This window comes from Blautia sp. AF26-2 (assembly GCF_003460955.1).
GTDB classification, from domain to species: domain Bacteria; phylum Bacillota; class Clostridia; order Lachnospirales; family Lachnospiraceae; genus Fusicatenibacter; species Fusicatenibacter saccharivorans.
Map to the genome: position 1 here is coordinate 115,976 of NZ_QTWD01000005.1, position 115,343 is coordinate 231,318.

Genomic DNA, 115,343 nt, shown 5'->3' on the forward strand with positions numbered 1-115,343 from the left:
GCGCTTTCAGATCTGATGGTTCCCGTGCTGATTTTTTATGTGGTCGGACTGGGGCTTTTGATGAAACAGGATGTGTTCGGCGATTTTCTGAACGGGGCGAAGGACGGCATGCGGACAGTGATCGGTATTGTGCCGACTCTGATCGGGCTGATGGCAGCGGTCGGTGTTCTGCGGTCATCGGGATTTCTGGAGGAATTTGGAAAACTGCTTGGAACCGTGCTGGAACCGGCGGGAATCCCGTCTGCGCTGGTACCGCTCGGTGTTGTGCGTCTCTTTTCCAACAGCGCGGCGGTGGGTCTTCTGCTGGATCTCTACAAAGAGGCGGGCTGTGACTCCTTTGCCGGACGGGCGGCATCGATTATGATGTCGTGCACGGAGACGGTTTTTTATACCATGGCAGTCTATTTTGGCGCGGTGCAGATCAAAAAAACACGGTACACATTGGCGGGCGCCTTGTTCTCTTCTCTTGTCGGAATGGCGGTCAGTATTGCCCTGGCAAAGGGAGTGTAAGGATTTTTTCTAATCATACCAGTGAAATGTGTTGACATTTCCATCCAACTGGAATAAGATGGAACCAACTTAAAACATACAAACTCAATAGGAAATAAGGAAATAGAGAAAAGAGCGCAAAAGTAAGGAGGAAATCAACGATGGCAAAGGTATATGACAGCATTCTGGATCTTGTGGGAAAGACACCGCTGGTAGAGTTGAAAAGAATTGAAGAAAAAGAAGGACTGCAGGCGAAACTGATCGCAAAGGTAGAATCCTTTAACCCGGCAGGTAGCGTAAAAGACCGTATTGCAAAAGCGATGATTGAGGATGCTGAAGCAAAAGGTCTCTTAAAAGAAGGTTCCGTTATCATTGAGCCGACTTCCGGAAACACCGGAATCGGACTGGCAGCGGCAGCAACCGTAAAAGGCTATCGCATGATCCTTACCATGCCGGAGACAATGAGTGTGGAGCGCCGCAATATTGTAAAAGCATACGGCGCAGAAGTTGTTCTGACCGATGGAACGAAGGGAATGAAGGGTGCAATCGAGAAAGCCGATGAGCTTGCCAAAGAGATTCCGAACAGCTTTATCGCAGGCCAGTTTGTGAACCCGGCAAACCCGGCAACCCACAAAAAGACAACAGGACCGGAGATCTGGGAAGATACCGATGGAGAGGTTGACATCTTCGTTGCTGGTGTCGGCACTGGCGGAACGATCACCGGAACGGGTGAGTATTTAAAAGAGAAAAAACCGGAAGTAAAAATTGTAGCAGTAGAGCCGGCATCCTCACCGGTACTGTCTGAGGGTGTTTCCGGACCGCATAAAATCCAGGGAATCGGCGCAGGTTTCGTGCCGGAGACTCTGAATACCAGCATTTACGATGAAATCATCAAGGTAGAAAATGAGGATGCTTTCGAGACCGGAAAATATCTGGCAGCCGAGGAAGCGATTCTCGCAGGAATTTCCTCCGGAGCAGCTCTGTATGCAGCAATCCAGCTTGCAAAACGAGAGGAAAATAAAGGCAAAACCATCGTTGTGCTCCTGCCGGATAACGGAGACAGATACTATTCCACAGCCCTGTTTGCCAAATAAAAGGGAACAGCTTCAGATTTTAAAATAATAGATATCAGCGAACACTGCCATCCGCGGCATTTTCTCTCCACCGCGAATGGCAGTTTCGCATATTAATTTATACCAGAAAGGGAACTTTACTTATGACACTACAACAGCTTCGCTACGTAATTCAGGCCGCAGACTCCAGATCCATGAATGAGGCGGCAAAGGCACTCTATATTTCACAGCCGAGTCTCTCTGAAGCAATCAAGGAGCTGGAAAAAGAGATCGGAATTGAGCTGTTCAAGCGCAGCAGCCACGGAACAGTACTGACCCCGGAGGGAGAGGAGTTTCTGGGTTACGCACGTCAGGTCACAGACCAGTATCAGCTTCTCGAAAACCGCTATATTTATCGCACCAAGGGAAAGAAAAAATTCAGCGTGTCGATGCAGCATTACAGTTTTGCCGTAAAGGCGTTTGTGGAGCTAGTGAAGCAGTTTGGTATGGATGAGTACGAGTTTGCGGTTTATGAGACGAGAACGTATGATGTGCTGATGGATGTAAAGAACTTCAAGAGCGAGCTTGGGATCTTATATCGGAATGACTTTAATGCGAAGGTGCTGAACAAGCTGCTGAAGGACAATAACCTTGAGTTCCACGACCTGTTTTCCTGTGGAACGTACGTCTATCTCTGGAAGGATCATCCGCTTGCAGATCAGGCAGAGATCACTATGGAGGAGCTAAAGGAATATCCGTGCCTGTCCTTTGATCAGGGAAGCAACAATTCGTTCTTCCTGGCAGAGGAAGTGCTTTCGACGTATGAATATAAGAGAATCATTAAGGCAAATGACCGTGCGACCATGCTGAATCTGATGGTCGGACTGAATGGCTATACGCTCTGCTCCGGCATTATCTGTGAGGAATTAAACGGCAGTGACTACCGCGCTGTGCCGCTTCACGCGGAGGAAAACATGATGATCGGTTATATTTCCAGGAAGAGTATGTCGATCAGCGCACTGGGACAGCAGTATTTGGAAGAAATTCGGAAATATAAGGAGCTTGTGCTGTAAAAAAGGAGAAACAAGAAGACTTTAACCGAATCAAGTAAGTCCCCTGCTTCCATTGCGAAAAGCAATAAGCAGTGGGTGGGGACTTGCTTGTATCAGGAGTGGTACAAGCCACTCCTGATAAGCTGCGAAGCAGCTATTCGGTTATGAGCAAGTAGCGAAGCGGATTGCGAATATCCGCTTTGACTCTCTGGAGTGTGTTTGAAAAAGGCTTTTCGCAAGCTGCGAGTCCCATCTTGTGGGAGATGAATTACATTTGTTATCTTGTTTTATGTAGCATGATTGGATATAGAAATTTCAGAAGAAAAAATATTGGCGATAAAGAATAGCTATAGGAAAACCCTATAACCAGCCATCAATTTTCTATATTGGACAAAGCAGAAGACTGTCGCTATAATAATCCTTGTAAACAGATAGGAAATATCACCAAAACGAGAGGAAGCGAAGTGAATGAGAGCAGTTTTCGCAGAGAATCGAATTGTGATCTATGATGTCATGTGTTGCAGCGTAAGCAGATAAAACCGAAAGAAAACGGAGCCGCATTGCAGCATGGACAAAACAAGATGGCAACCGGTTCCGATAAATAATAGAAAATCGAACATGAAAAGAAATAGAAAAACGAAAAACAGAACAGGAGAATACAATCATGAGCAAAAAAACAAGAGCAGAAAGAAATCTTAAATTTGAAACCTTACAGCTTCACGTAGGACAGGAAAATCCGGATCCGGCAACCGGAGCAAGAGCAGTGCCGATCTATCAGACCTCTTCTTTCGTATTCAATAACTCCGATCATGCGGCAGCAAGATTCGGACTCCAGGATGCAGGAAACATCTACGGCCGTCTAACCAACCCGACCGAGGACGTTTTCGAGCAGAGAATGGCAGCACTGGAGGGCGGCGTTGCAGCACTTGCCGTAGCTTCCGGAGCAGCAGCTATCAACTACACCATCATCAACCTGGCTCAGAAGGGCGACCACATCGTATCCGCAAAGAACATCTATGGCGGTTCCTACAACCTTCTGGCACACACCCTTCCACAGTACGGCATCAGCACCACATTTGTTGATGTATTCGATCTGGATGAGGTTCGCGCAGCCGTTCAGGAGAACACAAAAGCCATTTATATCGAGACCCTCGGAAACCCGAACTCTGATGTTGTCGATATCGAAGCACTTGCAAAAATTGCACATGAGAACAAAATTCCGCTGGTTGTCGATAATACCTTCGCAACTCCATACCTCGTTCGTCCGATCGAGTACGGCGCAGACATCGTTGTTCATTCCGCAACTAAATTTATCGGCGGTCACGGAACTACCCTTGGCGGTGTGATCGTAGACAGCGGTAAATTCGACTGGGAGGGATCCGGCAAATTCGCATCCCTGACCGAGCCAAACCCGAGCTACCACGGCATCAGCTTCACAAAAGCAGTTGGACCTGCTGCATTCGTTACAAAAGTACGTGCGATCCTTCTTCGTGATACCGGAGCTACGCTTTCTCCGTTCAATTCCTTCCTGCTTCTGCAGGGACTTGAGACACTGTCTCTCCGTGTAGAGCGTCATGTAGAGAACGCGCTGAAGGTTGTAAAATATCTGGAGAGCCAGCCACAGGTAGAAAAAGTACATCATCCGTCTGTATCCGATGATCCGGAGCAGCAGGCACTGTACGCAAAATACTTCCCGAACGGCGGCGGTTCCATCTTCACCTTCGAAATCAAAGGTGATGCACAGAAAGCAAAAGATTTCATCGACAATCTGGAGCTGTTCTCCCTGCTGGCTAACGTTGCCGACGTAAAATCTCTGGTGATCCATCCGGCAACCACTACACACAGCCAGTGCACCGAGGAAGAACTGCTGGATCAGGGAATCAAACCAAACACCATCCGTCTTTCCATCGGTACCGAGAACATCGACGATATCATCGAGGATCTGGATGAGGCATTTGAGGCAGTTCAGTAAAAAGGATACAAAGCAAAAGAGAATATAAAAAAGCATACAAAAAAGAAGCGTGTTTGAAAAAACAAACATGCTTCTTTTTTGGGCTTAGATAAACCGCATGGGAAATTATGATGCCAGAGCGTATTATGAATCGAATGCCAGTGCCAGTACATCACACTGTTCGCGCCGGAGGCAAGATGGCTGTAAGCCTGCTGGCGGAGCTGGCCCTTGTATGGCATCCATCCTGGAAATCCCTGTGCCTCGGTTTCCATAACAAGATAGTTGTCGTTTTTCAGAGAACGAATCATATCACCGCCAAACGCGATTTCCACACCGGTCAGATCATCCTGGGTCGGATGGTAAATATCGGTTCCGGCGATCGTCAGACATTTTACCAGCTATTTTTGTTTTTGCCTGCTATTAACCATAGGTCTGTCTCATGCTGCGTCAGCGTTACGCCGCTGGCATGTTTGAAAGCACCAGAAGCGTGTTTTTATACGGGATTTTGAATAAAAAAGACAAATGATTTCAGCGTCTGTGCAGAGATATTTCCCGGCTTTTTTGATGCTTTCATTTTGAGCGGATACGCGGCACCGATCACAAGAGGCGGTGCGTCGCGCAGAGGAACGGCGGTGACGTTTGGGTGGTGGAACAATGCAAAGTTACTCCCGGCAAACAGGCTTAAGGCTTCGCCGACTTCCACGGAGCTTATCATGGATTCCAGGCGGGCAGTGCGCAGGATGTGCGGTTTTTGGTCTGCCTTTTCAAATAGTTGCATACAGAGCTGATAAATCGAGGTATAGGGATGCATAAGAATCAGAGGTTCTCTGGCAATGTCAGCGATTGTCAGGGAAGATTTTTCTGCAAGCGGATGATCGATGGGGAGCATCACACAGAGACGATCCTTTGCGAGAGGTACAAAGTGATATTTCTGCGGTGAAATCATGGAATCCCGTGCAATGACAAGATCAAAACGACCGGACTGCAGACCGTCCATCAGCTCGTTTTCTTCACACTCTTCCAGCATCAGTTCAACCTCCGGATGCGTATGTGCGAAAGCGCGGATGCGGGAGGTGAGATGATACTGCGTCAGAAACGGAAGAGAGCCGACGCGGAGCGGCTGGCGTTCCGACTCTTTAAAGTGGCGCATTTTCTGCAGCATCTGATGATACTGGCGGGAGAGCTCTGAGGCTTCCTGGCAGAACAGCTCGCCTGCCGGAGTCAGAACCGCCTGGCGGCGGGTGCGGTCGAAGAGGGTGAGATTCAGTTCGGATTCCAGCTTCTGGATCTGCTTCGAGAGCGTGGACTGTGCGATATGAAGATTTTCTGCAGCTTCTAAAAAAGTGTCGCATCGGACGGTCATCAGAAAAAAGTCGATCTGTTCCATGGTCATAAGAGAGAACCTCCTTTTGAAAATCATTCTATTTCATTCATTCCATTCTGGAAACAATTGTACCACAGATCGAATTGATTCCACAAAGGTTTCTTTTTAAAATAAAAAAGGATAAAACATGCAGCAGGGAAAGTGGATGGAGAGGATCCGATGGATTTGCTGGCTGAATGGAGTACAAAAAAGAACATTCTATGAGACAGTTTTGATTTGGGGAATAAGGAGAATGATTATGGCTGAAAAAGTAAGAGATCTGCGCAGTGCGCTGGAACGATTGAAAAATATGCCGGGACAGCTTGCCGAGACGGATGTTGCAGTTGATCCGATGGCGGAGCTTGCCGGAGTTTACCGCTATGTCGGCGCGGGCGGAACGGTAAAACGTCCGACGAAAGAAGGACCGGCAATGATTTTCCGCAATATCAAAGGCCACCCGGACGCAAGTGTTGCGATCGGTGTCCTGGCGAGCCGGAAGCGTGTGGCTGCACTTCTGGACTGTGAGCCGGAGAATCTTGGGAAAATGCTGTATCACAGCGTGGAAAAGCCGGTTGCACCGGTGGAATTTCAGGGTGCGCCGCTGTGTCAGGAGGTTGTGCATCTGGCTGACGATCCCGATTTTGATCTGAACCGCCTCGTCCCGGCACCGACCAACACGCCGGATGACGCAGGCCCGTACATCACGCTTGGCATGTGTTACGCTTCTCACCCGGATACCGGGCTGCACGATGTGACGATTCACCGTCTCTGTATTCAGGGAAAAGACGAACTTTCGATTTTCTTCACGCCGGGTGCACGCCATATCGGTGCGATGGCAGACCGTGCGGAGGAGCTTGGCCAGAAACTGCCGATTTCCATCAGCATCGGCGTCGATCCTGCGATTGAGATCGGTTCCTGCTTTGAGCCGCCGACAACACCGCTTGGTTACGATGAGCTTTCGGTTGCAGGTGCGCTGCGGAAAGAGCCGGTGGAACTGTGCCATTGCGTTTCGGTAAATGAGATGGCAATTGCGAATGCAGAGTATGTGATCGAGGGCGAGGTTATCCCGGGCGTGCGTGTGCAGGAAGATCAGAACAGCCACACCGGTTACGCCATGCCGGAATTCCCGGGTTATACCGGTCCGGCGAGCGATCAGTGCCGCCTGATTAAAGTAAAAGCGGTAACACACCGGCGAAATCCGATCATGCAGACCTGCATCGGACCAAGCGAGGAACATGTTTCCATGGCGGGCATTCCGACGGAAGCGAGTATCTATGGTATGGTAGAAAAAGCAATGCCGGGACGACTCCGGAATGTGTACTGTGGTTCTGCGGGCGGCGGAAAATATATGGCTGTTCTTCAGTTTAAAAAGCTTGGTCCAAGTGATGAGGGAAGACAGCGTCAGGCGGCGCTGCTGGCTTTTTCTGCATTCAGTGAACTGAAACATGTATTTCTCGTGGATGAGGACGTGGACTGCTTCGATATGAACGATGTCCTTTGGGCAATGAACACACGATTCCAGGGCGATGCGGATATCATCACGATCCCAGGTGTCCGGTGTCATCCGCTCGATCCGTCAAACGATCCGACGTGTTCGCCATCGATCCGCGATCACGGAATTGCATGCAAGACAATTTTTGACTGTACCGTGCCGTATGATCAGAAGAAAAGATTTGTGCGGGCGAGGTTTCTGGAAGTTGATCCGAAACACTGGCTGGACGAGGAATAAAAGCATGTTTTGCAAAAAAATGTTATATTGTGTTTTAAAAAGTATATTTTGTCAAAAAAGGAGAGTAGCCTGGTATGCTGAAATTTGAGAAAAACGATTATACAATAGAAGAAGTAACACTGTGTGGCGAGACGATCCGGTTTCGGGCGTTCCGCGACCTGATTTATGTGGAAAAACCGGTTAATGAAGAGTTTCAGAAGATGAATCTTTTTGTGCCGGAATGCTATTATGAGGGAGCATCCCTGCATGGCTATGATTTAAGGAGCGCGCCGGTTTTCATGCCGAATACGGTCGGCGGCTACATGCCGGGTCCGGCGGATGAGCCTAGAACGAATCCATTTTTACAGGGCAGACCCAACACGATTTTTCGTGCACTGCAGCACGGCTATGTTGTGGCATCCCCGGCAATCCGCGGCAGAGTGCAGAAGGGGGCAGATGGCCGGTACAACGGAAAAGCACCATCCTGCGTAGTTGATTATAAAGCGGCCGTGCGATATCTCCACTTCTTCGCGGATGAGCTGCCTGGCGATGCGAGCAAAATTATCACCAATGGAACAAGTGCCGGAGGTGCGCTGTCATCCCTGATGGGAAGCACGGGAAATCACCCGGACTATGAGCCGTATCTGCAGGCACTTGGCGCGGCGGATGCCGGAGATAACGTGTTTGCGGCTTCCTGCTACTGCCCGATCACAAACCTTGAACACGCAGACATGGCGTATGAATGGGAATTTTGCGGAGTAAATGATTTTCACCGTGCCAACATGAAAATGGATGAGGGCGGCCGCCCGGTTTTCACACCGGTGGATGGCGAGATGACGAAAGAACAGATCCTTGTTTCAGCAGAGGAAAAAGCAATGTTTCCGGCATATGTAAACAGCCTTGGATTGAAGGATGAAAACGGAGATCCACTGACACTTGATGCAGATGGAGAAGGATCCCTGAAGGAATATGTAAAACGCGTTGTGATGGAATCTGCGCAGAGAGCGTCTGACCAGGGTGTGGATTTATCAGATAAACCATGGCTGATCGTCGAGAACGGCAAAGTGCAGGGCATGGATTTTACCGCTTATGTCAAAGACATCACCCGGATGAAAACGGCACCTGCTTTTGATGCGCTGGATCTGGAAAGCCCGGAGAATGATCTGTTTGGAAACGAGACGACAAACTGCCGTCACTTCACGGAATACAGCACAGCACACACGAAAGCACAGGGCGCGTGTGCGGAAGCAGAAGTTGTGAAAATGATGAATCCCATGGAATACATTCTGGATGAAAAAGCAGAAAAAGCACAGCATTTCCGCATCCGCCACGGCGAGTGCGACCGCGACACCTCTCTGGTGATCTCGGCAATGCTGACGGCAAAACTGCGCGAGGCGGGCTGTGAGGTTGATTACCGTTCCCCATGGAATACGCCGCATGCAGGCGACTACGACCTCGACGAGTTATTCGCATGGATCGATGGAATCTGTGGATAAAAGGAAGGAACGAGACGGATGGCTGTGGAAAAACGGATTGTAGTTGGCGCATCGGGGGCGAGCGGAATGCCGCTGCTGATGAAGTGCCTTGAAATTCTGCGGGATAGTGAGGAATACCGTTCCCTTCTGGTGATGAGCCGCAGTGCAAAGCTGACGCTGGAACAGGAGACAGACTGGAGTGTTTCGCAGGTGGAAGCGCTGGCAGATGAAGTGCTCGAGCAGGACAATATCGGTGCAGGCCCGGCGAGCGGGTCGTACCGGACAGAAGGCATGGTGATTGTGCCGTGCAGCATGAAAACAGTGGCAGGAATTGTAAGCGGATACACCGACAATCTGCTGCTGCGTGCGGCGGATGTGACGATCAAGGAGAAACGCCCGCTTGTACTGGCAGCGCGGGAGACACCGATGAGTGAAATTCATCTGCGGAATCTGTACGAACTGTCGAGATTGTCAAATGTATGGATTGTTCCGCCGATGATGACCTTTTATCAGAAACCGGAGTCCATCGACGATATGGTGACACATCTTGCGGCCAAACTGCTTTCGCCGTTCGGCGTGGAAGTAAAGGAGTACCGGAGATGGAAAGAATGCTGACAAAAAAGGCAACAGCTGCAGGATACACGATGGAAGTGACGGTAATGAAGATCGGTGAAGATTTTCAGATCTGTCTCGCCGGAGGAGAAAAGCCGCATATCGGCTGTGTGGTGCAGGCCGTACCACGGGAATCGCTGACCGGAGACGGGAGCTGGAGTGCGACTTCCTCGGTGTGGAACCGCACCGGACATAAGGATGAGGTACTGTGCCGGATGCTGGCGGAAAAAATCTGTTGTGCCTGCCGTACCGTGACCGTCTGCACCGGTGGCGTGCATATCGATGAAATTACCGGAGAACAGATCCGGGAGATTGTGGATGCGGTAGAGAAGATGGGAGAAGAGATTGCGCAGGATTTGAGATGATAAGTAAGCATGGAAAGCGGATAAAAAGTCATTGCATTTTTCGGACATGCTTTGGGTTTGTGTTATATTTCCTATTGAATATGTAGAGAATATGGAATAAAATAAAAGAAGGTATTTTTATCATGACATATATTCGGAGGAAATAAAATGAAAGTTTCGACAAGAGGACGGTATGCGCTTCGTCTGATGCTGGATCTGGCACTCAACAATACCGGCGAACCGGTGCGTTTGAAAGATGTGGCAAAGCGGCAGGAGATTTCGGAAAAATATCTGGAACAGATCATCTCGATTTTGAATAAAGCTGGTTTCGTAAAAAGTGTGCGCGGCCCAGCGGGCGGTTATTCCCTGAAACGAAAGCCGGAAGAATATACCGTGGGCATGATCCTGCGTCTGACCGAGGGCAGCCTTGCGCCGGTGGACTGTGTAGAAGACGGCGCCGACTGCGGCAGGGAAGATCAGTGCGTTACGGTGATGCTCTGGAAAAAACTGAACGATGCCATCAACAGTGTGGTGGACAATATTACGCTGGCAGATCTGGTGGAATGGCAGATGCAGAAGTCGAATGAGTATGTAATCTGACGGCAGACAGAATAAGCGATAACGTCCAATGAGGGAACAGAAGAGGGAAAATGGTGAAAACATCATTTTCCTTTTTTTTACCGGTAAAAATCTGGGAGCACGGCATTTACAAGCAAAAAAAAATTTGTTAAGATAAAAAATAGGGCGCATTTGGAGAAGAAAAAAATCAGGATGCGCAAAAGTGAAGAAAATAAAAGATAAGGAGTTTCCCCTTATGAAAAAACAACAGGAAAGCCTTAAAAATATGGTATATCAGGCCATTTTGAACGGCATTTTTACCGATGAATATAAACCCAATCAAATTATCAACGAGCAGGAGCTGGTACAGAAATTCGGCTGCAGCAAGACGCCAATCCGTGAAGCACTGGTGACGCTCTGCAACGAGGGAATTCTCCACAGCTTCCCGCGCTTCGGCTACCAGGTTGTCAGCGTGTCCCGCGAAGAGGCACAGAATATTCTGGATTTCCGCCTTGTTCTCGAGGGCGGATATCTTCGTCAGTCGATCGGACATATCACCGAAGAAAATCTGGCGGAGCTTGCCGAGATTGATGAGAGATGCAAACAGAGCACCGACAGCGTATGGGATCACTGGGAGGCAAATACAGCATTCCATCTGAAGCTGATTTCCTTCTCCGGCAACGCTTACGCATATCAGGAGCTTGAACGCACCATGAACGTCTTAAAACGCGCTTACGCCCAGTTTTACTGGCAGACCTGGTCCAACGTAAACCCGGCACTGGACATTGCGCATCATAACGATATTATGCAGAGCATCCGGGAGAAAGATCTGGAGAAGACGCAGAATTATCTGAAAGAGGATCTGGCGGATTTTTGTGGGTAAGAAATGAAACAGAGTGCATAGGAACGAAAAATTCCAATACACTCTGTTTTTTTGCGCGCTGGAGACCTTTTTCAGGCACGCTCCAGGGCTCGTGATTATCCATGAAAATGCCTCTCCCGATACTGCTGCGGTGTCACCCCGCTGCTTTTCTTGAACTGCCGGTAAAAGTAGGAAACGTTTGCGATTCCGATCTGGTCACAGATTTGCTGGGGGGAGAAGCTTGTGGTGGCAAGCAGGCGTTTTGCGGCTGCCATGCGTTCATCCATGATGTAGCTGCTGAGCGATGCTCCTGCCTTCGTGCTGAAAATGTGGGACAGGTAGTCCGGGTTCATGTGGATTTCCTCGGCGATGGAGGTGCGGCCCAGTTCAGGATCGGAAAGATGCGAACGGATATAGTCCTTGATGACGCTGATCGGGTCCGAGGTATCGGTGGAGAGGTGCTCTTCCATATTCAGCCGCTCCTTCTCATACCATGCATTTTTCTTCACCTCCTGCACAGCCGCCGCCAGCTTTTCCATAAGCTGATCCGGGTCGATTGGCTTTAACAGGTAGGAGAAAATATGTAAATTCAGCGCTTCCTGCGCATAATCAAATCGCTGATGGCCGGTCAGAACGAGTACGATGGGATGAAAATCGTTCTCATGAAGCCATTCCACTAACTGCAGACCGGTTTCGCGCGGCATTTCAATGTCAGTCAAAAGAATATCAATATCCTGGGAACCCTCAAAAATTCGTTTTGCCTGGCTGGCACTGTAGGCAGGAAACGCCTGCTCAATCCCGAGCGCCGACCAGTCTGTCGTTTCGATAATGTTTTTCACAATATAATATTCATCATCCACTACTAAAATGTTCATTGTAAAAGCCCTGTTCCTTTCTTCCGTTTCGCATGGATTTGAATCGTTACAAAAAGCAAGCCGAAAGCCTTTTTCAAACAAGCTTTAGCTCTCGTTTCTTTTGCCGGGGACCTGAGGTGTGTCGGAAGCATGTGAAAAAAGAGGTTCCGATGTTTCAATTTTGTTTTCCGGCGGATTGCCATCCTCCCGGTATGGAATGTATGGAATCGTAACCTCTGATCTTGCACCCCATCCGGGTTCGTTGGAAAAATGCGCATGGGCTTTTTCTCCATAAACAAGATAAAGCCGTTTGAGCAGATTGTAGGTTCCGATTTTTTTTCCATCAAAGTCATGAACCTGCTGGGAAACTGGCCGGTTCAGGTATTCCAGATCCTCTTCAAAATAACCACTGCCGGAGTCGAGATGAGTGAGAACCACATATTTTTCACCATTGCGCTCCACAAGGCTGCCGGTGATACGGACACGGAGCTCTTCGCCCATGATCATGTTGTGCTTGATGGTATTTTCTGTAAACATCAGCAGAATGATCGGAAAAACAGAAGCATTCCTGCATTTCTCATCCACATGGATTTCCCAGTTCAGACAGCCTGGAAACCGCAGTTCTGTCATCTCCAGAAAATTTTCTACGTATTTCAGTTCTTCTTTCAAAGGAACGGCTGTCTTATCCTGCAGGGTGTACCGCAAATGATTCGAAAGTGTGCGGACGAATTCATTTGTGAGCCGCCTTCCTTCTTCCGTGAATGGCATTGATGCGATTGCGGAGAGACAGTTGATCAGAGAGTGCGGCGCTACCTGGGATTTCAGATACTGAATCTCCAGTGCCTTCAGATTTAATTTATCCTCATAAACATTGATTTTTAACTTCTCAATTCGATTCATCAGCTTATTCAGTGTTTCACCGATTTCCAGAACCTCCTCACACCGCTCATTGGAAAGATCCGGGTGCGGCACCTGTTGTTCCTCTTTGACCTGTGATGCCATTTTCCGGATCAGATCAAGAGGCTTTGAAATCAGGTGTTCATAGGAAACGGTCCATAAAAGAGAAACCACGAAAATCAGCAGAGCACCCCCGAGCAGAAGCTTGAGCATATTGTAAATAGGAGTGTTGACTTCTTCGGAGGGGATGAGTGCATTTAAGGAGCAGGTAGAAGAAGGAAGCTTTTCAGCGACCTGTAAATATTGTATACCGTCCTTTCCGCGGATCCGATGAGGTTTCTGGGTAGAAAAGTCGGTAGACAGTTTAAAATCGGACCAGCTTTCGTTGTCGTATGGAATACCATTTTCATCAGCAAACAGAAAAATGGTATTTGAATCATCAAATGGAGTATTCAGTTCATCCAGACGGATCCAGGCACCAAGATAGCCATGGAGATCATTGATAATTCGGATCAGATAGGTATGGCGTTCCAGCTCTATATAATACCAACTCTTGAAGTTGAGAGCGGAGGCGTCCTCTCCCGACTGACGTAAAAGCTTTTTCATGTAGGAACTACAGTCATTGGAGCCCCCATTTTTATAGCGGCAGACAAAATGGTCGTTTGCTTTTCCATAAACAAACATACCGTCAATGTCTGTCATGTAACTTAAAGTATTATCCAAAAGCCTGGAGGCTTTAATCTGGGAAATCACTGCGTTTGGGTTGTTTTTGGAAGTGATCGTATCGACAACATCAGTATTGTTATTAGCGAATTCCCAGAGACAGTTTTCAGCAGTTTCCATACTCTTATTTAACTGCTGGACATAAAGATCCATTGTCTGATGAATTCCCTGGTAGGTTTCATGCTGAAGCTGTTTGGAAATATAAAAAATTAAAAACAGCAATAAAATACTGAACATTATTAAAATACGCATCCAATACCAAAATGCTTTTTTCTTTAGGGAATATATTTTGTGTTTGTGCATAGTGTGGTCAAAAAAATTGAAGTTTAGTGAAAAAGTACGATGTTTTGATGAATTCAAGAAGGATGCCTCCGTAATTATATATAATTTGCACATAGATTCTAAGAAAAGTGCAATAAAACCTAAGCAATGTGAATTGCTAAAAAGTTTATTAAAATTATATAATAACAACAGTTGATAGTCAAAGCAATTTTGTTCGAACATACTTGCAACGACAAAAAAACGAGAAAACAAAGAGGAAACGAGGAGGAAAAACATGGCATCTTTAAAAAAATCCCATGCATCATCCGGGAGCAGCCACAGCAAAGCAGCAAAATTCAAACGATACCTTCCGCTGTATCTGATGTTCCTTCCAGGCGCGATCTATCTGCTCATTAACAATTATATTCCGATGGCAGGCATTATCGTAGCATTTAAGAAGTACAATGCCCGTTTGGGAATCTGGAAGAGCCCGTTCTGCGGACTGGCGAACTTTGAATTTCTGTTTGCATCATCGGATGCATGGACTATTACAAGAAATACGTTACTTTACAATCTGGCGTTTATTGTTCTGAACACGGTAGTCGGAATTATTTTTGCAATCTTTATCTGCGATACGTTTAATAAAAAATTAAAGAAAATTTATCAGAGTGCAATCTTGTTTCCATATCTGATGTCGGCTGTTATTCTTGGCTACATTGTATATGCATTTTTAAGTCAGAGTACAGGTATTGTAAACAATTCGATTTTAAGTGCACTTGGAAAAGATGCTGTGAACTGGTATGCAGAACCGAAATACTGGCCGTTCATTCTGATTTTTGTAAATACCTGGAAGGGTGTAGGATATGGATGTCTGATCTACATATCTACCATCAATGGCATTGATCCGTCTCTGTATGAGGCAGCTTCTCTGGATGGCGCAACCAAATGGCAGCAGATCAAAAACATTACGCTTCCATTCCTGAAACCAACCGTAATCACCCTGACATTGATGAGTGTCGGCCGTATCTTCTATTCCGATTTCGGTCTGTTCTATCAGGTACCACGTGATTCAGGACTTCTGTACTCGGCAACCAATGTTATTGATACCTACGTATACCGCGGCCTGATGAAATCCGGAAATGTCGGAATGTCTGCAGCAGCCGGCTTCTATCAGTCCATCATCGGATTTATCATTGTCCTTACCGCAAACGGAATCGTACGTAAAGTCAGCAAAGAAAACGCAATGTTCTAAGGAGATCACGTATGAAAGAAAAACCATTTTCCAAATATCAGATTTTAGCAAACGCTGTCATGATTATCTGGACGCTTGCCATTATCTTACCGTTTATTCTGTTATTTATGTCTTCTATTACAGATGAAAACACACTGGTAGCGAATGGATACTCCTTCTTTCCGAAGAAGTTCTCCCTCGCGTCCTATTCCTACATCATCAAATCCGGAGGTCAGATTTTGAAGGCCTATGGAGTAAGTATTGGTGTCACGGTAGTCGGAACTCTGTTGAATGTCCTTCTGTCTGCTCTGATGGCCTATCCTTTGTCAGTAAAAAATCTTCCGGGCAGAAATGTGATGATGTTCTTCGTGTTCTTTACCATGCTGTTCAACGGCGGTATCGTTCCATCTTACATTATGTGGACAGGTACCTTCCATATCAAAGATACGATTTTTGCACAGCTGCTTCCAAACTTCCTGCTTTCTGCATGGAATGTTATGATGATTCGAACTTATTTTACCACAAGCATTCCGGATGGATTATACGAGGCGGCAGAGATTGACGGTGCAAGCCAGTTTACCATCTTCTGGAAAATCGTACTTCCGCTTGGAAAACCGATCTTGGTAACAATGGGCACCTTTGCAGGCCTTGCTTACTGGAATGACTGGACCAATGGTCTGTACTATATCGTTAAGAATACAGGTCTGTACAACGTACAGAACCTTCTGAACCAGATGGTACAGAATATTCAGTTCCTGACACAGAGCTCCAACTCGAATGTGACAGCAGCTGCATCGACCATTCCGGCAACGGGAATCCAGATGGCAATTGCATTCGTAGCAATTCTGCCGATTATGCTGATTTTCCCGTCTTTCCAGAAATATTATGCAAAAGGTATCGCTCTTGGCGCAGTCAAAGGCTGATACAGATGGAATGAATCATTAGCAGCGAAAAGGGCTGCTTCGTGATAAACTTATTTTAAGGAGGAATTTTCATATGAAAAGAAAAATGCTTGCTGCTTTTCTGGCAGCGACAATGGTGGGCGGCCTGCTTGTCGGCTGCGGAAACAGTGGAGACACTTCCGGCTCATCCAAGAGCTCTTCTGGAACAACATCAACAGCATCGGCATCTGGCGAGGTAGATGCTTCCGTAACAAAAACAGAGCTTGGTGAGTACACGGAAGAAAATCCTTATCATCTCGTGTTTGCCTTCGTCGAGTTCTACGAGCAGGATGACGCAGCACGTACCGCAGTGCAGGATGCATTGAATGAATACATGATTCCGAAATATCATATTGAAGTGGAATTTCTTCCATTGCAGTATGCAGAATATCAGCAGACGATTCAGCTGATGATTTCCGGTGGTGATGAGCTGGATGTTATGCCAATTTATTACAGCAATGCTTCCAGTTGGATTGCAATGAATGGTATTGTCGATATGAACCAGTATATGGATACTCCGGAGGGACAGGCTATTAAAGATGTGCTTGGTGAAGCAAATGCAACGGTAGGTTCCATGAATGGTATTCTGTTCGGTTTTCCGGCACAGAAGGAATCGGTTGAACTTGGTGGTCTGACTATGAGAGCAGATATCTGTGATGAACTTGGTATCGCAGAGGAATACGGACTGGAGCTGAATCAGGATGAATACACCGGAAAAGTGTATGACTGGTCTGTTGCAACTGAAATTTTCAAGAAAGTAAAAGAAGCACATCCGGAAATGACACCTCTGTATCTTCAGGGAAGTGCAAGCCCGATGAGACGTCTTGCATTTTTCGACGAGTTAGCGGATCAGTTCGGTGTTCTGGATTGGGAGGCTGATCATGACTCCACAACCGTAGTGAACGAGTTTGAAACCGATACTTACAAAGAAGCAGTAACCCAGCTGGCGGAATGGTTTGATGCAGGATACATTTATCCGGATGCGTTGACGGATACACAGGGAGCTGCAGTTATGATGAAGGCTGGAAATACGTTCTCTTATATGTCAGCAATTAAGCCGGGCTATCTTGTTGAGGCAAAGGCATCTACAGGAACAGACTGCTATGCAATGTATTTTGGACAGGATGTAGAAGGTGGATATTCAACTACAAACGTAAGTTTTTATGATACTGGCATCGCAACCAACAGTGCGGATCCGGAAATGGCCTTTAAGTTTATCTCCGCGCTGTATACAGATCCGGAGGTTATGAATCTGTGGCAGAATGGTATTCAGGATGTAAACTATAAAGTTTTGGATGATGGTACTGCTTATTATGTAGATGGTGAAGATGCTTCTAACTTTAAATATCATCAGAATACAGGATGGTTTATGGGCAATCAGTTTAACACATACGTATGGAATGATGGTTCCAAGGATGCAAATTACTGGGATAAACTGCAGCACCATAACGACTGGGCACAGTATTCACCGGCATACGGATTTATGTGGGATTCTTCTGAATACTCTACACAGATCACAGCTCTGCAGAATGCACTGAATACGTATCGTCCAGCACTTGAGACAGGCTCTGTCGGAGTTGCTGGTGTAGAAGAAACACTCCAGAAACTGAATGATGCGCTGTATGCAGCCGGACTGCAGACTGTTATGGATGCAAAACAGGAGCAGCTGGATAAATGGCTGGATGAAAACGGAGGAGCTACAGAAACTCCGCAGTCTAACCTTGATACGATTGCAGCAGCAAAAGAAGCAAACTAACGAAAGATCAACATTAGGTATAATTAGATCTAAGGCAAATCCGCCCGGAAACCGTAAAGCTGTGCGGTCTTCGGGCGGATTGCTTTGTATGTTTTTGGCTTTTACAGCAGAAAGGATTTACTATGAAAAAAATGAATTACACATTTTCCGTGCCGGACAACAAACGCGTGCGTATGATTGTCAGCACAGACTGCAAAAATGAGGCGGACGACCAGTTCGCACTGGCACATCACCTGATGACACCGATGTTTATTCTGAAAGGCATCGTTCCGTGTCACTTCAACATGTTCTCCCGCGATTACGGCGATGGCCACACAGCACAGGCGAGCATGGACGAGGTCAATAAAGTGCTGGATCTGATGGATCGGCAGGGCGTATGCCCGGTCTGCAAAGGATCGGAATTTCCGATGAAGGACGAGCAGACTCCGGCCGTGTCGGATGGCGCAAAGCTGATCGCCGAAGAAGCCATGAAAGATGATCCGCATCCGCTGTTCATCGCCTGCCAGGGAGCACTGACCGACGTTGCCTCCGCACTTCTGATGAAACCGGAAATCGCAGACCGCATGACCGCCATCTGGATCGGCGGAGCACCGTATCCGGAAGGGGGAGAAGAGTTCAACCTCCGCCAGGATATCGCAGCTGCAAACGTTGTGATGAAATCCGGCATGAAGGTATGGCAGGTTCCGTCTACCGTATACAAGAAAGTAACAGTTTCTCTTGCCGAGCTGCAGCTTAATGTTCAGCCATGTGGAGAAATTGGAAATTATCTGTATCAGCAGATGGTAGACTTTAACAACACCTTCTATCAGTTCCAGGAATGGCCGCACGGCGAAATCTGGGGTCTCGGCGATTCTCCGACAGTTGGGTTGCTGCTGGCAGAGGTACAGCGTACCGACCTCTATGAAATGGTAGAAGCGCCGGAAATCAGCTATGAGGACATGAGCTATCACTTCACCGGAAAGAACCGCAAAATTCGCGTTTACCATGATCCGAATGCGGAGCTGACGTTGAGAGACTTTTTTGCGAAACTGAAATTGAATTATGGGATGTGACAGGGACTGCTAATCAAAATCAGAGCCTGTTTGAAAAAAGCTTTCCACAAGATGTGTGTCACAATTTATCGGAAATTTTGTTCGACAGAGGGCGTCGCAGCGGGTTTTTGTATGGACAGAAAGAGCAATATAAAAACAGCCATCTGTGCAAGTTTGTCCAGATGGCTGTCTATCGTAATACTTTCGTTATTTACACACTTCGTCAATATCCACACGGTCGATCATAATATTCAGGATCTCCGTATCGGTATCTTTCATGCCGACTCTTCCGATGTATCCCATACTCTTGATCGTATCCTCGACATCTTCCCGCACGATACCTTCGCCCGGCTGGAAACTTCTGTGATGCTGGCCCATGTAGTGGGCGAGAATAGCAGCGTCAACAGCGGATGCAATTTTCGCCGCACAGGAGGATTTTGCGCCGTCGCAGACAATACCGCCGACGTTTCCAATGGTGTTGACGATCGTCAGACTGACATCTTCATAAGTTCCGCCAGAAAGATAGGTAATGGCGGCACCGGCTCCACAGCCTGCGCTGACGGCGCCGCAGTAAGCGGAAAGACTTCCAATATATTTTTTCTGATGAACCGCAATCAGGTTGCTGACAACGAGTGCGCGGTACAGTTTTTCCTGGGAAACGTTCCATTCTTTTGCAAACTCAATGACAGGAAGGGAAACGGTCATGCCCTGGTTTCCGCTGCCGGAATTGATGACGACCGGAAGAGAGCAGCCGCTCATACGCGCATCGGAGCCTGCCGCTGCACGGGCGCGGGCGCGGATTTTTACGTCATTGCCGTATTCATTCAGCAGCGTGCGGCCAACCTGTGCACCGTATGGATGACGGAGACCTTCATCGGAAATGGCAGAGTTCATGGTGATCTGACGGTCAAGAATTTCTTTGATGTCTTCGATCTTCACAGTATCGGCAAATTCAAGAATATCCTTGACGTTCAGCACACTTTTATCAACGTATTCAGGGGAATCCTCATGAGCCGCAATCTGATAAAGTATCTCACCATCTTTTACGATGCGTGAAATCAGAGTATGACGGTTTACAATTGTTACTTCTGCACTGTGCTCTCCGGCAATGACTTTTGCAACAATGTAGAGATTTTCTACGCCTTCTTTTAAAGTACAGGTACAGAATCCCTGCTGTACCAGCTTTTTTGTATTTTCAATATCTGCTTCGGTCACATCTTCAAGTACTTCAAGTTCACGTTCGGCACAGCCTCCGACGACGCCAAGCGTTGCCGCAACATCAATTCCCTTCAGGCCATTGGAGTTTGGAACTTTAACACCCTTTACGTTTTTGATGATGTTTCCACTGCAGCAAAGCTCGATCGATTCCGGCATCTGTCCGAGTACTTCGCGTGCTTTTGCTGCCGCATATGCAATGGCAATCGGCTCTGTACAGCCAAGCGCCGGAACAAGCTCGTTTTTTAAAATCTTTACATAACTGTCATATAATTTCTGATCCATGAAAATTCTCCTGTATAGTTTTTTATGCGTTATCAACTGGTAAATCTTGCATTTCTTTCTGATTATACTATTGATATATCACTGATAATATCAGATGTCAAGTAGAGAATTGCAATTTGTGAATTAACATCATGCATTGACGCAGAAAAGAAAAGATGATACGATAAAAACAGTAAAATACTGAAATCGGAGGTAATCATTGGAGAATAGCAAAACTGTAACATTTTCACTTGGTGGAATGATTTTCGAATATGATGAGAAAAAGAATAAAATTAATATAGAAAAACATGGAATTTCATTTAAAAGTGCTACCCGTGTATTTTTTGATTATGATCGAATAGAATATTATGATGAGGAAAATAGTAATGTTGAAGATCGATATGATATCATAGGTGATTTATCTGCAGGGACAGCGCAAATAGAGCGTAATACAGAGATTATGATCGGAAATATAAAAAGTGATGATGTTTTGTTTGTAGTGTATACGGAAAGAATACGGAAAAATGAAAATGGGGCAGAAATAGATGTGACAAGATTAATCTCCGCAAGATATGCAACCAATTTTGAAAGGGGGCTTTATTATGGTAAATACTAAAGAAATGACAGAAAGCCTGATAAAAGAACTCGCTTTTTCAGAAGAAGAATTAAGGGAACTAAAAGCAGCAAAAGAAAAACCTATTGTATTTGATGAAGATTGTCCGGAAACGACTCCAGAACGGGCGCTAAAATTTCGACGGGTAAATCCGCCGAGGGGAGCAGGCAAAAAAAGAGCATAAAAATTTGTGATCTCCGTAAAACCAGAAAATCCTAGTTTTACGGAGATCTTTTCAGAATAAATTGTATTTTCCTTTAAAGTGTCCTATACTGAAAAGTAGCAAAAATACACACCACCCTTTCATTTGGAGGATTTTTATGCAGAAGATTACGTTTCGAAAATTAGCTGGAGAAAAATATATTTACCCGGAACTGCAGGGACACTTTATCGAGTTTCTTGGCTCCTGTATTTATGATGGAATCTGGGTTGGAGAGGATTCGGAGATTCCGAATTATCATGGAATCCGAAAAGACCTTGTGGATGCATTTCAGAAGCTGCACCCGCCGGTGATCCGCTGGCCGGGCGGATGCTTTGCGGATGTGTATCACTGGCGGAATGGTATTGGCCCGCGGGAGCAGCGGCCGGTTACATACAATGAAAACTTCGGTACTTTCGAGACGGATCCCAATCAGTTCGGTACACACGAGATGATGGAATTTTGCGAGATGATCGGCGCGAAGCCATGGTTTAATATCAATATGATGACCGGCTCTCCATCCGAGATGCGAGAGTGGATGGAGTACTGTAACCGCAAAGAGCCGACGGCACTTTCGCAGGAACGAAAAACAAACGGCCATGAAAAACCGTTCGAGATTGAATACTGGGGTATCGGAAATGAAGTATGGGACGGCGGTGGAAAAATGACGCCGCAGATGTATGCGAACGAATACCGGAAATTCAGTTCCTCCTGTCCGTCGTTTGGAGGCGGCGATCAGGCATTTTCCATGAAATGCATCGCCAGCGGCCCGGATGGAAATAAGCCGAAAGAACGTGCTGCGTGGACGAAAGACTTTTTTAAGGAGATGGGAAAATACCGTATGCCATCGCTTTACGGCTATGATCTCCATTTTTACAACTGGAATCTGAAACAGCTTCAGACAGAGAAAAAGTTTGATGAAAAACAGTGGTATGATGTGATCAATGGATGCAAAGAGCTGGAAAATGTCATTCACGAGCAGCGCCGCCTGATAGACGCTGGTCTTGAGGCACTTCCGAAACCGGAGGGTCCGTTTCAGGCGGCACCGAGAAAATGTGAACTGATTGTCGGTGAGTGGGGAAACTGGCACAGCAGTGCGTTTAATGCACGCCCGGCGCTGTATCAGCAGTGTACGATGCGCGATGCCGTTACAACTGCACTGACGCTCGACATCTTCCACCGCAATACAGGGGATGTGCGCATGGCATGTGTGGCACAGTCTGTCAATGTCCTGAATTCCCTGTTCCTGACGGATGGTGAGCATTGTATTCTGACACCAAACTACGATGTGTTCGATATGTATCAGGTGCATCAGGGTGCGTATACGCTTGGCTTTGAGGAAAAGAACAAAGATCCTGAGGTCTGCATCTTTGCTTCGATCAAAAATGATGATATCTACGTCAACCTCGTAAATACAAGCTACAGCGAATCAAAGAAAATCGAATTGAAATTCAAACAGTATCCGGAATTTGTTGAGGCCAAAACACTGTACTCCCAAGATCCGCAGAACTACAACGATGCGAAACATCCGAACCGAGTCCGCTGCAAAGAAGGAAAAGCACCTGCACGGGAAAAAGACTCCTTCCAGATTGCACTGCCGGCGGCTTCGGTCAGCGTTTATCATTTCAGAAAAACAGAAACAGAAAAGTAATACATACAAAACGGGCCGCCCCGGGGAAAAGGATTGTTCTCACAGGGCGGCTCATTTCTATTACAAAAACAATTCAATCACAAATACCACGGCACAGCATGCCACCGAAACCTGAAACAGGCTTGCACCGAACCATGCGGCTGCGATGCCGACGACAAGCGCGAGTGCGCCGGAAACAGGGCTCTGTGTTGCATGGACAATCGCCGGGAAGGTCATGACTGACAGCGTCACGTATGGAACGTAGTACAGAAACGACTGAATAAACTGATTTTTAATCGGCTTCCGGATCAGCGTCAGCGGCAGAATCCGGATTGTGTAGGAAACCAGAGCCATGACGGCGATATAGATATAATTATTGTACATCAGCATTTTCCTCCTCTGTCTTTACCGGGAACAGGATAGCTCCGGCGCAGGAAATCAGAACGGTGAGCAGAATCGTTCTGGTTCCGTCGGAGAGAGTGGAGATGCCCGGGAGATAGCTGCAGATAAAGCTTAAGAAAAAGCTGACGGCAACAAGACCCGCTACCACACGGCTCTTTCGCGCCGGGGGAATGATGATTGCAAGGAACATGCCGTACAGCGCCACGCTTAAGGCACTGACAGCGCGCAGCGGCAGCAGATTTCCGGCAATAATACCAAGAGCCGTGCCGATCGACCACGCGGGAGCAGCGACGAGAATGGCACCGTATGTATAATACGGATTCAGCCAGCCCGGGCGCGCGATTGTGATGCCAAACAGTTCATCCGTTACATCGTAACCAATGAGAAAACGGTGGAAAAACGGCGTGTCCGGCGAAAAGCGCTGGGCAAGCGCACAGCTCATCAGAAGATACCGCGCATTGGCGATGAGCGTAATGATAGCGACCTGCAGATAGCCTGCGTTGGCGGCAATCAGTGTAAAGGCAGCGTATTCTCCGGCGGAAGCATTGTTGAAAAGACTGGCGAGAAAGCCCTGAAAAGGACTAAGACCTGCCTTACGCGCTGCAATGCCGAGCGAAAACGAGACCGCAAAATAGCCAAGCCCGATCGGAATGCCATCGCGGATTCCGTTGACCAGAACCTGGCGGGAAAATGAATAAGATCTTTGTGAACTCATAAAAAGCTACTTCCTTTTCCTTCGCAGAAGCTAGAGCATGTCTGAAAAAATCATTTCCGCAATCTGAGATTCGCAGCTTACGAAAAGTTTTTTTCAGACATGCTCTGGCATCTGGCAAAAATGTTGGGGTCAAGAGATCAAAAATCCTCTTGCAAGCGAGCTTGCACCGGCTTTTTGATCTTTTGCCCTGATATCTGATGAAAATTATAGCAAGTTTCGACAGGTTCGTAAACTCTTATTTTGTTCTTGTTCGTTTCACGCAGCCACTGCTTACGCCTGCGTTTCTAAGTCTGTTGAACTGAATTGTATAAAATTATGTACAAAAACAGAAGATAACGCTTGAAAATAGAAGAAAAATCCATTAATATCTATGTATACAAAAAACATTACCGAAGGTGGTGCCTACGATGAAACTGCGTGCGCTTGCAAAAATAAATCTTGGTCTTGATGTGACCGGAAAAAGAGAGGATGGTTACCATGAAGTCCGCATGGTAATGCAGACGATCCAGATGTACGATCAGCTGGAAATAAAGGAGAGAAAAGAACCTGGCATAAGGCTGACAACCAATCTGCCGTTCCTTCCGTGTAATGACGGAAATCTCGTATACAAAGCGGCAAAGCTTCTGATGGATGAATTTGATATCCATCAGGGAGTCGATATGAACCTGACAAAATTTATCCCGGTAGCGGCCGGCATGGCGGGCGGAAGCTCGGATGCGGCAGCAGCACTGGTAGGAATTAACCGCATGTTTCAGCTTGGTCTGACAAAACGCCAGCTGATGGAGCGGGGTGTGCAGATCGGAGCGGATGTTCCGTACTGTGTGATGCGCGGTACGGCGCTGGCAGAAGGAATCGGCGAAAAGCTGACATCCCTTCCCGGCGTACCGATGTGCTACGTGCTGATCGGAAAACCGGGCATCAATGTTTCGACGAAATTTGTCTATGGAAACCTGCATCTTGATGAGGTGACGGAGCATCCGGATATCGACGGCATGGTAGAGGCGATCCGAAATCATGACCTGTACGGCATCACGGACCGCATGGGAAATGTGCTGGAATCCGTGACGTGTCCGGCGTATCCGGTGATCGATGAGATCAAGGCACAGATGATGAAAAACGGTGCGGTCAATGCGATGATGAGCGGCAGCGGCCCGACCGTATTCGGCATTTTCGACGATCCGGACAAGGCAGAATTTGCCCGCGATCAGTTAAAAATAAGCGGACTGTCGAAACAGACATTCCTGACTACTGTATCAAAACCGGGAGGTACAAAGTATGGCAAAAAATGAGTTAGACCTGCAGATGGAGGATTATCAGTACCTTCCGCTCCGCGATGTCGTGTTCCGCACGCTGCGCCAGGCGATTCTGCGCGGGGAGTTAAAGCCGGGTGAACGGCTGATGGAGATCCGGCTGGCAAATCAGCTCGGCGTTTCACGTACACCGATCCGTGAAGCGATTCGCATGCTGGAATTGGATGGCCTTGTAATCATGGTGCCGCGAAAGGGTGCACAGGTGGCGCAGATCACGGAAAAAGATCTGAACGATGTGCTGGAGGTGCGGCTCGGACTCGAGGAGCTGGCGGTAAAACTGGCGTGTCAGCGGATTACAGAGAGCGAACTGCAGAAGCTTTATCAGGCATCGCGCAGCTTTGAACAAATGCTGGAGACAACAGAGACGGATGATCTGCAGAAGCTTGCACAGGCAGATGTGGCATTCCATGATGTGATTTATCAGGCGACGAACAACGAGCGCCTGATTCAGCTGCTGAACAATCTGCGGGAGCAAATGTACCGTTACCGGATTGAATATTTAAAGGATGTAAAATCCCGACGTTCCCTGGTCGAGGAGCACGATGCCCTCTATGAACGTATGAAAAATCGGGATCTTGCAGGCGCACAGAAGATGATCCGCGAGCATATCGAGCGACAGCAGGAGAGTATTATGCAGACCGTACATCACCAGAGCATGACGGGTGTAGAAGAAAAATAAAAGCGTATAAAATTTCGAAAAAGGAACATTCTGTTACAGAGTAAAAAAATCGTGACAGAATGTTTTTTTATGGAATTTTGCAGAGTATATTTCTCCAGATGGTTTTTCGGAAGCTTTCAAAAGGAGGAGAAGGAGGGACGCAGGCATGGAAAAAGAGAAGACGCAGATTTCACTCACACTGGCGGAAAATGAAAGCGTGATCCGTACATGGTGTGAAAATTGCGATGATATTCAGATCCGCCCGATGAAACTCGGCAAAACGGGCGGAACCGGTGCGCTGCTGATCTACGTAGAAGTGGCGGTGAGCTGCGTTATGTTGAAGGATTCCGTGATCGGGAAGCTGTTGAACCGTCTGATGGAGGTTCCCGAGGCAGATATCCCGGGGGTTCTCTCGGAAAATCGGCTCGGAATTTCGGATGCACTGGAATTTGACACTATGGAAGCTGCGTTCGCTTCCATGCTTGCGGGAAATGCAATTCTTTTTGTGGATCATTATGACCGTGCAGTCAAGATCGGATCGAAGGGTTATCCCAATTTAGGAGTGCAAAAAGCGGAGTCCGAAAAAGTGCTGCGCGGCTCTAACGAAGGTTTTTCCGACTCTGTCAAAACCAACACGGCACTCGTCCGCAAGCGTCTGCGGACCATCGATCTGAAAGTGGAGGAGATACATTTTGGTGCGCGTTCTGATACGGTTCTGGCTCTGGTGTATGAGAAAGAGTTGATTTATCCGAAATTTCTGGAAGAGGTAAAACAGCAGATTGCCGGCTGGGAAGTGGACGGCGTTTTTGACAGCGGCATGGTCGAGCAGCTCTGCGAACCGCAGTGGAAATCGCCGTTCCCGCGCTTCGAGACGACCGAACGGCCGGACCGCGCGGCGATGGAGATTCTGGACGGAAGAATCCTGCTTTTATGTGATAATTCCCCGGTCGGGATTCTCTTCCCGGCATCATTTGACAGCTTTTTAAAGGTCAGTGAGGACCGGTATCATCATTTTCTGATCGTCTCATTTGAGCGGCTGCTGCGGTATGCGGCGGTCTTTCTCGCCCTGTGGATTTCGGGCGGATACCTGGCTGTCACGGGCTTTCACACGCAGGTGCTTCCGACCAAACTCCTGCTGGCGTTCGCCGAAGCGCGGAAAGGCGTTCCTTTCCCCGGCATTCTGGAAATTCTTCTGATGGAATTTGCTTTTGAACTGATCCGCGAGGCCGGTGTGCGCATGCCGGGGCCGCTTGGCGGGACGATCGGAATTGTGGGCGGACTGATCATCGGAGATGCAGCGGTTTCCGCCAATCTGGTGAGCCCGATGACCGTCGTTGTGGTTGCGGTTTCGGCGCTCTGTTCGCTGGCGATTCCGAACGAAGAGTTCGGTGCGCCGTTCCGGCTGCTGAAATTCGGCTTCATTTTGCTCGGCGGATGGCTCGGCATTTTCGGCATGGTGCTCGGCACGTTTCTTCTCGCGGGTCATCTCGCCGGGCTTACGAGTTTTGGCATTCCCTATCTGATGCCGTTCGTCGGGAAAGGACTTGCGGGCTACCATGCGCCGAAGGATTCCGTATGGCGGCCGCCGCTGCATCAGATGCGGGAGCGGCCGGTCTTTACAAAGCGCGATCAGAGAGTGCGGCTGCGGAAAAACAGAAAAGCTGCGGAGCCGGAAGAAAAGCAGGAAAGGGGAGAGTGACGCATGTTTTCGGAAAATGACAGAATTTCACAGCGCCAGATGGAACGCCAGATCGTGCTCGTTCTGCTCTGCCCGGCGTTCTGGCAGCTCGCGGCGTACGGCGCATCGGACGGCCTGCCCGGTATGGCAGGGATTTTCGTTGGATATGGGCTGCTGGCGGTGTGGTGCATTTATCTCGTGCGCCTTGGCGGGCTTTACTGCCGCCTGGAAAGCGTGATGGGAAAGGCTGGGAAACTCCTTCTGGCAGTGATGTATCTGTGTTATCTGCTTTTCCTCGGCGGAACACTGCTTCGCAGAATGGCGGAGCTTGCCGCCGCGTATCTGACAGCGGGTGTACCGCAGGAGCTCTGCGGACTGTTTCTGCTCGCGGCGGCCGGGTTTGGTGTCGGCAGTGAAGTACAGAAAAGAGGACGGCTGGCGGAAGCACTCTATCCGTGGATTGTGGGCGGGATTTTGATTCTGCTTCTGCTGACGGTTCCGCAGATGCATTTTTCCTCGTTTGAGGATGCCTGGGAGACAGCAAAGTCTGTTGAAATTGTGGATAACGGAATACTTTTTGGGTGGAATGTGTGGAGAACACTGGAAAATGGAACACCGATTGCGCTGCTGCCGTTTTTACTGGGGCATGTGCAGAAAGAGCACAGGAGTGTCATTCTTCCGGTGACGCAGAGTATCTGGAAAACGGGGCTTCTTGTAATTGCAGGAAGCATGGCGCTGCTCGGCGTTTTCGGCCGGCGCGGCACGGCTGCGGCGCAGGACCCGCTCTTACTGTTAATGGCAGGAACGAGCCTGCCGGGTGGATTTCTGGAGCGGTTTGATATTCTGTGGATGGCATTTCTTTTGATGGGACTGCTGTTCACACTGGGAAGTCTGCTGTTTTACGTATCGCTGATCGGAGAGAAGACGGGACTGTGGAAACCGCAGAATCTCTATGTACGGATCGGTACAGTGCTTTTTATATGGCTGCTGTCATGCGCGGAAAGCGGCTGGTCGGTCCGATACGGTTACTTTCCGTTTTTCCTTGCCATCACGGTGCTGCTCGGCTTCTGCCAGAAGCATATGAAAAAACTGCGGCTTGTGTGTCTGGCGCTGGGCAGTATGATTTTCCTGTCATCCTGCGGGGCAGTAGAGCCGGAAAAGCGGCTGTATCCACTGGCGGTTGCCTTTGATTATGTGTCGGAAGAGGCGACTGCGCCGGAAAACAGTGAAACTGGGGAAGAAACCGGGACGGCGGTCAGTGAGAGCGGCGGAGAAAAGAAGACGGCTGGCGGTAAATGGCGCGTCTGGTATGCGCCTGCGAATCTTGCGGTGGTGACCGGCCAGGGAAAGGATGAGCAGGAGGAGGGAACCGACGAGGACCCCGCATCGCTGTTCTTTGAAGCGGAGACGTTTGAGGAGATTGCGCAGCAATATGACAGCACAGAGGAATATGATCTCGACACCGGACACGTCCAGGCGATTGTATTTTCCGATGCACTGCTCAGTGACCGGGGACGGATGGAAGAACTGTTGAAGTACCTGGAACAGGACCGTGCGCTTGGGCACAGTGCCTATCTGTTTCACGCAGAAAAACCAGAAGATATCATGGAGCAGAACGGAAAACAGGTGGAGTCTGTCGGTGAGTACCTGTGCGGAATTTATGACAACCGGGTGAAAAGAAAAGAGGCGGTGACACTGGCGGACTTGTGCTATGCGTGGGAAAACGAAAGGAGCATTCTGTGGATTCCGAAAGCGCCGTAAAAGGTTTAAAGTGTATGGAATATCGGAGCGGGCAGTGAGTGTCTGTGTATAAAAGTTTTGAAATCCGGCAAAACTGGAAAAAACAGGAGGCAGCATATGAATGAGAAAAAAGTACAGAGCCGGAAACGGAATCAAAATCAGACACAGAAGAAATCCAGGGACAGGCAGGCGCAGCCCCGAAATACATTTGGGAACCAGCATAGAAGTCAATTCCAGGCGGCATTTCAAATTTTCTGCCGCCGCTGGCTCCCCGTCTGCATTGCGGCGCTGATCCTTTCCGGAACCGCCAATCTTCTCCGCGAGTCTCGTCTGCAGCAGGAAGTCGCTGCAAAGATCGTGCGCTTTCACGTAAGAGCCAACAGCGACTGCGCCTCCGACCAGCAGATCAAGCTTCAGGTACGCGATGCCGTTGCCGAAGAACTGCAGACGATCCTGCACGGAGCCGAAACAAAAGCAGAAACCGAAGAAATCCTGCGTGAAAACGAGCCCTCCATCCGTGCCGCCGCCCTTCAGACGCTGCGCGCAGGAGGCAGTACTGACGATATCACCGTAACGTACGGAAAAGCCAGTTTTGAGGAAAAAGAAACGGGCAATTATATTCTCCCCGCCGGAACGTACGACGCTCTTCAGATCAACATCGGCAGAGCCAAAGGGCACAACTGGTGGTGCATGCTGTACCCGTCCATCTGCTTTTCGGATGCCCTGCGCCCCGTAAACGAGGACGGCGAAAGTGCAGAAAAAGTCGAAAAAAGCCGGATTCCGCTGCAGAATCTGTTGAGTGACGCCGCCTACCGCGAAATCCTGAAAAGTGACCGGATTTCGTTCCGGTTTTTCTGGCGTTAGGCGGATTTTTCGAAAGACTTTCAAGAGAAATGATTGCAATATTCCTCCATTCGGGTTAAAATAATGTATCAGCGACCTATTTTAACCAGGGTCGTGAAATGAAAAAAGAAATGTAAAAATTCAGATATATTAAATATAGAAATGAACCCCATTCGGCATGACAAAAAAGTAATGCCGGATGAAAAATGGAGGAAAGTATGAAAGCAGACAGACAGGCGCCGATCGGCGTCTTTGATTCCGGTGTCGGCGGACTGACCGTAGTGCGTGAGATTATGCGAAACCTGCCCGACGAACGAATCGTATATTTTGGAGATACCGCGCGTGTGCCGTACGGTTCCAAATCGAAAAATACCGTCATCCGTTATTCCCGCCAGATCGTACACTTTCTGGAAACCCAGCAGGTCAAGGCAATCGTCATCGCCTGCAACACCGCAAGTGCGCTGGCACTCGATACGATCGAAAAAGAGATTGATCTCCCGATCATCGGCGTGGTAAAACCGGGCGCACAGATGGCCGTCGAGACGACGCAGAACAAGCGCGTCGGCGTCATCGCAACCGAGAGCACTATTCAGAGCGGCCTCTACCAGCAGCTTATTACCGAGGCAGATCCGGCGATCACCGTTTACGGAAAACCGTGTCCGCTGTTCGTGCCGCTCGTGGAAGAGGGCTGGACAAAAGATCCGATCACCGAGGAAGTGGCGCGCCGCTATCTGGCAGAGATTCTGGATAAAGACATCGACACGCTGATTATGGGATGCACCCACTATCCGCTGCTGCGTTCTCTGCTGCGGAAAGTAGTCGGAGAAAAAGTAACACTCGTCAACCCGGCATACGAAACCTCACAGGCACTGCGCAGACTGCTGCGGGAGCTGGATCTGGAGAATCCGGGAAACGATGAGCTGGGCCGTCAGAAATACCAGTTCTTCGCAAGCGACGGCGTGGAGCGGTTCAATGCCTTCGCACATTCCGTTCTGCCGGAGCAGATCAGCGATACGAAACAGGTACAGATTGAAAACTATTAAAAACGACATACAGAAAAGAGAGAGGAACATCAGAAAAGGATGGAAAAAGACGTACTCATCAGCATCCGCGGACTGCAGTATCTGATGGATGAGGAATCCGGCGAACAAGAACCGGTGGAGGTTATGACGACGGGTTCGTACTACAAGAAAAATGGCCATCACTTTCTGATCTACGACGAGGCAACCGAAGGCTTTGACATGATGACGCACAACATGATCAAATTTACGGAAAACGCCCTCGAGGTGCGCAAGCGCGGCCTCATTGATGTCCATATGATTTTTGAGGAGGATAAAAAGAACATTTCGTTTTATCATACGCCATATGGCATAATCAACATGGGAGTTGCGGCGACGAAGGTCAGAATGAAAGAGACGCCGGATCAGATTTTACTGAAGGCAGAATACGCGCTCGACATCAACGACAGCTACGTGGGGGACTGCGTAATCGATATCGAGGTAAGACCGCGGGAAGGTGGAAAACTGAATTTATAAAAAAATACCCGGGAAGAATGAAAATTATTCAACTCGGGTATTTTCGCGAGCAACGAGCCAAAGTCCTGGCTTGCACGAGACCTTGGCGACTGCCGCGAAAGCAAAAAGAAACACGCAAAGCGTGTTTCTTTTTGCTTCAGATGAAATTTTATTTTTCCTCGCCGCGTGCCTTGCGGAGCATTTTCTGCCAGAAGCCGTTTTTCTTTGCCGGCTGCTCTAAAGAACCGCGGATGCCGCGAACTCCGGTGATATAGATACCGCTTACGGTAGCCTTGACTTCTTTTTTTACCGGGATCTGATCGAAGATAGCAGCGTCGCAGATCAGGGTCATGATTCTCGGACCGACTTTTGCTTTGACGATCGGCAGTTTTGCACGACGCATCATTTTCGGTGTCTGGTCGATGACCATCTGTGGAAGTCCGGAATCTTTCATGCGAAGCTTTTTCTTATCTATGATCAACATGGAGACAGTCTGTTTCATGGCCTCCATTTGTTCCTGCTGTGCGGCCTGTTTTGTCTGTGCTTTTTTACCGAAGTAATACAGCAGACCAAGGATGACAGCGATGACAGCTAATACGATTAATACGATAATCCAGGGTTTCATCCCTCTATTCCTCCTCTGCAAAAAATAATGTGGGCATCGGAACATACAATGCCAGTCTATGAACATTCTAACATTGATTTCGGCAAAACGCAAACACATTTTAGCGCAATCCAGGCGATTTTACGGTCGAAAATCATAAGAATTTCTAAAATCGGAGCCCCAGCCTTTTTTTTACCAGACAAGTATGGTAAAATGAGATTTACAACGCGCCGGGAACGGCGTAGTATGGAGGAAAATTCAAGAATGAAAAGAAAAGCAGCAGTCATGCTTCTGCTCATGACACTGGGAGCAGCCAGTGTGAGCGGATGTGGAAAAAACAATACAACAAGCAGCAGTTCCGTATCAAGCGCAAGCAGCACAAGCGCTTCCTCAGCATCCGATGCGTCGAGCGCAGGTAGCACATCGTCCGACAGCACAGCTTCTGAGGAATACGCTTCCCCGAGTGATGTAGACGGGATTCCGGTTGTCGATGAGGAAGTTGATCCGGCAGAGTGTGTAACGCTTGGAGATTACAAAAAGCTCACACTGGAAAAGAAAGTAGAGCAGGTAACGGATGATGACGTACAGACGGCCATTATGGCAGAGACAGCTGTCACCATGGACGATCCGGATGCCACCGTACAAAAAGGCGACACCGCCGATATTGCCTATGTTGGCAAAGTTGATGGCAAGGAGTTTGACGGCGGAAGCAGCGATTCCTACAATCTGGTGATCGGATCCGGTACCTTCATCGATGGATTTGAGGATGGTGTCATTGGAATGAAAACAGGGGAGACAAAGGATCTGAACCTGAAATTCCCTGACAGCTATCAGAGTACCGATCTGGCAGGAAAAGATGTTGTGTTTACCGTTACGGTAAATGCGTTTACCCGCCCGGCAGAAAACATTGACGGATGGGAGCTCGATGATGCATGGGTAGCAAAAAATACAGATTACAGTACTGTGGAGGAATACCGTGCCGGAAAACGCGCAGAGCTGGAGGCTGCAAATGAGACGACAGCGGAAAATAATCTGCAGAATGACGCGATGCAGCAGATGGCAGACGGCTGTACGTTTCACAAAATTCCGAAATCCTATATCACCCTTGGCGAAGAGGATTACGATAAACGGTATACCACTTATCTTCAGAATTACGGCATTTCCCTGGACGACTATCTGGAGCAGTATGCGGACAGAGCAACCTACAATCAGGAGAAAGCAACGTATGCAGGAACGATGGCAAAAAGTGCCCTTCTTCTGGATGCTGTAAAAGAGGCAGAAGGCTGGACTACAGATGACCAGGATTACCAGCAGATCTTAAACGACGAGGCAGCCAATGCCAATATGTCGCAGGAAGATTTCCTGAAAGCAGCCAATGACTATTACGGGGAAGATACGGTAGTGCGCAATATCATGATGGAGCGCATGATCAATATGGTTCTCGATAATGCAACGGTCAATACTGTGACTGTGGATGCAGACGGAAATACAGTAGAATAAAAAGAGAAATCACCCCGGAAAACAGGATAAAAATTTCTGTTTTCCGGGGTGATTTAACCGAATCAAGTAAGTCCCCTGCTTCCATTGCGAAAAGCAATAAGCAGTGGGTGGGGACTTGCTTGTATCAGGAGGAGTGCAAGCTCCTTCTGATAAACTGCGGAGCAGTTATTCAGTTATGAGCAAGTAGCGAAGCGGATTGCGAATATCCGCTTCGCATGTGGGAAACGAATTGTGTTCGTTACGCCATGATTTTGCGGAACAGATCCTTCAGATCTTCTACGCTTGCATCCTTCGGATTGCCCGGTGCGCAGGCATCTGCGTGTGCGGAATCTGCAAGGAACTGCAGATCTTCTTCTTTGACTGCCTCGAGAACAGACGGGATTCCAACGTCTGCGGACAGCTTCTTAACAGCATCAATCGCTGCTTTTCTGTACTCTTCCTGAGACATTTCGTCTACACCTGCAACGCCCATGGCACGTGCGATTTCACGGTATTTCTCACCGGTGCACTCCTGGTTGTATTCCATAACGATCGGAAGCATCATGGCACATGCAACACCGTGTGGGGTATCATAAACAGCACCAAGGGTGTGTGCCATGGAGTGAGCGATTCCAAGACCTACGTTGGAGAAGCCCATACCTGCGATGTACTGGCCAAGAGCCATTCCTTCGCGTCCCTCTTTGGTGTTTGCGACAGCACCGCGCAGAGATTTGGAGATGAGTTCGATGGCTTTCAGATGGAACATGTCAGTCATTTCCCATGCAGCTTTTGTGGTGTAACCCTCGATTGCGTGGGTCAGAGCGTCCATACCGGTGGAAGCGGTCAGGCCTTTTGGCATGGAGGACATCATATCCGGGTCAACAACTGCGATGATTGGCATATCGTGCGGGTCAACGCATACGAATTTACGTTTTCTTTCAACGTCTGTGATAACGTAGTTGATGGTAACCTCTGCAGCAGTACCGGCTGTGGTCGGAACAGCGATGATCGGTACGCATGGATTTTTGGTCGGTGCAGTGCCTTCAAGGCTTCTGACATCCTCAAACTCCGGGTTTGCGATGATGATACCGATGGCTTTGGAGGTATCCATAGAAGAACCGCCGCCGATGGCGATCAGATAGTCAGCGCCGGAGGCCTTGAAAGCTTCTACGCCGTGTTTCACGTTTTCGATGGTCGGATTTGGCTTGATATCGCTGTAAAGCTCATAGTCGAGTCCATTTGCGGCCAGAATATCGGTTACTTTGGAAGTAACGTTGAATTTAATCAGATCCGGGTCAGAGCATACGAATGCTTTTTTGAAGCCGTGTGCTTTTGCTTCGTTTGCGATTTCGGCAATAGCGCCTGCTCCGTGATAAGAGGTTGCATTTAAATTAATACGATTTGCCATGATTGAAAAACTCCCTTCTAAAATGAATAAATAGTTTTACTGAACTTGTTATTATATTAACAAATCCGGAAGGGAAAAAGAAAGTGACAGAAGAGGCGAAGTGTAACACTTTAAAAAAAATCGCCATTGTGACAAAAACAACAGAACAAAATTTGTGAAAAATAACCAGAGCGTGTCTGAAAAACCATTTCCGCAATCTGCAAGTCCCACTTTGACACGCTCTAAGAGAGCAGCTGCAGATTTCGGAACAGTTTTTTTAAGTCTTCCGGCATTGCCCGGACGAGAAGAGCGGCAAACTCGGAAGGTGTCAGATCCATGCTGGTAAGCACCCATTTTACGGTCATGGTGATGGAACCCTGACAGTACATTTCGAGAAGAAAATGTATTTCCGGTGAAACCGGACTGCCGCTTTTTTCGTGAATCAGATTTTCGTAGAACGCGAGAATCAGATCGAAATCGTGCTCACGCAGAGAATTCTGCTTGTCGTAGCGGAAGGCAGCGGCGAAAAAAGCTTTTTCTTTCTGAATATAGGTAAATTTCTTTTCCAGACTGTCAAAAACGGTCGTTCCGCGACCCATATGTTCGAAGGATTTTGTCAGTAATTTATCAAAGTACCAGTTGATCAGATCGTATTTGTCGAGAAAATTACGATAGAAGGTCTGGCGGGTAACACCACAGATTTCACAGATCTGGCGCACGGTGATCTCTTCGACAGGGGTTGATTTCATGCACTCCTTCATGGATTCGGCAAGACGGTATTTTGTTTTTTCTCCTTTGGGAGCAGATACGGTGGAATGGATCATCCGGGCAGTTTCCTTTCGCTTCGAAAATTGTAACTATGCAGAGTTATGCATATATTATAACGCGAATCCGAAAAAATAAAAAGCCCTGAACATGTTCCGGAGATAAGATACAGGAACATATTCAGGACGATTTTGCTTATTTTCTTTTGTTTACGGCCTGTCCGACACAGTAGCATACAGCGGCAACAACCATACCGTTGATGGAAGCGATGCCCCAGTGTAAGAGGTTCGCAACAATGGCACCGAGAATGACACCGGCAACCGCAAACCAGTCTACGGTTTTAGGCTTCGGCTGATCGGCTTCAAAGTCCTCTTTGTTCATGAAGTAGGCGAGCACCAGAATCATGCCGACCGGCGGCAGGGTACAGTTCAGAATGTTGAGCCAGCCGCAGAAGTTGTAGTACAGCCATACGGAGGCAACCGTTCCGATGATACCGGAAAGGAGAACCATCGGTTTTTTCCTCTGATGGAAGATGTTGGCAAGACCAAGACCTGCGGTGTACAGAGCGTTGTCGTTTGTAGTCCAGATATTAAGACCGAGAACGAGAACAGCCAGGTAGAACAGGTTCAGGCGGACCATAACCTCGAAGATATCGTTTCCGCCGACAAAGATCGAGGAAACGGCACCGAAGAAGAACATCAGGGAGTTTCCGATGAAGAAGGCCACAACCGTGGTGATGGCACCCGCTTTTCCGTCCTTTGCAAAACGTGCGAAGTTCGGGGTTGCGGTTCCGCCGGAAACGAAGGAGCCGATGACAAGACCGGCACCGCCGATGATAGTCAGAGATCCGCTGGATTTGGCAAACTGATCGATGATCGTTCCGTCGCCTCTCATTACGGCCATGACCATGGCGATCGTTCCGAGAATGGCAACACTTGGTACAGCGATATAGCTGACGATGGTCAGAGATTCAATACCAAAATAGGCAGAGGCGGTCATGCAGACGCCGGCAAGAATAACAAGTCCCCACTGTGCCGCAGTGCTTCCGCCGAGCAGCTCCTTGGAAACCGGAATTGCAAACATGGCAAGACCGACACCAAACCATCCGATCTGCGTAAAGCTGGTCATGGCTGACGGCAGATAGGAACCTTTTTCGCCAAAGGCTCTCTGGGACAAAAGATCAAGTGACAGACCGGTTTTTGCACCGACGTAGCCGAGCAGACCGGTATAAATACCAAGAATGATTCCGCCAAGGATCAGTGATCCCAAAAAGCCCCAGAAATCGAGGCCGTCAGCGAGCTGCTGGCCGACCCACATGCTTGCCGAGAAGAAGGTGAAGCCAAGCATGATCATAAACATGGTTACTACATTTTTCCGGGCAGAAGACGGAACCGCGCTGTCCGCGAAGTCAACATCTTTTACTTTCTTTTCTTTTTCCATAATATCTCCTGAAAACTGTGATTACGGTTCGCCGAAATTCAGCGAACCGTAAGAAATGGTTTTTTGTTACAGCATGTATTTGCGAAGTGCTGCGGTAAACTCTTCAATTCGTTCAGCCGCAATTTCTTTCAGGGTAGCATCGCCAAGGCTTGCAATATAGCCTTTTTCCTGGCGGTACAGCCATTTGGTCACACGTTCATCGATTTCTTCGTAGTGATTGATGTGAATCCACTCTTCGTAGGATGCGCCAAGCGGGCAGCCGAGCTTCTCCTCGAGCAGTCTGGTGAAGTCGATCCGGTCGGCTCTCTCCAGCATTTTATTCCAGAAATCGAGAACCTCCTCGACATGCTCGTGGATTTCATAGCGTCTTGCACCGCCATCGTAGATGATGCATTTTTCAAACAGCGGATCGCGCATGGAAAGCGTTTCTCTTCGGAACTCCGGTGCAATGATACCGTCTTTCCAGTAGAAATCGACATCCGGCAGATTGATTCCGGATACGCCCCTGTCCTGATAGGTGCTGAAGATTCCTTCGTAATATACGGTGATAAAGCCTTCAAACTCCGGCCAGAACTCGCGGATTTCTTTTGTGAGACGTTCCAGGATTTTGATTCCGGTTGTGCCGCCGATCGTAAAGATGATAATGTTGCGAAGGGAAGCACCATGCTCACGATAGAAATCGGTTACGTAGCGCAGGCAGTGGATCAGCGTCTCACCCGTTGCGATAATATCGCCGATCAGAAGTGTGCTTCCTGGAACCATCGTCAGCTTGCTGTACTTGATTTCCAGCCCTGCGATTTCTTCCTCTTTAAAGACACGCTCACTTGACAGAAAGCTGATGTCATGTACACGAATGTGTTCGCGGTAGCAGCTTTCCTCCAGCGGATAATTCAAAGCACCGCGCAGGATGGAAAGGATGTTGGCTGCGGTTACTTTTCCCTGCTCTTTAAAATAATAAAGCATCTGTGAAGTGGACGGGATCAGGCAGTGATAAACCTCATACCCGACAACCTCCGGTGTGTTCAGAAGTTTTCTTGTCTCTGCTTCGGAAACGACATAGTATTCGTTTTCATAATCGCCGCCTGCGAGGCGGTAGCAGTCCACGCCCTGTTCCGAAAACTCCGGCACCAGTTTTACTTCATTCCATTTTTCCATTCAAAAGTTCCTCCCGGTTTTCCCTCTTTGGTAAACATGTTATAAACTTTTAACAGTGTAAGGTGTAGCAACCTGATTGTCAAGGGAAAAGGCGAATTTACATGATTTTCTTACAGAAGAAGGGAATGCGCCGCGAGAAAAGGAATTTTACCGGGTTTTGCCTTCTCCGGAAAAGTATTCCTTTGTAAGCTCCACAACCTTGCCCGAAAGCAGGAAGAGCGCAATCAGGTTTGGGATCGCCATGAGACCGTTGAAGGTCTCGGCAATGCTCCACATCAGGCCAAGATTTGCGGTGGCGCCAAGGATGGCAACCAGCGCATAGGCGGCCATAAAATATTTTGTGATTCTTTCGGAGAATAAAAACTCGATGCAGCGTGCACCGTAAAGTCCCCATCCGAGAATCGTGGAAAAGGCGAAGCAGCACATCGCGAACGCGGTGAGCAGCGAAACCCAGTTTCCGTATGTAAGGGTAAAACCGCTGATGGTCAGCTCTGCGCCGGCAGCCTGTCCGTAGGTGATGGAAGTACCGCTGCAGAGAATAACAAGTGCAGTTAAGGTACAAATCACGATCGTATCAGTAAATACCTCAAAGATACCGAACATACCCTGTTTGACTGGTTTTTTTGTGTCGGCACAGGCATGCGCGATCGAACCGGTACCAAGACCTGCCTCGTTTGAGAAAATACCGCGGGACACACCTTTTTTCACACTCATGAGCATGCTTCCGACGATACCGCCTGTAACAGCAGAGGGACGGAAGGCGCCCTCAAGGATCGATACGAAAACAGACGGAATCCGGTTGAGATTCAGCAAAATTACACCGATGGCAAGGACAATATAAAACAGAGCCATAAACGGAACGAGCTTTTCTGTTACCTGTGCGATCCGTTTGACACCGCCGAGCAGGATCAGCGCTACGAGTGCCGCAATAATGATACCCTGAATCAGGTTGGAGGTCGGGATCGCGTCTTTTGAGATCACATGGTAATTCATCAGTGCGGAGTTGACTGCGGTTGTGATGGTGTTGACCTGCGTTGCATTTCCGGTTCCGAACACAGTCAGTACACCGAAAGCAGCGAAAAGATAGGCCAGAAAATGCCATTTTTTGCTGAGACCGTTTTTGATGTAATACATCGGTCCGCCGACGAGTTCCCCGTTGGCGTTTTTCTCGTGATAGAAAACAGCCAGTGTTACCTCGGCAAATTTCGTACACATGCCGAGCAGGGCGGAAACCCACATCCAGAACACGGCACCGGGTCCGCCGATAGCGATAGCGCCGGCAACACCGGCAATATTACCGGTACCGACCGTGGCGGCAAGTGCTGTACAGACCGCCTGGAACGGTGTAATTGCGCCATCGGAAGCATCTCGTTTGCGGAACATTCTTCCGAGCGTTGTGCGGATCGCATACGGGAATTTTCGAATCTGGAGAAAACGGGTGCGCAGACTCAGGTAAAGGCCGACACCGAAAATGCAGATCATAGCCGGAACACCCCAGATAAAATTGTTCACGGCATTGTTGATGGTTTCAATCAGTTGGAGCATAGATACCTCTTTCTTTTTCATAAGCAGAAGCACTTTCTTGGAAGATCAGTGCTTTCATAAAGTAACACAATGCAAAAAGTATATCATCTCAGACGAGATTTGCAAGTTTTTTTCGAGAAAAAACGCGGACCCCCAATTTTTTGCGATTCCGGAAAGATATATTTTCTCTAGCCTTATGGGTTTACCATGAGCCAGGCGGTTTTTTACGTTTTCTTCCAGTTTTTGTGAAGGAATGCAGCGAAGTATGATAGAATAGAGAAAAAACAGAAAAGAGGATTATTGCCATGTTTCAGGTAATTGATATGCACTGCGACACCATCCCGGCGCTGCAGTGGAAGGAAAAACAGGAGCATCTTGCGGATGCGGATCTTCAGATCAATCTGGATAAGCTGGAAAAGGGCGGCAGCCTCTGCCAGTGCTTTTCTCTGTTTACGTTCCTGAAGGGACTGAAAGACGAAACACCGTTTGAGCATGTGAGAAAGCTGGCTGATCTCTGGAAATCAGAGGTGGAACGGTATCCGGACCGCATTTGTCAGATCAAAACGTATGCGGATCTGATGCAGGTACAGAAGGAAGGAAAAATAGGTGCGGTGATGACCGTCGAAGAGGGTGGTGTTTACGAAGGCAGTATCGAAAAACTGCACACACTGTACGATCTCGGTGTGCGGATTTCCACGCTGACCTGGAACTTTCCGAATGAGCTTGGATTCCCGAACCCGGCGCAGGAAGAGGGAAAGCCATATCTTCCGGATCTTGAAAACGGGCTGACACCGACCGGTATTACCTTTGTCGAGGAGATGGAGCGGCTCGGCATAGTGATCGATTTATCACACTTAAATGATGCCGGAATCCGCGATGTTTTTGCACATACGAGAGGTCCGGTCATTGCATCCCATTCCAATGCGCGCGGTGCGTGCTTCCATCTGCGAAACCTTTCAGATGAAATGATTCGTCAGCTCGCAGAGCGTGGCGGCGTCACCGGTATCAATTTCTGTCCGTCGTTTCTGCGCGAGGAGGAGCCGGCGGCGAAAAAGGCATCGACGATGGATATGGTACGCCATATGAAATATCTGCGCAACGTCGGCGGCATCGATATCATCGGCCTTGGAACCGATTTTGACGGTTTCAGCGGTGAAACGGATGTGCCGGACACCGCGCATATGCAGCATCTCGCAGATGTAATGAGCCACGACGGTTTCACCGATGAAGAGATAGAGAAGGTCTTTTCCAAGAATGTACTTCGGGTGTTTAGAGAATGCTGGAAATAAAACTACAGCTCCGGTGATGCCGCCAGAAGCTCCTTTGTATAATCATTCTGCGGATGCACAAACAGTTCTTCCGTCTCCGCGTTCTCCACAATCCGGCCTTCTTTCATCACGAGAACCCGGTCGCACATCTGATAGATCACGTTGAGGTCATGCGAGATAAAGAGAATCGAGAGCTGAAGCTCCTCCTGAAGCTGAACCATCAGCTCCATGATCTGCTTCTGAATCGTCACATCGAGAGCGGAAACCGGTTCGTCGGCAAGGATCAGGCGTGAGCCCTGGATCAGTGCGGCCGCGATGCTGACTCTCTGGCGCTGGCCGCCGGAGAGCTCATGCGGGCGGCGTTTCAGGTGCTCTGCGGAGAGACCGACTCTTTCAGCCATCGCAAGAACCCGTTTTTTTCGTTCTTCTTTCGGAACCTTCTGCATCCGAAGCGGTTCTTCTAAAATCCAGGAGATTTTCTTCGCCGGATTCAGGGAGGAAAACGGGTCCTGGAAAATCATCTGCGGATGGTCGACCTGCGAAATTATTTCGCCTTCATCTGGGCGGATAAATCCTAAGATCACTTTGGAGAGTGTCGATTTTCCGCATCCGCTTTCTCCGACGAGACCGAGAATTTCATTTTCATGAAGCTCGAAAGAGATATCATGAAGCACCGTTTTTCTCTGCTTTCCCTCCTGATAGGAGGCAGAAATATGGCTGACTTTCAGAATGTTGTTCGGACTGATTTCTTCCATGGGTTATTCCTCCTTTTTCGCCGGCGGAGCAGCTTTTTTGTCAGAGCCTGTCGGCCATTGAGCTGTTGGAGCGATTTTGATTCGCTTTCGCAGCGATGTTCGTCGGTTCGGAATTGCATCGAGCAGGCGGCGGGTGTAGTATTCCTTCGGGTGGAAAAAGACATCGTCCACACTGCCGGATTCCACAATCGACCCATGATTCATGACGATGACCCGGTCACAGAGCGAACGGATGACGCCGAGGTCGTGTGAGATAAAAAGAATCGCCGTGTGATGGCGTTCATTGATTTTTTTCAGCAGCTTTAAGATCTGCGACTGAATCGTCACATCAAGAGCTGTTGTCGGCTCGTCTGCAATCAGAAGCTTCGGTTCTGTAATAAGCGCCGCAGCGATCATCACCCTCTGGCGCTGACCGCCGGAGAGCTGGTGAGGGTATTTTTTGCAAAGCTTTTCCGGGTCGGGAAGCTCGACCTCATGCATTATGGCAAGAACCTTTTCATGACGTTCTGCCGGTGTGCAGCTCTCATGGATCAGCAGTCCCTCTGCAATCTGTTCTTCGATGGTCAGAACCGGATTTAAAGAGGTCATCGGCTCCTGAAAAATCATACTGATTTCTTTTCCGCGGATGCGCTGCAGATCCTGGCTGGAAGCGTGCGCAACGGAAGAACCTTCGTAGAGAATTTCTCCGTCGGATACGGCGGAATTTTCCTTTAAAAGGTGCAGAATGGAGAGTGCCGTCTGGGTTTTGCCGGAACCGGATTCCCCGACAATGCCAAGCGTCTCACCTTCTTCGAGGGAAAAGGAGATGCCTTTTACCACTTCGGTCGGTGGCGTGGTATCGTAAAATGCAATTTTTAAGTCACGTACATCGAGAAGTGCCATATCAGTTACCGCCTTTCTTCTGTAATCCGTCGCCGAGGAGCGATACGCCAAGCGCCAGTAAAATGACGGCAAGACCGGGGAAAACAGAGCCCCAGGGAGCAGTCATCAGATACGTCTGGGATTCTGAGAGCATCCGTCCAAGCGAGGCATCGGGCGGCTGGACACCGATGCCGAGAAAGCTCATGCCGGCCTCGGAGAGAACGGCGTTGTTGAAACCGATTGCTGCCATCGAAAGAAGGGACGGGACCGTATTTGGCAGGATATGTACAAATATGATCCGAAGATGGGAAACACCCATCAGACGGGCACTTTTGACATAGTCCATATCTTTGCGTGCGAGAAATTCGCTTCTGGTGATACGTGCAAAGCTCGGAATGAATACGATACCGAGTGCAAGGATCACGTTGTATTTGCCGGGACCCAGCAGCGCGATAAATACCAGCGCCAGCAGGATTCCCGGAAAGGAAACAATGACATCGTTTATGCGCATCAGGATTTCGTCAATCCATCCGCCAAAATACCCGGTGAACGCACCGACGAGGACGCCAATGGTTCCGCCGAGCAGCAGAGTAGCGAAAGCGACGAAGAAGGTTGTACCGGTTCCTTTTAAGACGCGGCTGAAAATATCGCGTCCAAAGTGATCGCAGCCGAACGGGTGCGACAGAGAGGGAGCAGCAAACTTGGCTGCGCCGTTCATTGCATCCGGGTCGTACGGTGTGTAGAAAAAGCCGATCAGAAGAAACAGAAGCATAAAAGCGGTGAGAACAGCTCCGATGATCAGCGTGAGATTGCGTTTCTTTTTCATAATGAAAACCCTTTCCTTTGTCGTGGGCGGCTCCCCATGACCTTTCGGTCGCGGGAGCTGATGATCGAAAGCTCCCGTCAGTCTTTTACGCGGATACGCGGATCAATTCTGCCATACAGCAGATCTACCACGAAATTGATGATAATAATGAGGGCGGCGATCAGTACAAGGATGCCCTGAACCACGGGGTAATCGCGGTTGGAGATCGAAGTGATCAGAAGATTGCCCATGCCCGGAATCGAAAAAACCTGTTCCAGAATAATGCTGTTTGCCACAATATCTGCGATTGTCATGCCCCAGAAGGTCAGTACCGGAATCAGGGCGTTTTTCAGCACATGGTGATACATAACACGGCGTGTACTGTTTCCGCGGGAATAGGCGGTGCGCACATAGTCGGCATCGAGCTGCGAGAGCACAGAGCTGCGCAGCATTTTGACAGCCATGGAACAGCGCGGAAGTGCAATGGCGGCAGACGGTGCAACAAGATAACCGATAAAACCGGAAAAATTTTCAGAAATCGGCACATAGGCGCCCGGCTGAAACCATTTGAGAATCAGACCGAAAAGATACGTGATCAGAATACCGATGAAAAATCCCGGCACAGACATGATCACCTGATTGATCGTCATGATCAGCCGGTCCAGATGGCCTCCGGCGTGCTGTGCTGTGAAAATGCCGATGGGAATCGAGACAACAAGGATCATCAGGAATGCGATAACGGTGATAGCGATGGTAATCGGAACTTTATCGCGGATCAGTTCTCCGACCGGCATCGAGTACGAATACGAGGTGCCGAGATCTCCATGAAAAAAGCCGGTTACCCACGAAGCATACCGTTCCAGAACCGGCCGATCCAGTCCCATTTCCTTTTGCAGAGCCTCAATCCGCTCCGGCGTCGCCTCCGTGCCAAGCTGCGATTTTGCCGCATCTCCGGGTATGACGGAAAAGGCAAAGAACGATAAAAAGGATACAAGAAGCAGCGTAAGAAGGAGAGAGCCGAATTTCTTTGCAATGTATTTCATGAATGGAAATTCCTCCTTGTGTAATGTAGGATACTCCGGGAATTTTTCCCGGCTTATAAAAGCAGGCACAGAAAAGCTTCGGGCGTATCGGCTGAAGGTTTTCGTGCACGTCATTTTTATTGTAGACAATGCAGGTGTAAATAGCAAGATAAAATTGGAATATCTCGAATTACAGAATAACAGGAAAAGGCCTCTTGCATAACCGGTGCGGATGATGCAAAAAGCCTTTGATAAATTGCCTTCGATAAATCCCCTGTTTAGTTTTCCATTTCCCGTCCGAGGTACGTTGCAGCTACCTGGAGGAGCTTCTTTTCCGTGTCGCCCAGCAGGGACTCCCTGTCTTTGCCGCAGAGAATGACCGAACCGATGGCATCACCGGAGGAGAGAATCGGAAAAATGAGCTCCGGCAGAGGAGTAGTATTGTCTGTGTTTTCCAAAATTGAAAAATAAGCCTTTTCACCGGGACGCGCAAGTACTGTTTTCCGGTTCAGAATCGCCTCCTCCAGCCGGCTGCTGATGGACTTGCCAAGATAATTTTTCTGTTCCGGCCCGTTTGCCGCTACAATCTGTTCCTGATCCGAAACACAGACGAGACATCCGGTCACCGTTGAAATCGATTTTGTAAACCCTGCTGCGCATTCCGCCAGCTCTTCGATCGGTGAGTATTTCTTCAGGATAATCTCACCTTCCCGTCCGGTATAAATTTCCATGGCCTGTCCCTCCCGGATCCGCATCGTGCGCCGGATTTCCTTGGGAACCACTACACGCCCCAGATCATCAATCCTTCGAACAATTCCCGTCGCTTTCATATGAAAAATTCCTCCTGTTTCCGCAATGTACTTTCCATAATTTGTACTGTATGGGTAGTATGTGGAAAAACAGGTGGAATTATGCATGGAAAAAAGAAACAGTATTTCCGCTGTTTGCAGCAATTTCGGAAAAATACAGTGGAACAGCAGTGGTTAGTCTGGTTGCTCCTTTTACAGAAGGCTGCGGTCTTTTCCGAGATAGAACAAAGCGATTGTATCCGGTCCGACGTGGCTGCCGGTGCAGAAATCGTAAGAAGTATTGATAAACTCACGCACCTTCACTCTTTTCTGGATTTCTTCCATCATATAAAGAGATTCCTCATAGGCATCTGCATGTGCGATTCCGACGATCTGCTTTTCCGGTTCTTCGATCGTTTCACAGAAAAGACGAATCAGTTCATTTAAAACGGCCTTGCGTCCTCGGACATTCTTGTAGGAAACAATATAGCCATCTTCACTTCCACGCAGAATCGGTTTGATTTTCAGCATATTTCCGACCACAGCGACACTTCCCTTGATTCTTCCGGTACGGGAAAGATATTTCAGATCGCCGACGGTGAAAACACCGTTCATTTTGCTAACGTAGGTTTCCAGAAGATCTGCCGCTTCGTCTACGTTCATGCCCCGATCGCGCATTTCGCTGGCATAGATGGCGAGGATGCCCTGTGCAAGAGAGGCATTCAGGGAATCGACGAGGCGGATTTTACGTTTTCCGCCGTATTCCTCAAGAAGCTCCTCGGCAGCAAGTCTTGCGGAGTTATAAGTTCCGCTGATGTTTTTGCTTAAGGAAAGATAGATGACATCCTGATCTGCCTCAAGAGCGGTGCGGAACGCATCCGCAAAATTTGCGGTGCTGATCAGTCCGGTCTTGATTTCACAGCCGGTGCGCATGGCATTGTAATATTCTTTTCCTTTTGCAAGCTCCTCTTCCGGTGACAGATCCGGGTCGAAGCAGACCAGCTCTTTTCCATTCACAAGATTGACGAAAGAAACGACATGGATATCGTATTTTTTCGCAGTAACAGCAGGCAGATTTGCCGCTGAATCAACAAAAACCTGAAACATAAATAAAATTCTCCTTTGTAGTGTAAATGTCCCCCAAAATGATGTAACTTTTGATAAGCATTGTAGCACATTGTATCACCAAAGAAGAGAGATTTCAATGGAAGATAGACAACATACTACAAAGGAGTGTGCCGACAAGTTGATTCCTGAAATCATCTGTTTTCGGAAGAAATTTGACCAGGTATCAATGCATAGTAATAATGACCAAAAACGGCAGATGTATTTTTAGTAAAAACCGCTTTTGAAATAAAATCGTTTTATCTATAAATGAGCAAGTTCGTGATTTTGCATAAAAGAAAGACACCTTGATTCTTGATGTTGTATAATGAAAGTGACGAAACAAACATTTGCAACATTTACGAAAGAAGGTGCCTCTTGCAAATACTATACATCATTCTTTATTCATATACAACCAGCTTAAGCAATTAAGGATAGAGTAAACTTACTGTCAGTTGGAGAGTTGCAGAAGATTCCCTGCTATGAACTTGACCAGATTGTTTTCTCATAGTCTACTTCTCCCACAGTGTTTTGGTAGCATTTCGTATTTGCTGAAGGTACATGAAAGTGTTCTCCTGTTAAATAATATTCTGTAAGTTATTTTCTATAGATATCCGCTGATAGTAGGTATCTATGATATCCTGCAAAGTAATCGTATTCATTTTTTCTTCGGCAGCCTTTTGAATTTCATTATAAAATCCCTGCAAAGATAACTGAATGTTAATGCCAACGCCACAATCTGGATTGGTATGAGTATCTAAATGAAGCAATGGTTTATCACCTTCAACTGCTTTATAAATATCCAGCAATGTAATCTGATCGGCTGGTTTTGAAAGAGAAGGACGGGCATGTCCGGCTACACTGGTCATAAGTTCCGCTTTTTTTAGTTTTAACATAAGCTGGCGTACAAAGCCGGGATTTGTATGGACACTTTCTGCAATTGAGGCACTGGAGAGGGATTTTTCCTGGTTGATAGCAATCAGAACCATCACATGAACAGTATCACTTAATTTCGTTGAATATTTCATGATAAGAAACTCCTTGTAGTATGATATAATGATCTTGTTTTCACGTTTTTGGGATGAAAATATTTCTGGTTTGTTTAAAACATCCTAAGTTCTCAACAGTTCTTTTTAATGTGTTGATAAACTGTGCATTTTTTAATGCTTTGATGATTGTAAATAATATAATTACAACTATAATGGAGATTAAAGGAAAAGTCAACACAGATACTATAAATGCTCACAAAGGAGAACTTATGGAATACAAAAATCAAACAGAAAATCGTGCATTTCAGGAAATGTTGCAGGCAGCAGTAAAACGGCTGCAAAATCGTTCCGGAGAGGAGATTGCTGCAAAAAGCGGGGCTGTTTTTCATAGCAGCCGGAATGTGCTTGAAGTACTGAGTTTTTATGAAACAATTGAAATTCAACTCCCTGAGTTTCGTATTAACTCAAACGTGGACGAATGGCATTATCTGACATTGCTGCATTATCTGGATATGGCCGATGGCACAGAAGGCTCACAGAAGCTCATTACTTTTGGTAACCTGAAAGATGGATTGATTCGGGGAACCAAGTTTGACCGGACTGCAGAGCAGAAACTGGAAAAGCTTTTGCAGGATAAAGATCCTGAGAAAATTCAGAAAGCATGTAAAAACCTGGGTGCAGAATTCACAGAAACAAAGGCGGATCTGTGTGCTGTTTTTCCAGTTCTGCCAAGATATCCGGTAACTTTAAAGATATGGTTTGCAGATGAAGAATTTCCTGCATCTGGCAAAATATTTCTTCAGGATCATGCCGATCATTATCTGAGTGTAGAAGATGCGGTAACAGTTGGAGAAATTTTGCTGCAAAAATTATCGGAAGCATTTTCTTCTCTCTGATCATGAATCAGAAAACTTTCCAGCCCGGATTTGATAAATTTGTCGATTACTGTCTGAATCTGTTTCCAGTCATTACAATGATTGCGGAGCATCAGTCTGTTGATGGAAAGGCAGCCATTCATTTGAAAATAAAAAACCGATTCTGCCTGTTCAAAGGTCAGGAGGCTGTGTGACATAAGCCAGGTCACATAGCCTTCTTTTGTATTTTCTGCTATTTTTTCCAGAAGAATAGGGGCAATTGCATCATCCAGAAACAGTGCCCTGTATTGTGATTCCATCTGTATTTTCTGACAGAACGGATAGGAACAGCTTTTTTGATTTAGACAGAATAAATGATCTACAGTTGTTAACATATCCTGAGTCATATCATTAAAAATATCTGATAATACATCATAGATATCGTAGTAATGAAGATAAAAAGTGCCACGGTTGATTTCAGCATTTTTGCAGACCTCTGTAACTGTAATTTTCGTAAAACTTTTCTGATTTAACAACTCTAAGAACGTATCTTTTATGGTTTGCCTGGTATAGCGGGTACGGCGATCTTGTTTTCTCGTTTTTTCTGACATTATATACTCCTGTATTAGTTAGTATCATATAATTTCTCAACAATTTTTCTGATGTGTTGAGTAACCATACAAATCTCACAGACTGATTATTGTAATTTATATAGTAACAACTATAATGAGGTTTAAAGAAAAAGTCAACAGATTGTTCAGAATTTTAGGAGGAAAAATATGGGACATGTAATTGCAGTATCAGGAAAAGGTGGCGTAGGAAAAACAACTCTTTGTGGATTGTTGATCCAGTATTTATGTGAAAGCGGAAAACGTCCGGTCCTAGCGGTGGATGCAGATGCAAATGCAAATTTGAACGAAGTGCTCGGTGTTGAGCCGGAGGTCACACTTGGGGAGCTGAGAGAAGAAATTGAGCGGGCAGGCATAGACCCACGATATCAGATTCCCTCCGGTATGACAAAACAGGCATATCTGGAAATGCGTCTTTCTGATGCGATTGCAGAAGAAGACGATTATGATTTGATGGTAATGGGACGAACCCAGGGACAGGGCTGCTATTGTTTTGTAAATGGCCTTGTACAGACCCAGGTTCAGAAACTGCAAAGCCATTATCCATATATTGTGGTTGATAACGAAGCGGGTATGGAACACATCAGCAGAGGAATTCTGCCAATGATGGAAGTTGCGATTCTTGTGAGTGACTGTTCCAGAAGAGGTGTTCAGGCAGCCGGACGTATTGCAAAGCTGATGAATGAATTAAACTTTAAACCACAGAAAACTGGATTAATCGTGAATCGTGTTCCGGATGGAAAACTGGATGCCGGAACTCTGGAAGAAATCCGAAATCAGGGATTGGAACTGTTAGGCGTTGTACCACATGATGACCAGGTATATCAGTATGACTGTGATGGAAAGCCGATCATACGGCTTCCGAAAGATTCTCCTGTAAGAAGTGCACTGGGAGAAATTGTAAAGAAGTTAGGATTGTGAGTTGGAGGATTGAAAGTTTGAAGATTGAGTAAACAGAAATATTATCTGATTTGATATAACCAATTGCAAAGAAAGGAAAATCTTCATGAGAAATCATTGGACAGAAATAGAAAAATATTTAGAAGACCAGAAGATAGCGCAGGAACTAATTGGAGAACTGAGAGATTTTCACATGCGTTATGAGGTAGAGGATCAGGTAAAGGAACGGGTAGAAAAACCGGATATCCTGTTTTATGGGAAAAAGATTCTGGAAATGTCAATAGCAGCGCTTCTTCAGGGAGATAACCTGTTACTTTCCGGTGCGAAAGCTACAGGGAAAAATGTACTATGTGAGACACTGGCATGGATATTCGGAAGACCGGAATACGACATTTCTTTTCATGTAAATACAGACAGTGCCGATCTGATTGGAACGGATACCTTTATAAATAATGAGGTTCGCCTTCGGAAAGGCCCCATCTACCAATGCGCGGAATTTGGAGGATTTGGAATCCTGGACGAAATCAATATGGCAAAAAATGATGCGGTTTCTGTACTGCATGCCACACTGGATCATCGGCGCAGAATCGATATTCCAGGATATAACAGGATTTTACTTCATCCGGCAACACGATTTATCGGCACGATGAATTATGGTTACGCAGGTACCAGAGAGCTAAATGAAGCATTGGTTTCAAGGTTTATGGTAATCGATATGCCTGAAATGGATGAGGATAGTGTTCTTTTTGTATTAAGGCAACATTTTCCAGATGGGGAAAAAAGTGCACTGAAAGCTTTTGCAGGACTGTTTCTGGATTTGCAGATCAAAGCTTACCATGGAGAAATCTCAACAAAATCTCTTGACCTGAGAGGATTGGTTTCTGCTGTAAAAGCAACAAGAAGCGGACTTTCTCCAATTGATGCAATCCAGATGGGAATCATAAATAAAAGTTTTGATGTATTTGAAAAAGAGATCGTAGAAGATGTGGTTTCTACCAGAATCCCATCTTCCTGGACCGGAAAAGACATATGGGGGTAAACTTGTATGGAGGATGTCAGATGGCCGGCGGAACAACTGGAAGAACATCATCTGGAGATCAGCAATCGTATCAGAAATCTTTTTTGGACAGTCAGTGGTGATTATGATACGGAATTTGAACCGGACACAGAAAAATATGTTTATTCAAAACAAACGGTTCTGTATGAGGCAGTGAAACAGGGTGCCTTTGCACGATATTTTGATCAGAAGAAACTTGGCATGTATTTGATGAAAAAAATACATTTTTCTGCTGGAGAAGATATGCTTTTGCCTCTTGCTGGATTATGCATGGATGCTGCAGTGAATCGTTTTATCATTCGAGAACGTTTGGGAACAAAGGAAATCAGAGAACAGGCGTTCAGAGAATTGGAAAAGGCCGAGGAAGAACAGGTATCAGACAAAGCTGGAACAGACCTGATTCACAGGATTAGGCTTCTGTATATAAGGCATGTTCTGGAGAACACAGACGATAAGGGAATGGATCCACAGGCAGAGATTGCATTGTACAAGATTCTTTCTCTGAAGGATGCGGAAAATACGGAAGATGTCATAAACGTGATAGATGAGATTTATAATCATGTTCTGGATCCCTCTTTTGAAAAAAGGAATGGAAATCTGGAGAAGATTCTGAATTTACCGGATATGGCATTAGCCAATGACGCGTGGCAGGAATGCATGACGGATGAACAGATGGAAGACATCATTCAAAAATATCTTTCTAATCTCAAAAAAAAGATGATGAGTCTGGATATCAGAAACAAAAAGAAAAAAAGATTTTATTTCTCTCCGGAAAATGAAGAAGTTCCGGAAAGCTCGGAGAATATAAATCCACAGGCAGTGCGACGGATACGGGAATATGTGGAACTGAATTACGGAAAATCGTATCTAAGTGAATCGGAGCAGGCCAGAGTCAACCGGAAATTTTGTACAGGAATCCACAAAAACTGTATCCTGTATCTTACAGATGGAATTTTACAGAACCCTGTGATAAAAAATAATCAATACCGTTTTTCTCAGCTGCAGTTTGAAAAAAATAAAGCTTATTATGGAAATAATCACTGGATCATCAAAAGAAATATTTCTGTGTTGGCAGAGTCACTGAAACGGGCACTTATAATCCGAAAGGATGATTTTGTCAGCAGATCTGATGCGGGGCAGCTTGTTCCTGAAAGGTTATGGAAAATTGGAAGAACAGACGATGACAAGTTATTTAATAGAAAAAAGAGATCTGACGATTCTGAGTTTGTAATAGACGTCCTGATTGATTCCAGTGGTTCCCAGGCTGACAGACAGGCTCAGGTAGCGGCGCAGGGATATATTATCAGTGAAGCATTAAGCCAGGCAGGAATTCCTCATCGGGTGACAGGATACTGTGCTTTCTGGGGATATACAGTACTTCAGAGATTTCGGGATTATGAAGATCCAAGGGAAACAAATGAAAGAATCTTTCAATTTCGTGCATATGCCAATAACAGAGATGGGCTTGCACTGAAAACAGTCGGTTCCTCTCTCATGGAGCGACCGGAAAAAAATAAGATTTTAATCGTATTAAGTGATGGAAAACCCTGTGATATGAGCATACAACGACCAGGAACCCGCCAGCCCAAGATCTATGACGGAGAAAAAGCTGTGAAAGATACTGCATATGAGGTACGTCGGGCCAGAAATCAGGGAATTTTCGTAATTGGTATTTTTGCAGGGAATGAAGAAGAGCTCTCCGTGGAAAAGAGAATCTATGGAAAAGACTTTGCCTATATTCGTAATATCAGCAATTTTTCCCGTATAGTAGGAACTTTTTTACGAAGACAAATTGATATGGAATGAAAATGGAGGAATCACTATGGGTAAAATTGAATTTTCCAATTGCCAGGATGTAAGAAATCAGAAAAGGATACAGGAATTAGATTGTCCACGCTGTCATGAACCGGGAGGCATTGAAGCCTTTGTGAAAGACGGGATACTTGCAGAGGACGGAGTATGTGATAACTGCGGATATATTCTTCCAGAAGGAACAGAACTGGAGGAAGTGGAGTAAGACAGTTTGAAGTATGGTCATATGTAATGCTTATTATTTAGAAAAAAGAAAAGGAGTAAAGATAGAGATGAAAATAGCAGTTTGCGGAAAAGGTGGATGTGGAAAAAGTACAGTAACCAGTCTTTTGGCTAAGGCTTTAGCCAGACGAGGAAAAGAAATTTTGGTAATTGATTCCGATGAATCTAATTATGGTCTACACCGACAGCTGGGTATGAAGCTTCCCAGAGATTTTACAGACTATTTCGGTGGTAAGCAAAATGTTTTAAATGATATGATGTTATCAAAATTTACTCATCAGTTTTTTGAGGAAACCTGGACTATAGATGATATACCGGAAGATTATTATAGTCTGAAGGACGGTGTAAAACTGATGACCAGTGGAAAAATTCATCAGGCAAATGAAGGGTGTTCTTGTGCTATGGGAACTGTTATGACTCAATTTATCCAAAATCTCAGGCTTACAGAAGACCAATTTGCGCTAATGGATATGGAGGCTGGTATTGAACACTTTGGACGTGGAATTGATAACGGTGTAGATTTGATATTGATAATCATAGATCCATCCTATGAATCCCTACAGCTTTCCAAAAAAATCGGGGAATTATCGGAAAGTATTCAAAAACCATTTTATTACGTTCTCAATAAAGTAACAAAAGAGAATCAGGAAATGATGTATGAAGCTGTATGGAATTCAAGTCGAGTCGCTGTATCTCTTAGTGCGGATCCTGGTATTATGGGAGAGGGACTGATGGGGAAAGAACTATCAGAAAAACCAGATGCTATTGAAAACTTAACAGAATTTCTACTTTCTATTTAACAGAATAAGGAGATTTAGGTGGGTATAGGATGATACAGATTGCAATTGTGGAAGATGAAGAAATTTACGTAAAACAATTAACAGAGTATATCCGGAAATATCAAACGGAAAGGGGAAGATCAATAAAGGTTACGGTATTTGGTGATGGAGAAGATATAGATGATCAGATTAAAAAATCAAGTACAAACAAATAAGTATATTCCATCTTGGGCGTAATTTAAGTTTCGCTAAGTTTCACTCATATAGGTGTCTGTGCACAGCTCGGGAATAAATTCCCTCGCTGTCGGGCTGTCGCCCTATACATTTCCATGAAAAAGCCCTCTTTATCAAGCAAGCTTGAACGAGGGCTTTTCGCGTAAATGTGCATGACTCGTAGCGTTCACACAATCTTCACAAAATTATTAGCACTCGCCTCTTGACAGTGCTAATAATAAGTGTTATATTACAGCTAGAACAAAGGAAGAGGGATACAAAGAGAGGAAAAGAAGAAAACCTCCGGTATCCGGAAGCCTTTCCGTTCCAAAGAAACAGGTAAACAAAAAGATCCGGTGAAAAGAAAAACCGGAGAAAAAGCATGGATCAGGTTCCATGAGAAGAATAAGAAGGAGCGATGACTTATGTTAATGCCTAGTATTTTTGGAGAAAATTTATTTGATGACTTTTTCAACGATTTTCCGTTCTATGATTATGACAAAGAGATGAAGAATACAGAAAAGAAACTGTATGGCCGCAAAGCCAGCCATGTGATGAAAACAGATATTCGCGAGCTGGATAATGGCTACGAGGTAGTGGTTGACCTTCCGGGCTTCACGAAAGATGAAGTTCAGGCCACACTGGAAAATGGTTATCTGACCATCAGTGCAGAGAAAGGTCTTGACAAAGACGAGAAAGAAAAAGAGAACGGCCGCTACATCCGTAAAGAGCGTTACGCAGGTGCATGCAGCAGAAGCTTCTATGTAGGTGAAGATATTACCGAAGAGGATATCAAGGCTGAATTTAAACACGGTCTGCTGAAACTCTTCGTACCGAAGAAGGAAGCAAAACCGGCTGTGGAGCAGAAAAAGACAATCTCCATTGAAGGATAAAAGAAAAAAAGCAAAAGCGTTTGCCGCCCGGGAATGTTAAAATTCCCGGGCGGCAAAATTTTTATCTTTTCTGGTACATCCCGAGGGAAAGAATCCGGAATACGCGGGCGGATATACGTGATTTTCGGATTCGGAAAATAAATTGTATACAATAATGTACTTGCTATTTGGGAACAGGTCGGATACAATAGGCGTGACAATTACAAAATGAGAGAACTCGTATCAAAAGGAGAAATCATGAAGAAAAGAAGAAGCGTACTTGCGCTGCTTTTAGTTGCAGCTCTTACTGTTGTACTTGGCGGATGCCAGGATGGCAAGGATGGGAAAGCAGATTCTTCCGATACCACAAGTTCTCAGGTATCAACGGAATCAACCCCGACAGGGGAACCTGTTATGGGAGGTTCCATCACGGTAGGAATTCCTCAGGACATTGAGGATAGTCTTGACCCACACAAATCTGTTGCGGCAGGAACGAAAGAAATCCTATTCAATATTTATGAGGGCCTTGTAAAGCCCGATGAAGAAGGAAATCTGAACGATGCGGTGGCAGAGAGTCATTCGATCTCGGAGGATGGAAAGGTTTATACCTTCAAGCTCCGGAATGGTGTCAAATTCCACGATGGAACGACCGTCACTGCAGAGGATGTAAAATATTCAATCGAACGCTGTGCGGGTATCAACGGAGACGGAACGCCTCTGGTAGAGGCATTTTCCAATGTGGACAAGGTTGAAATTCCGGACGAGAGCACGATCGACATCTATTTAAAAGAGGCAGACACCGAGTTTCTTGCCTATCTGACGGTAGCGATTGTACCTGAGCATGTGGAAGATCTGGAAGCAGATCCGGTCGGAACAGGCCCGTTCCACTATGTATCACGGTCCCCGCAGGAAAACATTGTCCTTGAAAAATTCAGCGATTACTGGGATACGGAAAATCAGGCGTATCTGGACAAGGTAACATTTCGAATTGTCAAGGACAGCAATGCAGTCGTAACAAACCTGAAATCCGGTACACTGGACATGTATGCACGTCTCAGTTCCACACAGACAGCGCAGCTTGCCGAAGATTCCGATTTTACGATTTATGACGGCGGTATGAACCTGGTACAGGCGCTGTATCTGAACAATGCCGTGGAACCGCTCAACAATGTGAAGGTGCGCCAGGCGCTGTGCTATGCGGCAAACCGCCAGGAAGTGCTGGATATGATTGCGGACGGAAAAGGAACGATCATCGGAAGCAGCATGTTCCCGGCATTTGGAAAATATTATGTGCCGGAACTGTCAGAGCGATATAATCAGGATATTGAGAAGGCAAAAGAACTGTTAAAAGAAGCCGGATACCCAGATGGATTTGAGCTTACGATTACAGTGCCGAACAATTATCAGCAGCATATCGATACAGCCCAGGTTCTGGTAGAGCAGCTTAAAGCGATCGGTGTTACTGCCAAAATTCAGCAGGTCGAGTGGGACAGCTGGCTGTCGGATGTATATGCAGACCGGAAGTTCCAGTCCACGGTTGTCGGCGTTGATGCGGCATATCTGACCGGACGCGCGTTGCTGGAACGGTTTACCTCAACATCATCCAAGAACTTTATCAACTACAGCAACGAAGAGTATGATAAACTGTATCAGCAGGTTAAGACCAGCACGGATGAAGAGGAGCAGGTTGAGATTTACAAAAAAATGGAAACACTGCTCTGTGACGATGCGGCAAACCTGTATATCGAGGATATGGCATGTGAGGTTGCACTTCGGAGCGATTTTGCGGGCTATCGGTTCTATCCGCTGTATGTGCAGGATATGGCGAAAATTTATAAAGTAAAATAGTAGCTATTCCGTTACGGCTCGCTGGGTACCGGTGGGCGGTAACGCTATTTCAGGCAGGAAAAAGAAAAACTCTCATTCGATTGTCAAATCTGCCTGAAAAGAGATAAAATCTGAAAAAACAGAGAAAAAGCGGCGCAGAATTGCTGAAAAGAAGCAGTCTGCGTTGCTTTTTCTCTCTGTCGATAGAATCTCCGAAAATATGTTAGGCTTGACTTTTTTTTCAACACTGCCTACTATAGAAAAAGACAGAAAAAACATAAGGGCTTCGCGGCGATGCGTGAGGCCCTTTTTATCTAAGCTAATGTTTCTGAATGTATTGTGGAAAGAAGGGGAACCCATGACAGATTTTCTGGTAAGATGTTTTGTAAAAGAGTATGAGAACACTGACAATGCGGATGTGCGGACGAGATATGGTATTTTATCCAGTATGGTAGGAATCTGCTGCAATGTATTGCTGTTTGCCGCCAAGCTGCTGATCGGTGTTGGGATGCATTCTCTGGCGATCATGGCGGATGCGTTCAATAACCTTTCCGATGCGGCATCTTCGGTCATCAGCTTTGTTGGTGTCAAGATGGCAAACAAACCGGCCGACAAAGAGCATCCGTTCGGGCATGGACGGATCGAGTATATTGCAGCGCTGATCGTTTCGTTTCTGGTTATTGAAGTCGGCTTTACGTTTTTAAAGAGCTCCCTGGAGAAAATTCGCAATCCGGAAGAGATCACATTTCAGATGGTTCCGTTTTTGATTCTGGTGCTCTCGGTTGGTGTAAAGCTGTGGATGGCGCTTTTCAACCGAAAACTGGGAAACCGCATTCAGTCGAAGGTGATGCTGGCAACGTCGGCGGATTCCATGGGCGACGTGATCACGACGAGCGCAACGATCGCTTCTATATTGATCTGCCATTTCCTTTCGGTTAATATCGACGCAATCGCAGGACTTGTTGTGGCGGTACTCGTTATGTGGTCCGGTATTTCCATTGCAAAAGATACATTGGAACCGCTGATCGGGCAGGGCGCGGATCCGGATCTGTATGCACGGATCATGAAAGAGGTTGCTTCCTATGAAGGAATTGTAGGAACCCATGATCTGATTGTCCACAACTACGGGCCTGGCAGAAGTATGGCATCGATCCATGCGGAGGTGCCGCGAGATGTCGATATCGAGGTATCGCATGATATTATCGACCGCATTGAACATGAGGTCGGCAAAAAATTGGGGATTCTGCTGGTCATCCACATGGATCCGGTGGAGATCCACGATGCGACGGTTCTTGCGACAAAGGAGAAGGTAAGAAACGTAATTTCCATTCTCGATCCGGAGCTTTCCTTCCACGATTTCCGTATGATCAACGGGGCGGAGAAAAAGAAGCTGATTTTTGATCTTGAAATCCCGTATTCTTATAAGAAGAAAGACTGTGATCGCGTGATCGGGCAGATCGGGGCGCTGATGAAGGAAATGGATGAGAAGTATGAATGCGTCGTCAACATCGACAAAAAATACGTGGCGGGAGAGTGACAACGGCCGGGTTGAGCCGTCAAATCCCTTCCAAAATGTTCCAAAAGTCAGTTTTTTGAAAAAAATAAAAAAATTTCAAAAAAGGTGTTGACTTTTCTCTTGCGATAGTGTATTATACATTTTGTCGCAAGGCAATGGGCTATCGCCAAACGGTAAGGCAACGGACTCTGACTCCGTCAGTTCCTGGTTCGAATCCAGGTAGCCCAGCTCATTGAAAGGTCTCAGGTCTCGTACCTGAGGCCTTTTTCGATGCTCAAAAACAAATACAGCAGGAGGAACAAACGATGAAGTATTCCTTTACGAGCAGAATCCGCTACAGCGAAATCGGTGAGGACGGAAATCTCACCCTGCCGGGGCTGATCAATTACTTTCAGGACTGCAGTACCTTCCAGTCGGAAGCGATCGGCGAGGGCGTTGCGGAGCTCAAAAAACGAGGCTGCGCCTGGGTGCTGTCCGCGTGGCAGATTCATGTGCGCCGCTATCCATCCCTCGGTGAAGCGGTAAAAATCACTACATGGGCGAGCGGCTTCAAAGGATTTCTTGGCATGCGTAACTTCACGATGGAAACAGAAGACGGCGAAATGCTCGCCTGTGCCAACTCCATCTGGTCTTACGTCAATATGGAAACGGGTCATCCCGTCCGCGCACCGAAAGAGACGACAGACGCCTACGGCATTGACGATCCGATCGGCGAGGATTTCGGCGAGCGCAAAGTGAAAATGCCGGAAGCAGATTTCATCGGCGAACCGTTCCCGGTGCGGCCGCACAACCTCGATACGAACCACCACGTCAATAACGCACAGTTCATTTCCCTTGCCGGTGAATGCCTTCCGAAGAACTTCACCGTGCGCCGGATGCGCGCCGAATACAAACAGCAGGCGCACCTCGGCGATGTCCTGCATCCGCTGCGCGCCGAGACGGAAAACGGCTGTTTTATCTCGCTGAACGATGAAAAAGGACAGCCATACGTAGTTGTGGAATTTCAATGATTGTGGTACAATCGGAAAGAATAAGATACGATACGAACGTAATAAACACAATGAGGAAAGGGGAATTTGCCATGAGAGCGCAGAACCTTACACTGTTAACCGATTTATATGAACTTACCATGATGCAGGGCTACTACGAGAACCCGTCCGATCAGATCGTGGTATTTGATGCATTTTACAGAAAGAATCCATGCGGCGGCGCATACGCCGTATGTGCAGGACTTGAGCAGGTAATCGAGTATGTCCGCGATCTTCACTTTTCACCGGATGACATCGACTATCTCCGTTCCCTCCATATTTTCAACGATGATTTCCTGGAGTATTTAAGAGGCTTCCATTTCACCGGAGATATCTATGCGATCCCGGAAGGAACCGTCGTATTCCCAAGAGAACCGCTCTTAAAAGTTGTCGCTCCGATCATGGAGGCACAGCTTGTAGAGACCGCGATTCTGAACATGATCAACCATCAGAGCCTGATCGCGACGAAAGCATCCCGCGTTGTTTACGCGGCAAAGGGCGACGGCATCATGGAGTTTGGACTCCGCCGTGCACAGGGACCGGATGCCGGTATCTACGGCGCGCGTGCTGCCATGATCGGCGGCTGCATCGGAACCTCCAATGTCCTGACCGGACAGATGTTTGACGTTCCAGTCAAGGGAACCCACGCACACAGCTGGATCATGAGCTTCCCGGATGAGTACACCGCATTCAAAACGTATGCGAAAATGTATCCGGAAGCCTGCATTCTTCTCGTAGACACCTACGATGTTCTCGAATCCGGTGTTCCGAATGCGATCCGCGTCTTCAAAGAGATGAGAGCAGAGGGCTTACCGATGAAGGGCTACGGCATCCGCATCGACAGCGGTGACCTGGCTTACCTGTCGAAAAAAGCATATCAGATGCTCGAGGCAGAAGGTTTCGGCGATGCCATCATTTCCGCATCCAGTGATCTCGATGAGTACCTGATCGACAGCCTGAAAACCCAGGGTGCGAAGATCAATTCCTGGGGCGTCGGCACCAACCTGATCACATCCGGTGACTGGCCGGCATTCGGCGGCGTTTACAAGCTGGCAGCAGCAAAAGATAAAGATGACGCAGAATTCACACCGAAGATCAAGCTGTCCGAGAACTCCGAGAAAGTAACAAACCCGGGCAATAAGACGATTTATCGTATTTATGATAAAGAAACCGGAAAGATCCGTGCCGACCTGATCTGCCTCGCAGACGAGACCTTCGACGAGAGCAAAGATATGATCATCTTCGACCCGATCGAGACCTGGAAAAAGACGAAGATCAAAGGCGGAACCTACACCTTACGCGAGCTCCTCGTTCCGATTTTCCAGAAGGGCGCATGCGTCTACACTTCTCCATCCGTCATGGAGATCCGCGACATCTGCACCAGAGAGAAAGATACCCTCTGGGAGGAGTCCAAACGTCTGGTCAATCCGCATGAGGTTTACGTGGATCTGTCCGACAAGCTGTACCACATCAAGAGCGACCTGCTCGAGGAGATGAGCATGAAGGCTCTCGGCGAGCAGTAAGAAAGGAAGTCAAATGTTAAATATAGGAAGAAAGCAAAAGCTGGTAGTAGTAAAGAAAGTAGAATTCGGTATTTATCTTGGGGAGACCCGGGAAGCAGGCGAGAAGGAACGTGTTCTTCTGCCGATCAAACAGGTGCCGGAAGGAACAAAAGAGGGAGATGAGCTGGAAGTATTTCTGTACCGCGATTCCAGCGACCGTCTGATTGCGACAACCAGAGAGCCGAAGCTGGTGCTTGGAGAGCTGGCTGTCTTAAACGTAGCTGCTACCGGAAAGATCGGAGCATTTCTGGACTGGGGTCTGGAAAAAGATCTGTTTCTTCCGTTTAAACAGCAGACCCGCCGCCTCCATCCAGGTGATGAGGTTCTGGTTTCCCTCTACATCGACAAGAGCGACCGTCTCTGCGCAACGATGAAGGTTTACCATTTCCTGAAAACCAATTCTCCGTACGTCGTAGGCGATATCGTAAAGGGAAGAATCTACGAGATCAGCGGAAACTTCGGCGTTTTCGTTGCTGTTGATGACCGCTACTCCGGCCTGATTCCAAAGAGAGAAGCACAGGCAGACTATCATGTCGGCCAGGAACTTGAGTGCCGCGTTACAGAAGTCAAAGAGGACGGAAAACTCTCCCTGTCCGCACGCGGAAAAGCGTACGAGCAGATCGCAATCGATGCAGAGAGCGTTCTTTCTGTGATCGAGGAATTTGCAGGTGTCCTTCCATTTGATGACAAAGCATCACCGGAAGTGATTCAGAGAGAATTCGGCCTCAGCAAAGCAGCATTTAAGCGCGCGGTCGGCCATCTGATGAAAGAAAAACAGGTTGTCATCCGCGACGGTAAAATCTGGACGGCAGAAAAAGCAAAATAAGAAAAAATCGGGCACTGGACAGGAAGCACATCCTCTCCGGTGTCCGTTTTTTTTGTGTCAGACAGCAGATAAAATTTTGAAATTTTTTCTGCGCCCGGTTTGCGGTTGCGCGAAGAGAGGATTGCGCTTATAATATGATCTATATGACAAAAAATGACACAGGATCTGATGGAGAGCGATGAAGAAAAAGAAAAGTAAGAAAAAAACATCTTTTATTTCCAAAACCGCAATGACGGTTTTGACGATCATTCTGATTATTCTGTTTTTCTGCATTATGTCGATGGTCGAGAAAATACAGGGAACGGCCCGCGTTGTCAACTATGCCGGTCTGGTGCGCGGAAAAACGCAGCGGATTATCAAGCTGGAGGATGCGGGAGAACCGCAGGATACGATGATTGCAGACATCAACGCTTATATCGACGGTCTGCAGAACGGAAGCAGCGAGCTGGATCTGGTGCGCCTGGATGACCGGGATTTTCAGGATAAGATGACTGAGCTGGCATCGTATTTTGAAGAGCTGAAGGCAGAGATTCTTCTGGTGCGTGAAAAAGGATATGAGAATACCGCGATTATCGAAAAGAGTGAGACCTTTTTCAAAATCTGTGACGAGGCGACGGGCCTTGCGGAAGCGTATTCGCAGAGAATGGCGTCTTCGCTGAAGAAGCTGGAGCAGGTGGTAGTAGGAGATATCATCGGTCTGGTGTTTGTCATCGGCATGGAGCTGATCAAGGCCGTCCGCTATGCGGCGATGAACCGTATTCTGCAGAAGAAAGTCTATCTCGATGAGGCGACGGGCCTGCCAAATAAAAATAAATGCGAAGAGATTCTGGAGGAAAGTGACGGAGGAGAAGAAATTTCCGGCGTGTATGCGGTCTGCGTGTTTGACCTCAACAATCTGCGCACGATCAACAACAGTCTGGGTCACGACAAGGGAGACGAATATATCCGTTCCTTTGCCGTTCAGCTTCGAAAAGCAGTCCCGGAGGAGTATTTCGTCGGAAGAAACGGCGGAGATGAGTTTCTTGCCATTCTGCGCGGACTGAACCGCGAAGAAGTGGAAGCGTGCATGAATCACATCCGCACGCAGACGGCAGAATATTCCCGCCAGCACCCGGAGATGCCGATCAGCTACGCCGGAGGCTATGCACTGTCCACGGAATTTGAAGACTGTGATATCCGGGAACTGTTCCGCCATGCGGACCAGAACATGTATATCGACAAAAACCGCGCGAAGATGGAAGAAGCCGCCGCAGAGCGGAAGATCAGCCTGGAAGCGCTGGACGTCGTAAAGAAAAAGGGATACCATTTTTCCAACTGTATTTACTGCAATGCAAGACAGGACCAGTACCGGATTCTGCGTGCCGTTTCGGGCTTTTTCCTTGCCGAGGACGGCAGCTATACCGGTGCGGCCGAGCATATTGTGCAGGGCATCACGGATGAGGAAAAGAGAAAGGAAATGCGTAGAATGCTGGATCTTACCCATCTGAAGGAGTGCTATCAGAAGGGAGAAGAGAGCGTAGAAATTCTGTACGAGTATCAGGAGGGCAGCGAAGGGGAAGCGCTCTGCCGGGGAAAAGTCACCATTCTGTTCTACGACGCGGCCGAGGATGGCGGACTGCACCATTTTCTGATGGGCTTTGAGCGGTTCCGCTCCAATGAGGAAGCTGCTCGGAATGAAAAAGAACAGCTCGACCAATACTATGAACAGATGAAACAGTCGATCATTGAAAACAGCCACTACGCCGAGGCACTTCTCGAGACGGCCGAGACTGTGTTCACCGTTGATCTGACGAATGATTCGCTGGAGCAGATTTTTTACCACAGCGGGCAGAAGAAATTTGACCTCAATATAGATCTGCCGTGTTCCTACGAGAAATACTGCGGGGAATGCAGTGCGTTTGTCGCGGAGGAGACATTGGAATCATACCGCATTGTGGATTCCTCGAAGAAACTGCTGCAGCGCTTTGAAAACGGAGATAAGCAGGTAGTCGTGGAGTATCAGGAAACAGATGAGTCCGGCAGAAGAATATGGTTGCAGAAGACGGTTCTTATGTCACAGGATACCGTCTACGACCGAAAGACAAAGCGGGAGAGCGTTGTGGTACACGGCATGATCCTTTTCCGTGATACGTCAGAGTTCCACAGCCGGGAAGAGAGGGAGAAGATACAGCTTCAGGATGCCTTTAGAGCTGCAGACAGTGCAAGTCGTGCAAAAACAGAATTTATGAACCGCATGAGCCACGATGTGCGCACGCCGATCAATGGCATTATGGGCATGCTGGATATCATCCGCAAAAACCGGCAGGATGAGGCAAAAGTGGACGACTGCCTCGATAAAATCAATCTTTCCGCAAGCCATCTGCTGGCACTCGTCAACGATGTGCTCGATATGAATAAGCTGGAGTCCGGAAAAGAGACGATCGAGAGCGTTTCTTTTGACCTGACGCATCTGATGGATGATGTGGCATCCCTTGTCAATGCGCAGATTACGGAGATGGGCATTACCCACTGTACGCACCGCGGTGAGCTGACGCACACGAGACTGATCGGCAGTCCGCTGCGCCTGCGGCAGATTATGCTGAATCTCTTCAGCAATGCAATCAAGTACAACAAGCCAGGCGGAATGATCGATACGTATGCGGGCGAAGTCTCCTGCGACGGAACCCGGGTCGTCTACGAGTTCCGCATCATGGACAGCGGTATCGGAATGAGCAGCGAATTTATCGAAAAAGAGCTGTTCCATCCGTTCACACAGGAGAAGTCCGGTGCGAGAACGCAGTACAAGGGAACGGGCCTTGGCATGTCGATCGTCAAAGAACTGATCGAAAAAATGCAGGGCACGATCGAGGTAACGAGCCAGCAGGGCGTCGGAACGACGTATGTATTCCGGCTTCCGTTTTACATTGACTGCGAGGGACAGCGGATTCAGGAAGTAAAGACACGGATCGCAGGAAAAGAGCTTGTCCGCTTCCACGTTCTGCTTGTCGAGGATAATGAGATCAACATGGAAATCGCCGAGTTTTACCTGACCGATCACGGTGCGACGGTGGAAGAGGCATGGAACGGCCGCGAGGCGGTCGAAAAGTATGCGGCGAATCCGCAGAAATTTGATGTGATTTTAATGGATCTGATGATGCCTGTGATGGGCGGTCTTGAGGCAGCGCGGCAGATCCGCACCATGGAGCTTCCGGAAGCAAAACAAGTCCCGATCATCCCGATGACGGCGCAGTCCTCCGAAGAGAGTAAAGAGGGATGCCGCGCAGCGGGCATGAACAGCCATCTGACCAAGCCGATCGAGCCGGACAGCCTGGTGCAGACGATCTTGGAGACAACGGAACATGCCTTTGGAAAATAGAGGAGAAAACGATGAGTTTTACGCATTTACATGTACATACCGAATACAGCCTTCTGGACGGATCGAACAAGATCAAAGAGTACGTTGCCAGAGTCAAGGAGCTTGGCATGAACAGCGCCGCGATCACCGATCACGGCGTCATGTTCGGCTGTATCGATTTTTATAAAGAAGCCCGCGCGCAGGGCATCAAGCCGATCCTCGGCTGTGAGGTTTACGTGGCGCCGGGTTCCCGTTTCGACCGCGAAACCAGCCGCGGAGAGGACCGGTACTACCATCTGGTTCTGCTGGCGGAAAATAATACGGGCTATTCCAATCTGATGAAGATTGTTTCGGCGGGCTTTATCGATGGATTTTACTATAAGCCGCGTGTCGACATGGAGATTCTGGAAAAGTATCACGAGGGCATTATCGCGCTTTCCGCCTGCCTTGCAGGTGAGGTGGCGCGTGCGATGGTGCGGAACCAGTACGAGATGGGAAAAGAGGCCGCACTGCGGTATGAGAAGATTTTCGGAAAAGGCAATTTCTTCCTGGAACTGCAGGATCACGGCATCTCGGAGCAGCGGATGGTCAATCAGCAGCTGATGCGCCTCTCGGCAGAAACCGGCATCGAGCTGGTGGCGACGAATGATATTCACTACACGTACGCAGAAGATGCGGATTCCCACGATATTCTTCTGTGCCTGCAGACCGGAAAGAAGATCACGGATGAGGACCGCATGCGCTACGAGGGCGGCCAGTATTTCGTGAAATCCGAGGCGGAGATGGCATCGCTCTTCCCGTATGCACCGCAGGCAATCGAAAATACACAGAAAATTGCAGACCGGTGTAATGTGGAGATCGAATTTGGTGTCACAAAACTTCCGAAATTCGATGTGCCGGAAGGATACACTTCCTGGGAATACTTAAATAAGCTCTGCTACGACGGCCTCGAGGAACGGTATTACCCGGCGACGGATGAACTGAAAGCGCGGCTGAAATACGAGCTTGATACGATCAAAACGATGGGTTACGTCGATTACTTCCTGATCGTGTGGGATTTCATCAAATTTGCGCGCGACCACGACATCATGGTCGGACCGGGACGAGGATCGGCGGCCGGAAGTATTGTTTCCTACACCCTTGGCATCACACAGCTGGATCCGATGCGGTACCAGCTCCTGTTCGAGCGTTTCCTGAACCCGGAACGAGTTACCATGCCTGATATCGACGTGGATTTCTGTTTCGAACGCCGCCCGGAGGTCATCGACTATGTAACGAGAAAATACGGCAAGGACCGCGTTGTACAGATCGTCACATTCGGTACACTGGCGGCGCGCGGTGTCATCCGCGATGTCGGCCGTGTGCTGGATATGCCGTATGCACAGGTCGATTCGATTGCGAAGATGATTCCGAATGAACTGAATATCACGATCGACAAGGCACTGCAGATGAACCACGAGCTGCGGGAGCTGTATCAGGGCAATGAAGAGGTTGCACATCTGATCGACATGTCACGGAGACTTGAAGGTCTGCCGCGCCACACGTCGATGCACGCCGCCGGTGTTGTCATCGGCTCGCGTCCGCTGGTGGAATTTGTGCCGCTCTCGCGAGGAAGCGACGGAACGATCGTCACGCAGTTCACGATGACGACGCTCGAGGAACTGGGACTTCTGAAAATGGACTTCTTAGGACTTCGGACCCTGACCGTCATTCAGAATGCGACAAAGCTCGCAGAGCGTTACAGCAATAAGAAAATTGATCTGCTTCACATCGATTACAACGATCCGAAAGTGCTCGGTATGATCGGCGCATCGAAAACGGTCGGTGTGTTCCAGCTCGAGAGTGCGGGAATGAAAAACTTCATGAAGGAGTTAAAACCGCAGAGCCTCGAGGATATCATCGCCGGAATTTCCCTGTACCGTCCGGGCCCGATGGATTTTATTCCGCAGTACATCAAAGGAAAAAACAACCCGGAATCCGTTACGTACGATACACCGCTCTTAAAACCGATTCTGGAGCCGACGTACGGCTGTATCGTCTACCAGGAACAGGTTATGCAGATCGTACAGGCACTGGCGGGCTATTCGCTTGGACGGGCCGATCTGGTGCGCCGTGCGATGTCGAAGAAAAAGGCATCTGTCATGGAAAAAGAGCGCCAGAATTTCGTTTATGGAAACGAGGCCGAGGGCGTGCCGGGCTGTATCAAAAACGGCATTGATGAGAAGACAGCGAACAAGATCTACGACGAGATGATCGACTTCGCGAAATACGCCTTCAACAAATCCCATGCGGCGGCGTACGCGTTCGTATCGTACCAGACGGCATGGCTGAAATACTATTACCCGGTTGAGTTCATGGCGGCTCTGATGACCTCCTGCATCGATAACCCGGGAAAAGTCGCAGAGTATATCTTGAGTTCCCGGCAGATGGGCATTTCCATTCTGCCGCCGGACATCAACCGAAGCGAAGGAAAATTCACGGTAGACGGCCAGGCGATCCGCTATGGCATGGCGGCGGTCAAAGGCATCGGAAAGCCGGTCATGGAGGCGATCGTGGAGGAGCGGAGTGCAAACGGACCGTTCCGCTCGTTAAAGGATTTCGCGGAGCGCCTGAGCGGAAAAGAAGTCAACAAGCGGACCGTCGAGAACTTTATCAAGGCGGGCGCATTCGACTGCTTCGGCGTGACGAGAAAGCAGCTCATGTTCGTCTACGCCAATGTGCTCGATGATGTGGCGCGCGAGAAAAAAGATTCGTTAAGCGGCCAGATGAGTCTGTTTGACTTCGTAGATGAGACGACCAAACGGTCGTATGAAACGGTGTACCCGGATGTCGGAGAATACGAAAAGAGTGATCTTTTGGCGCTCGAAAAAGAGGTGCTCGGCATCTACGTCAGCGGTCATCCGCTCGAGGAGCAGGAGGAGTGCTGGCGGAAGAACATTTCCGCGGTAACGACAGACTTCCAGCCGGATGAGGAGACGGGTTTCCCATCCGTCACCGACGGCGCGAAAGAGATTGTCGGCGGCATTATCACGGATAAAAAAATCAAATATACAAAGAATAACAAGACAATGGCATTTCTCACACTCGAGGACCTCGTCGGCAGTATGGAAATCGTCGTATTCCCGCGCGATTACGAGAAAAACGCACCGATGATGCAGACCGATGCGCGTGTCTTCATCCAGGGCCGTGTTTCCGCGGAGGATGATAAGCCGAGCAAGCTGATCTGCGAGAAAATTTTCCCGTTTGCTGGCATCCCGAAAGAGCTCTGGATCCAGTTCCCGGACAAGGAAACGTACGAGAGAGAAGTGGCGGATCTGTACCAGATGCTGCATGAATCCGACGGCAAGGACAGCGTGATTCTCTACATCAAATCGATCAAAGCGATGAAAAAACTGCCGCCGAGCCGCAATGTGCAGGCAGATGCCCGTCTGGTGGCGTCACTTCAGGCAAAATTCGGTACCGGAAACGTGAAAGTTGTAGAAAAGAGTATTGAAAAAAGGGCCTGAATGCTTTAAAATAAAACTGTGTGTGATTAATAAATAAAACTACTCGTTTATTAATGTGTGTGATGAGATGGAGGAATTCATATGGCAACGACTAACAAGGTAAAGACAATCGGAGTGCTTACCAGCGGTGGTGATGCACCAGGTATGAACGCAGCGATCCGTGCAGCCGTAAGAAGAGGTCTGCAGAAGGGCGTTCAGATGAAAGGTATCCTGAAAGGCTACGACGGACTGATGAACGAAGAAATCATCGACATGACAGCCCGCGATGTATCCGACACCATCGAGCGCGGAGGTACCATCCTTTATACCGCCCGCTGCGCAGAGATGCGTACACCGGAAGGCCAGAAACGTGCTGCAGATGTCTGCAGAAAACACGGCATCGACGGACTGGTAGTTATCGGCGGAGACGGATCTTTTGCAGGAGCGCAGAAACTGGCAGCTCTTGGAATTAACACCGTAGGTGTACCGGGAACCATCGACCTGGATATCGCCTGCACAGAATATACCATCGGTTTTGATACCGCGGTAAACACTGCAATGGAAGCCATTGATAAAGTAAGAGATACTTCCACTTCCCATGAGAGATGCTCGATCATCGAGGTTATGGGACGTAATGCCGGATATATCGCTCTGTGGTGCGGTATCGCAAACGGCGCAGAGGATATTCTTCTTCCGGAGAAATACGATTACGATGAGCAGAAGATCATCAACAACATCATCGAGAACCGTAGAAAAGGCAAAAAACATCATATCATCGTAAATGCTGAGGGCATCGGCCATTCCACCAGCATGGCGCGCAGAATCGAAGCTGCAACCGGCATCGAGACCCGTGCAACGATCCTTGGACATATGCAGCGTGGAGGAAGCCCGACATGTAAAGACCGTGTATATGCGTCCATCATGGGTGCTTACGCAGTTGACCTTCTTCTGGAAGGCAAAACAGACCGCGTTGTTGCATACAAGAACGGTGAGTATGTAGATTACGATATCGATGAGGCACTGTCCATGACAAAGACTCTGCCGGAATATCAGTGGGAGATCGCAAGAGCTCTTTCTTATAACTATACGAAATAAAAAAATATCACGAAACAGACTGTTTTTAGCAAGCAGTCTGTTTCATTGGTATAATAGCGGGAATAAAAATGTTTCCGCGGACGGAATAGAGAGACAAAATAAAAAAACAGGAGGAACTTAACAATGGTTACCTGGAACAATCTTGATAAACTGGCTTCTTTTGAGGAGCTGAAAAAAGTGGAGCGTGTCAATCTTGCCGAGGTGATGTCCGGCGAAAACGGAGCAGAGCGCGTAAAATCTTACAGCGTTCCGATGGCAGAAGGACTTGCGTATAACTACGCAGCAAAACAGGTGAATGAGGATGTCCTTGCCGCACTCGTAAAACTGGCAGAAGAGGCACAGCTTTCTGAAAAATTTGAGGAGCTTTACAACGGTGCTGTCATCAACACCGGAGAGAACCGTCTCGTGCTTCATCAGCTGACCCGCGGCCAGCTCGGAAACACCGTTACGGCAGACGGCGTAGACAAACGTGCTTTCTACGTAGAGCAGCAGAACCGCATCGCAGAGTTCGCGAACAAAGTACATGCAGGTGAGATCACCAACGCAGCAGGTGAAAAATTCACCACCGTTGTGCAGATCGGTATCGGCGGAAGCGACCTTGGCCCGCGTGCGATGTATCTGGCTCTGGAAAACTGGGCAAAGAAAAACGGCTGCTTCAAAATGGAAGCAAAATTCATCAGCAACGTTGACCCGGATGACGCAGCAGCTGTTCTGAATTCGATCGACGTAGCACATTCCATCTTCGTTCTGGTATCCAAATCCGGAACCACACTGGAGACTCTGACCAATGAGTCCTTCGTAAAAGACGCTCTGAAAAATGCAGGCCTGGATGCATCCAAGCATATGATCGCCGTTACCAGTGAGACTTCTCCGCTGGCAAAGAGCGACGACTATCTGGCAGCATTCTTCATGGATGACTACATCGGAGGCCGTTATTCTTCCACATCCGCAGTCGGCGGCGCTGTTCTGTCCCTGGCTTTCGGACCGGAAGTATTCGCAGCATTCCTCGAGGGCGCTGCAGCAGAAGATAAACTTTCTGCAAACAAAGACGTATTACAGAACCCGGAGATGCTCGATGCGCTGATCGGTGTTTACGAGAGAAACGTTCTTGGCTATCCGAGCACTGCAATTCTTCCGTACTCCCAGGCACTGAACCGCTTCCCGGCTCATTTACAGCAGGTAGATATGGAGTCCAACGGTAAATCAGTCAACCGCTTCGGCGAGCCGGTCAATTACCCGACCGGTCCGGTTCTCTTCGGCGAGCCAGGTACCAACGGACAGCATTCCTTCTATCAGCTGCTGCATCAGGGAACTGATATCGTTCCGCTGCAGTTTGTAGGCTTCCGCAATAACCAGATGGAGACCGATGTCGACATCCAGGGCAGCACCAGCCAGCAGAAACTCTGCGCAAACGTAGCAGCTCAGATCGTTGCATTTGCCTGCGGTAAAGCAGATGAGAATAAAAACAAAAACTTCGAAGGCGGCCGTCCGTCCAGCATCATCATCGGAGATCAGGTAAATCCGAAGACGCTGGGAGCACTGCTTGCACACTTCGAGAATAAGATCATGTTCCAGGGATTCCTGTGGAACGTAAACAGCTTCGACCAGGAGGGTGTACAGCTTGGTAAAGTCCTTGCAAAACGCGTTCTGGCTCATGAGACAGACGGAGCACTGAAGGTATTCAGTGATCTGCTCAATATCTAAAAGCGTTATTTTCTGATCAGAAAAGGCGTCCTGTGAAAAAAATCTCCCGGAAAAACTCCGGGAGATTTCAGACTATAGACAAAGCCCTGCTTAGGGGTGGTGACGTAAGAAAACATTTATGTGAGAGAATCGGCGTAGTTTAGGCTACGCCGGTTTTCTTTTCTTTTTGGGCTGCTTGGGATTGCTCCCTTGCGTCCTCAAAATCAAATGCACCAATGAAGTTATAGACGATCTCGATTTCTCTGACCTTGATGCGCGGCTCATTCTCGTCCGGCGTATAAACCTCGGAGATATAAATTTTCTCCACAAACTCCCGGAGAACAGAGGCGTCAAGCTGCTGCATATCAGTGTACTTCCTGACCGCTGCAATAAACTGTCTGACATTGACTTTCTGCTTTTCCTGTTCCTTGACTTCTTGCCGAAGATATTCGACAAGGTTTGTAAGGTTAGTCTGTTCCAATTCATAGTCACGGGACAGTATATCAGCATGGCGGCTCCCTCCGTGGGCCGCCGATCCTGCGCTGGGCAAAGAGAAGCGGCGGCCTTGATTTCTCAAAGCCGCCGCTGGTTTTATGGGCGTGTCAAAAGGGCTGTTGTACGACGGCTTTTTTTCTTTGCCGTCGCCCGGCAGTTGAAACAATACTGTTTATTTGATTTCCAATGAAATGGTTAGTGTATCATTTTCAATTTTAGCGAACACATTGCCGCCGAGCTTGTCAGTTAATAGTTTTACCACAGCAAGCCCCACTCCTGTACCGCTATTATGCCTTGATTTGTCCCCGGTATAAAATCTTTCAAATAGTCGGTTTGAGTCTATTTCCACCTTACTATCAATGGGATTTTCAATGATAAAAATAGCACTCTTTTCTTTGCCTTGCTTCAGGTCAATTTTAATCGAGCCAGAGGAATATCGAATAGCATTTATAATAAGATTTTGAAAAATACGTTCTACCATACCATAGTCCGAATGGAGATAAACGGAATGATCTGGCAGACCAATTACAGGAGATATGCCTTTTGCTTCCAATGCTGGGGCGTTCTCTGTGATAAGATTTATCAGCAAATTTGTTAAGTTGAAATCTTCACGCACAGGAGTTACTTCTTTTGCGTCTATTACAGAAACATCGTAAAAGGTTTGTATCAGCGCTTTCATTCTTTCTGCTTTATTATAAATGGTTTCTATACGCTGTGTTTGACCTGCTGATAAATTCTCCTTTTTTAATAATTGTAAATGGCCAAGTATTACCGTCAGAGGGGTACGCAAGTCATGTGAAATATTAGCAATGGACTCTTTCAAATACATTTCGTGCCGTAATGTGCTTGCAATGGACTGTCTTTGCTTTTCATTATACTGGTTTAATACTGCGGCCAGTTGTTCTATATCTTTATCAACAAGAGAGATGTCCAGCATCTTTTCCGATTTTCCAGTTGTAAGATCGGTCATTTGTTTCGATAGATTACGGATTTGTCTTTTGATTTGCACATATTTGAAAAGCACTACTATCAAGACTGCGATAACTAAAATTAACAACAGCTTTATTCCAGACACCTCCCTCCTTGTTATTTGAGTTCACATTTGCGAAAGCTAATCCATGAAAAGGTTATCAAAGCAACTATCCAAACAACGCCAACGAAAATGGCCCATGGCAAAAAATAGGTCACAGAAAAAACCGCTTCCCGTATCTGATAGGTTGCCAAAAATGCAACAGGAAGATCAAACATCATTCCATACCCAAGATAAAGGCTAAGAACAAAAGTGACTAAAGCGGTAACAGCTATTGCTCTTGCAGAGCTTCTTAACCAAAAAACAATCCAGATTGCAATAAGAAAAGTCGCACTGTTCAAAAGCAGAGAATATAAAATCGCCTTACTGACCTGATAACAAAGGTTGCCTGCTTCGGTAATACCAAAGCGGACACTTTCTCTTATACAACCAGCCACAGGATAAACAAGAGCCATGATATTAAATGCAATTAAGTATGAGATTACTTTAGCAAAGAAAATGGTTTTTCTCGAATGTCCTGCATTGACCTCAAGATCAATCGTCCGACTGGAAAATTCCTGTCCTAAAATCAGAGCTAAAATACTGGATATAATAATCAGGAGAAAGGTTGAATCGTAAACCATTCCATTAAAAATATCTGCGAGGGATGTAGCAGCCCCACCCATAGGCCCCATAGCTTCCGGGACATAAGTATCTGCGGTAAAAAAACCAATCAAAAATATCCCTATTAAACCGCACCAATAAAAGATATTATGTGATAATTGATATTTTTCCATTTTCAGTAAGTTGTTCATTCCCACACCTCCTTGTTATTTCAAATCCGAGCGTCGGAACCACAGATAAGTACCTAAGCATAATGCCAGTACCCATAAAAAATCTGAAAACATGAATTGCCCGCCGGATATGTTGGATTGTTGCAATGCCATAAGCCGAAGCTGGCCCATAGGCAATATTTGTGAGATAAGCTGCACTTGATCTCCATTCATCAAAAAGACCATTAAGAAAAAGAGTACCATCGGCACAGCCATACTCTTTCCTATATCACGGAAAATGAAGGCAAAGAAAAAAGGTAATAGGCACATTGCAAATTGCGAAGCAATCACCATTACAACTATGCCGATGCTTGCCAATGCTCCTTTAGTGACAAACGTACCAATTATGCTATGTAACAACAGTGGAAAAGACAGGATAACCATGCAGGCGATTTGATGAACTACCAGCTTCGCAAATAGTATCTTTCCGCGTCGATGTCCGGCATTGATATATGATTGTAATGTTCTTCTGCCAAAATCATTTCCAACAAACAGGGCAGAAAAGATGATTGTGAGGAAATATAGGATTGGCATATTGTATATCGAAGCAAAGAAAAGGTTGGATGTTTCCCCAACGCTATCCAGTAACAACACACTACTTAAAAGGAGATTAAACAATCCTATCCCCCAAAAATACCAGCTATGGAACAGCTTATAAAATTCAGCTTTTAGGAGATTTGACATTTCCTGTCCCTCCTATTTTGCTTAAAAAGTAATCTTCTAATGTATCACCGGCCACAGAAAGACCTGTAACGAGAATATGTGCATCTGACAAAGCAGCAGCCACTTTTTCCATATCATCGAGATAATCATATAGGCGAATTATGCCATCTGGCATCAGCTTAAAACTATCTGTGTGTAGCGTTTCTTCCAAAACGATCAGAGCTTTTTGTGGATCAGTTGCCTTTATTGCGATATGCCGTTTGCAACGATCATTTAGTTCTCGATCTGATATTTCTTCGATAATTTTGCCTTTGTCTATTAAAATAAACTCTGATGCTGTCTGATACAGTTCCTCTAAGATATGGCTGGATACCAATATCGTCATTCCGTATTCCTTATTCAGGGACTTTAGCAAATTACGAATTTCCACAATTCCAGCAGGATCAAGCCCATTGATCGGTTCATCCAAAATAAGAAATTCTGGTGTATTTAATAGTGCGATTGCAATACCCAATCGCTGTCGCATCCCCAGCGAAAAATTACGGACAGCTTTTTTCCCGGTATCTTTCAGACCTACCATGTCTAAAGTTTTTTGGATAACTGCTTTGTCAGGGATACCACGTTGGATACGCTGTATCTCCATATTTTGATAAGCGGTCATTGTCGGAAAAAGCGCAGGTGTTTCGATCATGCAACCGATCCGCTTTCTCTGTTCCTGCAATTCCTTTTCGACGGTTTTCCCCCACAACGATAAGGTGCCGCTTGTCGGAAACGCTAATCCTGTAACCAATCTCAAAAAGGTGGTCTTTCCTGCTCCATTTTGGCCTATGAAGCCATAAATTTTCCCTTTTTCAATTTTCAAATCAATATGATCTAAGGCAACTGTGTGCCGGTATTCTTTTGTTAAGTCATGTGCTTCCAAAATAACAGAACTCATGTTGTCATCCTCCTTTACATTTTAGTGTAAGGGGAAATCATAAAGAATTTCTTAATTTCTATTTGGAAACCATAAAAAAAGCATAAAGCCAAGAGCTTACCCCTCGGCTTTATGCAAACGGTATCCAATGCCCCACACAGTATCTATAAACTCTTTATCCGGGCAAATGGCTTTCATCTTGTTTCGCAAGTTGCTAATATGGACATTTAAGGTGTTGTCCTCGCTGATATACTCTGTATTCCAAACACTTTGAAACAAATTCGCCTTTGAGAAGATCTTGTCCGGGTATTTCATAAGCAATTCCAGTATAGCAAATTCTTTCGCAGTTAAAGGTAACTCCGCCCCTTGTAGCATAGCTCTGTTGCCGTCTAAATCTAAAACCAAATCATTGCACTTCAAAGATGACGGCGTGCTGTTTTGAAATTGAATCCGGCGTAAGTTGCTTTCAATTCTGGCGAGAACTTCTTCCATATCGAAAGGTTTTGTAATGTAATCATCCGCACCAAGCCGCAACAAATCAATCTTGTTCTGTGTTGTTTCCTTTGCTGAAATTACTATGACAGGAACCGTTGAGAATTTACGAATATCCGCAAGTATAGTATCACCACTCCGATAAGGCAGCATTATATCAAGCAGAATAAGATCAATCTGATGTTCTTGTATGCAGTCTAACACATGAAGCCCATCATACTGACAAAGCACCTCATATCCATTTCCCTGTAAAAAATCAGCCAGCAATTTGCTGATCTCTAAATCATCCTCAACAATCAAAATTTTCATGTTGTTCTATGTTCACCTGCCTTATGTCAGCATTGTACTACACTTTTTATCTCTAATAGATTTAATTATATTTCCTTTCAGGAGAGAATACAAGGCATAAAATATGAATTATTAGATGTTAGAAGAACACATTTCTATTGCTGGGTACACTGGAAATATGAAACCAAAAGCCAGCAAAAGCCCCTCCTGTCTACGCATTTAGGGGGCAAAAAGCCCACGGAAATCAAGGCTTTTCGGTGGTGGTCGATGGGGTGGCAGAATGATTTATCAAATACCCGTCGGAACGGGCTTTGAAATGCGTAGGAAAATCTTTCCGGCGCTGGTTTTCCCGCCGGTTCTGTGGTATGCTGGAATAAGACAAAAAACGACAGGAGTTGACACGATGGCCGAACAGGAAATGTTACTGGACACAGCTACCATCAGGGCCGCCGTCGCCGGTGAGCTATGGGCTAAACAAAAAGTGATCGAACACTACACCCCCATGATCGACGAGTTGGCCGTTGACGAAGATATGAAGCAGCACCTTATTCTGAAACTGTTGGAAGAACTGCCTAACTTCCCAATGGGGCAGGCATAAGAAAAAAGAGCGCCGGACGCAGAGGCTTTGACACCTCCGCGCCCGGCGTTTTGGATAATTGCCGATTATGTCATAGCAAACTCGATGTGAGAGCTGTCCAGCTTCATAAACTTGGATTTCACCAGCTCTGCCGGGTAATCGTCCCCGGCAATACGGATGGTCTTGCGGACGCTGCACACGGTTTCCACCAGCAAGTCCACGATCTCGTCCAGCGTTTCCCGGTCAATGCCCTTGGCGTGCTGGCAAAGGTGTTCGTACTCGATGTTGTCCATGATGATCTCACGATAAATCTCTATGGCGCTCTGTGATTTCGCTCCCGTTCCTTTCCGTTCCGGCGGCTGTGCCGCTTCGTCCTCCGATGGGAAGGGTCGGGAAAGGATAGGAATGGAATCGGTAATTGATACATCCGTAGTTGTTTTTTCTTTACTTGATATATCTTTATTTAATTGCATTGGATTTTCCAATGTCGGGTTTCCCGGTGTTGGATTATCCGATGTTGGATTTTCCAACACCGAGTTTTCCAATCCCGGTGCCGCCTCGTCCGGCTGCTCTGGCCGGGGCTTGGGCTGTTCAAAGGCCCGGTCGCTGCCGGAAGTGAAGTACATAGGCCGTCGCCTCCTTTCTGCGTTTGGGCAAAAAGAAAAGCCGCAGACTTTTTCAAAATCTGCGGCTTAGCCGGGGAACAGAAAAGGGCGCTGTCATGCTTGACAACACCCTGTTTCTGTCTGATTATTCAGTTGTTTTGACCTGCCCCGTTTTCCGCTGCCCTAAAAAACATTGATTTTACTGGTTTTTTTCATGTTTTCTTATGGCAACGCTCTTTTTTGCAGGGTTTTTTCATTTTCAGATTATCCCAGCTTCGCCGGGAGAGACGAGGAAACCGTGGTCTGGTGCTTTTGACGGAATTGCCGCGGGGTGATCTGGTACCGCTTTTTAAAGGTGCGGATCAGATGACTGCAGTCCGCAAAGCCGGTCTCGGCTGCAATATAGTTCAGGTCATAGTCGGTAAAAAGAAGCAGGTTTTCAACCTTGTTCAGGCGGATAAACTCGATATACTGCTTACAGCTCTGCCCGTAATGCTTCAGAAAAAGTTTGGCAAAATAGGAGTAGCTCATGTTGTATTTATGTGCCAGTGCCTCGATATTGATGTTTTCCTGGGAATGGCGGTCGAGATAGACGAGGATATCCTGCATACTCTGTTCCTCACTTTCGGAAATCGATTCGGGATTGAAACAGATTCCCTGGCAGTGCCAGATACGCAGAAGCCGGAGAAACAGTGTGGAAAAGAGAGAATAGATATAGGCATCATAACCGTATTTCTTTTCAAGAGCCTCCCTCTCAAGGGTTACAAAAAAATCATGGAGATTCAGCTCTGAGAGATCTTCCTGCGTAAACAAAAGCGAAGGATAGGTCATCGTGGCGATTTTATGGAAAGCAAAGCTCAGGTTCGGAAGGTAGCTTCCGGTGAGCTGGATGCGGTTCAGGTTGAATTTGATACAGAAATAGCGGAATGGCCGATCCTGGTCTGCGGCAAGTGCGTGGACCGTCTGTGGAGGAAACAGGATGAAAGAGCCCGGTTTTATGTGGTAGACGGAATCGTTGCAGCTCACGAGAAGAGAACCTTCCTGCAGATAAAGAACCTCCGTAAAATAGTGCCAGTGGGATTTGACCGGCATGGAAAAACTGTCGGAGCAGCAGGAAAAGGCTTCAATCGGCGAGTGCAGGATGTCACTGTATTCAAAAAGATTCTTCAACGGAAAAGTCCCCCTTCAGGTAAAAAATATTCAGTATTTTTCTGGGAATATCAGTTTCGGAAAAATAGAAACATTCTATTTTTGTACAGTCGCATTATATCATATCCAAATGAAAATTGATACAATGGCGAAAGCATTTGAAAGAAAATTAATGCTGAATTTGGTAACTCAATTTCCTAAGATAAGGGGGGATATGAAAACATGAAAAGCAACACGAAACAATTCCCGAAAAACAAAATTGCGTGGCTGTGGGAAAACATGGAGGGAAAACGGGCGCTGTACTTTGTCGGTATTCTCGGAACCGTTTTGTACAATATTCTGCAGCTTACGATTCCCTATTTTTCGGGAAAAATTGTGGATCTGTTTTTAACGGGGGAGAACGCGGCGACAAATCTTCAGGTACACCGTGACCTGCTTTACCGCTTGCTGTTTGCGATGGTCGGCTTTACGTTCCTGCGTGTTATCGTTGTTTATGGCAGCTGTATGATCTATGAGACGGTGTCGCAGAGTGTTCTGTACCGGGTGCGGAATTATCTGTACGACAAGCTTCAGCGTCAGGATATGACGTTTTACAGTACCTATCGGACAGGAGATCTGATGACACGGCAGACAGGAGACCTGGATGCGGTGCGTCACATGGTTGCATGGGTCGTACGAATGGTGGTTGAGTCATTTTCTCTGTTTGCTGCAGCGGCCGTTTTCTTCCTGTATACGAACTGGAAGCTGGCACTGTGCGTTCTTGTGATTTCACCGTTTGTATTCTGGATTATCTATCTGTTCCGGAACCGCGTTGCCCCGATGCATGCGGCGCTGCGTGAAAAACTGGCACAGATGAATACATGCGCACAGGAGAATATTTCCGGAAACCGCGTTGTCAAAGCGTTTGCAAGAGAAGATTACGAAATCGAGAAATTCGACCGTGCCAATACCGACTATGCGGAGACGAATAAGGCAACCGGAATGGTATGGCTGAAATTTTTCCCGATTGTCGAGAGTATTGCGAACCTGATGCCGGTTGTCCTGCTCGCAGTCGGCGGTGTTTTTATGATCAGAGGACAGCTTACTATGGGAGACTATGTGGCATTTTCAGGCCTCATCTGGGCAATCGCCAATCCGATGCGTCAGATGGGAAATATCATGAACGAATTTCAGCGGTTCTCAGCAGCGTCGAAAAAGGTCATGGAGCTGTATTACTCCGAACCGAAAATCAGGGACGAAGAAAATGCCGTTTCCCATCCGGAGCGGTTTGAAGGCAAAATCGAGTTTGATAACGTTTCCTTCCAATACGAGGATGGTGATTTGCCGGTTCTGCACAATATTTCCTTCACGGCCCATCCGAACGAGACGGTTGCGATCATGGGCGAGACCGGCTGCGGCAAGACATCGCTGATCAATCTGATCCCGCGGTTTTATGAGCCGACAGAAGGACAGATCCGGATTGACGGAATTCCTGTAGAACAGCTGAAGCTGTATGATCTCCGAAAACAGATCGGACTTGCCACGCAGGATGTTCTGCTGTATTCTGACACGATCGAGGGAAACATTGCCTACGGCGATGATTCGATCAAGATGAACGAGGTTGTCAAGTTTGCAAGGTATTCCGCTGCGGCAGATTTCATTTCAAAGATGCCGGAGGGCTACGATACCCTGGTCGGAGAGCGCGGTGTTGGTCTTTCCGGAGGCCAGAAGCAGAGAATTTCTCTGGCAAGAGCACTGGCGATCCGTCCATCGGTTCTGATTCTTGACGATACAACATCGGCGGTTGATATGGAAACAGAGAAACAGATTCAGCAGTCCTTACGGGAGCTTGATTTTCCATGTACCAAGATTGTGATTGCACAGCGAATTTCGACAACGAAAACAGCGGACAAGATTATTGTTCTGCAAAATGGCTATATTGAAGAAATGGGAACACATGAGGAACTGATGGAGAAGAAGGGTTACTATTATGAACTGGTGAAGCTGCAGACCGGTGTGGATGAACTGTAGGAGGGGAAGCAATGGCAAAAAATACATACAAGCAGGATGAAGTGCTCGAAGAGCCGTTTGACATCAAGCATCTGCTCAGAGCTTCATCCTATATCAAAAAATATGCAAAACGGATGGTTTTTGCGATCCTTTTGAGTGGCATCGGCGGTGCGTCCGGCTATGTGGCGCCGATGATTATCCAGCGGGCGCTGGACCTTGCAATTCCGGAGAAAAACGAGAGGCTTTTATTTTCTCTTGTGGGAATGCTGGTCGGCATCTATCTGGTGAGCGTGATCTTCACAACAATCCGAAGCCGCATTATGGTGGATGTCAGTCAGAGTATCATCTATGATATCCGAAAAGATTTGTTTGCACATCTGCAGGAGCTGCCGTTCCAGTATTACGATGACCGCCCGCACGGCAAGATCCTGATTCGGGTTGTCAACTACGTCAACTCGGTATCGGATATGCTGTCAAATGGTCTGATCAACATCGTTCTGGAGAGCTTCAACCTTCTGTTTATCGTGATTTTCATGTTTCTGGTTGATGTGCAGATGGCATTTGTCGTGCTCTGCGGCGTGCCAGTGCTGTGCGTTTTCATGGTCTGGATCAAGAATAAACAGAGACGTGCATGGCAGGCAGTTTCGAACAAGAACTCAAACCTGAATGCCTATCTGCAGGAGAATATTGTCGGAGCCCGCATTACGCAGATCTTTGCACGAGAGGATGAGAATGCGGAGATTTTCAAAGATCTTTCCAAGGATTGCCGCAGAACATGGAATACAGCAGTTCGCTATTCCAACCTGGTATGGCCGGGTATCGATTCAATTTCCGTCTGCGTGCGTGCTGCCATTTTTCTGTCCGGTCTGATCCTTTTCGGGCAGGGAAATAAGTCGGTTGGTACGATTGTAGCGATTTCGAGCTATGCATCGTATTTCTGGCAGCCGATCATGAACCTTGGAAACATCTTCAATAACTTTATCAACAACATTGCGTATCTGGAACGTATCTTTGAGACGATGGATGAGCCGGTGACGGTAAAGGATGCAAAAGATGCCGTTGAAATGCCAAAAATCCGCGGTGAGGTGACCTTCGATCACGTAAATTTCTCGTACGATGCGTCAAAACAGATCTTAAACGATGTTTCGTTTACGGTAAAACCGGGTGAGAGTGTGGCGCTTGTCGGACCGACCGGAGCCGGAAAGAGTACGATTGTCAATCTGATTTCACGGTTTTACAATGTCAATGGCGGTCGCGTCCTGATCGATGGACAGGATATCTCGCAGGTGACCATTCATTCCCTGCGTGAGCAGATGGGTATTATGATGCAGGACAGCTTTATTTTCTCGGGAGATATTGAGGATAATATCCGTTACGGAAAGCTTGACGCAACGCATGAGGAGATTGTGAAGGCGAGCAGAACTGTCTGTGCGGACGAGTTTATCAGCAAAATGCCGGATCGCTATCAGACGGAGGTAAGGGAGCGTGGTTCCATGCTGAGCCAGGGACAAAAGCAGCTCATTTCGTTTGCGCGTACCCTGCTTTCCGATCCGGCCATTCTGATTCTCGATGAGGCGACCTCAAGCATTGACGTACAGACCGAAAAAGCACTGCAGACGGGACTCAATGCCATGCTGAAGGGCAGAACCTCATTTATCATTGCGCATCGTCTGTCTACGATCCGCAACTGCGATAAGATTATGTATATCGATAACGGCGGTATTATGGAGAGCGGAACACATGATGAGCTGATGGCAAAGAAAGGCCATTATTATAAACTGTATACAGCACAGCTTGATGAAGTACAGAAAGCGGGCTGATCAAAAAAGATCATAAAAAAGATTATAAAAAAGGCTTCTGCCAGCGGATAAAAATCCGTGGCAGAAGCCTTTTGCCGTTTCTTGTTCGTGTCGCTTTTTGCGCGTGTCGCCGAAGCGACCCGCCGCAGGCGGAAAATTCGGCAAAGCAGGAGTTCTTCTTATTTTCCGGAGAAGTATTTCTCTTTGATGATCTCAACCGGCATATCCTCGCCAGTCCACAGTTTGAAGGAAGCAGCTCCCTGGTATAACAGCATGTACATACCGTTTCCGGTCTTGCATCCAGCCTCTTTTGCCTCACGCAGCAGGCGGGTTTCCTGCGGATTGTAGATCACATCGAAAACGAAGAGGTCTTTGTGGAACATCGTTGTGTCGGTGATGATGGTGTTCTCGGTTTTTGGAGCCATTCCGACGGAAGTTCCATTGACAAGAATGGCGCTGTCTGCGATGGATGCGCGAAGGACTTCCGGATCGGAGAAGTCGTGCAGGGTAACCTTGCAGGAAGTACGCTCATTGAGTTTTGCAACGATTTCCTCGGCTCTTCCGAAGAAATTGTCTCTGACGTTGAATACATTGATCTCAGCCACGCCGTCGAGGGCTGCCTGTACCAGGATTGCAGTAGCAGCGCCGCCGGCACCGAGCAGAGTCATCTTTTTGCCGATGATGTCTACGCCGTTTTCTGCAACTGCTCTCATGAAGCCGACGCCGTCGGTGGTGTAAGCGGTGAGAACGCCGTTGTCGTTGACGATGGTATTACATGCGCCGGAGATCTCCGAAGCAGGAGAAACCTTGTCTGCCAATTTGCACATGATATTTTTGCCAGGCATGGTGATGTTCCAGCCTCTTGCACCCATGGTGCGGAGTCCTTCGACTGCCTGCGGCATTTTGTCTTCCGGTACATCAAAGGCAAGGTAGCTATAATCAAGGCCGAGCTGGTCGCATGCTTCGTTGTGCATTTCCGGAGAAACACTGTGTGCAACCGGGCTTCCGAGTAAACATAATAATCCGGTGTGTCCTGTGATGTGTTTTGACATAGTTTGAAATCCTCTCTCTCCTCGTATTTCCGCATGATGATAAATCGTGCTGTAGCACTTTAAACTGCTACTATATGAAGTGAATTATACTCCAGATGCCGAAAGAAAGCAAGAAAAAAAGAGGAAATGACGCAAAGTTCATTTCCTCTTTTCGTGTTGGTTTTTGATTAAGGTTTAAGATGGAAAAGATTCGCCCGGAAATCAGATTCCAAGTTTCTCTTTCATGTAGTCAACCGGAGTATCTTTTCCGGTGTACAGCTTGATTGCGATGAGTGCCTGGAACAGCATCATGCCCATGCCGTTGAATACTTTCTCACATCCTGCTTCTTTTGCCTGTTTCATCATAACGGTTTCGCGCGGAGCGTAAACGGTATCCGTTACGATGAGATCTTTTTTAAAGAAGGAAGGATCAGGAATGTTGGAAAGGTCTTCGAGTGGATGCATTCCTACGCCGGTAGCATCGCAGAACAGGTCAGCTGCGTACATTTTTTCTTTCAGGAGGTCTTTGTCTGCCAGATCGTTCATGGTAGCCTTGCAGTTGGTGTTCTTATTGATCAGATCAACAATTTCCTCTCCACGGCTGTAGAATTTGTCTTTGATGTTGAAGATTTCAATTTCTGCAACTCCATCCAGAGCACCGCGCACTGCAATTGCAGTAGCAGCACCGCCGGTTCCGATCAGGACCATCTTCATTCCCTTGAAATCGATGCCCTCTTCGGTCAGTGCCTGCCAGTATCCCATACCATCGGTGTTGTAGCCTTTCAGTTTTCCGGTTACCTGACCGTTTTCGTCGCGGAGGTTGACTACGGTATTGATAGCGCCGCATAACTTAGCTGCTTCATCTACTTCGTCCAGATATTTGTGGACAACAGTTTTGTTTGGCATGGAAATATTGGAACCGAGCATTTTCAGCGCGCGGATACTCTGCACAGCATCTTTTAAAGAATCGTTATCAACTTCGAAAGCAAGCTGAATGACGTCATCTCCGTTTTTGTCGTATGCAAGGTTGTGGGTTGTCGGAGACTGGGTGTGACGGATCGGGTAAGCCATTAATCCAACTAATTCGGTATGTCCTGTAATATTTGGCATGATATTTTCCTCTTTTCTGTTTTTTTATATTGTGTAAGAAAGTGATTCAGTGATTACTCAAGCGGCTCCAGATGCAGGTAGCCCTGGGACTCCAGTACATTCAGGATCGCGCGGCCTTCCATGGTACCTTCCATGATGCGGCGTGCGCGGACGGAATCGCCGATGGTATAAATATGAGTATGGGTATCGGCGAATGCTTCCTGAAGCTCCGGCAGAACCGGGTTGTTGGAGCGCATTCCAAGGCAGTTGAATCCATAATCGAAGGTGAGATCCTGGATGGTTCCGTCTGGAAGCTTTACAGTGAATGCGTTTTCTTTTACTTCCTGAAGAGCAGTGTTGACATATTCTTTTACACCGTATTTGTCGTGTGTCTCACGCATGGAGCATTTGGTGATCGGGTCTGCAAGCATACCGATCTGCGGCAGCATATCGATGATGGTACACTCGGCGCCTCTCGGTGCAAAGTATTCAATAACGTCAAGTCCTACGGAACCGCCGCCGACTACAACGACTTTCTTGCCCTGACAGGCTTCTTCCGGATATTTTCCGGCGTTTACATTGTTGATCATACCAAAGATGGTATTTACGTTTCCGGCATCGATGTTCTCTTTCAGGCCTTTGATCGGCGGAACAAGCGGAACGGAACCGGTGGAGTTTACAATGATGTCCGGTTTGAACTGTTTGATCTTATCCACCGTAGCTTCGGTGTTGAGGAAAATATACAGGTTTTTCAGTCTGGCGGCTCTTGCCTCAAGGTATTTCGGGAAGTCTTTCATACGGGTCTTGCTTGGAAGATCGGAGATGAAAGTGGAAAGACCGCCGATGTGATCGTTTTTCTCAAGTACGAAAACGTTGCATCCGACTTCTGCTGCGGTGCAGGCTGCTTCCATACCGGCAGTACCGGCGCCGACAACAACAACGTTACAGTTTTTGTTCACTTTCAGTGATTTGTAAACATCGCCTTCCGGAACAGCCGGGTTTACGGTACAGCGGATCGGGCGGTTGACACCGATACGATTTCCGGCACATCCGACGTTACAGGAGATGCATTTCCGAAGGATATCTTCCTCGCCGTTTTCCACCTTCTTTACCCAGTTCGGCTCAGCGATCAGGCCGCGTCCCATACCGACGATATCTACATCGCCGCTTTCGAGAACTTTTTCAACGACCTTCGGGTCGCGGTAGTTACCGGCATTGATCACAGGCTTTTTGAATTTATCTTTTACGGCTCTTGCCATGTAGGAACGCCATCCGTCCGGCAGAAAGTTGGAATCGATCTGATACTGCAGGGATGGGTTGAGGCCGCAGGATACGTCGTACATATCTACGAATTCATCCAGGTACTCCAGGTATTTCAGGGTATCTTCCAGGGTGTTTCCGCCCGGAACACGCTCCTCGGCAGAGATACGAACGATGATCGGGAACCACGGTCCGACGTTTTTGCGTACTTCTTCGAGAACCATACGCGGGAAGCGCAGACGGTTTTCTACGGAACCACCGAATTCATCGGTTCTTTTATTGTAATACGGGGAGATAAACTGGCTCATCAGGTAGGAGTGGCCGCAGTGGATTTCAATGGCATCAAAGCCGATGGCCTGCACACGTTTTGCAGCTTCGCCGTATTTTTTCACGGTTGTCATGATTTCTTCTTTTGTCATCGGGCGAGGGGTTTCTCCGCCGGCTTTTGTCGGGATGTTGGAAGAAGAAACGGTTTCCATACCGGTTCTTGCGGAAGATGCGGAAGCTCCGGCGTGGTTGATCTGGATCGCTACGGTAGCACCGTTTTTATGAAGGTTTTCGACTAACTGATAGTAGCGCGGCATAAAGCTGTCGTGGTCGATACGGATCTGGCTGGTTCCGTTGGAACCGACCGGGTACTCGATGTTGGCGTTCTCCAGAATAATAAGACCAACGCCGCCTTTTGCGCGGAGAGAGTAGTAGTTCATATGACGGTTACTCATTTCACCGCTTGTCTCACCGTAGTTGGTTCCCATCGGGGTCATTGCAATACGGTTTTTAATCGTTGTTCGTTTGATTGTAATTGGCTCAAAAATTTTGGGGTAAGCACTCTTCATGAAAATTTCTCCTTATTCATTACATGAGCGGTAATCCTCTGTTTGTGACAATTTCATCATAACGCTTTCGACTAAAAATTAACAATATCTTTCAGATAAACTTTCGATACGTTTTCGCTATCATTTCCGGTTTCTTCGATAATGTCAGCGTGCTGTTTCATATATTCGGTAAACCGTTCGACAGCCGGAAGCCGGTAGCGGTTCTTCATCCAGAACATAAAGGTCTGATGATAAATCTCGAGACCGTTCAGCGTATGGATACGGATGCCGTCTGCCTGTTCCAGAATATCGGTTCGCGGCATAAGCGCGATACCGAAATTTTCGCGCACCAGTGCCACAATCGAATATTCATCCGGGCATTCCATGATAATATTCGGATGAAGCTGATATTTTCGGTAGAGATGACCGGTATAAGCTCCCATCCAGGAGGCGCGGTCGTAGCCGATCACCGGATAACGGGTAAGCTTTACAAGCGGAACCTCCGGTTCATCGGCAATCGGATGCTGTTCCGGGGATACGATGACAAGCGGCTGCTGGATCAACGGAAAAAACTCCATGTCATCGCGCTTTAAAAAGCCGCCAAACCCAAGATCGAGTTCACCGGATTTCATCTTCTGTGCAATGGCAGGGGTATGGTTCTGCCAGAAACTAAAGGCAACGTTTTTATTTTCTTCTTTGTCCAGAAAGGTGCGGACATTGTGCGGAATATAATGTCCGGCAAGTGGAAAAATATAACCGATATTGATTTTGCCGCCACCGGAGGCGAGCTCTTTCATTTTACCTGCCGCAATGTCACAGTCGCCCGCGATCCGGTCTGCATGCTCCAGAAAAAGGCGGCCGGCATTGGTAAGGACAACACCGCGCCCTTTCTTTTCAAACAGCGTGATTCCAAGCTCGCTTTCAAGGGCGGCCATCGAACGGCTCAGGGATGGCTGGGAAATATAAAGTTCCTCTGCTGCCTGGTGATAATTTTCCAGCCGGGCAACCTTTCGGAAATAGAGAATCTGATTCAGTGTCATGTGGATTTTCCTCCTGAAAAAATGGTTCCGTAAGAAAGTCTTTGCTTCCTCTTATTATGATAACTCAAGTATACCACATCAATGCATTCAATGCATTGGTTTTTTCCTTTAAAAGCATTAGACCGTACACGTTTTCACTGTTAAAATAAAGGCAAATGTTATTTTTTTAACATTCACGAAACTGGTAATCTGTTGTTTGTGACAAAACAAAAGGATGAACCGAACAGAGGAAAAAGACAATTTGACCTCAACATAATCTATTTAAAAAGGAGAGAAACCATGAACAAGAAATACCTGCCAAGTGCATTAATTCTGTACTTGAACTACTTTATCCACGGTGTTGGATGCTCCATCCTGGGCCAGGCAGTCATCAAAGAGGCTCTGGCAGCAGCTTGGGGAGTGGAAGCAATGGCAATTACCGCAATTTCCGCAGCACTCGGTCTTGGCCGTCTGATCGCACTGCCATTTGCAGGTCCTCTGTCCGACAAACTCGGACGCCGCATTTCCACTGCAATCGGAAGTGCTTCCTATGCAATTTACCTGATCGGCCTTGCTCTTGCATTTAATGCAGGAACACACGGCGGTTACACCATCGCTTACGTATGCGCCATCATCGGCGGTATCGCAAACTCCTTCCTGGATACCGGTATTTACCCGGCAGTATCCGAGATTATTTACAAAGCTCCTGGCGTTGCTACCATGGGAATCAAATTCTTCATCGCAATTGCTCAGATGCTGCTTCCATTTGTTCTTGGTGTAGCTGTTACTTCTACAGCAGCAGGCCTTACCTCCTACAATCCGTTATTCTACGGATGCGGAATCGCTTATATCGTACTTTTTGTACTGGTATTCCTGTTCCCGCTGCCAGACGCTGACCAGAAAGCATCCGGCAAAAAAGAGGGCCTGATCGACAGTCTGAAACATACACATTTCTCCTTCGAATCCATCGCCATGATCCTGATCGGATTCACCTGCACCGGTACCTTCCAGCTGTGGCTGAACTGTGCACAGAACTTTGCAAAAGAGAATGTAGGCTGGGCTGATCCGTCCATCATGCAGACCTATTATTCTGCAGGAACCATGCTGGCACTGATCGTAACAGCGTTCCTGACCAGAAAAATCAAAGATGTTCGTTTCATCGTTGTTTACCCGGCCATTTGCCTTGTAACTATGATTGCTGTCCTGATGGGACAGAGCAAACCGCTGATGATTGCCGGTGCTTTCATTATCGGATGGGCAGGCGCAGGCGGACTGCTTCAGATCGCAACTTCCGTTTGCAATATGCTGTTCCCGAAAATCAAAGGAACCGTAACCGCACTGGTTATGATTGCATCTTCTCTTTGCAACTACACCATCCTGACCGCAGCATCTAAAATGCAGCCGTCCGGCGTTATGACCATGAACATCGTTCTGACCGCAGTTGGTGTTGCGCTTGGACTGTTTGTAAACATTCGCTATAAAAAAATGGTTGAACTTGCACAGCAGGACAACTAAAATGAGGTTAAGGATTGCGGGAGTACGAAGTACCAGGGAATCCGGGCGTGAAAAAGAAAAGCCTGCAAAAGAAAAGTCAGGGTTAATATTGAAGAAAGAAGGAAAAACACATGAATACAGTAAAAGTTCGTGATATTGAAATCGGTGCCGGTGCACCGAAGATCATCGTTCCGATCGTAGGCGTTACCAAAAACGATATCATCGAAGAAGCAAAAACTTTCCATTCGATTCCGGTTGACGTTGTAGAATGGCGTGTAGACTGGTTCGAGGGTGTATTCGACTTTGCACAGGTAGAGGACGTGTTAAAAGACCTCCGCGAAGCACTCGGCAATATTCCGCTTCTGATGACATTCCGTACCTCCAAAGAGGGCGGTGAAAAAGCGATTGAGCCGACAGCCTATGCGGAGCTGAACATCAAAGCAGCACAGACCGGATATGTGGATCTGGTGGATGTTGAGATCTTTACCGGAGATGACATTGTAAAGAAGATCATCGACGGTGCACACGCAGCAGGCGTAAAGGTTGTTGCTTCCAACCATGATTTCTTCAAAACTCCTGCAAAAGCAGACATCATCTACAGACTGCGCAAAATGCAGGATATGAACGCAGATATTCCGAAGATCGCTGTTATGCCGCAGAATAAGAAAGACGTTCTGACCCTGCTTGCGGCAACAGAGGAAATGACCACCAATTATGCGGACAGACCGATCATCACCATGTCGATGGCAGGCACCGGCGTGATCAGCCGTCTTTGCGGTGAGGTGTTTGGCTCTTCCATGACCTTCGGCGCGGCAAAGAAAGCATCCGCACCGGGTCAGATGGGTGTGAATGATCTGAGCACCGTTCTGGATCTGCTTCACAAAGCCATGTAACCGTTTTTTCTTTAGGGGACACCGGTATTTTTAGCTTTGCTGTTGATGCCGATGTCCCTTTTGTATTATTGTTCTGTTATAAATTTAACGGAGGTATGCCTTTTATGAAGAGAGTATTTCACTGGCTGGATGAAAACTTGGAAGAATTTCTTCTTGTGATCGGTCTGATCGCCATGACGCTGATCATGGGAATTCAGGTTTTCTGCCGCTACGTCCTTGGCATGTCGCTGTCGTGGTCGGAAGAGCTGACCAGATATATTTTTATCTGGTGCGGTTTTTTAAGCGTCAGCTACTGCAGCAAAAAATGCCTTTCCATCAAGATCGAGCAGTTTGTTGCGATTTTCCCGCGGAGAGGAAAAGCCATCTTCAAAATTGTGAATCATACGTTTGAACTGATTTTTTTCATCTATATGATTCCGTTTGCTTTTTCTTATATGATGTCGTCAGTTAAAAGCGGCCAGCTTTCCCCGGCCTGCAAAATCCCGATGTATTTTATCCAGGCAGCACCGCTTGTCTCCTTTGTACTGGTTGCCTTCCGTGTTTTGCAGCGGTGGATGATCGAGTTCCGTGTGGCACGCGGTGAGAATGTTTTCGACCCGGCGCATCCGGAGCGAAATACGCCGGAGTCCTTCATCGAGGCAAATGCCGGAGCAGATAACGCCACAGAAAATGCCCTGAACGCGGGTATCGACAACCGCATCCATACGATTAAAAATTCGAATGAGGAGGAACGCTAATGCCAGTCGTAGTATTATTTCTGATTTTTGTTGCATTGCTGGTCATCGCTGTTCCGGTATCGATTACACTTGGAATCACATCTGTGCTTCCGTCGGTGTTTGACCCGTCTTTTACGGTAGGAGCCAAATATCTGATCCGTGCCATGTTCGGAGGACTCGATTCCTTCCCTCTGCTGGCAGTTCCGATGTTCGTCCTCTCCGGTATCATCATGGCTAAGGGAGGCATCTCCAAAAAACTGTTTGATGTCTTTGCCTATTTTCTCGGAAAATTCACCGCAGGTATGCCGTGCGCGGTTATCGTCACCTGCCTTTTTTACGGTGCGATTTCCGGTTCCGCTCCGGCGACCGTTGCTGCTGTCGGAAGCATGACAATCCCGATTCTGACTACCCTTGGTTATGATCTGACATTCTCCACAGCGATTGTGGCAGTTGCCGGCGGCCTTGGCGTTATCATTCCCCCGAGTATTCCGTTCATCATGTACGGTATGGCTTCCGGCGCTTCGGTCAGTGACCTGTTCCTTGCCGGAATTGTACCGGGTCTGATGATCGGTCTGCTGCTGATGGTTTATGCCGTTTATCACTGCAAACGGTATGGGGAGGACAAAGAGAAGATCCATGCAGAAGTCAAAGTGCTGCATGACAAAGGCCTGCTTCGCGTTTTAAAAGAGAGCTTTTTTGCACTGCTCAGTCCGGTGATCATCCTTGGCTGTATCTACAGCGGTGTTGCTTCCCCGACTGAGGCGGCTGTTATCTCCGTATTCTATGCATTGATCATCAGCCTTTTTGTGTACAGGAGTATCCGCATCCGCGACATCTGGTCCATTCTGGTTGAGGCGATTCGTACCTTCACCCCGATCCTGTTTATTCTGGCGGCATCGACGGCATTTTCCCGTGTGCTGACGCTGATGCAGGTACCGCAGACGGTCAGCGAGTTTATCCTGAACAACTTCCACAGCCCGGTTGCGATCCTTCTGATCATCAATGTATTCCTGCTGATTGTCGGAATGGTTATGGATACGACCCCGGCGATTCTGATTCTGACGCCGATCCTTCTGCCGATTGTACAGGCGATCGGCATGAATCCGATTCAGTTTGGTGTCATCATGGTTGTCAACCTTGCGATTGGTTTCGTAACACCGCCGATCGGCGTCAACCTGTTCGTGGCAAGCTCCCTGACCGAGGTTCCGGTCATGCAGATCGCAAAGAAGGCTATGCCGATGATCGGTTTCTTCCTTGTGGCACTGCTGCTGATTACGTTTATTCCGGTGATTTCGATTGGAATTTTATAGGGAGGAGCGAAGGACAATGAAAAAGATGACAAAAAAGAAAAAGCTTTTCCGAAAAGTGACGGCACTTGCCGCTGTCATTGCGCTTGGCGCATCGCTTGCCGGCTGCGGCTCTTCCGATGGAGAGACGACACAGCGCTATTCCTGGCCGCTGGCAACGGCGAGCCCGGAGGACACGGTAACGCAGATCTTCGCTGAGAAGTTTGCGGAAGAGATTTCAGAGCTGAGCGATGGAAGGATGAAAATTCAGGTTTACGCAAACTCAACGCTTGGCGGCGACCGCGATCTGCTGGAAACGTGTGCTGACGGCGATATTCCGTTTGTCGTACAGAATACGGCACCGCAGGTTTCTTTTATGGGGGATCTTGCCGTGTTTGATTTGCCGTGTGTGTTTGATTCTCTCGATGAATGCCGTGAGAAGATTGATAATCCGGAGTTTTACGAGCTGATCAGCAATGTTTACACAGAAGGCGGCTATCACCTGCTCGGTATGGCAGATCAGGGATTTCGTGTCATGAGTACGAATAAGCCGGTTTACAGCTTTTCGGATTTCAAGGGTCAGAAGATCCGTACCATGGAGAACAGCTACCATCTGGCATTCTGGAAAGCCATCGGTGCCAACCCGACGCCGATGAGCTTCAGTGAGGTTTACATCGGCCTGCAGCAGCACACGATTGATGCGCAGGAGAACCCGTATGAGGTCATCGTTTCGAATAACCTGTATGAGCAGCAGGATTACGTAGTGGAGACGAACCATCTGCCGCATCTGATTTCCCTGATTGTCAACGACGATTTCTTCAAAGCTCTGCCGGAGGACGAGCAGGAGATCATGACAGAGGCCGCAAAGATTGCGACCGAGTACGCAAGAGAGCAGTCCGATGCCCGTATCGCCGACAAGATCGCGACGATCGAGGAGAGCGGAACGAAGATTCTGACACTCGATGACCAGACAAGAGCGGAGATCCGAGAGGCATCGAAGAGTGTGTATAAGTCGATTGAGGAGAATATTGATCCGGCGATTTACAATGCGTATATGGATGGGATTGAAAACTGAGCGTTATTCACTAAAAAAATGGTGACGATTCAGAGCCTTATCTCGATGTTGCTTTTCGCTATATGAAACTCCGGAAAAATTGCTCATTCATGCAAGCGTGTTTCGCGATTTTTCTTCGGCTTCGCATGGCTCTGAATCGTTGCAAAAAAAGAAATTTCCCGGCTGCGGGGCGCTGAAAAACGGTGCTTCGCAGTCGTTTTTTTGTCTGGATCGCTTTAAAATCGCTTTAAATTTACAAAATCTGCCTTGTACCGTCGAAATTACAAGATTATAATGGGATTTGGAAGTTTTTTTTGATCTATTATTATGACCAAGGGAGGCAAAGAAATGATTTTTAATCACATGGACCGGATTGTATTTGCAGGAGATTCCGTAACGGATATGGAAAGTGCACAGCCGGTGGGGGAAGGTTTATTTGAAAATGTCGGAAAGAGCTACGTTCGAATTGTCGAGAACATGCTCGCAGCATTCTACCCGGAGATATATCTCCGCGTGACAAACTCCGGTATCAGTGGAAACACAAGCCGCGACCTGCTGCAGCGCTTCGACCGTGATGTCGTATCCTTAAAACCGGACTGGGTATCCATCTGTATCGGCATCAACGACGTCTGGAGACAGTTCGACAGCCCGGCTATGCCGGACGAGCAGGTATCGCCGGAGGAGTACCGTTCCAACGTCGAGAAGATGATTCTTTCCGTAAAAGATAATGTAAAAGGAATTTTCCTCATGACCCCATACTACATGGAGCCAAATGGGGAGGACTGGATGAGAAAACGCATGGACACCTACGGCGCGATCTGCAGCGAGCTGGCTGAGAAATACGGCTGCCGCTTTATCGACCTGCAGGCCGTCTTCAACGATTACTTCCAGTACCGCCATTCCTCCTACATCGCCTGGGATCGAATCCATCCGAACCAGATCGGCGCTACAGTGATCGCACGGGCATTTCTGGAAAAATGCGGATTCGACTATAATCACAGACCGGAGCATGCTTGAAAAACCATTTCCGCAATCTGAAAGCGCCACTTTGCGGTATGGCTTGCCCTCATAAGGTAGACAAAAAGCGGGAATCGTTATTGGGGTCCTCGCTTTTTCTTTGTCCTGTTCTGTCTGAAAACAGCGGACAGAGTCGAAAAAAGAGAAAAAGAATCGGTAAAATTTTGCTTAAATTACCCAAAATAATTGCTGTTTTGGGACAGTTATGGTATATTATGACTATACATACATTTATGTGGCGCTACATGGGGACATAAGAGTGAGACATAAAAGAAAGGTAACTATTCAGAACCCCATCTCGATTCCGCTTGCGCTGCATTTCGATGTTGCTTCTCGCCATATGAAATTCCAGAAAACCGCGCATTCATGCAAGCATGATTCGCGATTTTCTTCCGTTTCGCATGGCTCTGAATAGTTACAAATAAAGAATAGAACAGGAGAGAAAAAGATATGTATCTGGAAGAGTATAAGAGATGGCTGGCAGCTGATCTGGAAGACGCAGACCTGAACCCGGAGCTGGCACGGATTGAAGGAAACGATGAGGAGATCAAGGACCGTTTTGCTGTATCTCTGAAATTCGGAACCGCAGGACTTCGTGGTGTACTTGGCGCAGGAACAAACCGTATGAATATCTATGTAGTGCGTCAGGCAACACAGGGCCTTGCAAACTGGGTAAAAACACAGGGCGGAAACCAGACCGTAGCCATCAGCTATGACAGCCGTATCAAGAGCGATGTTTTCGCAAAAACAGCAGCAGGCGTTCTGGCTGCAAACGGAATCAAAGTCAGAATTTACGATGCACTGATGCCGGTACCGGCACTTTCCTTTGCAACCCGTTACTATAACTGCAACGCAGGTATCATGGTCACTGCATCCCATAACCCGGCAAAATACAACGGCTACAAAGCCTACGGTCCGGACGGATGCCAGATGACCGACGATGCTGCTGCAATCGTATACGCAGAGATTCAGAAGACCGACATCCTGACCGGCGTAAAATATATGCCGTTTGCACAGGGAGTAGAAGAGGGACTGATCCGTTTCGTCGGCGATGACTGCAAGAATGCCCTGTATGAAGCAATCGAATCCCGTCAGGTTCGTCCGGGTCTGTGTAAAACCGCCGGACTGAAGCTCGTTTACAGCCCACTGAACGGATCTGGTCTTGTACCGGTTACGCGCGTATTAAAAGACATCGGCATCACCGATATTACCATCGTTCCGGAGCAGGAGTATCCGAACGGATACTTCACAACCTGCAGCTATCCGAATCCGGAAATCTTTGCAGCACTGGAAAAAGGCCTGGATCTTGCAAAAGAGACCGGCGCAGACCTGATGCTGGCAACCGACCCGGATGCAGACCGCGTTGGTATCGCCATGAAATGCCCGGATGGAAGCTATGAGCTGGTAACCGGAAACGAAGTCGGCGTTCTGCTTCTCGACTACATCTGCGCAGGCCGCATCGAGAAAGGCACCATGCCGGAGAAACCGGTTGCTGTAAAATCCATCGTGTCTACACCGCTGGCAGATGCAGTTGCAGAGCACTACGGCGTAGAGCTCCGCAGCGTTCTGACCGGATTCAAATGGATCGGCGATCAGATTGCAAACCTGGAGGCAGACGGCGAAGTAGACCGCTTCATCTTCGGATTCGAGGAGAGCTACGGATACCTGGCTGGCCCGTATGTAAGAGATAAAGACGCAGTCATCGGCTCCATGCTGATCTGCGAGATGGCAGCTTACTACAGAAGCATCGGAAGCTCTCTGAAACAGAGACTGGAAGAGATCTATGCCGAGTATGGCCGCTACCTGAACAAAGTAGACAGTTTCGAGTTCCCGGGACTTAGCGGAATGGACAAGATGGCCGGTATTATGAATGGCCTTCGAAAAGAGCCGCTGACCGAGATCGCAGGTTCCGCTGTTGTCAAAGTAACCGATTACGAGAAACCGGAAGAAACAGGACTCCCATCCGCAAACGTTCTGATCTACAAGCTGGCAAACGGTGAAACCGTCATCGTCCGCCCGTCCGGAACAGAGCCGAAGATCAAAGTATACTACACAACACTTGGTAAGGATCTGGCAGAGGCAGAAGCAGAGAAAGAAAAACTCGCAGAGGCTTTGAAACCGATTCTGGCATAAAGAAAATAAAAGAATGGAAGGGCGTGGCTTTGGTCACGCCCTTTTTTGAACCGAAATTTCTTTTGAAAAGTGTAAGATTTTCTGCAAAATGGCGTGATGATAGGTGAAAGGGGGGATTTCCATATGGAGGATACTCATATTGTCCAAATGTACTGGGACAGGAACGAAACAGCGATCAGCGAGTCTGCGATGAAATATGGTACATACTGTACGTCCATTGCACAGAATATTCTGCAGAATCCGGCGGATGCAGAAGAATGTGTCAACGACACCTGGCTTCACGCGTGGAACGCTATGCCGCCGCACCGGCCGTCTCTGTTATCCACATTTCTTGGAAAAATAACGAGAAATCTTTCGTTTGATCTGTATCGAAAAATGCATCGCAAAAAACGCGGAGGAAGTCAGATGGATGCAGTATTGGACGAGCTGGAAGAATGTGTTTCGGGGAAAGATGATATTGAGCGGCAGTGGGAGATGAAAGAACTGATCGCGGAGATCAATCAGTTTCTGCAGAAGCTGCCGGAGGAGAAACGATGCATGTTTGTCCTGCGGTACTGGTATGTAGACAGTATCGGTGAAATCGCGGATCGGCTGGGAAGAAGTGAAAACTATGTTTCAGTTACGCTGAACCGGATCCGCGGGAAACTGCATACACACTTGACGGAAAGGGGGTTCGAAGTATGAAGAAAGAAGAATTATTTGAAACGTTGGGAAATCTGGATCCTGGTATGGTGGAAAACGCGGGGAAATATCAGCGTTCACGAAGGGCTGCATGGAAAAAATGGACGGCCGCGGCAGCCTGCGCGGTAATCATCGGCGGAACTGTGCTGGGGGTTATGACATGGAGAAACGGTCGGGAGGGTTCTGCAGTCCGTTACCCGTCGGGGGTAACGACGGTTCTGGCGGCTTATCCGGCATCTGTGGCGCGGACGATGGATGCGCAGAAATTTATGGAAAGCGATGCACACTGGGACTGGTGGGATTCGTACCGGGAGCTGACAGCAAAATCAGCAGAACTGCAGACAGGAATGGATGCGTATTATCAGAACCTGATAGAACAGATGCTGGTTTCGGAAAATGAAAATACCGTCTGCTCGCCGATCAATCTGTATATCGCATTTGCGATGCTGGCGGAAACTTCAGATGGAAATACACGGCAGCAGATTCTCGACATGCTTGGTGCTCAGGATATGGATACGTTGCGGGAAAATGTTTCTTCGCTCTGGGAAAGTAATTATGCAGATACGCCTGCGCTGAAAAGTGTGCTGGCAAATTCGCTGTGGCTGGACAAGGAGGAAACATACAATGACACAACGCTGCAGCGGCTGGCGGAGCAGTACTATGCATCGACATTCAGAGGAACGCCAGGATCAAAAGAAATGGATCAGGCATTGCAGACCTGGACGGATAATAATACCGGCGGGCTTTTGAAGGAATATACGAAAGACATGGCGATCGCACCGGATACCGTGTTTGAGCTTGTATCTACCATCTATTATAAGGCGATGTGGAGGGAAAATTTCTGGGAAGTGAATACAGAGAAGGAAACGTTCCACGGAACTGCGGGAGACACCGATGTGGATATGATGAAAAAAACGGAACGGATGGATGTCTACCAGGGAGAACAATTTACGGCAATCGGTCTTAGCCTTCAGGACAGCGGCTCTATGTATTTCCTGCTTCCGGATGAAAATGCAGATGTAAGTGAACTGGTATCATCGCCGGATCTGATGAAGGTTATACGGCGGGATGAAAGCAGTGATAACTGGTATTCCCCTATGGTGAATCTGTCTGTTCCTAAATTTAAAGTATCGGAGAAAACAGACCTGATCGAAACGGTGCGTGCACTTGGTGTAACGGATGCACTGGATGCGGATCTGGCGGATTTCAGTCCATTAACAGAGAACAGGAATGGCTTATACCTGAGCAAAGCAGACCACGCCGCCATGCTCGAAATTGATGAAAACGGAGTAACCGGAGCAGCCTATACAGAACTTGGCGTTTCAGAAACCGCAGCAGAAATCCCGGACGACGAAATCGATTTCGTACTGGATCGTCCATTCCTGTTTCTTGTTACGGGGCAGGACGGATCGCTGTTGTTCTCGGGAGTTGTAAGAAATATCGACGGGAAGTGAAAAAAGGAGTCGGACTGTCCGACTCCTTTTAAAATAGAAGAACTCAGGGTATTTCATCCTCCGAAGCGGATATTCTTTACTGTTTTCTTCTCAATATGCAAATCTTCATAAATCCGGTTGCCACCATTTCCCTGCGGCGCCTGGGCAAGAAGCCCTACTTTTACGGTCTTTTTACCGGAAAGATTAAAAAATCTTGTCATAAAATAATGAATGCCGTCTTCAGAATAATGGAAAGCAAAGGAATTTTTCACTCTGCAAATTTTCAGCCATGCGGTATTTCCGGAAATATTACTTCCGTTGGCATCGTCAGAATAACCTTGTTTCGTCACAACGCTGACAGCGGCATGAGTTCCGAAATCGGTTTTTTCAAAGCAGCTTTTTGCCCAGTTGTCCAGATCTTCCATGACCATAAGAGAAGAAGAGTCATAGATGTCTTTGAAGTCATGAGAAACTTTGACAGTCAGAACAAAATCGCCTTCGATTTCCGTATAATAATAGGGTGCATTGTGCAGTGATTCCGGCGTAATGCCTTCTTCCGAAACAGTGCCGTTGTTGCAGAAGAAATCTGTCCCAGCCGGTGCAAAGATGACAAGCTTGCCTTCTTCCTCTCTTTTTAATTCGCTTTCATTTAACCAGGAAAAATCCATCATCCTATCTCCTTTCTAAGAAGTGTGTCTGAGACACGTTACAGTATCTCTTCGGTGCTTATTTTTACTCTGCGTTCCTTTGTCGGAGCAGAAAAACAGACAAAATCAGTACAGCAGGGAAAATGCAGCCGGCCAGCATACCTGCCTTCAGATCGTCGCCGGTGTTTTGTGTGACAAATCCAATAACAAATGGTCCAATGGAACCACCCATATCTCCGGCCATGGCGAGAAGTGCGAACAGTGCAGTTCCGCCGAGTGGAATTTTAGAGGATGAAATACTGATGGTTCCCGGCCACATAATTCCTACGGAGAAACCACACACAACGCAGCCTGTAAGATTTAAAAGAGGATATGGTGCGAGAGCTGCAGCCAGATAACAGATCAGGCAAAGTGTACCGGATGCGATCATAAATTTTGTTAAGTCAATTTTTTCCCCGTATTTACCATAGAAGGTTCTGCTGATGCCCATCATCACAGCAAACAGGCACGGTCCTGCAATGTCTCCAATGCTTTTTGAGAGACCTAATGCAGACTCGGCATAAGCGGAAGCCCATTGCGCCATCGAAATCTCGCTTGCTCCGGCGCAGACCATAAGAACAAGGGAAATCCAGAAAATGGGAAGACGGCACAGCTGACGAATGGTAAGTCCTTCTTCGCTTCCGGTGAGTGATTCAATCGGGCAGGAAAGGAAATTAAACGTATTGTACAGTGGAAGTACAGCCCAGATACATGCGAGGATCGGCCAGCGTTCCATACCAAAAACTGCCAGAAAAGCAGTGGAGAGTAAGATGACGCCTACAGACCCCCAGCAGTAAAAGGAGTGAAGCAGACTCATAACGCTGTCCTTATTGTCAAACGGACAAGCCTCTACGATTGGGCTGACAAGAACCTCAATCAGTCCGCTTCCGGCGGCATAGATCATGGCACTGAGCAAAATTCCTGCATAGGCATTTGGCAGAATATTGGGCAGAAAGGCAAGTCCAATCAGGCCGCAGGCGGAAAGAATCTCAGAAGCAACGACACACCTGCGATAACCGATTTTATCGACATATCTGGCACAGAACAAATCGACAAGAAGTTGTGTGAAAAAGAATACTGTCGAGATAAACGCAATTTTTCCAAGAGAAATATGGTAAGTTCTGTGAAAGGTAAGAAATAGTAAAGGTGCAAAATTTGCAGAAATTGCCTGCGTGATAAATCCAAGATAACAGGCAATTAAGGTTTTGTGGTAGTTCTTTTTCATGATGATATACTCCGTTTTTTAAAATGGCAGAACTGCTGCGGCCGTAGTGTTCGTTTCGTTGCCGTTCACCGTGTTCCATGGAGCGACAACGATTCTTTTTGTATAATAACGTAAAATAGTGTCGCTTTCACTGGAATATATCGTCTGTTTATTGTATAATATCGTAAAATAGAGAGGGGCGTGCCTGAAAAACGGAGGCGGGGAAAGATGGAATTTAATACATTTTATAACAAGATCCAAACGGATGAAAGCATGATGGAAACGATACAGCATGGAAACAGTGAGTATCCGTTTCAATTGTATTACGACGATCTTGCGTTGTTTGATTTTCATTGTGTAGAATGGCACTGGCATGTGGAGTTTGAGTTTGTTTTTGTACAGGAGGGAACAGCAACCTTCTGGGTTGGCGAAAAGCAGTTTTCACTGGGACAGGGAACGGGCATTTTTATTAACTCAAAGATTTTGCATCGCTATTTTTCTGAAGGCCATGCGATTGTGCCAAATTTCGTTCTGAAACCGACATTTCTCGCTTCGGCAGACAGCCTGATTTACAAAAAATACATTGCACCGATACAGGCGTGTAAGGTGGACTGCATTGTCTTTTGCAGGGAAATAAAATGGCAGGCAGAAGCACTGGAGCTCATGCAGAAAATTCTCAAAGCGCAGGAATCAGACAAAGACCGGGAACTGGTTACTTTATTTCTGACGCAGGAATTGTGGCACTTGCTTTATTTGCACATGGATTCGGAAGTGCTGCAGAAAAAAAGAGAAAATACGGCATCCTCACAGGGAAGAACACAGCTGATGATGCAATATATTCATCAAAATTTCCGACAAAATCTTACCCTGGAGGATATCGCCGGGCAGGCTATGGTGAGCAAAAGTACGGCATTGAATCTGTTCCGAAGATATCTTCACGATACGCCGGTGCATTATCTGGTGAAGTATCGTCTGCAGGAGGCTGCAAAGCTTCTGGCCACGACGGAGAAAAAGATAACTGTAATTTCCGGCGAGACGGGATTTGAAAATATGGATTATTTTTGCAAAACATTTAAGAAATATTATGGGAGGACACCGACGGAATATCGAAGAAAAAAACAAATGGATACGGATGACAGAGAAGGGATTGTTCAAGAGGTAGTGTAAGAGGAAACGGAAAAATTACATTCTGAAAAAGGAGCGGAATCCGGTGTGGGTTCTGCTCCTTTTTAAATGGAAAATTATGGAATATATTTATTCGGCACAGCCAAAAACTCTTCTACATATTGCTCTAGTGCCGCAAGCAGCTCTTCAAGCGGAAAGACCTTCAGATCCTGCGCGGCTTCCGGCGGGACGGAGAGGAAGTGATGGAGGAGGTCAAGTACCTGTTGGACGTTCTCATACGGAATTTCTGTGATTCCAGGGTTCGTGACGTTAGGATTGAGATCGAGCGGGATGCAATAGCGGTTGACAAGATATGTATTCATTCGTGTATAGTCCCCGTAATAATACTCCTCCGTGAGATATCTGGAAAAAGGAATGGATGTCCGCGATTTTTTGATATAAACCGTTGCAATCTCATCTCTCATATCTGTAATTTCTCCATCCGCATTATAAAATTCCACAATCTGCGGAATGAAATCCTTAAAGAATTTCCGGTCAATATAAAGATGAAAATAATATCCCAGTGCGCTCGAATCTGGCAGAAGTGAACGGTATTTCGCTGTAAACCGTGTAAGATCCGGGAATACCATCATTTTTTCGCGGTAAAGCGGATCGCGGAAATGGGAGGATTCTTTCTGCTGCGTCGCATCCGGCAGAAGATTTCCGATCAGAAAATCATTTACCGATGAAATCGGATATGGAAAATCCGGGTGGGACGGGAGGTGCTTTAACAGCATTTGGGCTGCGGTGAGATGTAAAATAAAACCTGGCATGGGAATGAAGATGTCCTTTCGTATTTGCTTCTAATCTAAACAAAATGGCAGCGTTTGTCAAATTCTATTTGAGTAGCGTAAATTCTAAAAAAAACATAAACACCGGCAAATTTCTTGACATGGAAATTTGCCGGTGTTATTATTTAACATGCGTAAATAAATAACACTGTTAAACATTTGCGGCAAAAGGAGGGGGAAAACATGAAAGATGCATTTGAAAAACTGTTTCGTGCGGTGCACCAGTTTAAAAAACTGAACGTATCAGACCTGATACCGGGACTCAGCAGTTCCGAATTTTCCGTTATGGGTGCGATTTTGCAAATGGGAGAAAACGGAAAAATTACAAGCTCAGAGCTGGCGGCGAAGACCAAAACACTTCCGCCGGCTGTGTCGCGCACACTGCGCGGACTGGAGGAAAAAGGATATGTAGAGCGGAGCGTTGACAAAAAAGACCGCAGAAATACGTATATCAGTCTGACAGAGAAGGGCTGGAAAAAGGGGGAAGAGGTACGGGACAGAATGCAGGACTTTGGCTGCTCTGTGATGTCACAGTTAAAGGAAGAGGATGTAGATCGGCTGGTTGCTTATCTGGATCGTATCTATGAGATCGCAGAAAAAGAAATTGACACCCGAAAACGACAGAATTAGTGTGCCGGCAAGCTGGTACACAAAAAAAGACAGAAAGGGGAAAAAATGAGTAAGATTTTCAAGAATATGCTCCCGTACTGGAAATCGATTCTTGTGATTCTTATGCTTTTGTTTGTCCAGGCGTGGTGCGACCTGTCGCTCCCGTCGTATACATCCGACATCATCGATGTGGGCATTCAGAACAGCGGCGTCGAGCACGTTACGCCGAAACGGATCACCGAGGAAGAATTTCAGACGGCCGAGTTTATCATGACGGATGATGAGGTGGATTTATGGGAAAGCCTCTATACGAAAAAGGACGGCTATTATGAACGGAACAAAGCTTCTGAAAAAGAACTTGATGAAACAGACGATACACTGACCGTTGCACTGCTGATGAATTACCAGATGGGTGCGATGGAGGAGGATACCTTTAAACAACTCATGGCACAGCAGACCGGTCAGGATGCGTCGGTGTTTGAAAACATGACGATTGAGCAGATCGGCGAGATGATGCATGTGGAGCTGAAGAGCTTCCAGCAGGAAAAAGAGGATGACGATGGAAACAAAGTCGAAGTCACCTGTGTGGATGTCCGTCCAATCTTTGCAGCGATGCTCGAGAGCGGGCAGATGGATAAAGACACCGTGCTCTCGATGCGCGACAGCATGGAAAAAACGTTTGATACGATGGGAAGCTCCCTGGTAAAATCGATGGGCATTGCGTATGCAGTTTCCGCAGACAAAGCGGCGGGTCTCGATGTAGACCAGATTCAGAAAACGTACCTTCTGACTGCAGGCCTCAAGATGGTCGGCATGGCACTCCTGATGGGTGTGGTAACTGTTCTCGTCGGACTGTTTGCCTCCCGCGTCGGCGCCGGAATCGGCCGCGATCTGCGCGAAAAAGTATTCAAACGGGTTGTCGGATTCTCCAATGCGGAGATGGATCAGTTCTCCACCGCATCGCTGATTACCCGAAGCACGAACGATATCCAGCAGATTCAGATGGTCTCCGTCATGGTGCTGCGAATGGTTGCCTACGCTCCGATCCTTGGCATCGGCGGTGTGCTGAAAGTCATGAAAACGGGAGCCGGTATGGAATGGATCATTGTTCTTGCGATCATCGTCATTCTCGGATACGTGATGCTGCTTGTCTCCCTTGCGATGCCGAAATTTAAGCTGATGCAGAAACTGGTTGACAACATCAACCTCGTATCGCGTGAAATCCTGACCGGACTCTCTGTCATCCGTGCGTTCGGAAGAGAGGACAAAGAGGAAGAGCGCTTCGACGGTGCGAATAAGGAACTGACCAAAATAACCCTGTTCACCAACCGCGTCATGACCTTTATGATGCCTGGTATGATGATGATTATGAACGTGCTGACCGTCGGAATCGTATGGTTCGGTGCACATAAAATCGATGCCGGCACGATGCAGGTCGGTGCAATGACTGCATTTATTACCTACGCCATGATGATCGTCATGTCTTTCCTGATGCTGACAATGATGTCAATCATGCTGCCGCGTGCCGCTGTTGCCGCCGGCCGTATCGATGAAGTCATTCAGACAGAATCCTCCATTCAGGATGTCAAAAATCCGGAGCAGCTGGAGGTTCACAACGGAGTTGTCCGCTTCGATCACGTCAACTTCCGTTATCCGGGCGCCGAGGAGGATGTGCTGCATGACATCGACTTCGTTGCCGAGCCTGGCAAGACGACGGCGATCATCGGAAGCACCGGCTGCGGTAAATCGACGCTGGTCAACCTGATCCCACGTCTCTATGATGTGACGGGCGGAAAGATTACGCTCGACGGAAAAGATATTCGAAACATTACGATGAAGGATCTGCGCGATGAGATCGGTTTCGTGCCGCAGAAAGGTGTGCTGTTCTCGGGAACGATCGCATCCAACCTGCGCTTCGGAAAAGACGATGCGACGGATGCGGAGATCGAAAAGGCAGCCGCAATTGCGCAGGCAACCGAGTTTATCGAGGCAAAAGATGACAAATACGAAACCGCGATTGCACAGGGCGGAACGAACGTATCCGGCGGACAGAAACAGCGTCTGGCGATTGCGCGTGCGATTGCAAAAGACCCGAAAATCTTTATTTTCGACGACAGTTTTTCTGCACTTGACCTGAAAACGGATGCGGCGCTTCGAAAAGCACTGGCGGAGAATGTCAAAGACAGCACCGTGATCATCGTGGCACAGCGGATCAGCACGATTCTCCATGCGGAGCAGATTCTGGTGCTCGATGACGGAAAAGTAGTCGGAAAAGGTACGCATGAGGAACTGCTGAGAAGCTGCGAGGTTTACCAGGAGATTGCGAAATCCCAGCTGTCAGAGAAAGAGCTTGGACTGAAGGAAAGTGAGGTGGCTGACCATGAGTAATGAAATGAACCAGCAGCCGCGCAAAAGAGGACCGATGGGACGGATGGGCCGCGGCATGCAGCCGGGCGAGAAGCCGAAAGATCTGAAAAAATCGATCAAACAGCTCGCTCAGTACATCGGAAAATATAAAATTGCGATTTGTATTGTTATGATCTGTGCCGCATGCTCAACGGTGTTCAATGTTGCCGGACCAAAGATTCTCGGAAAAGCTACGACCGCACTGTCCGAGGGACTGATGGAAAAGATCCGGGGCACAGGAAGCATTGATTTTGCAAGAATCGGAACGATTCTGCTGTTTGTACTTGGCCTGTATCTGATGAGCGCCCTGTTCAGCTTCATCCAGGGATGGATCATGACGGGCGTGACGCAGAAGGTGTGCTATCAGCTTCGAAAAGAGATTTCGGAGAAGATCAACCGTATGCCGATGAAATATTTTGAGAGCCGCACGTACGGTGAAGTGCTCTCACGCATCACAAATGATGTCGATACGCTTGGCCAGGGACTGAACCAGAGTATCACGACGATCATCACCTCGTTGGCAACGCTCATCGGTGTTCTGATCATGATGCTGAGTATCTCCCCATTGATGACGCTGATCGCGCTTGTGATCCTGCCGATTTCAATGGGACTCATCGGACTCGTGACAAAGAAATCACAGAAATTCTTCCGTGCCCAGCAGGAATATTTAGGCCACATCAACGGTCAGGTTGAGGAGGTTTACGGCGGCCATCTCGTCATCAAGGCATTTAACCGCGAGAAGGATACGATCGAAGAGTTTGAAAAAACCAACAATATTCTTTACGATTCCGCATGGAAATCCCAGTTTTTATCCGGTATGATGCAGCCGATTATGATGTTTGTCGGAAATTTAGGCTACGCCTGCGTGGCATTGACCGGCGGACTTCTGGCGATCAAAAACGTGATCACGATCGGTGATATCCAGGCATTTATCCAGTATGTGAAAAACTTTACCCAGCCGATCCAGCAGATTGCGCAGGTTATCAACATGGTACAGTCGATGTCGGCGGCATCCGAGCGTGTCTTTGAATTCCTGAACGAGGAAGAGGAAGACCAGATTGTCGAGAATCCGGCAGCAATCGAGACTGTGACAGGAGAAGTCACCTTCGACCACGTACATTTCGGCTACAACCCGGAGCAGATCATCATCAACGATTTCAGCGCCAAAGTAAAACCGGGCCAGAAAACCGCGATCGTCGGCCCGACCGGAGCCGGAAAGACGACGATGGTCAAACTGCTGATGCGCTTCTACGATGTCAACAGCGGAGCCATTCTGCTGAACGACCACAACATCAAAGACTTCAACCGCAGAGAGCTGCGCGATGCCTTCGGTATGGTCCTGCAGGATACGTGGCTGTTCAAGGGAACCATCATGGAAAACATCCGCTACGGCCGGCTCGATGCAACAGATGAGGAAGTCATCGCAGCAGCAAAAGCCGCAAGAGCCCACCACTTCATCCAGACCCTGCCGGGCGGCTATCAGATGGAACTGAATGAAGATGCCAGCAATGTGTCGCAGGGACAGAAACAGCTGCTGACGATTGCACGCGCAATCCTTGCTGACAACAAGATTCTGATCCTCGACGAGGCAACCTCATCCGTCGACACCAGAACCGAAATCGAGATCCAGAAAGCCATGGATAACCTGATGAAGGGCAGAACAAGCTTCGTCATCGCCCACCGGCTGTCCACGATTCGTGATGCGGATCTGATTCTCGTCATGAAAGACGGAGACATCATCGAGCAGGGAAATCACGAAGAACTGCTCGCGGCAAACGGATTCTATGCAAATCTTTACAATTCGCAGTTTGAGGATGTGGTGGCGTAAGAGAAGAAAAATTGACTTGACATATCTTCGGAATTTCTGTACAAAATAAGTAAGAGCACTGGCTCCGTTATAAAAGCAGTGGTCCCTACTGTGAGTGGGAATTGTTGTTATTTACAATTCAAAAAAGAAAATGAATGCCTGAGCTTAAGTGTTCAGGCATTTTTTGCTTTCGTGGTAGAATATCTAAGCAATCTGGAGTAAAATAAACAGCAGAAAAAAGAAAGTGAGAACAAAAAATGGCAGACAGACACATAACAGAAAAATTACTGGAGGGCGAGCGTCTTTCCGGAAAGGTGACATTATTTGCGAAAGTAACAATTTTACCGGGCGACGAGCTTCCGTATCATGAGCATCACGGAGAGACAGAAACGTACCACATCTTATCCGGCGGGGGAATGTATCAGGATAATGACAAGACCTATCCGGTACAGGATGGCATGACGACGTTCTGCGAGGACAGCAGCGGACATGCGATTTCCTGCCTTGGGGAAGAGCCGCTGGTCTTTCTGGCGATGATTCAGAAAAAAGCAGAGTAACCGGAGCGGACGGCCATGAGCAGAAAGAAAAAGCCCAGGATGGAATACCGCTACTACGAAGCGCCGGAGAAATGTCCGGTGCTGGCGCTTCTGGGCGAAAAATGGGTACAGAACTACGGTTATCAGATTGATTACCTGCATTTTCATAATATGATGGAGATCGGCGTCTGCTATTACGGTGAGGGGACAATTGTCCTGGAAGATAAAGAAATTCCGTACGACGGGGGGGCATTTACGGTAGTACCAAAGAACTTTCCACATACGACAAACTCAAAGGAAAACAGTCTGTGCTCCTGGGCATGGCTGTTTATTGATGTGGAAGGCTTTATCACAAAACTGTATAAGGATAATTCGCGTATGGCACAGAAGCTGATTTCCCGCATCAACCAGAGGGCTCATTACTCGAAAAATGAGGACAGACCTGAGGTGGCGGAGCTGATCAAACTGATTATTAAATGCATGGATGAAAAAGAGGAATTTTATCTGGAAGAAGTAAAGGGGCTGACGCGGGCGCTTCTGATGCAGATTGCGAGATGGAATGAAAAAGATGAGACGCAGGAAAAGAATGCCATTCTGGATGATGCCAGCATTGCCCTGATTCTTCCTGCGCTCAATTATATCGGGGAAAATTTCCACGAGAGCATCCGGATTGAAGAACTTGCGGATGTGTGCCACATCAGTGAGACACATCTGCGCCGTATTTTTCAGGAATCCATGCGGATGCCGCCGGTGGAATATATCAACTGGGTTCGGATCCGGGCAGCGTGCAAAGAGCTGAGAAAGACAAATGCCTCCGTAAGTGACATTGCACTGCACTGCGGATTCACAACAATATCCACTTTTAATCGTAATTTTCGAAAGATTCTCGGCGTTTCGCCCCAGCAATGGCGGAGGGCACCGGAACATTACGAGCAGAATTTGTTGAAATTTGACATAAAAACACAGGAAGGATGGTGAAACAAAGTGAAAATATCTATAAATAGTTGAAAATGCATAGGATAGAGTCGAATATGCGCACAACCGACGAAAGAATGTTGTTATAATTTGTACATGTTGAGGGGATAAAAACCTAAAAAATGTACAAAACAACCAAAAGACTTTTAGGCGATATATGTGAAAAAGTCAGGTTGTAAAATAACATCTTAAGGAGGATGTGCAATATGAAAAGAAAAATTGTATCAATCGTAATGGCATCAGCAATGGTATTTGGACTGGCTGCATGTGGTTCCAGCGGAGGAACTACAACAAGTTCCAGCAACGGCGGAAACGATGCATCAGCAGCAAGTGAAACCACTGCAAAATCAGAGAGCAGCGACGTAGTAGAGGGCGGCTCTGATGATGACAACACCTTAACCGTATGGACCTGGGACCCGAACTTCAACGTTTACGCGATCAAGAAAGCAGCTGAAATTTATGCACAGGATCACGAAGGATTCAAAGTAGAAGTCAGCGAAGTACAGTCCGACGACATTGAAACCCGTCTGACCACAGCAGTTTCCGCAGGAGACTTAAGCACTCTGCCGGATATCTTCCTGATGCAGGATAACTCCTTCCAGAAATATGCAACCAACTATCCGGACATCTTCACCGATCTGACCGATTCCGGAATTGATTTCAGCGAATTCTCATCCGCAAAAGTTGCTTACTCTACTCTGGATGGGAAGAACTACGGAATTCCGTTCGACAATGGTGCCGTTATCGAGTGCCTGCGTACTGATATGCTGGAGCAGGCAGGCTTCACCGTAGATGATTTCACAGATATCACCTGGAATGACTTTATGGAGAAAGCAAAAGTTGTCAAAGAGAAAACAGGCCAGCCGATCCTGACATCTCAGGCCGGATCTCCGGACCTTGTTATGGAAATGCTGCAGTCTTGCGGTGAGTCCCTTTTCAACGAAGATGGATCTGTCAACATCGTAGACAACAAAGCACTGAAACCAATCCTTGAGATTTACAGCCAGATGGTAAAAGATGGCACTCTTGTAGAGGTTACTGACTGGGATCAGTACATTGCATCCATCAACAACGGAACCACAGCAGGCGTTATCAACGGATGCTGGATTATGGCTTCCATCACAGCAAACGAAGATCAGTCCGGTAAATGGGCGCTCACCAATATGCCAAAACTGGACGGCATCGACGGAGCAACCAACTACTCCAACAACGGTGGTTCTTCCTGGGCAATTTCTTCCAACTGCAAGAAAACCGATCTTGCCATTGACTTTATGAAATCTACCTTCGCAGGCAGCACAGCTCTTTACGATGACATCATCGCAAAAGGCGCTCTGGCAACCTGGGCACCGGCAGGAGATTCCGAAGCATATGCACAGCCAGTTGCATTCTTCAGTGATGACCCGGTTTATGCAAAAATCGTTGATTTCGCAACCAAGACTCCATCCAACATCACTGGAGCATTCTACTACGATGCACGTGATGCTGTCGGAACCGCACTTTCCAATATCATCCAGACAGGAGCAGATATGGACAGCGAACTTCAGACCGCACAGGAAACTGTAGAGTTCAACATGGGTGGCTGATATCCTGCAATACATAAAAAAGTAGGACGATAAGAAACGGGTCTGCTTCCTGGACAGACAGAAGCAGGCCCGTTCTGTATCTATGCGGTGTGTGTTTGAAAAATGATTTCTGCAGGAGAACATGAAATGTTGTCTGCAAAAAGATTTTTTCAAACACACGCCAGGTAAAAAAAGAAAGGAAGATTCCATGAGCAGTCAGAAGAAAAAAGGAATGAACTTGGAAAGAAAACAGAATCTTACCGGCTGGGCTTTCCTGATGCCGGCAACGATCCTGATCGCATGGATGAGCTTTTATCCGATGATTCAGGCATTCATCCTGTCTTTACAGACAGGTATGGGCATCAACCTGAAATTCAACGGATTTGCAAACTATGCCCGTATTTTAAAAGACCCGACCTTTAAACAGACCTTAAGCAACACCTTCTTTTATCTGATTATTCAGGTGCCGATCATGCTGATCCTCGGCCTGATGTTTGCTTCCATGCTGAACAACAAAGATCTGCGTTTTAAGGGACTGTTCCGTACCTGCATTTTCCTGCCGTGCGCAACATCTCTCGTATCTTACGCGATGATCTTCCGTTCCCTGTTTGCAAATGACGGTTTTATCAACACCGTTCTCCGCGGCCTCGGCATGAACCCGATCATGTGGTTCTCCAATGCGTGGACAGCCCGTGCGGTTATCATCATCGCCCTGATCTGGAGATGGACCGGATACAACATGGTCTTCTATCTCTCCGGTATGCAGAACATTGAATATTCGATCTACGAAGCAGCCAAAATCGACGGCGCAAGCCCGCTGCAGACTTTCTTCAAGATCACCGTTCCACTGTTAAAACCGATGATTTTGCTGACCACAATTACTTCTACCAACGGTACTCTGCAGCTGTTCGATGAGTCCCTGAACCTGACAAACGGAGGTCCTGGAAAATCAACCATGACCATGTCTCATTATATTTACAATATGTCCTTTGTACAGAGCCCGAACTTTGGCTATGCGGCAGCAATGTCCATCCTGATCCTGATCATGGTAGCCATTCTGGCACTGCTTCAGATGAAAGTAGGTGACGAGCGATAATGGGAAAAACAAAGAAATTCTTCATGTATCTGGTTTTAACGGTAGCATCCCTCCTTTCTGTATTTCCGCTGTACTATATGTTCTGCGCGTCTACGAACAGAAGTATTGATGTTATTGCCGGAAAACTGATTCCGGGTACTTATCTGATGGAAAACTTCAAGTCACTGATTGCGCAGCAGAACCTGCGTCTTGCACTGTGGAACTCGTTCCGGAATGCAACGGTACTGACGGTCCTTTGTCTTCTGGTCTGCTCAATCGCAGGTTATGGATTTGAAATTTATCATGACAAAGCGAAAGATGCGGTATTTACCGTGCTTCTGACTGCGATGATGATCCCGTTTGCAGCAATCATGATCCCGATGTTCCGCATGTTTTCACAGTTAAAAATGGTCAACACGATGGTAGCATTTATGCTTCCTTCGATTTCCACTCCGTTTATGATTATGATGTTCCGTCAGGCTTCCCGTTCTTTCCCGCACGATATCATCGAAGCGGCAAGACTGGATGGTTTAAGCGAGACAGGAATTTTCTTCCGCATGTATATGCCGACCATGAAATCGACCTATGCGGCAGCAACGATTATCACCTTCATGAATGCATGGAACAACTATCTGTGGCCAAAGGTTATCTTGCAGAACAATGATTCCATTACCATGCCGATGCTGGTAGCGAACCTGCTCGGCGGCTACACTGTAGATTATGGCGTGCTGATGCTCGGCGTATTCATCTGTACGATCCCGACAGCAATCATTTTCTTCTGCTTCCAGAAGAGCTTCACAGAAGGTATCACAGGTGCTGTAAAATAAGAAAAAGAATCGAACAGAAAAGGTGGATATTTGGATGAATATCCACCTTTTTTCAAAAGATCAAAGAAAATAAAATTCCAGAAGGAGGAAAATAAAAATGGGTGTATTTCAGTATGAAAAAGTGAAGGACCCGACGTATTATGGAGAGAACCGGGTACCGGCGCATTCCGATCACAGGTATTATGGATCGGTGGAAGAAATGGAGCAGCATGTGGAAAACTTCCGTCACAGTCTGAATGGACTGTGGAAATTCCACTATGCAAAGAACTACGAGAGCACGATTCCGGGATTTGAGACACCGGAGTATGACTGCACAAAATGGGATGATATCCGCGTGCCGGCGCATATCCAGATGGAGGGATACGACGCACCGCAGTATGCCAATGTGCAGTATCCGTGGGAAGGAAGAGAAGAAATCCAGCCGGGCGAGATTCCGGAGCGGTTCAATCCGACGGCTTCCTATGTGAAATATTTTGAAGTGCCGGATCAGATGAAAGGAAAACGGCTTTTTGTTTCCTTCCAGGGAGCAGAGAGCGGTATTGCCGTATGGCTGAACGGAACGTTCCTTGGCTACAGCGAGGATACGTTTACTCCGTCCGAGTTTGAACTGACCCCGTATCTGAAAGAGGGCGAAAATAAACTGGCTGCGCAGGTTTTCAAATGGACGAGCGGAAGCTGGTGCGAGGATCAGGATTTCTTCCGTTTCTCCGGTATTTACCGTGATGTGTATCTGTACACGATTCCGGAGGTTCACGTTTCGGATCTGAAAGTACAGACGCTGCTGGATGATACGTTTACGAAGGCAGATCTGGTCATTGATACGAAAACGATCGGAAAAGGAAAAGTAAAAATTACCCTGTCAAAAGACGGAACGGCACTGCAGAGCACCGAAGGTGTGCTGGATGGGGAAACACAGTTTGTTCTGAAAGTCGATCACCCGGAACTGTGGTCCGCAGAGACACCGGTGCTGTATGATCTTCTGCTGGAAGTCACCGCAGAGGATGGAACAGTGCAGGAACTGATTCCGCAGAGAGTCGGATTCCGCCGCTTTGAGATGAAAGACCACATCATGATGCTGAATGGAAAACGCATTGTCTTTAAAGGCGTCAACCGCCACGAGTTCAGCTCCGTATCCGGCCGTGTCGTTTCGAGAGAAGAGCTGATCAAAGACCTGACAACGATGAAACAGAACAACATCAATGCAATCCGTACCTGCCATTACCCGGATGCGGTCGGCATTTATGATCTGTGCGATGAATACGGTCTTTACATGATCGCGGAGTGCAACATGGAGTCCCATGGAACGAGAGATACGGATGCGGTACGGAACGGGGATTTCTCCGGTGTCGTACCGTGCGACCGTCCGGAGTGGATGGACTGCATGCTGGACCGTGTCAACTCGATGTATCAGAGAGACAAAAACCATCCGGCGATTCTGATCTGGTCCTGCGGAAATGAATCGTTCGGCGGAAAGGTTATTTTTGAAATGTCTCAGTTATACCGGAAGATGGATCCGACCCGCCTTGTCCATTATGAGGGAGTGAACGATGACCGCAGATACAACGACACCAGCGATATGGAAAGCCGGATGTACACCACGGTCAACGAGATCCGGGAATTTTTAGCGAAAGACCGCAGAAAACCGTACGTCTGCTGTGAGTATGCCCATGCCATGGGAAATTCCTGCGGCGCGATGAAGAAATATATGGATCTGACCGAGGAAGAGCCAATGTTCCAGGGCGGCTTTATCTGGGACTATATCGATCAGTCGATTTATAAAAAAGACCGCTACGGAAAAGAGTTCCAGGCGTATGGCGGTGATTTTGACGACCATCCGTGTGATTATAACTTCAGTGGAAATGGTATCGTATACGGCGGCGAGCGCGACGCGTCTCCGAAGATGCAGGAAGTAAAATTCTGCTATCAGAATATTTCCATTGACGTGCAGAAAGACAAGGCGGTTGTAAAAAATAAAAACCTGTTTGTGAATACCGATACATTTGCATGCGTAGTACTTCTCGAAAAAGAAGGAAAGAAACTGAAAGAAGTGCCGATGGAAGTTTCGGTGGAGCCGCTTTCGGAAAAAACGGTGGAGCTGCCGATCGCGGTACAGACACTTCCGGGAGAGTATGCGGTGACCGTTTCCTTCCGCCTGAAAGAAGATACCGTATGGGGCAAGCGCGGCCATGAAGTTGCATTTGGACAGGGCGTTTATGAAGTGGAAGCACCGGCGAAAGCAGAAAAACCGGCGAAATTTGAAGTGATCCGTTCCAACCATGATTTTGGTGTGCGCGGCGAGAATTTCGATGTGATGTTCTCCGATCTGAACGGCGGACTCGTATCGTACCGTTACGGCGGCGTTGAGATGATCAAAATGATTCCGAAACCGAACTTCTGGCGTGCGCCGATCGACAATGACTGCGGAAGCCTGATGCCGATGCGTTACAGCCAGTGGAAGATTGCTTCGATGTATCTGTCCCACAAATATCCGAACGGCAGTCATTATCCGGGACTGTATGCACCGGAAATCGAAGTACACGAGGACTGCGCAGAAGTCAGCTACCGCTATGTAATGCCGACCACACCGGCGAGTGAGTGCCGTCTGACCTACCGTGTCTTCGGCGATGGAAGCATTCAGACGACGCTGACGTATGATCCGGTGAAAGAGCTCGGCGATATGCCGGAATTCGGCGTGATGTTCAAGCTGGATGCCGATTACGACCACGTTACCTGGTATGGCATGGGACCGGAGGAGACGTATGTGGACCGCTGCGCCGGAGCAAAGCTTGGCGTTTATAAGAATAAAGTCGAAGACAATATGGCGAAATATCTCGTTCCGCAGGAGTGCGGCAACAAGGTTGGTGTACGCTGGGCAACCGTGACGAACCGCAAGGGCCGTGGTATGATGTTTAGCGGCGACAAGATGGAATTTTCCGCACTGCCGTACACACCGCACGAGCTGGAAAATGCGATGCATCCGTATGAACTGCCGCAGGTACATTACACCGTTGTGCGCGTGGCAAAACAGCAGATGGGTGTCGGAGGAGACGACAGCTGGGGTGCACAGACCCATCCGGAATACCTGATTCCGGTTGACCAGAAACTGGAATTTACCTTTACATTCCGAGGCATTTGAGAATAAAAGGAGATTTTCATGAGACAGAATATAAATTTTGGAAAACTTCTGCATGGCGGAGATTACAATCCGGAACAATGGCTGGAATATCCGGAAATTCTGGAACAGGATCTTGCGTATTTCAAAAAAGCGAAAATAAATGAAGTTTCCCTCGGCATCTTTTCCTGGGCATTCCTGGAGCCGGAAGAAGGCGTGTTTGATCTGGAATGGCTCAAAAAAATGGTAGACCGCCTGTATGAAAATGGAAT

At 47.4% G+C, this 115,343-nt stretch carries 104 protein-coding genes, 1 tRNA gene and 2 pseudogenes (2 of these 107 running past the window's edge); 67 read left to right on the plus strand and 40 right to left on the minus strand.

Translation table 11 applies throughout. The annotated features are described in order from the left end of the window. The 3 genes from DWY63_RS08065 to DWY63_RS08075 all read left to right on the plus strand — a co-directional run. Window positions 1-510 carry the 3' portion of a spore maturation protein gene (locus DWY63_RS08065; protein WP_117801829.1) on the plus strand. The gene continues 15 nt to the left of window position 1, outside the view, so 510 of the gene's 525 nt are visible here — the last part of the coding sequence; its start codon lies off the left edge, out of view; it ends in the stop codon at window positions 508-510. Window positions 511-650: 140 nt separating this feature from the next. Further along, on the plus strand, window positions 651-1,583 hold the full coding sequence (cysK, locus tag DWY63_RS08070; RefSeq protein ID WP_055226189.1) for a cysteine synthase A: 933 nt from the start codon (window positions 651-653) through the stop codon (window positions 1,581-1,583). A gap of 122 nt (window positions 1,584-1,705) precedes the next feature. Continuing rightward, a complete protein-coding gene (locus DWY63_RS08075) occupies window positions 1,706-2,614 on the plus strand; it encodes a LysR family transcriptional regulator (RefSeq protein ID WP_117801830.1) in 909 nt (302 codons plus the stop codon). A gap of 141 nt (window positions 2,615-2,755) precedes the next feature. Here DWY63_RS08075 and DWY63_RS19095 read toward each other — a convergent pair whose 3' ends face one another. After that, window positions 2,756-2,899 carry a DUF6783 domain-containing protein gene (locus DWY63_RS19095; protein WP_416388132.1) on the minus strand — a complete coding sequence of 48 codons (144 nt, stop codon included), beginning with the start codon at window positions 2,897-2,899 and terminating at the stop codon, window positions 2,756-2,758. A 358-nt stretch (window positions 2,900-3,257) separates the two neighbouring features. Between DWY63_RS19095 and DWY63_RS08080 the strand changes: the two genes are divergently transcribed. Beyond that, window positions 3,258-4,565, plus strand: coding sequence for an O-acetylhomoserine aminocarboxypropyltransferase/cysteine synthase family protein (locus DWY63_RS08080; protein ID WP_117510022.1), 1,308 nt, complete (start codon window positions 3,258-3,260; stop codon window positions 4,563-4,565). A gap of 116 nt (window positions 4,566-4,681) precedes the next feature. Here the strand turns inward: DWY63_RS08080 and DWY63_RS18895 are convergent. Together DWY63_RS18895 and DWY63_RS08090 are read right to left on the minus strand one after the other, a co-directional pair. Further along, a pseudogene (locus tag DWY63_RS18895) lies at window positions 4,682-4,936 on the minus strand (beta-galactosidase); the annotation flags it as partial. A gap of 101 nt (window positions 4,937-5,037) precedes the next feature. Next, window positions 5,038-5,937, minus strand: a complete 900-nt coding sequence (locus DWY63_RS08090; protein WP_158568341.1) for a LysR family transcriptional regulator — start codon at window positions 5,935-5,937, stop codon at window positions 5,038-5,040. 229 nt (window positions 5,938-6,166) lie between these two features. On the opposite strand from DWY63_RS08090, the gene DWY63_RS08095 reads away from it, so the two are divergent. The 6 genes from DWY63_RS08095 (at window position 6,167) to DWY63_RS08120 (ending at window position 11,487) form a co-directional block, all read left to right on the plus strand. After that, a complete protein-coding gene (locus DWY63_RS08095; RefSeq protein ID WP_117801832.1) occupies window positions 6,167-7,636 on the plus strand; it encodes a UbiD family decarboxylase in 1,470 nt (489 codons plus the stop codon). 74 nt (window positions 7,637-7,710) lie between these two features. Further along, window positions 7,711-9,111 carry a subtype B tannase gene (locus DWY63_RS08100; protein ID WP_117801833.1) on the plus strand — a complete coding sequence of 467 codons (1,401 nt, stop codon included), beginning with the start codon at window positions 7,711-7,713 and terminating at the stop codon, window positions 9,109-9,111. A gap of 18 nt (window positions 9,112-9,129) precedes the next feature. Next, window positions 9,130-9,705, plus strand: coding sequence for a UbiX family flavin prenyltransferase (locus DWY63_RS08105; RefSeq protein ID WP_117801834.1), 576 nt, complete (start codon window positions 9,130-9,132; stop codon window positions 9,703-9,705). After that, on the plus strand, window positions 9,699-10,067 hold the full coding sequence (locus DWY63_RS08110) for a prenylated flavin chaperone LpdD (protein ID WP_243001867.1): 369 nt from the start codon (window positions 9,699-9,701) through the stop codon (window positions 10,065-10,067). The genes DWY63_RS08105 and DWY63_RS08110 overlap by 7 nt, the downstream gene beginning before the upstream one ends. Window positions 10,068-10,214: 147 nt before the next feature. Next, the gene (locus tag DWY63_RS08115; RefSeq protein ID WP_055226207.1) at window positions 10,215-10,646 is read left to right on the plus strand and encodes an RrF2 family transcriptional regulator; all 432 of its coding nucleotides are present in this window, start codon (window positions 10,215-10,217) and stop codon (window positions 10,644-10,646) included. Window positions 10,647-10,860: 214 nt separating this feature from the next. Then, entirely contained in the window at window positions 10,861-11,487 is a 627-nt protein-coding gene (locus DWY63_RS08120; RefSeq protein ID WP_055267169.1) for a GntR family transcriptional regulator, read from the plus strand. Window positions 11,488-11,582: 95 nt separating this feature from the next. On the opposite strand, the gene DWY63_RS08125 is transcribed toward DWY63_RS08120, so the two are convergent. Both DWY63_RS08125 and DWY63_RS08130 read right to left on the minus strand, forming a co-directional pair. Beyond that, complete coding sequence (locus DWY63_RS08125) at window positions 11,583-12,341, minus strand: response regulator transcription factor (protein WP_055267167.1); 759 nt, start codon at window positions 12,339-12,341, stop codon at window positions 11,583-11,585. 84 nt (window positions 12,342-12,425) lie between these two features. Further along, the gene (locus tag DWY63_RS08130) at window positions 12,426-14,093 is read right to left on the minus strand and encodes a sensor histidine kinase (protein ID WP_158555009.1); all 1,668 of its coding nucleotides are present in this window, start codon (window positions 14,091-14,093) and stop codon (window positions 12,426-12,428) included. Between the two features lie 403 nt (window positions 14,094-14,496). Between DWY63_RS08130 and DWY63_RS08135 the strand changes: the two genes are divergently transcribed. The 4 genes from DWY63_RS08135 (at window position 14,497) to DWY63_RS08150 (ending at window position 19,181) form a co-directional block, all read left to right on the plus strand. Next, on the plus strand, window positions 14,497-15,453 hold the full coding sequence (locus DWY63_RS08135) for an ABC transporter permease (protein WP_055226218.1): 957 nt from the start codon (window positions 14,497-14,499) through the stop codon (window positions 15,451-15,453). 11 nt (window positions 15,454-15,464) lie between these two features. After that, window positions 15,465-16,355, plus strand: a complete 891-nt coding sequence (locus DWY63_RS08140; protein WP_055226220.1) for a carbohydrate ABC transporter permease — start codon at window positions 15,465-15,467, stop codon at window positions 16,353-16,355. A 73-nt stretch (window positions 16,356-16,428) separates the two neighbouring features. Further along, a complete protein-coding gene (locus DWY63_RS08145) occupies window positions 16,429-18,129 on the plus strand; it encodes an ABC transporter substrate-binding protein (protein ID WP_117801836.1) in 1,701 nt (566 codons plus the stop codon). A gap of 122 nt (window positions 18,130-18,251) precedes the next feature. Next, window positions 18,252-19,181, plus strand: a complete 930-nt coding sequence (locus DWY63_RS08150) for a nucleoside hydrolase (protein WP_070103170.1) — start codon at window positions 18,252-18,254, stop codon at window positions 19,179-19,181. Window positions 19,182-19,190: 9 nt separating this feature from the next. Here the strand turns inward: DWY63_RS08150 and DWY63_RS19100 are convergent, their stop codons facing one another. Beyond that, entirely contained in the window at window positions 19,191-19,310 is a 120-nt protein-coding gene (locus DWY63_RS19100; RefSeq protein WP_368250375.1) for a DUF6783 domain-containing protein, read from the minus strand. A gap of 57 nt (window positions 19,311-19,367) precedes the next feature. Then, window positions 19,368-20,660, minus strand: coding sequence for an L-cysteine desulfidase family protein (locus tag DWY63_RS08155; protein ID WP_055267159.1), 1,293 nt, complete (start codon window positions 20,658-20,660; stop codon window positions 19,368-19,370). 199 nt (window positions 20,661-20,859) lie between these two features. On the opposite strand from DWY63_RS08155, the gene DWY63_RS08160 reads away from it, so the two are divergent. The 3 genes from DWY63_RS08160 (at window position 20,860) to DWY63_RS08170 (ending at window position 23,102) form a co-directional block, all read left to right on the plus strand. Next, a complete protein-coding gene (locus DWY63_RS08160) occupies window positions 20,860-21,255 on the plus strand; it encodes a BrnT family toxin (RefSeq protein ID WP_330415439.1) in 396 nt (131 codons plus the stop codon). Further along, window positions 21,242-21,436, plus strand: a complete 195-nt coding sequence (locus DWY63_RS08165) for a hypothetical protein (RefSeq protein ID WP_055226225.1) — start codon at window positions 21,242-21,244, stop codon at window positions 21,434-21,436. The genes DWY63_RS08160 and DWY63_RS08165 overlap by 14 nt, the downstream gene beginning before the upstream one ends. Before the next feature lie 136 nt (window positions 21,437-21,572). Then, entirely contained in the window at window positions 21,573-23,102 is a 1,530-nt protein-coding gene (locus DWY63_RS08170; protein WP_117510029.1) for an alpha-N-arabinofuranosidase, read from the plus strand. Window positions 23,103-23,162: 60 nt separating this feature from the next. Here DWY63_RS08170 and DWY63_RS08175 read toward each other — a convergent pair whose 3' ends face one another. Both DWY63_RS08175 and DWY63_RS08180 read right to left on the minus strand, forming a co-directional pair. Continuing rightward, complete coding sequence (locus tag DWY63_RS08175) at window positions 23,163-23,465, minus strand: AzlD domain-containing protein (protein WP_330410127.1); 303 nt, start codon at window positions 23,463-23,465, stop codon at window positions 23,163-23,165. Next, window positions 23,455-24,198 carry an AzlC family ABC transporter permease gene (locus DWY63_RS08180; RefSeq protein WP_022462149.1) on the minus strand — a complete coding sequence of 248 codons (744 nt, stop codon included), beginning with the start codon at window positions 24,196-24,198 and terminating at the stop codon, window positions 23,455-23,457. The genes DWY63_RS08175 and DWY63_RS08180 overlap by 11 nt, the downstream gene beginning before the upstream one ends. A gap of 407 nt (window positions 24,199-24,605) precedes the next feature. On the opposite strand from DWY63_RS08180, the gene ispE reads away from it, so the two are divergent. The 7 genes from ispE to DWY63_RS08215 all read left to right on the plus strand — a co-directional run bounded on the left by ispE (window position 24,606) and on the right by DWY63_RS08215 (window position 31,962). Further along, on the plus strand, window positions 24,606-25,487 hold the full coding sequence (gene ispE, locus DWY63_RS08185; protein WP_117801837.1) for a 4-(cytidine 5'-diphospho)-2-C-methyl-D-erythritol kinase: 882 nt from the start codon (window positions 24,606-24,608) through the stop codon (window positions 25,485-25,487). Continuing rightward, window positions 25,474-26,187: a GntR family transcriptional regulator gene (locus DWY63_RS08190; RefSeq protein WP_055221789.1), complete on the plus strand. Its 714-nt coding sequence runs from the start codon at window positions 25,474-25,476 to the stop codon at window positions 26,185-26,187. The genes ispE and DWY63_RS08190 overlap by 14 nt, the downstream gene beginning before the upstream one ends. A 145-nt stretch (window positions 26,188-26,332) precedes the next feature. Then, window positions 26,333-27,865: a spore germination protein gene (locus tag DWY63_RS08195; protein ID WP_117801838.1), complete on the plus strand. Its 1,533-nt coding sequence runs from the start codon at window positions 26,333-26,335 to the stop codon at window positions 27,863-27,865. 3 nt (window positions 27,866-27,868) lie between these two features. Then, window positions 27,869-29,605 (plus strand): GerAB/ArcD/ProY family transporter, encoded by a 1,737-nt coding sequence (locus tag DWY63_RS08200; protein WP_117801839.1) that lies wholly within the window; start codon window positions 27,869-27,871, stop codon window positions 29,603-29,605. A gap of 96 nt (window positions 29,606-29,701) precedes the next feature. Continuing rightward, a complete protein-coding gene (gene spoIIR, locus DWY63_RS08205) occupies window positions 29,702-30,448 on the plus strand; it encodes a stage II sporulation protein R (RefSeq protein WP_117510034.1) in 747 nt (248 codons plus the stop codon). A gap of 197 nt (window positions 30,449-30,645) precedes the next feature. Then, window positions 30,646-31,470, plus strand: coding sequence for a glutamate racemase (gene murI, locus DWY63_RS08210; RefSeq protein ID WP_055221779.1), 825 nt, complete (start codon window positions 30,646-30,648; stop codon window positions 31,468-31,470). A gap of 39 nt (window positions 31,471-31,509) precedes the next feature. Then, on the plus strand, window positions 31,510-31,962 hold the full coding sequence (locus DWY63_RS08215; protein ID WP_117801840.1) for a DUF1934 domain-containing protein: 453 nt from the start codon (window positions 31,510-31,512) through the stop codon (window positions 31,960-31,962). Window positions 31,963-32,110: 148 nt separating this feature from the next. Here the strand turns inward: DWY63_RS08215 and DWY63_RS08220 are convergent, their stop codons facing one another. Continuing rightward, a complete protein-coding gene (locus tag DWY63_RS08220; protein WP_117510035.1) occupies window positions 32,111-32,566 on the minus strand; it encodes a hypothetical protein in 456 nt (151 codons plus the stop codon). Between the two features lie 243 nt (window positions 32,567-32,809). Here DWY63_RS08220 and tig point away from each other — a divergent pair, with 243 nt between their 5' ends. Continuing rightward, the gene (gene tig / locus DWY63_RS08225) at window positions 32,810-34,045 is read left to right on the plus strand and encodes a trigger factor (RefSeq protein WP_158568342.1); all 1,236 of its coding nucleotides are present in this window, start codon (window positions 32,810-32,812) and stop codon (window positions 34,043-34,045) included. 238 nt (window positions 34,046-34,283) lie between these two features. Here tig and fucO read toward each other — a convergent pair whose 3' ends face one another. The 6 genes from fucO to DWY63_RS08250 all read right to left on the minus strand — a co-directional run bounded on the left by fucO (window position 34,284) and on the right by DWY63_RS08250 (window position 40,316). Then, complete coding sequence (gene fucO / locus DWY63_RS08230) at window positions 34,284-35,432, minus strand: lactaldehyde reductase (RefSeq protein WP_117801842.1); 1,149 nt, start codon at window positions 35,430-35,432, stop codon at window positions 34,284-34,286. A gap of 110 nt (window positions 35,433-35,542) precedes the next feature. Next, complete coding sequence (locus DWY63_RS19105; protein WP_416388165.1) at window positions 35,543-35,650, minus strand: DUF6783 domain-containing protein; 108 nt, start codon at window positions 35,648-35,650, stop codon at window positions 35,543-35,545. A 3-nt stretch (window positions 35,651-35,653) separates the two neighbouring features. Then, window positions 35,654-36,235 (minus strand): TetR/AcrR family transcriptional regulator C-terminal domain-containing protein, encoded by a 582-nt coding sequence (locus DWY63_RS08235; protein ID WP_117801843.1) that lies wholly within the window; start codon window positions 36,233-36,235, stop codon window positions 35,654-35,656. Window positions 36,236-36,371: 136 nt separating this feature from the next. Further along, entirely contained in the window at window positions 36,372-37,616 is a 1,245-nt protein-coding gene (gene codB, locus DWY63_RS08240) for a cytosine permease (protein WP_117801844.1), read from the minus strand. Between the two features lie 66 nt (window positions 37,617-37,682). Then, window positions 37,683-38,771 carry a hypothetical protein gene (locus DWY63_RS08245; protein WP_117801845.1) on the minus strand — a complete coding sequence of 363 codons (1,089 nt, stop codon included), beginning with the start codon at window positions 38,769-38,771 and terminating at the stop codon, window positions 37,683-37,685. Window positions 38,772-38,918: 147 nt separating this feature from the next. Next, window positions 38,919-40,316, minus strand: a complete 1,398-nt coding sequence (locus DWY63_RS08250; RefSeq protein WP_055267140.1) for an alanine/glycine:cation symporter family protein — start codon at window positions 40,314-40,316, stop codon at window positions 38,919-38,921. Window positions 40,317-40,600: 284 nt separating this feature from the next. Between DWY63_RS08250 and DWY63_RS08255 the strand changes: the two genes are divergently transcribed. Continuing rightward, window positions 40,601-41,584, plus strand: coding sequence for a dipeptidase (locus DWY63_RS08255; protein ID WP_117801846.1), 984 nt, complete (start codon window positions 40,601-40,603; stop codon window positions 41,582-41,584). A 2-nt stretch (window positions 41,585-41,586) separates the two neighbouring features. On the opposite strand, the gene DWY63_RS08260 is transcribed toward DWY63_RS08255, so the two are convergent. From DWY63_RS08260 to DWY63_RS08295, 7 genes are all read right to left on the minus strand, one after another. Continuing rightward, window positions 41,587-42,318, minus strand: a complete 732-nt coding sequence (locus DWY63_RS08260; RefSeq protein ID WP_117801847.1) for an ABC transporter ATP-binding protein — start codon at window positions 42,316-42,318, stop codon at window positions 41,587-41,589. Between the two features lie 3 nt (window positions 42,319-42,321). Further along, window positions 42,322-43,200: an ATP-binding cassette domain-containing protein gene (locus tag DWY63_RS08265; RefSeq protein WP_117801848.1), complete on the minus strand. Its 879-nt coding sequence runs from the start codon at window positions 43,198-43,200 to the stop codon at window positions 42,322-42,324. A 1-nt stretch (window position 43,201) separates the two neighbouring features. Continuing rightward, on the minus strand, window positions 43,202-44,005 hold the full coding sequence (locus DWY63_RS08270) for an ABC transporter permease (RefSeq protein ID WP_022462692.1): 804 nt from the start codon (window positions 44,003-44,005) through the stop codon (window positions 43,202-43,204). A gap of 77 nt (window positions 44,006-44,082) precedes the next feature. Next, window positions 44,083-45,027, minus strand: a complete 945-nt coding sequence (locus tag DWY63_RS08275; RefSeq protein ID WP_022462693.1) for an ABC transporter permease — start codon at window positions 45,025-45,027, stop codon at window positions 44,083-44,085. 257 nt (window positions 45,028-45,284) lie between these two features. Further along, window positions 45,285-45,836, minus strand: coding sequence for a stage V sporulation T C-terminal domain-containing protein (locus DWY63_RS08285; RefSeq protein ID WP_117801849.1), 552 nt, complete (start codon window positions 45,834-45,836; stop codon window positions 45,285-45,287). A gap of 171 nt (window positions 45,837-46,007) precedes the next feature. Beyond that, window positions 46,008-46,901 carry a DegV family protein gene (locus DWY63_RS08290; protein ID WP_055221759.1) on the minus strand — a complete coding sequence of 298 codons (894 nt, stop codon included), beginning with the start codon at window positions 46,899-46,901 and terminating at the stop codon, window positions 46,008-46,010. 575 nt (window positions 46,902-47,476) lie between these two features. Next, complete coding sequence (locus DWY63_RS08295) at window positions 47,477-47,926, minus strand: Rrf2 family transcriptional regulator (protein WP_055221751.1); 450 nt, start codon at window positions 47,924-47,926, stop codon at window positions 47,477-47,479. Between the two features lie 230 nt (window positions 47,927-48,156). Here DWY63_RS08295 and DWY63_RS08300 point away from each other — a divergent pair, with 230 nt between their 5' ends. Beyond that, window positions 48,157-48,783: a DUF3786 domain-containing protein gene (locus DWY63_RS08300; RefSeq protein ID WP_055226247.1), complete on the plus strand. Its 627-nt coding sequence runs from the start codon at window positions 48,157-48,159 to the stop codon at window positions 48,781-48,783. Here the strand turns inward: DWY63_RS08300 and DWY63_RS08305 are convergent. Next, on the minus strand, window positions 48,705-49,352 hold the full coding sequence (locus DWY63_RS08305) for a TetR/AcrR family transcriptional regulator (protein WP_117801850.1): 648 nt from the start codon (window positions 49,350-49,352) through the stop codon (window positions 48,705-48,707). The two genes, DWY63_RS08300 and DWY63_RS08305, sit on opposite strands and share 79 nt — an antisense overlap. A 168-nt stretch (window positions 49,353-49,520) precedes the next feature. Here DWY63_RS08305 and DWY63_RS08310 point away from each other — a divergent pair, with 168 nt between their 5' ends. From DWY63_RS08310 to DWY63_RS08395, 17 genes are all read left to right on the plus strand, one after another. Further along, window positions 49,521-50,291 (plus strand): ATP-binding protein, encoded by a 771-nt coding sequence (locus DWY63_RS08310; protein ID WP_117762263.1) that lies wholly within the window; start codon window positions 49,521-49,523, stop codon window positions 50,289-50,291. Window positions 50,292-50,376: 85 nt separating this feature from the next. Beyond that, a complete protein-coding gene (locus DWY63_RS08315) occupies window positions 50,377-51,309 on the plus strand; it encodes an AAA family ATPase (RefSeq protein ID WP_117801851.1) in 933 nt (310 codons plus the stop codon). A 984-nt stretch (window positions 51,310-52,293) separates the two neighbouring features. Further along, the gene (locus DWY63_RS18410) at window positions 52,294-53,133 is read left to right on the plus strand and encodes a cobaltochelatase CobT-related protein (protein ID WP_243001868.1); all 840 of its coding nucleotides are present in this window, start codon (window positions 52,294-52,296) and stop codon (window positions 53,131-53,133) included. A 16-nt stretch (window positions 53,134-53,149) separates the two neighbouring features. Then, the gene (locus DWY63_RS08325) at window positions 53,150-53,344 is read left to right on the plus strand and encodes a hypothetical protein (RefSeq protein ID WP_055226254.1); all 195 of its coding nucleotides are present in this window, start codon (window positions 53,150-53,152) and stop codon (window positions 53,342-53,344) included. Between the two features lie 67 nt (window positions 53,345-53,411). Further along, entirely contained in the window at window positions 53,412-54,161 is a 750-nt protein-coding gene (locus DWY63_RS08330; protein ID WP_055226331.1) for an ATP-binding protein, read from the plus strand. A 29-nt stretch (window positions 54,162-54,190) separates the two neighbouring features. Further along, entirely contained in the window at window positions 54,191-54,355 is a 165-nt protein-coding gene (locus DWY63_RS08335) for a hypothetical protein (protein ID WP_238061730.1), read from the plus strand. A gap of 423 nt (window positions 54,356-54,778) precedes the next feature. Beyond that, window positions 54,779-55,246 (plus strand): Hsp20/alpha crystallin family protein, encoded by a 468-nt coding sequence (locus DWY63_RS08340; protein WP_117801853.1) that lies wholly within the window; start codon window positions 54,779-54,781, stop codon window positions 55,244-55,246. 237 nt (window positions 55,247-55,483) lie between these two features. Then, window positions 55,484-57,073 (plus strand): ABC transporter substrate-binding protein, encoded by a 1,590-nt coding sequence (locus DWY63_RS08345; RefSeq protein WP_117510054.1) that lies wholly within the window; start codon window positions 55,484-55,486, stop codon window positions 57,071-57,073. 337 nt (window positions 57,074-57,410) lie between these two features. Then, on the plus strand, window positions 57,411-58,589 hold the full coding sequence (locus tag DWY63_RS08355) for a cation diffusion facilitator family transporter (RefSeq protein ID WP_117510056.1): 1,179 nt from the start codon (window positions 57,411-57,413) through the stop codon (window positions 58,587-58,589). Window positions 58,590-58,724: 135 nt separating this feature from the next. Further along, window positions 58,725-58,796: transfer RNA gene (locus tag DWY63_RS08360), tRNA-Gln, on the plus strand. Window positions 58,797-58,873: 77 nt separating this feature from the next. Continuing rightward, window positions 58,874-59,578, plus strand: coding sequence for an acyl-[acyl-carrier-protein] thioesterase (locus DWY63_RS08365; RefSeq protein ID WP_117801854.1), 705 nt, complete (start codon window positions 58,874-58,876; stop codon window positions 59,576-59,578). Between the two features lie 71 nt (window positions 59,579-59,649). Beyond that, window positions 59,650-61,119 carry a nicotinate phosphoribosyltransferase gene (locus DWY63_RS08370; RefSeq protein WP_055218976.1) on the plus strand — a complete coding sequence of 490 codons (1,470 nt, stop codon included), beginning with the start codon at window positions 59,650-59,652 and terminating at the stop codon, window positions 61,117-61,119. 13 nt (window positions 61,120-61,132) lie between these two features. Further along, a complete protein-coding gene (locus tag DWY63_RS08375; RefSeq protein WP_022462037.1) occupies window positions 61,133-61,984 on the plus strand; it encodes a CvfB family protein in 852 nt (283 codons plus the stop codon). A 178-nt stretch (window positions 61,985-62,162) separates the two neighbouring features. Further along, window positions 62,163-65,339, plus strand: coding sequence for an ATP-binding protein (locus tag DWY63_RS08380; RefSeq protein WP_117801855.1), 3,177 nt, complete (start codon window positions 62,163-62,165; stop codon window positions 65,337-65,339). Window positions 65,340-65,350: 11 nt separating this feature from the next. Beyond that, window positions 65,351-68,824, plus strand: coding sequence for a DNA polymerase III subunit alpha (locus tag DWY63_RS08385; RefSeq protein ID WP_117801856.1), 3,474 nt, complete (start codon window positions 65,351-65,353; stop codon window positions 68,822-68,824). A gap of 81 nt (window positions 68,825-68,905) precedes the next feature. Further along, entirely contained in the window at window positions 68,906-69,898 is a 993-nt protein-coding gene (pfkA, locus tag DWY63_RS08390; protein ID WP_022462041.1) for a 6-phosphofructokinase, read from the plus strand. Between the two features lie 123 nt (window positions 69,899-70,021). Further along, window positions 70,022-71,602, plus strand: coding sequence for a glucose-6-phosphate isomerase (locus DWY63_RS08395; protein ID WP_117801857.1), 1,581 nt, complete (start codon window positions 70,022-70,024; stop codon window positions 71,600-71,602). Between the two features lie 139 nt (window positions 71,603-71,741). On the opposite strand, the gene DWY63_RS08400 is transcribed toward DWY63_RS08395, so the two are convergent. The 6 genes from DWY63_RS08400 to DWY63_RS08425 form a co-directional block, all read right to left on the minus strand. Continuing rightward, window positions 71,742-72,242 carry a DUF4368 domain-containing protein gene (locus DWY63_RS08400; protein WP_117510059.1) on the minus strand — a complete coding sequence of 167 codons (501 nt, stop codon included), beginning with the start codon at window positions 72,240-72,242 and terminating at the stop codon, window positions 71,742-71,744. Between the two features lie 6 nt (window positions 72,243-72,248). Continuing rightward, window positions 72,249-73,151 carry a sensor histidine kinase gene (locus tag DWY63_RS08405; RefSeq protein WP_117801858.1) on the minus strand — a complete coding sequence of 301 codons (903 nt, stop codon included), beginning with the start codon at window positions 73,149-73,151 and terminating at the stop codon, window positions 72,249-72,251. Window positions 73,152-73,162: 11 nt separating this feature from the next. Further along, entirely contained in the window at window positions 73,163-73,900 is a 738-nt protein-coding gene (locus DWY63_RS08410; protein ID WP_117801859.1) for an ABC transporter permease, read from the minus strand. A gap of 15 nt (window positions 73,901-73,915) precedes the next feature. Next, window positions 73,916-74,602: an ABC transporter permease gene (locus tag DWY63_RS08415; protein ID WP_117510060.1), complete on the minus strand. Its 687-nt coding sequence runs from the start codon at window positions 74,600-74,602 to the stop codon at window positions 73,916-73,918. Beyond that, window positions 74,580-75,518, minus strand: coding sequence for an ABC transporter ATP-binding protein (locus DWY63_RS08420; RefSeq protein ID WP_055267784.1), 939 nt, complete (start codon window positions 75,516-75,518; stop codon window positions 74,580-74,582). Before DWY63_RS08420 ends, DWY63_RS08415 begins: the two co-directional genes overlap by 23 nt. Before the next feature lie 96 nt (window positions 75,519-75,614). Continuing rightward, window positions 75,615-76,298, minus strand: a complete 684-nt coding sequence (locus DWY63_RS08425; protein WP_055267786.1) for a response regulator transcription factor — start codon at window positions 76,296-76,298, stop codon at window positions 75,615-75,617. Between the two features lie 259 nt (window positions 76,299-76,557). Here DWY63_RS08425 and DWY63_RS19110 point away from each other — a divergent pair, with 259 nt between their 5' ends. Next, on the plus strand, window positions 76,558-76,875 hold the full coding sequence (locus tag DWY63_RS19110) for a helix-turn-helix domain-containing protein (protein ID WP_242998350.1): 318 nt from the start codon (window positions 76,558-76,560) through the stop codon (window positions 76,873-76,875). A gap of 71 nt (window positions 76,876-76,946) precedes the next feature. Here DWY63_RS19110 and DWY63_RS08435 read toward each other — a convergent pair. Together DWY63_RS08435 and DWY63_RS08440 are read right to left on the minus strand one after the other, a co-directional pair. After that, a pseudogene (locus DWY63_RS08435) lies at window positions 76,947-77,450 on the minus strand (DUF6017 domain-containing protein); the annotation flags it as partial. 273 nt (window positions 77,451-77,723) lie between these two features. Next, window positions 77,724-78,629 (minus strand): AraC family transcriptional regulator, encoded by a 906-nt coding sequence (locus tag DWY63_RS08440; protein ID WP_055267788.1) that lies wholly within the window; start codon window positions 78,627-78,629, stop codon window positions 77,724-77,726. Window positions 78,630-78,830: 201 nt separating this feature from the next. On the opposite strand from DWY63_RS08440, the gene DWY63_RS08445 reads away from it, so the two are divergent. Then, window positions 78,831-80,618: an ABC transporter ATP-binding protein gene (locus DWY63_RS08445; RefSeq protein ID WP_055267790.1), complete on the plus strand. Its 1,788-nt coding sequence runs from the start codon at window positions 78,831-78,833 to the stop codon at window positions 80,616-80,618. A gap of 11 nt (window positions 80,619-80,629) precedes the next feature. Continuing rightward, a complete protein-coding gene (locus tag DWY63_RS08450; protein ID WP_055267792.1) occupies window positions 80,630-82,417 on the plus strand; it encodes an ABC transporter ATP-binding protein in 1,788 nt (595 codons plus the stop codon). Between the two features lie 158 nt (window positions 82,418-82,575). Here DWY63_RS08450 and aroE read toward each other — a convergent pair whose 3' ends face one another. From aroE to DWY63_RS08470, 4 genes are all read right to left on the minus strand, one after another. Then, a complete protein-coding gene (gene aroE, locus DWY63_RS08455) occupies window positions 82,576-83,448 on the minus strand; it encodes a shikimate dehydrogenase (RefSeq protein ID WP_055218962.1) in 873 nt (290 codons plus the stop codon). A gap of 201 nt (window positions 83,449-83,649) precedes the next feature. After that, window positions 83,650-84,540 carry a quinate/shikimate dehydrogenase gene (locus tag DWY63_RS08460; RefSeq protein ID WP_334294737.1) on the minus strand — a complete coding sequence of 297 codons (891 nt, stop codon included), beginning with the start codon at window positions 84,538-84,540 and terminating at the stop codon, window positions 83,650-83,652. Between the two features lie 50 nt (window positions 84,541-84,590). Next, a complete protein-coding gene (locus DWY63_RS08465) occupies window positions 84,591-86,612 on the minus strand; it encodes an oxidoreductase (RefSeq protein WP_117801861.1) in 2,022 nt (673 codons plus the stop codon). 71 nt (window positions 86,613-86,683) lie between these two features. Next, on the minus strand, window positions 86,684-87,631 hold the full coding sequence (locus tag DWY63_RS08470) for a LysR family transcriptional regulator (RefSeq protein WP_117801862.1): 948 nt from the start codon (window positions 87,629-87,631) through the stop codon (window positions 86,684-86,686). 279 nt (window positions 87,632-87,910) lie between these two features. Between DWY63_RS08470 and DWY63_RS08475 the strand changes: the two genes are divergently transcribed. The 6 genes from DWY63_RS08475 to DWY63_RS08500 all read left to right on the plus strand — a co-directional run bounded on the left by DWY63_RS08475 (window position 87,911) and on the right by DWY63_RS08500 (window position 94,070). Next, a complete protein-coding gene (locus DWY63_RS08475) occupies window positions 87,911-89,125 on the plus strand; it encodes an MFS transporter (protein WP_055226273.1) in 1,215 nt (404 codons plus the stop codon). Window positions 89,126-89,235: 110 nt separating this feature from the next. Next, window positions 89,236-89,997 carry a type I 3-dehydroquinate dehydratase gene (aroD, locus tag DWY63_RS08480; protein WP_117801863.1) on the plus strand — a complete coding sequence of 254 codons (762 nt, stop codon included), beginning with the start codon at window positions 89,236-89,238 and terminating at the stop codon, window positions 89,995-89,997. A gap of 104 nt (window positions 89,998-90,101) precedes the next feature. Further along, window positions 90,102-90,734: a TRAP transporter small permease gene (locus DWY63_RS08485; protein WP_117510066.1), complete on the plus strand. Its 633-nt coding sequence runs from the start codon at window positions 90,102-90,104 to the stop codon at window positions 90,732-90,734. Further along, a complete protein-coding gene (locus DWY63_RS08490) occupies window positions 90,734-92,023 on the plus strand; it encodes a TRAP transporter large permease (protein WP_117801864.1) in 1,290 nt (429 codons plus the stop codon). Before DWY63_RS08485 ends, DWY63_RS08490 begins: the two co-directional genes overlap by 1 nt. A 16-nt stretch (window positions 92,024-92,039) precedes the next feature. Next, entirely contained in the window at window positions 92,040-93,074 is a 1,035-nt protein-coding gene (locus tag DWY63_RS08495; protein WP_243001869.1) for a TRAP transporter substrate-binding protein, read from the plus strand. 327 nt (window positions 93,075-93,401) lie between these two features. After that, entirely contained in the window at window positions 93,402-94,070 is a 669-nt protein-coding gene (locus DWY63_RS08500) for an SGNH/GDSL hydrolase family protein (RefSeq protein WP_117801865.1), read from the plus strand. Here DWY63_RS08500 and DWY63_RS19115 read toward each other — a convergent pair. Next, window positions 94,049-94,123: a DUF6783 domain-containing protein gene (locus DWY63_RS19115; protein ID WP_368249205.1), complete on the minus strand. Its 75-nt coding sequence runs from the start codon at window positions 94,121-94,123 to the stop codon at window positions 94,049-94,051. The genes DWY63_RS08500 and DWY63_RS19115 overlap by 22 nt on opposite strands. Window positions 94,124-94,520: 397 nt before the next feature. On the opposite strand from DWY63_RS19115, the gene DWY63_RS08505 reads away from it, so the two are divergent. The 3 genes from DWY63_RS08505 to DWY63_RS08515 all read left to right on the plus strand — a co-directional run bounded on the left by DWY63_RS08505 (window position 94,521) and on the right by DWY63_RS08515 (window position 98,338). Then, the gene (locus DWY63_RS08505; protein WP_117801866.1) at window positions 94,521-96,203 is read left to right on the plus strand and encodes a phospho-sugar mutase; all 1,683 of its coding nucleotides are present in this window, start codon (window positions 94,521-94,523) and stop codon (window positions 96,201-96,203) included. Window positions 96,204-96,326: 123 nt separating this feature from the next. Continuing rightward, a complete protein-coding gene (locus DWY63_RS08510) occupies window positions 96,327-96,887 on the plus strand; it encodes an RNA polymerase sigma factor (protein WP_117801867.1) in 561 nt (186 codons plus the stop codon). Then, on the plus strand, window positions 96,884-98,338 hold the full coding sequence (locus DWY63_RS08515; protein ID WP_117801868.1) for a serpin family protein: 1,455 nt from the start codon (window positions 96,884-96,886) through the stop codon (window positions 98,336-98,338). The genes DWY63_RS08510 and DWY63_RS08515 overlap by 4 nt, the downstream gene beginning before the upstream one ends. Window positions 98,339-98,391: 53 nt before the next feature. Here DWY63_RS08515 and DWY63_RS08520 read toward each other — a convergent pair whose 3' ends face one another. Both DWY63_RS08520 and DWY63_RS08525 read right to left on the minus strand, forming a co-directional pair. Beyond that, the gene (locus DWY63_RS08520; protein WP_117801869.1) at window positions 98,392-98,985 is read right to left on the minus strand and encodes a DUF1349 domain-containing protein; all 594 of its coding nucleotides are present in this window, start codon (window positions 98,983-98,985) and stop codon (window positions 98,392-98,394) included. Window positions 98,986-99,049: 64 nt separating this feature from the next. Further along, window positions 99,050-100,228 (minus strand): MFS transporter, encoded by a 1,179-nt coding sequence (locus DWY63_RS08525; protein WP_117801870.1) that lies wholly within the window; start codon window positions 100,226-100,228, stop codon window positions 99,050-99,052. A gap of 207 nt (window positions 100,229-100,435) precedes the next feature. Between DWY63_RS08525 and DWY63_RS08530 the strand changes: the two genes are divergently transcribed. Beyond that, complete coding sequence (locus DWY63_RS08530) at window positions 100,436-101,374, plus strand: AraC family transcriptional regulator (RefSeq protein ID WP_117801871.1); 939 nt, start codon at window positions 100,436-100,438, stop codon at window positions 101,372-101,374. Window positions 101,375-101,448: 74 nt separating this feature from the next. Here the strand turns inward: DWY63_RS08530 and DWY63_RS08535 are convergent, their stop codons facing one another. After that, on the minus strand, window positions 101,449-102,144 hold the full coding sequence (locus DWY63_RS08535) for a hypothetical protein (RefSeq protein WP_117801872.1): 696 nt from the start codon (window positions 102,142-102,144) through the stop codon (window positions 101,449-101,451). A gap of 201 nt (window positions 102,145-102,345) precedes the next feature. On the opposite strand from DWY63_RS08535, the gene DWY63_RS08540 reads away from it, so the two are divergent. The 10 genes from DWY63_RS08540 to DWY63_RS08585 all read left to right on the plus strand — a co-directional run. Then, window positions 102,346-102,792: a MarR family winged helix-turn-helix transcriptional regulator gene (locus tag DWY63_RS08540; protein WP_117801873.1), complete on the plus strand. Its 447-nt coding sequence runs from the start codon at window positions 102,346-102,348 to the stop codon at window positions 102,790-102,792. A 45-nt stretch (window positions 102,793-102,837) separates the two neighbouring features. Next, on the plus strand, window positions 102,838-105,159 hold the full coding sequence (locus DWY63_RS08545; protein ID WP_117801874.1) for an ABC transporter ATP-binding protein: 2,322 nt from the start codon (window positions 102,838-102,840) through the stop codon (window positions 105,157-105,159). After that, on the plus strand, window positions 105,152-107,005 hold the full coding sequence (locus tag DWY63_RS08550; protein WP_117801875.1) for an ABC transporter ATP-binding protein: 1,854 nt from the start codon (window positions 105,152-105,154) through the stop codon (window positions 107,003-107,005). Before DWY63_RS08545 ends, DWY63_RS08550 begins: the two co-directional genes overlap by 8 nt. 236 nt (window positions 107,006-107,241) lie before the next feature. Beyond that, window positions 107,242-107,541, plus strand: a complete 300-nt coding sequence (locus tag DWY63_RS08555) for a cupin domain-containing protein (RefSeq protein ID WP_117801876.1) — start codon at window positions 107,242-107,244, stop codon at window positions 107,539-107,541. 15 nt (window positions 107,542-107,556) lie between these two features. Next, window positions 107,557-108,498, plus strand: a complete 942-nt coding sequence (locus DWY63_RS08560; RefSeq protein WP_243001870.1) for an AraC family transcriptional regulator — start codon at window positions 107,557-107,559, stop codon at window positions 108,496-108,498. A gap of 203 nt (window positions 108,499-108,701) precedes the next feature. Further along, complete coding sequence (locus DWY63_RS08565) at window positions 108,702-110,078, plus strand: ABC transporter substrate-binding protein (protein ID WP_117801878.1); 1,377 nt, start codon at window positions 108,702-108,704, stop codon at window positions 110,076-110,078. A 187-nt stretch (window positions 110,079-110,265) separates the two neighbouring features. Next, window positions 110,266-111,153: a carbohydrate ABC transporter permease gene (locus tag DWY63_RS08570; RefSeq protein ID WP_022461293.1), complete on the plus strand. Its 888-nt coding sequence runs from the start codon at window positions 110,266-110,268 to the stop codon at window positions 111,151-111,153. Next, a complete protein-coding gene (locus DWY63_RS08575; protein WP_243001871.1) occupies window positions 111,153-111,959 on the plus strand; it encodes a carbohydrate ABC transporter permease in 807 nt (268 codons plus the stop codon). The genes DWY63_RS08570 and DWY63_RS08575 overlap by 1 nt, the downstream gene beginning before the upstream one ends. A 97-nt stretch (window positions 111,960-112,056) precedes the next feature. Continuing rightward, the gene (locus DWY63_RS08580) at window positions 112,057-115,095 is read left to right on the plus strand and encodes a glycoside hydrolase family 2 TIM barrel-domain containing protein (RefSeq protein WP_117801879.1); all 3,039 of its coding nucleotides are present in this window, start codon (window positions 112,057-112,059) and stop codon (window positions 115,093-115,095) included. An 18-nt stretch (window positions 115,096-115,113) separates the two neighbouring features. Continuing rightward, a protein-coding gene (locus tag DWY63_RS08585; protein WP_117801880.1) for a beta-galactosidase crosses the window boundary here: on the plus strand, window positions 115,114-115,343 show its 5' end (the start). The gene runs 1,816 nt beyond the window's last position; only the first 230 of its 2,046 coding nucleotides appear in the window; its start codon is at window positions 115,114-115,116; its stop codon lies beyond the right edge, outside the window.

What these genes read in the sequence shown, in the direction of transcription:
- DWY63_RS08395 (WP_117801857.1), top strand. Translation starts at nt 70,022, where the DNA reads ATGGTTACCTGGAACAATCTTGATAAACTGGCTTCTTTTGAGGAGCTG.
- DWY63_RS08445 (WP_055267790.1), top strand. Translation starts at nt 78,831, where the DNA reads ATGAAAAGCAACACGAAACAATTCCCGAAAAACAAAATTGCGTGGCTG.
- ispE (WP_117801837.1), top strand. Translation starts at nt 24,606, where the DNA reads ATGAAACTGCGTGCGCTTGCAAAAATAAATCTTGGTCTTGATGTGACC.
- DWY63_RS08365 (WP_117801854.1), top strand. Translation starts at nt 58,874, where the DNA reads ATGAAGTATTCCTTTACGAGCAGAATCCGCTACAGCGAAATCGGTGAG.
- DWY63_RS08220 (WP_117510035.1), bottom strand. Translation starts at nt 32,566, where the DNA reads ATGAAACCCTGGATTATCGTATTAATCGTATTAGCTGTCATCGCTGTC.
- DWY63_RS08235 (WP_117801843.1), bottom strand. Translation starts at nt 36,235, where the DNA reads ATGATCCATTCCACCGTATCTGCTCCCAAAGGAGAAAAAACAAAATAC.
- DWY63_RS08355 (WP_117510056.1), top strand. Translation starts at nt 57,411, where the DNA reads ATGACAGATTTTCTGGTAAGATGTTTTGTAAAAGAGTATGAGAACACT.
- DWY63_RS08175 (WP_330410127.1), bottom strand. Translation starts at nt 23,465, where the DNA reads ATGTACAATAATTATATCTATATCGCCGTCATGGCTCTGGTTTCCTAC.
- DWY63_RS08105 (WP_117801834.1), top strand. Translation starts at nt 9,130, where the DNA reads ATGGCTGTGGAAAAACGGATTGTAGTTGGCGCATCGGGGGCGAGCGGA.
- DWY63_RS08410 (WP_117801859.1), bottom strand. Translation starts at nt 73,900, where the DNA reads ATGAACAACTTACTGAAAATGGAAAAATATCAATTATCACATAATATC.
- DWY63_RS08555 (WP_117801876.1), top strand. Translation starts at nt 107,242, where the DNA reads ATGGCAGACAGACACATAACAGAAAAATTACTGGAGGGCGAGCGTCTT.
- DWY63_RS08545 (WP_117801874.1), top strand. Translation starts at nt 102,838, where the DNA reads ATGAGTAAGATTTTCAAGAATATGCTCCCGTACTGGAAATCGATTCTT.
- DWY63_RS08340 (WP_117801853.1), top strand. Translation starts at nt 54,779, where the DNA reads ATGTTAATGCCTAGTATTTTTGGAGAAAATTTATTTGATGACTTTTTC.
- DWY63_RS08570 (WP_022461293.1), top strand. Translation starts at nt 110,266, where the DNA reads ATGAGCAGTCAGAAGAAAAAAGGAATGAACTTGGAAAGAAAACAGAAT.
- DWY63_RS08270 (WP_022462692.1), bottom strand. Translation starts at nt 44,005, where the DNA reads ATGAAAAAGAAACGCAATCTCACGCTGATCATCGGAGCTGTTCTCACC.
- DWY63_RS08535 (WP_117801872.1), bottom strand. Translation starts at nt 102,144, where the DNA reads ATGCCAGGTTTTATTTTACATCTCACCGCAGCCCAAATGCTGTTAAAG.
- DWY63_RS08145 (WP_117801836.1), top strand. Translation starts at nt 16,429, where the DNA reads ATGAAAAGAAAAATGCTTGCTGCTTTTCTGGCAGCGACAATGGTGGGC.
- aroE (WP_055218962.1), bottom strand. Translation starts at nt 83,448, where the DNA reads ATGTCAAAACACATCACAGGACACACCGGATTATTATGTTTACTCGGA.
- DWY63_RS08135 (WP_055226218.1), top strand. Translation starts at nt 14,497, where the DNA reads ATGGCATCTTTAAAAAAATCCCATGCATCATCCGGGAGCAGCCACAGC.
- aroD (WP_117801863.1), top strand. Translation starts at nt 89,236, where the DNA reads ATGAATACAGTAAAAGTTCGTGATATTGAAATCGGTGCCGGTGCACCG.
- codB (WP_117801844.1), bottom strand. Translation starts at nt 37,616, where the DNA reads ATGGAAAAAGAAAAGAAAGTAAAAGATGTTGACTTCGCGGACAGCGCG.
- DWY63_RS08420 (WP_055267784.1), bottom strand. Translation starts at nt 75,518, where the DNA reads ATGAGTTCTGTTATTTTGGAAGCACATGACTTAACAAAAGAATACCGG.
- DWY63_RS08250 (WP_055267140.1), bottom strand. Translation starts at nt 40,316, where the DNA reads ATGCTCCAACTGATTGAAACCATCAACAATGCCGTGAACAATTTTATC.
- DWY63_RS08325 (WP_055226254.1), top strand. Translation starts at nt 53,150, where the DNA reads ATGGGTAAAATTGAATTTTCCAATTGCCAGGATGTAAGAAATCAGAAA.
- DWY63_RS08255 (WP_117801846.1), top strand. Translation starts at nt 40,601, where the DNA reads ATGTTTCAGGTAATTGATATGCACTGCGACACCATCCCGGCGCTGCAG.
- DWY63_RS08465 (WP_117801861.1), bottom strand. Translation starts at nt 86,612, where the DNA reads ATGAAGAGTGCTTACCCCAAAATTTTTGAGCCAATTACAATCAAACGA.
- tig (WP_158568342.1), top strand. Translation starts at nt 32,810, where the DNA reads ATGAAAAGAAAAGCAGCAGTCATGCTTCTGCTCATGACACTGGGAGCA.
- cysK (WP_055226189.1), top strand. Translation starts at nt 651, where the DNA reads ATGGCAAAGGTATATGACAGCATTCTGGATCTTGTGGGAAAGACACCG.
- DWY63_RS08115 (WP_055226207.1), top strand. Translation starts at nt 10,215, where the DNA reads ATGAAAGTTTCGACAAGAGGACGGTATGCGCTTCGTCTGATGCTGGAT.
- DWY63_RS08190 (WP_055221789.1), top strand. Translation starts at nt 25,474, where the DNA reads ATGGCAAAAAATGAGTTAGACCTGCAGATGGAGGATTATCAGTACCTT.
- DWY63_RS08315 (WP_117801851.1), top strand. Translation starts at nt 50,377, where the DNA reads ATGAGAAATCATTGGACAGAAATAGAAAAATATTTAGAAGACCAGAAG.
- DWY63_RS08120 (WP_055267169.1), top strand. Translation starts at nt 10,861, where the DNA reads ATGAAAAAACAACAGGAAAGCCTTAAAAATATGGTATATCAGGCCATT.
- DWY63_RS08370 (WP_055218976.1), top strand. Translation starts at nt 59,650, where the DNA reads ATGAGAGCGCAGAACCTTACACTGTTAACCGATTTATATGAACTTACC.
- DWY63_RS08140 (WP_055226220.1), top strand. Translation starts at nt 15,465, where the DNA reads ATGAAAGAAAAACCATTTTCCAAATATCAGATTTTAGCAAACGCTGTC.
- DWY63_RS08335 (WP_238061730.1), top strand. Translation starts at nt 54,191, where the DNA reads ATGATACAGATTGCAATTGTGGAAGATGAAGAAATTTACGTAAAACAA.
- DWY63_RS08515 (WP_117801868.1), top strand. Translation starts at nt 96,884, where the DNA reads ATGAAGAAAGAAGAATTATTTGAAACGTTGGGAAATCTGGATCCTGGT.
- DWY63_RS08165 (WP_055226225.1), top strand. Translation starts at nt 21,242, where the DNA reads ATGGTAAATACTAAAGAAATGACAGAAAGCCTGATAAAAGAACTCGCT.
- DWY63_RS08080 (WP_117510022.1), top strand. Translation starts at nt 3,258, where the DNA reads ATGAGCAAAAAAACAAGAGCAGAAAGAAATCTTAAATTTGAAACCTTA.
- DWY63_RS08090 (WP_158568341.1), bottom strand. Translation starts at nt 5,937, where the DNA reads ATGACCATGGAACAGATCGACTTTTTTCTGATGACCGTCCGATGCGAC.
- DWY63_RS08425 (WP_055267786.1), bottom strand. Translation starts at nt 76,298, where the DNA reads ATGAAAATTTTGATTGTTGAGGATGATTTAGAGATCAGCAAATTGCTG.
- DWY63_RS08155 (WP_055267159.1), bottom strand. Translation starts at nt 20,660, where the DNA reads ATGGATCAGAAATTATATGACAGTTATGTAAAGATTTTAAAAAACGAG.
- pfkA (WP_022462041.1), top strand. Translation starts at nt 68,906, where the DNA reads ATGGCAACGACTAACAAGGTAAAGACAATCGGAGTGCTTACCAGCGGT.
- DWY63_RS08130 (WP_158555009.1), bottom strand. Translation starts at nt 14,093, where the DNA reads ATGGATCTTTATGTCCAGCAGTTAAATAAGAGTATGGAAACTGCTGAA.
- DWY63_RS08575 (WP_243001871.1), top strand. Translation starts at nt 111,153, where the DNA reads ATGGGAAAAACAAAGAAATTCTTCATGTATCTGGTTTTAACGGTAGCA.
- DWY63_RS08285 (WP_117801849.1), bottom strand. Translation starts at nt 45,836, where the DNA reads ATGAAAGCGACGGGAATTGTTCGAAGGATTGATGATCTGGGGCGTGTA.
- DWY63_RS08540 (WP_117801873.1), top strand. Translation starts at nt 102,346, where the DNA reads ATGAAAGATGCATTTGAAAAACTGTTTCGTGCGGTGCACCAGTTTAAA.
- DWY63_RS08295 (WP_055221751.1), bottom strand. Translation starts at nt 47,926, where the DNA reads ATGAAATATTCAACGAAATTAAGTGATACTGTTCATGTGATGGTTCTG.
- DWY63_RS08530 (WP_117801871.1), top strand. Translation starts at nt 100,436, where the DNA reads ATGGAATTTAATACATTTTATAACAAGATCCAAACGGATGAAAGCATG.
- DWY63_RS08475 (WP_055226273.1), top strand. Translation starts at nt 87,911, where the DNA reads ATGAACAAGAAATACCTGCCAAGTGCATTAATTCTGTACTTGAACTAC.
- DWY63_RS08100 (WP_117801833.1), top strand. Translation starts at nt 7,711, where the DNA reads ATGCTGAAATTTGAGAAAAACGATTATACAATAGAAGAAGTAACACTG.
- DWY63_RS08550 (WP_117801875.1), top strand. Translation starts at nt 105,152, where the DNA reads ATGAGTAATGAAATGAACCAGCAGCCGCGCAAAAGAGGACCGATGGGA.
- DWY63_RS08380 (WP_117801855.1), top strand. Translation starts at nt 62,163, where the DNA reads ATGAAGAAAAAGAAAAGTAAGAAAAAAACATCTTTTATTTCCAAAACC.
- DWY63_RS08415 (WP_117510060.1), bottom strand. Translation starts at nt 74,602, where the DNA reads ATGTCAAATCTCCTAAAAGCTGAATTTTATAAGCTGTTCCATAGCTGG.
- DWY63_RS08180 (WP_022462149.1), bottom strand. Translation starts at nt 24,198, where the DNA reads ATGAGTTCACAAAGATCTTATTCATTTTCCCGCCAGGTTCTGGTCAAC.
- DWY63_RS08095 (WP_117801832.1), top strand. Translation starts at nt 6,167, where the DNA reads ATGGCTGAAAAAGTAAGAGATCTGCGCAGTGCGCTGGAACGATTGAAA.
- DWY63_RS08525 (WP_117801870.1), bottom strand. Translation starts at nt 100,228, where the DNA reads ATGAAAAAGAACTACCACAAAACCTTAATTGCCTGTTATCTTGGATTT.
- DWY63_RS08305 (WP_117801850.1), bottom strand. Translation starts at nt 49,352, where the DNA reads ATGTCAGAAAAAACGAGAAAACAAGATCGCCGTACCCGCTATACCAGG.
- DWY63_RS08125 (WP_055267167.1), bottom strand. Translation starts at nt 12,341, where the DNA reads ATGAACATTTTAGTAGTGGATGATGAATATTATATTGTGAAAAACATT.
- DWY63_RS08215 (WP_117801840.1), top strand. Translation starts at nt 31,510, where the DNA reads ATGGAAAAAGACGTACTCATCAGCATCCGCGGACTGCAGTATCTGATG.
- murI (WP_055221779.1), top strand. Translation starts at nt 30,646, where the DNA reads ATGAAAGCAGACAGACAGGCGCCGATCGGCGTCTTTGATTCCGGTGTC.
- DWY63_RS08300 (WP_055226247.1), top strand. Translation starts at nt 48,157, where the DNA reads ATGGAATACAAAAATCAAACAGAAAATCGTGCATTTCAGGAAATGTTG.
- DWY63_RS08450 (WP_055267792.1), top strand. Translation starts at nt 80,630, where the DNA reads ATGGCAAAAAATACATACAAGCAGGATGAAGTGCTCGAAGAGCCGTTT.
- fucO (WP_117801842.1), bottom strand. Translation starts at nt 35,432, where the DNA reads ATGGCAAATCGTATTAATTTAAATGCAACCTCTTATCACGGAGCAGGC.
- DWY63_RS08265 (WP_117801848.1), bottom strand. Translation starts at nt 43,200, where the DNA reads ATGGCACTTCTCGATGTACGTGACTTAAAAATTGCATTTTACGATACC.
- DWY63_RS08560 (WP_243001870.1), top strand. Translation starts at nt 107,557, where the DNA reads ATGAGCAGAAAGAAAAAGCCCAGGATGGAATACCGCTACTACGAAGCG.
- DWY63_RS08245 (WP_117801845.1), bottom strand. Translation starts at nt 38,771, where the DNA reads ATGGAAAAATGGAATGAAGTAAAACTGGTGCCGGAGTTTTCGGAACAG.
- DWY63_RS08490 (WP_117801864.1), top strand. Translation starts at nt 90,734, where the DNA reads ATGCCAGTCGTAGTATTATTTCTGATTTTTGTTGCATTGCTGGTCATC.
- DWY63_RS08260 (WP_117801847.1), bottom strand. Translation starts at nt 42,318, where the DNA reads ATGGAAGAAATCAGTCCGAACAACATTCTGAAAGTCAGCCATATTTCT.
- DWY63_RS08075 (WP_117801830.1), top strand. Translation starts at nt 1,706, where the DNA reads ATGACACTACAACAGCTTCGCTACGTAATTCAGGCCGCAGACTCCAGA.
- DWY63_RS08580 (WP_117801879.1), top strand. Translation starts at nt 112,057, where the DNA reads ATGGGTGTATTTCAGTATGAAAAAGTGAAGGACCCGACGTATTATGGA.
- DWY63_RS08345 (WP_117510054.1), top strand. Translation starts at nt 55,484, where the DNA reads ATGAAGAAAAGAAGAAGCGTACTTGCGCTGCTTTTAGTTGCAGCTCTT.
- DWY63_RS08310 (WP_117762263.1), top strand. Translation starts at nt 49,521, where the DNA reads ATGGGACATGTAATTGCAGTATCAGGAAAAGGTGGCGTAGGAAAAACA.
- DWY63_RS08170 (WP_117510029.1), top strand. Translation starts at nt 21,573, where the DNA reads ATGCAGAAGATTACGTTTCGAAAATTAGCTGGAGAAAAATATATTTAC.
- DWY63_RS08200 (WP_117801839.1), top strand. Translation starts at nt 27,869, where the DNA reads ATGTTTTCGGAAAATGACAGAATTTCACAGCGCCAGATGGAACGCCAG.
- DWY63_RS08375 (WP_022462037.1), top strand. Translation starts at nt 61,133, where the DNA reads ATGTTAAATATAGGAAGAAAGCAAAAGCTGGTAGTAGTAAAGAAAGTA.
- DWY63_RS08500 (WP_117801865.1), top strand. Translation starts at nt 93,402, where the DNA reads ATGATTTTTAATCACATGGACCGGATTGTATTTGCAGGAGATTCCGTA.
- DWY63_RS08150 (WP_070103170.1), top strand. Translation starts at nt 18,252, where the DNA reads ATGAAAAAAATGAATTACACATTTTCCGTGCCGGACAACAAACGCGTG.
- DWY63_RS08485 (WP_117510066.1), top strand. Translation starts at nt 90,102, where the DNA reads ATGAAGAGAGTATTTCACTGGCTGGATGAAAACTTGGAAGAATTTCTT.
- DWY63_RS08275 (WP_022462693.1), bottom strand. Translation starts at nt 45,027, where the DNA reads ATGAAATACATTGCAAAGAAATTCGGCTCTCTCCTTCTTACGCTGCTT.
- DWY63_RS08565 (WP_117801878.1), top strand. Translation starts at nt 108,702, where the DNA reads ATGAAAAGAAAAATTGTATCAATCGTAATGGCATCAGCAATGGTATTT.
- DWY63_RS08510 (WP_117801867.1), top strand. Translation starts at nt 96,327, where the DNA reads ATGGAGGATACTCATATTGTCCAAATGTACTGGGACAGGAACGAAACA.
- DWY63_RS19110 (WP_242998350.1), top strand. Translation starts at nt 76,558, where the DNA reads ATGATTTATCAAATACCCGTCGGAACGGGCTTTGAAATGCGTAGGAAA.
- DWY63_RS08195 (WP_117801838.1), top strand. Translation starts at nt 26,333, where the DNA reads ATGGAAAAAGAGAAGACGCAGATTTCACTCACACTGGCGGAAAATGAA.
- DWY63_RS08110 (WP_243001867.1), top strand. Translation starts at nt 9,699, where the DNA reads ATGCTGACAAAAAAGGCAACAGCTGCAGGATACACGATGGAAGTGACG.
- DWY63_RS08290 (WP_055221759.1), bottom strand. Translation starts at nt 46,901, where the DNA reads ATGTTTCAGGTTTTTGTTGATTCAGCGGCAAATCTGCCTGCTGTTACT.
- DWY63_RS08385 (WP_117801856.1), top strand. Translation starts at nt 65,351, where the DNA reads ATGAGTTTTACGCATTTACATGTACATACCGAATACAGCCTTCTGGAC.
- spoIIR (WP_117510034.1), top strand. Translation starts at nt 29,702, where the DNA reads ATGAATGAGAAAAAAGTACAGAGCCGGAAACGGAATCAAAATCAGACA.
- DWY63_RS08495 (WP_243001869.1), top strand. Translation starts at nt 92,040, where the DNA reads ATGAAAAAGATGACAAAAAAGAAAAAGCTTTTCCGAAAAGTGACGGCA.
- DWY63_RS08520 (WP_117801869.1), bottom strand. Translation starts at nt 98,985, where the DNA reads ATGGATTTTTCCTGGTTAAATGAAAGCGAATTAAAAAGAGAGGAAGAA.
- DWY63_RS08505 (WP_117801866.1), top strand. Translation starts at nt 94,521, where the DNA reads ATGTATCTGGAAGAGTATAAGAGATGGCTGGCAGCTGATCTGGAAGAC.
- DWY63_RS08330 (WP_055226331.1), top strand. Translation starts at nt 53,412, where the DNA reads ATGAAAATAGCAGTTTGCGGAAAAGGTGGATGTGGAAAAAGTACAGTA.
- DWY63_RS08470 (WP_117801862.1), bottom strand. Translation starts at nt 87,631, where the DNA reads ATGACACTGAATCAGATTCTCTATTTCCGAAAGGTTGCCCGGCTGGAA.